The following is a 115,343-nucleotide window of genomic DNA, read 5'->3' as shown; positions in this document are numbered from 1 at the left end:
AGTTAGAAACCTATAAAATTAATAACTGGGAACATGATAGTGAGTATGTTGAAGTTATTTTTAAAGCTATAACGTCAAGTGAATTGTATCATGAGTATATGCAAACCAGAGTTTCTGATTTTAAGGAAGATAAAGCCTTTGTTATAGATGTATTCAAGGATATTATAGCTCCTAATGAAAAGCTTTATGACTATATTGAAGATAAAAACCTAACTTGGTTAGATGATCTTCCAACAGTAAATACTACCATTCTCAAACTTTTAAGAAAAACGAAACTTACAAATACCAAGTATCATTTTACACCCAAATTGTATAAGGAGGAAGAAGACCAACAATTTGCTCTTGATTTGTTTACTAAAACCCTACTTAACCGAAGTTTGATAAACAAAGAAATAGAACAAAAAACAAAAAACTGGGATGCAGATCGAATAGCAGATATTGACTACACATTGATGCAAATGGCTATTTGTGAATTGAAAAATTTTCCATCAATACCTGTAAAGGTTACCATTAATGAGTATTTAGAAATTGCAAAGGAATATTCAACCCCAAAAAGTAGTATATTCATTAATGGTATTTTAGATAAACTGGTAAAAGAATATCAGCAAGCAGGCACTTTAAAAAAGATGGGGCGAGGTTTACTATAAAATCTTGTTAAGAAGCCTTTAAAAAATTTTTAATCGGTTAAATAATTAGTACTTTTACGCCACTTAACTTAAAAACTTATAATAATGAAGAAACTAATATTAGGTTTAAGTGCTATATGTTTAATAGCCTTTACTTCTTGTAAAGAGAATGCGGCCAAAAAGATTGACGAAAGTAATATTGCCGCTGCAGCAGAAAGAGATGCTAACGCCTCAAAATTTCCTGTGATTGAGTTTGATAAAACAGAGCATGATTTTGGTGAAATAGAAGCCAAAAAATCAGTATCAACTACTTTTAAGTACAAAAATGTTGGTGACGCGCCATTGGTAATTACTGATATTAAAAGTTCTTGTGGCTGTACAGTACCAGAAGATTGGAGTAGAGATCCTTTAGCCCCTGGTGACACTGGAGAGTTTTCGGTTAAATTTAACGGTAGTGGTTCTAATAAAGTATCTAAGACTATTACGGTTACCGCCAATACAGAAAAAGGAAAAGAAACGGTAAAAATAACTGCATTTGTAAAAACAGACCCAAATGCTAACAATAATACTACAAAAACGGTAGTTCAATAAATTATAAAAATGGGAGAAGGAATTGGGGCATTTATGCCATTTATTTTAATGTTTGTAGTCGTGTATTTCTTTATGATTGCACCGCAAATGAAACGTGCAAAAAAAGAAAAGAAATTTGCTGCAGAACTTAAAAAGGGAGATAGAATAGTTACCAAGAGCGGTTTACATGGTAAAGTTTTAGAGCTTAATGACAAAGACGGAACTTGTATTATTGAAACCATGTCTGGAAAATTAAAACTAGAGCGCTCATTTATTTCAATGGAAATGAGTAGTAAACTGAGTGCTACTGCTAAATAATAGACTATCTCAAAAAAAGATACATGTAAAAAAGGCTTCCTAACAAGGAAGCCTTTTTGTTTTCAAATAAAACTCAGGTTATTGTAATAAATCTTCAACAGAGAGGTAGCGTTCTCCGGTGTCGTAATTCATGGTTAAAACAGTTTTGCTGTGATCGATATCTTTTAGTTTTTTTCTAACGGCAGCCAAAGACGCTCCAGTAGAAATACCCACGAGGATACCTTCTGTTTTTGCAATCTTTTTAACTTCAGAAAAAGCTTCATCTTTGGTTATTCTAATGGCTCCATCAATTAAGTTTTTTTCAAAAACTTCTGGTATAAATCCAGGGCCAATGCCTTGTAATGGATGGGGTCCAGGTTCGCCACCAGATATTACTGCAGAATCATCAGGTTCAACGGCAAAAACTTTTAAATTTGGAAGTTTATCTTTTAATACTCTGGACATTCCAGTTATATGACCACCCGTACCTACTCCTGTAATTAAATAATCTATACCATCTGGAAAATCATTAGTTATTTCAATTGCGGTAGTTTTTTGGTGAATTTCAGGGTTGGCAGGATTAGTAAATTGAGAGGGCATCCATGCCTTACTATTGTTAGCAACTAATTCATCGGCTTTAGCTAACGTACCCCCTAAACCTTCTTCTTTGGGAGTTAACACAAGTTTAGCTCCATATGCAGCCATTAAAGAACGACGTTCAACAGACATGGATTCTGGCATCACTAAAGTAAGGTTATAGCCTTTGACAGCCGCTACCATGGCTAAACCTATACCTGTGTTTCCAGATGTTGGTTCAATTATTTCGGTATCATCTTTAATGAGTCCCTTTTTTTCGGCATCTTCAATCATAGCAAAAGCTATTCTGTCTTTAATACTGCCTCCTGGATTTGCTTTCTCAAGTTTCATCCATACATTAGCCTCGGGAAATAGCTTTTTTAATCTTACCACGGGGGTGTTTCCTATACTTTCTAGAATGTTATTGAATTTCATAATGTTATTAATTAGTTATTATTGGTTGACTTTTTTTTTGGTAGACGGAAAATATTTTCATTAAAACATTCCCAGTCTTATATAGACTTGATTTAACTAAGTTAGAACTCTTTATAAATCTATTTCGTTTAAGTTTTTATGGCTGTTAATTCAGCGATTTTACAAATAACTTCAGTAGCTTTAATCATGCTTTCGACAGGAACATATTCATAACGGCCATGAAAATTATGACCCCCAGCGAAAATATTAGGACAGGGTAAGCCCATGTAACTTAATTGAGACCCATCAGTACCTCCTCTAATAGCTTTAATTATTGGCTTAACACCTACTTGTATCATAGCTTCTTCAGCAATATCAACGATATGCATGACGGGTTCTATTTTTTCTCGCATATTATAATATTGATCTTTAATTTGGGTAATAATAATTTCACTTCCATACTGAGAATTGAGTTCATTAGTAAGGTTTAGCATGACTTCTTTTCTCGCTTCAAAGTGTTTTTTATCATGATCTCTTATAATGTATTCTAGAGTGGTTTCATCAACAGCTCCCTTGACTGAACATAGATGAAAAAATCCTTGATTGTCTTCTGTGTGTTCTGGAGTTTCCATTTTTGGAAGTGAATTGATAAACTCAGTAGCTATATACATAGAGTTTACCATTTTGCCTTTGGCGTATCCTGGATGTACAATTTTTCCCTTTATTTTCACTATGGCTGCAGCAGCATTAAAGTTTTCGTATTCTAGTTCGCCAATTTGACTACCATCCATTGTATAAGCCCAATCTGCACCAAATTTTTCAACATCAAATTTGTGTGCCCCTCTACCAATTTCTTCATCGGGTGTAAAACCTACCCTAATTTTTCCATGTTTAATATCTGGATTTTGAATTAAATATTCCATGGCAGACATTATTTCACAAATACCAGCTTTATCATCGGCTCCTAAAAGTGTAGTTCCGTCAGTAGTAATGAGTGTTTGTCCTATATATAAGCGTAGATCTTCAAAGTAATCTGGCGAGAGTACAATCTGTTCTTCTTTATTAAGTAAAATATCGCTTCCCAAATAGTTTTTATGTATTTGAGGTTTTACATTTGAGCCAGTAAAATCAGGCGAAGTATCAAAATGAGCAATAAATCCAATTGTTGGTACTTTGTGTTCCACATTTGCTGGTAATGTAGCCATGACATAAGCGTTTTCATCAATACATACATCTTGCATACCAATAGTTTTTAACTCTTCAGCTAATTTGTTGGCCAAATTCCATTGCTTTTTTGTACTTGGGGTAGTGTTAGAGTTAGGATCAGATTCTGTATCTATGGTTACATAACTTATAAACCGTTTGATAATTTGTTCTTTAGAGATCATCTATATTTTGAGTAATATTTAAAGATGCTTGAATGTAAGAAATAGTAGTTCTTAGGAGTCTCTAAGATACAATTTTAAACGTTTTCATTTTATAAATCACATCATTTTTTATTTAGACTATTTCGGAGTACTTTTGTACAAATAAAAGAGATGTATAAATTACTCCTTCGACCCATATTCTTTTTATTCGATCCTGAAAGTATTCATCATTTCACATTTTTTTTAATAAAGTTTACATCTAAAATACCTGGGATTCCTGCAGTATTTAGAGCATTGTATAATGTTCATGATAAGAAACTTGAACGTAATTTGTTTGGATTGAAATTTAAAAATCCTGTAGGTTTGGCAGCTGGATTTGATAAAAACGCCATTTTATACAATGAATTGTCAAACTTTGGATTTGGTTTTATTGAAATTGGCACCGTGACTCCTAAAGGACAACCAGGTAACCCTAAAAAGCGTTTGTTTAGATTAAAAGAAGATAAAGGCATTATTAACCGAATGGGTTTTAATAATGAAGGTATAGAAGCCGTTATAGAACAGTTAAAAAATAATAAAGGTAGGTTGATTATTGGTGGAAATATAGGAAAAAATACTGCTACCAAACCTGAAGATTATACTAAAGATTATTTAGAGTGTTTTAATGCATTGCACCCTTATGTAGATTACTTTGTGCTGAATGTTAGTTGTCCTAATGTAGGTAGTCATGCAAAACTAAACGATAAAGCCTATTTAGAAGAATTGATAAGTGATGTACAAAAGGCTAACGCTAACTTTGAAAAGCCAAAACCAATTCTTTTAAAAATTGCCCCAGATCTAAACGACGGTCAATTAGATGAAATTATAGATTTAGTTAGAGATACCAATCTTGATGGTGTTATTGCAAGTAATACATCAGTTGATAGGGCAGGCTTAAAGGCTTCAAAAGAAAGTTTGGATATCATTGGTAACGGTGGACTTAGTGGACAACCCATTAAAGACAAAAGCACTAGAGTTATTAAATACCTTTCAGAAAAAAGTAATAAAGATTTTCCTATTATTGGAGTGGGGGGAATCCATTCTGCAAATGATGCCTTGGAAAAAATAGAGGCAGGAGCTGATTTAATTCAAATTTACACTGGATTTATTTACGAAGGCCCTAGTTTAATCAAGAGAATCAATAAAACATTGTTAAGGAGTTAGAACAGATACTTCTTTAAGAATAATATCTAAAGTAGCCACTTTACTATCATTAAACGGCATAATGCCTTTTAAACTTGAAATGGAAACATGAGGAGTGATGTCAGAGTTTGGAGCACTATAACAAATTCCGCTATCAGTACCTGCGTCGTAAACAAATAAGTCAATTTGTATAGAATCTTTCCAGTTTGAATCATCAGTATTTCTTAAATGGAATCCATTAATAAACACCATCCAATCTGGGCTGGGAGCTATCATTGACACTAAAGTTAAAAAAGGAAAATCTTGACTAATTTCTAAATCCTTAATCTCTATTACGTTTCCATTAGATAAATATAGACTGCTTCCACTAATATACTGTTCAGAATTTCCGTTTGAAACACTTTCTAACACATCATTTTGAAAATTGGTATTTACACCATCTTCTGCAATATCTTCTATACCTTGACTTGCAATACCTCCTATTTCTAGAAAAGTAGCTTCGCTATTATGATTAACACCAACTAATGGTGACCAATGCGAGTTATTTGGCAAGGGACCGTGATCTGTTTCATTCCAGTAATTGGTAAAAATAATATCATAAGTAGCTACTGTTTTATTTGGTTCAACTATTTGTGAGCCATCATCAGAGTTTGAACAAGTTAATAAAGTGGTAGTTGTAAAAAGGAGTAAAATCTTATTTTTCATATAATAAAAAGTATAAACTCAACGTCGCAAGATAGGTTGTTACCTTACAAAAAATAGTATTATTTTTATCGTTGAAAATAAGTTTAAATGCCTAGAGGTATCAAAATAATTGAGTGTCCACGAGATGCCATGCAGGGCATTAAGCAGTTTATTCCAACATCTCAAAAAGTGCAATATATTCAAGCTTTGTTACGTGTTGGTTTTGATACCATAGACTTTGGAAGCTTTGTATCTCCTAAGGCTATACCACAAATGAAGGATACAGCAGAAGTTTTATCGCGATTAGATTTATCAAAAACTACAAGCAAATTGCTGGCTATTGTAGCAAACCAAAGAGGAGCTCAAGATGCATGTCAACATAAAGAAATAAAATATTTGGGATATCCGTTTTCAATTTCTGAAAACTTCCAAATGCGTAATACTCATAAAACCATTGCACAATCGGTTGATATTTTAAAGGATATTCTAGAATTGGCCAACAAGAATGATAAAGAGTTAGTAGTTTATATATCTATGGGATTTGGTAATCCTTATGGAGACCCATGGAATGTTGATATTGTAGGGGATTGGACTGAACGTTTAAGTAACATGGGCGTCACGATATTATCTCTTAGTGACACTATTGGAAGCTCTACTCCTGAAAGCATTAATTATTTATTTTCAAATTTAATTTCAAAGTATTCTAATATAGAATTTGGTGCCCATTTGCATACCACTCCAAGTTCTTGGTTTGAAAAAGTAGATGCCGCTTTTAATGCGGGTTGTAAACGTTTTGATGGGGCTATTCAAGGTTTTGGAGGTTGCCCAATGGCTAAAGATGAACTTACGGGTAATATGCCAACAGAAAAGTTACTTTCTTATTTTACCTCAAAGCAACTTAATAGTTTAAATGCGCTTAGTTTTGAAAGTGCTTTTAATGAAGCTTCAAAGATTTTTAACAATTATAAATAGAAAAAGGCGCATTATTTTAGCGCCTTTAATGATTTAAATTTATTTGTTGCATTTTAAAAATTAAACTCTAGACCTCCATAAGCCCCAAAAGGATGTCCAGGTCTCAATCCAGCAGGAACTCGAGATGCAGCATATGTTTCGTCTAGTAAGTTGATAATATTTCCAGTAATACTTAAGTTTTCTGTTAAATGGTACTTTCCAGAGAAATCTATAATAAAGTTTGAGAGAACTCCATTTTCGGAGGTAATATCTCCAGTTCCAGCAAGCGTTCTAAATGCACCGTTATAACGACCATTAAGATTTAATACAAAAACTTTATGTTCTAGTGATATTGAGGTATTAAACTGATGTTTAGCAATATAAGGTATTTCATCTCCCATATTCACTTCGCCCCAAAGATCTTCATCACTTCCAAAGCTTGATAAGAATTCTGTATCTGTATAGGTGTAACCAAATGTAACTGGTAAATTAAAATGACTATTTGTAGATAGGAATTCATAATTAAGTAATAATTCTAATCCTCTTACGGCAACTTCTCCTGCATTAAATTGGTCTAAAGTTCCTGTTCCTCCAGAGGCAGCTAAGTCACTTCCTAATAAGTTACTATAATCGTTATAAAACAATACTGCATCACCTCTAAGCCCCTTATAATTGAATCTAGTTCCTAGCTCATAGTTTATACTCTCTTCTGCTTTTTGGTCTGGAGAACTTCCTGGAGGAGAAAAACCTTTGTGAACACCACCATAAATTGATGCTAATGGACTAAAGTTAAAATTAAAACCAATTCCAGGGATAAATATGTCAACATTGTTTTCTCTTGTGCTTAAATCAGAGCCTCTTCTGGATACATCATTTTTTCCAAAATCTTCCCTTTCTAGTGAAATATTCTCATACCTGATACCAGGAGTTAAAGTTAGCTGGTCATATTTAAATTTATATAATACAGAACCTGCAAATGCGTTAGCACTACTAATTCTATTAGCATCATTACCAGGAGTACCAGCAGTTGTAAGATTCATTTCGCCATTTAAAATATTGTATCCATCTACCCATTGAAAGCGATCTTCTTCATCGTAATGATATCTTAGACCAATCTCCAAATCGTGGAAAACATTTTTAGTAACCCAATGCTGATCTATTTTCATTTGAATTCCTTTGGAAATATAACGTCTATTATTAGCTTTTAAAATTATAGCATCATCATCAGAATTTACGCTACCTTTTACAATATCAAAATGATTTGGGTAAGACTCTGGGCTATCAACAATTGATGAAATACCAACCTTTTCTCCGTTAAATATAACATCATTTAATTTGTACCAATTTCTTGAGAATCCGTTGTAATAAGCATCTGTAGTAATCCTAAATTGTTCAGAAAACTCTAGTTCATGACTTACCATAAATTGAATATGATCATTGGTCATTTTATCATCTTGAGAGCTACTATATCTACTAAACGGACTATTTTGAAAATCGTTTTGGGATAAACCAAGATAAGTTTCGTTGGATACCTCGTCTGAATATTGAAACTTAAAGTTTAATTGTTGTTTAGTTTGAGCCTCTGCATTAGAATTCAGTCTAAATTTAGCTACAACATCATTTTTGTCAAAACCAGTATTACTGCCATCAGGTAAATTTTTGAAGCCATCAGAATTAAAGTTTAAAAATTCCAAAGCGTATCCAAAATTACTTTTACTATCTCCCACTTTAGCATGAATTTGCCCAGTATTAAAACTACCATAGCTAGCCTTAATGCCTCCTTTAAAACTATTAGGTATTTGTGTGCTAACTAAATTTATTGCACCTCCAGTAGTAAACGGACCATATTGAATTTGACTACTCCCTTTCAGTATTTCTACGGCTTGCATTCTAGCTACTGAAGGAAAATAATAAGCTGCAGGAGCACTGTAAGGAGCAGGGGCAATTAGTACGCCATCTTCCATAACTGAAATTTTAGCACTACGCTCTGGAGATGTTCCCCTTAAACTAATATTGGGTCTAAGGCCAAATCCATCTTCTTCATAAACGTTAACACCTGGAACTGTTCTTAATATTCGAGTAATATCAGTGTAGTTAAATTTTGCTAACTCTTCTGGTGAGATGTAGAATGATGAACCTGTTCTGTTTTTAGCTTCATATTTATTACCAAAAATAACTTTTGTACTTATAAGTACTTGGTCAAGTTTTTGAATAGAATCATTTGTTGTTACTCTTTTTTGAGCATAAATAGCACTTGTAAAGATTAGTATTATTAAAGGAAGTTTAATTTTCATTTTATTTAGACTTAATTAAAATAATAGTTAATTTATAAGGCAAAAATAGTAAGTATAAACACTTTTACAAAGTTTATTTAGAATAAATAAAAATAAAATTTTTAAGATATTGATTTGTAAATATTTAGAAATACTAGTTAATTTTCAGATATTAATATTAAACTATTGAAAGTCCTTTTAGTCTAAGTCACAACAAACCTATACAGATTAAGATTGAAAGCTCAAGCCCTATTCGTTTTACTATTATTATCTACATCATTATTTGCGCAAAAGTTTACATTAGAAGGTTTTGTTATTGATGATAAGGAGAATAAATTAGAAGCCGCAACCGTATTTCTGCAGAGTGTTCAAGATAGCCTTGTTTTAGCTTATGGTATTACCAATAAGGACGGACAATTTTCTATAAAGGTAAGTACAGAAGAGGCACTAGTAGTAATATTAAATGTGGGATATTTAGGATATAAACCTTATTCAAAAAAAATTGAGGTTCCTAAATCAGATAATTGGAATGTTGGCTTTATAACACTCGATGAACAAATAGAGGAGCTAAATGCGGTATCTGTAATAGCTAGGGCAGCACCCATTGTTATAAAAAAAGACACCATTGAGTATAATGCAGATAGTTTTAAAACTCTTCCGAATGATAGAGCCGAAGACTTACTTAAAAAACTTCCAGGAATAGAAATAGATATTGATGGTAATATTACAGTAAACGGTATAGATGTTGAGGCTGTCAATGTAGATGGTATGCGCTTTTTTGGTGAGAAAAAAGGTGATATAGCATTAAAAAACTTACCTAGTAATGTTATTAGTAAAGTTCAGGTTACCGATTTTAAAACTAATATGCAAAAGTTTACTGGTGAAGAATCAGATTCTGGTACCAAGGAAATAAATTTAAAGATTAAGAAAGGTAAAAACACAGCATTTTTTGGAGATTTAAATGGAGGTTATGGTACAGATGACAAATACCAAGCCAATGCCAACTTGTTTAAGTTAATTGATGGTAAGCAATTGGGTTTGGTTTCAGGCTCTAATAACATCAATATGCGTAGGGGCTTCAATGCACTTCCCAACGCACAATCAAGTGTTGGTTATATAGAATCAGATTTCTTGGGTGCTAATTACACTAAGGGTAGGTGGAATGAAACTAGAGTGAATGGTAATTACCGTTTTAATTCTAGCAATGTAGATAATGCTCAAAAGCGTATTAGACAAAACTTCTTACCCAATTTAAACTATATATCTGAAACAGAGAGTGAGAGCTTTAGGGACACTGATAATCATATTGGTAATTTAGATTTGAAATATATTATAGATTCTAAGAACGAATTTTCAAAAAATAAAGTACAGCTATCTAATGAGTTCGATTTTAACTCAAGTGATACCGATGCCTTTTCAAAATCAACCACAAGTTCAAGGTCTAATGATGGTGATTTAATAAGTGATGTGAACTCTAATAATCAATCTACATCAGGAGATAAAGAGTTTAAAAATCAAATTGGAATTATTTCTAGAACAGGTAAAGGAACTGATTTTTTTACTTTAAATCTAAATACAAATTTTAGCAAGTCTAACACAGAATCCCAAAATTACTCTGAAAATATACTTTATGAAAGAAATAGAACGAGAATTCAAGACCAAATAAGATCAACCGAAAACACGAATACCAATATTAATTTTAATGGTATGTGGTTTAAACAATTGTTTGATAATTTTAGAATAATTCCAAAGTATAATGTTACTATAAATCATAACAACAATGAAAAGTATGTTTTTGATTTTAATGAAGCTGAAGATGATTATACTAACTTTAATGATTTGCAAAGTTTTGATAGTAGATATGTTACAAATACCATTAGACCAGGGTTAAGATTGCGGTATGATTACAATAACTTACGTTTTGAAATTGAAGGTGCTTACACCAACACCTACAGAAAATATACAGACCAATTGATAGAGGCTCGTAATTTTAAAGCCGATTTTGAATATTTTACATATTCTGGTAGAATTCGATATAGAGATAAAAATGGGTATAAAAATGTGAATTTAAATTATAGGCAGAATGTAGATTTACCATCGGCATCACAACTACAACCAGTTGAGGATGTTAGTAATCAAACACATATAAAAATAGGAAATCCGTTTTTAAAACCAGAGGTCAATCATATTTTAGCCTTTGAGTATCAAAACAATTTGGCCTATCATAATATTAACATTACAGGAAATGCAAGAGCACAATTTGTAGAAGATAAAATTGTTAATTCAACAGTTACTGACGAGGATTTAATACGAAATACTACTTATACTAATGTTAATGGTGATTATACTTTAAGTGGTAATACGGCTATATCAAAATCTTATTTTAATAAAAACACCAATTTAAATTTCAATTTAAGGTTTTTTGCATCTTACAGAAATAATATTTCCTTGCAAAATGGCGTAAGATTTGTATCTAAAAATACCACTTTAAGACCCTCTGCGTCATTTCGATATTCCTATGACAGTAAATTAGATTTAAGTGCTACTTACAGTTATTCCATAAATGATAATGTTTTTGATACAGATATGTTTGATGACAACAATTTTTTTGTTCAGAATGTTAATGTAGATGCCACTATTTTCTTTTTAAAAAATGCCTTCTTTGCTAATAAAATATCTTATAGATACAATAGCAGGGTAGGAGACGAATTTGATGGTGATGCTGTTTTTTGGAATGCAGGTTTAGGTGTACAACTATGGGATGATAAAGGCACCTTAACACTGGTTGGCTATGATGTTTTAGGTAAAAATAATGGTTTCAATAGGTCTGTTACTGAAACCTATATTCAAGATGTAGAAAACAGAATTTTGGAGCAGTACTTTATGGTAACTTTTGTTTTTAAATTTGGTAGAATTGCAGGTCAAAATATGAATAAAAGACCGAGGGGAATAGGTCAAGGACAAGGATTTGGAGGCACTAGACGTTCTAGTGGTGGTATGCGTAGAAGATAAAATCTCTTTAAATATACTTAACACTTTTTTGAGGTTTTAATTCATTAATAAATTGTATATTTGCACGCAATTATAACGTAATTGCACATGACTGCACATCAAAACAAAATAGTAGGTGAAGGTCTAACCTACGATGACGTCCTTTTAGTTCCAGCATTTTCAGAAGTACTTCCGCGCGAGGTAAATATACAAGCTAAGTTTACGCGTAATATTACCATCAACGTACCTATTGTTTCGGCAGCAATGGATACCGTTACAGAAAGTAAGATGGCTATTGCTATGGCCCAAGAAGGCGGTATAGGGGTTCTTCATAAAAACATGTCTATTAAAGCGCAGGCAGACAAAGTAAGACGTGTAAAACGAGCTGAAAGCGGGATGATTATAGATCCTGTTACATTACCATTAACAGCTTTAGTTAAAGATGCTAAGCGCGCTATGAAAGAGCATAGCATTGGTGGTATTCCTATTGTTGATGAAGAAGGTATATTGAAAGGTATTGTGACCAACAGGGATTTGCGTTTTGAGCACGATAGTAAAAAACCTATCGTTGAGGTTATGACAAGTGAAAATTTGGTAACAGCAGCGGTTGGCACATCATTAAAAGCTGCTGAAAGCATTCTTCAAAAGCATAAAATTGAAAAATTGCTAATAGTTGATGATAACTATAAATTATCAGGTTTAATCACATTTAGAGATATTACAAAATTAAGTCAGAAACCAATAGCTAATAAAGACCAATATGGGCGTTTACGGGTAGCTGCTGCCTTAGGTGTTACTGGTGACGCTGTTGAACGTGCCGAAGCTTTAGTTAAAGCCGGTGTAGATGCGGTGGTTATTGATACGGCTCACGGACATACAAAAGGTGTGGTAAATGTACTTAAAGAGGTGAAATCGAAATTTCCTAATTTAGATGTGGTTGTTGGAAATATTGCAACTGGTGCGGCAGCAAAGTATTTGGTAGAAGCTGGAGCGGATGCGGTTAAGGTTGGTATTGGACCCGGTTCCATTTGTACCACACGGGTTGTAGCTGGTGTTGGGTTCCCTCAATTTTCGGCGGTTTTAGAAGTAGCAGCAGCTATTAAAGGTACTGGTGTGCCTGTAATTGCAGATGGAGGTATACGTTATACGGGAGATATTCCAAAAGCTATTGCGGCTGGTGCAGATACAGTTATGTTAGGATCATTATTGGCAGGAACCAAAGAATCGCCAGGTGAGACTATTATTTATGAAGGAAGAAAGTTTAAATCTTACCGCGGTATGGGTTCTGTGGAAGCTATGAAGCATGGTAGTAAAGATCGTTATTTCCAAGATGTTGAAGATGATATTAAAAAATTAGTACCAGAAGGTATTGTGGGTAGGGTGCCTTATAAAGGGGAATTAAATGAAAGTATTCATCAATTTGTTGGGGGCTTACGCGCTGGTATGGGTTATTGTGGTGCTAAAGATATCGAAACATTAAAAGAATCTGGCCAGTTTGTTAAAATAACGGCTAGTGGTATCAATGAAAGTCATCCTCATGATGTAACTATCACAAAAGAGTCGCCTAATTATTCAAGGTAGAATTTAGATAGATAAAAACAAAAAAGCTGCAATTTAATTGCAGCTTTTTTGTTTTTATTATTGCATAAATATGATTATCCTTCTTCTATAGCAGGCTTTCCAATATTATCAATTTCATCCATCTCTGGTGCCTTAGGGTCTGGTCCATATTTGTTAGGTCCTACATTACCATTTTGCGCCATAAATATTAATATAATCAACCCTCCAATATAGGGTATGAATGAAATAAGGAAAAACCATCCACTTTTTCCAGTATCGTGTAATCGCCTTACGCAAACAGCTATATAAGGGATGATGGTTGCTAAACCATAGATAATTAAAGGAATCATAACTGTTAAAGACTCAGAGCTACCAGATAAAAAACCAGAAACAAATGCCAGAATAAATACAATTAATATGTGAAATAGGTAAAACATCCAGAATTCTTTTCTTCTTGCTCTACCGTTAAAGTTAGCGTAGTTGTCTTTAATTACTTTTAAATACCAATTCATATTGCGTTAGTGTTAATAGTTAGAATTTTATTGTAAAGTAAATATCTATTTTAAAATTGAATTAACAAAATTAGGAATGGTTTCAATACCTTCATTGGTAACATGTTTTACAAAAGCACTACCAATAATGGCGCCCTTTGCATAAGTGGTAGCAGCCTTAAAAGTTCTGTTATTACTAATTCCGAAACCGACTATTTGTGGATTTTTCAAATTTAAATTATCAATACGTTTAAAATATTCGGTTTGCTCATTGCCAAATCCTGATTTTGCACCGGTTGTACTCGCGCTACTTACCATATAAATGAAGCCATCTGAGACAGAATCAATAAACCTTATCCGCTCATCACTAGTTTGAGGTGTAATAAGAAACACATTTATAAGTCCGTAGCTATCAAAAATAGCTTTATATTCTTCGTGATATACATCAACTGGTAAATCTGGGATGATCAAGCCGTCAATTCCAATTTCTTGACATTTTTTACAGAAATCTTCAACGCCATATTGCAGCATTGGATTAAAATACCCCATGATGATTAAAGGAATATTAACAGATTTCCTGATATTTTTTAACTGATTAAAAAGAACTTCAGTAGTCATACCATTTTTAAGGGCTTGTGTTGAACTGTCTTGAATGGTTGGCCCATCGGCTAAAGGGTCACTAAACGGTAAGCCAATTTCTATCATGTCTACGCCACTTTTTTCTAAATCATGAATGATTTTAGTGGTATCATCTAAATTTGGATACCCAGCAGTGAAATATATAGAAAGCAGTTTTTTGTCTTCTTCTAGTTTTGTTTGTATACGATTCATTTTTGTTTTGTTTTCGTCATTGCGAGGAACGGAGTGAAGAAGCAATCTGTTCATGAGATTTCTTCGCTTCGTTCAGAATGACGCTATATTTTAAAGTAATCAATATAATTTTGTAAGTCTTTATCACCTCGTCCTGATAAACTCATAACCACTATATCCTCTTGTTTAAAGGTTTTATGCTTGAAAATAGCTAAGGCATGGGAGGTCTCAATAGCAGGAATGATGCCTTCTAATTTTGAAAGTTCTAACCCAGCTTCCATGGCATCACTATCGGTAATAGACATAAATTCTGCACGCCCCGTTTTCGATAAATGTGCATGCATTGGTCCAACTCCTGGATAATCCAATCCAGCCGAAATTGAATAGGGTTCCGTAATTTGACCATCGTCTGTTTGCATTAATAAGGTTTTACATCCGTGAATGATACCTTCTTTGCCTAATACAGACGTGGCGGCGCTTTCACCTGAGTCAACTCCAAGACCAGCTGCTTCAACAGCAATAATTTTTACATTTTCTTCATGCAGAAAATGATAATAGGTACCAGCTGCATTACTGCCACCACCAATACATGCAGCCACATAATCTGGGTTTTCTCTACCTTCCTGTTCTTTTAATTGCCATTTTATTTCTTCTGAAATTACCGATTGAAATCTAGTAACCATATCTGGATAGGGATGTGGTCCTATGGCAGATCCAATTATGTAGTGCGTATTTACCGGATTGTTAATCCAATCGCGAATAGCTTCATTGGTAGCATCTTTTAAAGTGCGACTTCCCGATAAAGCAGGAATAACTTTAGCGCCCAACATTTTCATTCTAGCTACATTTGGTGCTTGTCGTGCAATGTCAATTTCACCCATATATACAATACATTCTAGCCCCATTAAAGCACAAACGGTAGCTGTAGCAACCCCATGTTGCCCTGCTCCTGTTTCAGCTATAATTCTGTTTTTTCCTAAACGTTTCGCCATCAAAATTTGTCCAATGGTATTATTGATTTTATGAGCACCAGTATGGTTTAAATCCTCACGTTTAAGATATATTTTAGTATTGTAATTTTCCGATAGTCGTTTTGCAAAATATAAAGGGGAAGGCCTACCAACATAGTCTTTTAAAAGTTGATCAAACTCCTTTTTAAAGTCAGGATCTCCCATGATCTTTAGGTAATTTTGCCTCAATTCCTCTACATTAGGATATAACATTTCAGGGATAAATGCCCCTCCAAAATTACCGTAATACCCTCTTTCGTCTACGTTATATTCTTGCATTTTTTTGTTATTGCTCAGTTTGTTTATAAATTCTCTTAAAACACCTATATTTTTAAGACCAGGTTCTAATTCAAATTTACTATTTACATCTAAGGCGTAGCAATATTTAGAAGCATCACTTTCCTTGAATTTCCTTATATCTTCTACTTCATCTATGCCTATGCCACCACTTAAAAAGAATAGTTTTGTTGATGGGTAATCGTTTAAAAGGCTCCAATCAAACGTATAGCCATTACCACCAGGAAGCTTACCTTTGGTATCAAAGAGATAGTAGTCGCAAACAGCCTCGTACTCATCCAAAATCTTAAAATTGAAACCATCCATTACTGAAAACACTTTAATAACTTCCACGGGTTTTTTAAGTAGTGTTGTGGTTCTAAGCATGTTACAGTAGAAAGGTGCTTCCTCGCCATGCAGTTGAACAGCTTGCAAGTCAAATTCGTTTATTTTTTGAATGACTTTATTTAAATCCTCATTTACAAAAACCCCTGTTTTTTTAATATCACTAGAAAGTTTTGGAATTTTAGTGTTAAAGTGCCTAGGTGTTTTTTCATAAAATATAAAACCAAGATAATCTGGTTGAATTGCAGCAACTTGCTCAATATTATCTTGATATTTCATTCCACATACCTTTAGTTTCATCGGTATCAATTTTATTATTTTTTTATGTCAGATGTAATTCGCCATTAAATACTCTGGTGTTTATTACCTTTTAGTTTGATGGCTCATTTCATAGCTCTAGTTCTTTTATAAATTCTGTAGCACTGGCCCCAGGATTATCTGTCTTCATAAAGTTTTCTCCAATTAAAAAACCTTTATATCCATAAGGTTGTAATTCTTTAATGGCGTTTACATTACTAATACCACTTTCAGATACTTTAACGAAATCATTAGGAATGATACTGCTTAATGATTTACTGGTTTCTAAACTAACTTCAAAAGTCTTAAGGTTTCTATTGTTAACACCTAGCATATCTAAACTGGGCATAATAGATTTATGCAATTCTTCTTCGTTATGAACCTCTAAAAGCACATTAAGATTTAAACTTTTTGCAATTTCAGATAATTGTTTGATTTCTTCTCTGGTTAGAATAGCAGCAATTAGTAAAATAACATCAGCTCCATAAGCTCTTGCTTCAAGAATTTGATACTCATCAATTATGAACTCTTTTCTCAATAATGGTAAATTACAACTAGCACGAGCGGTTAATAAATCATCTAAAGAGCCTCCAAAATATTTTCCATCTGTTAAAACGGACATTCCACATACACCAGCATTTTCATAACCCGAAGCAACATCTTGGGTATTTAGACTGTTGTTGATTATAGATTTTGAAGGGGAACGTCTTTTATGTTCTGCAATAATTCCAGATTTACTAATTTTTAATCTTTCTGCTAGAGACACTGTTTCTCTTGAAAATAAAACGGATTGCTCGAGTTGGGAAACGGGTATTAACCCTTTTCTTAAATCAACCTCCTTACGTTTATCAAGTACTATTTTATCTAAAATATTCATTTACTCAATTCAATTAAAGTGTCTAAACTTTGTTTTGCTTTACCAGACAATAAAGACTCTTTAGCCATTTCAAATCCTTCTTTATGTGATATTTGCTCAGATGTAGCAATAGCTAAACCAGCATTGGCACAAACAACATTATTTTGGGCTTCGGTTCCTTTTCCACTAATTATATCTACAAATATTTTAGCTGCATCCTCAATGGTATCACCACCATAAATGGCTTCTTGCTTGATTTTATTAAGCCCTAAATTTTCAGGTGAGAAAATTGTTTCTGAGTGATTAGAAACAATTTTAGCCTTTCCTGTTAATGAAATTTCATCGTAGCCATCTAAAGCATAAACAATACTGTAATTTTTATCTGTATTTTGATATAGAAAGTTATATAAACGTAATACTTCTAAATTAAAAACTCCTAATGATTGGCTTTTTGGAAATGAAGGGTTTACCATAGGTCCTAGCATGTTGAAAAAAGTCTTAACGCCTAATTCCCTTCTAATAGGTGCAACGTTTTTCATTGCGGGGTGAAAAAGCGGAGCATGTAAAATACAGATTCCCGCTTTATCTAAGCAACGTCTCAAGAAGTCTTCGTTGTTTGAAAACTTAACCCCTAATTTTTCCATAACATTAGATGAACCCGATGTTGAAGAGACCCCATAATTTCCATGTTTTGAAACATTAACTCCAGCCCCGGCAGTTATGAAAGATGATAAAGTAGATATGTTAAAAGTATTTTTTCCATCACCACCAGTTCCAACAATATCAATAGCATTAAAGTCTTTTAAATCAACCGCTACACACAATTCTAAAAGGGCATCTCTAAAACCCTGAAGTTCTTCAATGGTTATACTGCGCATCATATAAACTGAAAGGAAACATGCAATTTGGCTTGGGTTACACATATCGTTAGATATGTTGAAAATAACCTGTTTAGCCTCCTCTGTAGAGATGGTCTCATGGTTTATCAATCTATTGAGTATATCTTTCATTGTTGTCATTCCTGCGAAGGCAGGAATCTATTTTAAATTACACTTTTTTATTTCCCATTCATTTTTTGTTTGTCCAAAAAACGAATCAAAAAAGGACATCCAAGTCAAGGAATTTTTTATCCCGAAAATCGGGATAAAAACCGATTATAAAACTCCGCGTCTAACTTTGTTCTCCTGATTTCGGAGCTTTTCTTCATCTATTCTTAGCCTTGGCTATCAATTCTGCGAATTGAATTGGGACTTGACTTTCTTTATATTTATTTTTCATTCAACTATTTATATTTTCTTCAGCTAACTATTTACCCAATTTTCTAATATTTTCTTTCCTTGTGGTGTTAAAACAGACTCAGGGTGATATTGAACACCTTTTACATCATATAATTTGTGTCTTAAAGACATCACTTGTCCGTTGTGATCAAAAGATGTAGCTTCTAGACTTTCTGGTAAATCAGCATTAACAACCCAAGAGTGATATCGACCAACTTCAATTTCTTTATCTAGATCTTTAAAAATTGGTTCATCATCTACACTAATTTCAATTTTCGTGGCAACACCATGATAGACTTCATCAAGATTTACTAAAGAGCCACCAAATACTTCACCAATAGCCTGTTGACCTAAACAAACACCTAAGATACTTTTAGTTGGTGCGTATTTTTCAATAATAGCTTTTAATAAACCAGCTTCATCAGGTATACCTGGTCCGGGTGATAATACTATTTTATTAAAAGGTTCTACGTCTTCCAATTCTAATTTATCATTTCTGTAAACCGTAACATCACAATTCAAATCTTCTAAATAATGAACTAAATTATAGGTAAAACTATCATAGTTATCAATTACTAAAACTTTTTTCATAACTAAATATCTTCTGCTAATTGAATAGCTTTGTTTAACGCTCCTAATTTATTGTACACTTCTTGTTTTTCACTTTCAGGATTTGATTTTGATACTAATCCTGCTCCAGCTTGCCAGTTGAGTTTATAATCTTTACTTAAAAATGTTCTAATCATAATAGCGTGATTGAAGTTTCCATCAAAATCCATAAAACCTATAGCACCTCCATAAAAACCTCTACTTGTTTTTTCATATTGCTCAATAAGTTGCATAGCTCTGTGTTTGGGAGCACCACTCAATGTTCCTGCAGGAAAAGTATCTGCAACCACCTGCATAGTTGAGGTGGTGTCATGCTTTTGTCCAGTCACCTTACTGACCAAATGAATAACATGCGAAAAGAACTGAACTTCTCTGTAGGTTTCCACTTTTACATGGCTACCATGACGACTTAAGTCATTTCTTGCTAAATCAACAAGCATAACGTGTTCTGCATTTTCTTTTTCGTCTTTAACCAATTCATCAGCTAAAATAGCATCCTTTTCATCATCCCCTGTTCTTTTAAAGGTACCTGCAATAGGGTGAATTTCTGCTAAACCATTACTAACGATTAACTGTGCCTCTGGTGAACTGCCCATGATTTTAAAATCACCATAATCAAAATAGAACAGGTAAGGAGATGGATTGATGCTTCTTAAAGCACGGTAAACATTAAAGTCATCACCAGTAAATTCTTGAGAAAAACTTCTAGATAATACCAATTGAAAAACATCGCCTCTGGCACAATGTTTTTTTGCATAATCTACATGTTGCAGAAATTCATCATCTGTTAGGTTAGATTTAATTTTTCCTTTAGAGCTAAAACTGAAAGAAGCAAAGTTTTGTACATTGATTAATGTCTCAATTTCATCAATATTACTATCAACACTTTCAAAACAATGAGCAAATATGTAAGCCTCATTTTTAAAATGATTAATAGCAATTATGTTTTGATAAACGGCATAATAAACATCAGGTATTTCAACTGAGCCTGCCTTTTTGCCTATTTCTATATCCTCAAAATAACGAACCGCATCATAAGCTGTATAGCCAAAAATTCCGTTGTTAATAAACTTAAATTTTTCTTCTGATGATACTTCAAATTGCTTTGTAAACTTGTAAATTTCATCAACAACATCAACATTGTTAGTTATGTTTAATGTTGTTGAAGAGCTATCAGGAAATGTTTTTTCAATAACCTCATTTTCTATTTTAATAGATGCAATTGGGTTAAAACAGATGTAAGAAAAGTTCTTATGATTTCTATGATAATCACCACTTTCTAGTAAAATACTATTTGGGTATTTATCTCTAATCTTATAATATACCGTAACAGGGGTTATGGTATCTGTTAGAATACGTTTATAATGGGTAAAAAGGTTGATTTTTTTCATTGTTAACATAAAAAAGGCTTGTCGTGAATGACAAGCCTTTTTGATATTTTAAGTTTTAAATATACTAGGATTTTACTTCACGAATTTTAGTTTCGAAAGCACCACCACCAAGTATGATTTAAAATGTTGTTCATTGATTTTTTATTTCTAATGGGTCAAATATAGAAATGAAAAAATAATTATACAACAGTTTGAATTATAAATTAAAAAAAACTGCCATATTTTATATGGCAGTCTTGTACGATTATTAGTTTAAAGAGAATTATTTGTTTGCTATTAACCTAATCTTGTCTAATAATCTAATCATATTATAAGCCTCATCTTTAGTTAGTGAACTTATAATGTCTTTTTCGGTGCTATCAATCAATTTACTTATTTCTTCTAAAAACAATAACCCTTCATTGGTTATTGAAATATCAATCTTTCTTCTGTTATCCTTATTAATTTTCTTTTCAACATATCCTTTTTTAGCGAGCTTATCAACTAACCTTGTGGTATTACTCATTTTTGCAATCATTCTTTCTTGTACAGTTGAAAGTGTGACAGGATTTTGGTTTTGGCCTCTTAATATTCTAAGAACATTAAACTGTTGTAAAGAAACCCCATATGGCTTAAGAACGTCATTTAGCTTGCTATTTACTAGACAAGTCGTATGAATAATGCTTATTACAACTTCTTTAGATATTGGAAGATTGGCATTTATTTTAAGAATCTTTTTAATCCCCATACCATTGTTGTATATACAAATATATAAAAATTATCTAATGTTTAAAAAATTGTTAAATAAAAGATTATATATTGTCAATTAGTTAAATTTATGAAGCAAATAATATTGAATTATAAACTTGATGAAATCATCAGTTATTAGAATTGTACTTTTAGTAGTAACTTTTTTGGTTTTTAGCTGTTTTAACAAAAAGAATGCAAAAGTTTTAGATAATGCTGAACAGAAGACTGAACTAGAAATTTACGATTTTGAGCGTTTAGAACCAATTTTATATAAAGAAGATAATACTATTTATGTGATTAACTTTTGGGCTACATGGTGTGCTCCTTGTGTTAAAGAGTTGCCTTATTTTGAAGATTTATATGCCAACTATAAAGATAAAAATGTTGAAGTTATTCTGGTGAGTTTAGATTTTCCGCATCAATATGAATCTAAACTCAAGCCGTTTATTAAAGAGCGAGATCTGAAATCTAAAATTGTGGTTTTAGATGATGTAGATTCCAATAGTTGGATTCCAAAAGTAAATAAAGATTGGTCTGGTTCAATACCAGCAACCATTATATATAAAGATAACAAACGACAGTTTTATGAGCAATCATTTACGTATAATGAGTTAGAGGAAGTATTAAAGGAATTTTTAAATTAAAATAAAAATGAGCAAAACAATTAAGTTAATCGCTGTAGCGTGCTTGGTGCTACTTATTGGAGCATTTACCATTCCTGAAAACAATTTGGGAGAGGGTTATAAAATTGGTGATATAGCCGAAGATTTTTCACTTGAAAATGTTGATGGCAAAATGGTGTCTTTGTCTGATTATAATGACGCTAAAGGGTTCATTGTTACGTTTACCTGTAATACATGTCCCTATGCAGTCATGTATGAAGATAGGATTATTGCATTAGACAAAAAGTATGCACCCAAAGGTTATCCAGTAATTGCCATTATGCCCAATAACACATCTGTAAAACCTGGAGATAGTATGGATGCTATGAAAGAAAGAGCAAAAAGTAAAGGCTTTACTTTTCCTTATTTAATTGATGCTAAACAAGAAGTTTTTCCGAAGTTTGGAGCAACAAAAACACCGCATATTTTTGTGCTAGACAAAACAGAAAGTGGTTTAGTTGTTCAATATATTGGAGCTATTGATGATAATTATAAAGATGTCTCTGCAGTAAATACAAAGTATGTTGAAAACGCGGTAGATGCTTTAATTGAAGGAAACGAGGTGCCACAAAAAGAGACTAAAGCTATTGGATGTACCATAAAAATTTAATAGATAGTTCAAGTAAATTTATTAAATCTGAATTGTAATGCTTCAGATTTTTTTCGTCTGTAAATTATTTAAGCACTAACTTTGCATTTATAATTAATTCAATTTTTTAAATGGAAGATTTAACACAAGAAGAGTGGGCAGAACAATTGGCTACTGATGATAATGCGGTTATCTTAGATGTAAGAACAGAAGCCGAAGTTGCAGATGGCATAATTCCAAATGCTATTCATATAGATTTTTACCTAGGTGAAGAATTTCTAGATAAAGTTGACGAGCTTGATAAGAGTAAAAATTATTATGTGTATTGTCGCTCAGGTAACAGAAGCCATAAAGCTTGCCTAATTATGGAAGAGTTAGGGTTTGATAACGCTTATAATCTTGAAGGAGGTATGTTAAATTGGACAGGTGATGTAGTCGATATGTATTAAAATTATGAAACATTTTTTAATTTTTGGTTTTTTAGTTTTTACAACTTTTATAGCATGTAATAGTACGGCACAAAATAAAGCACTCATTTCTGCTGATAAGATGAAAACGATGCTTCTTAAAGATAAAACCATTCAATTAATTGATGTTAGAACGCCAAAAGAGTTTGAAGAGGGACATATTAAAAATGCAAACAATATAGATTTTTACTCAGAGACATTTAAAGAAGAAATTACAAAACTAGACCCAAATAAAACACTCTTATTGTATTGCAGAAGTGGGGGAAGAAGTGGTAAAACTAGTAAAATACTTCAAGAATTAGGTTTTAAAAAAGTGTATGATCTTGAAGGTGGTATTTTAAAATGGAAGGAAAAAGGTTTTAAACTTGTTAAATAAAGAAAGCTCTCAATTTTGAGAGCTTTTTTTATGATTTTATTCAAATAATGGACTAGTTGCTTCATTTTTAGTATTGTTTAAAAATTTATATATTTGATTGACTCCAAATAATTGAGCCTTCATCTCAAGTGGTATTCAAGAAACATGGAGAAGGTAAGTGGTAATATTTTTTAGATCTACCCCAACTTTTTTATAATATATGAGATGAAATATCAACCTTCTGTACTTACAAGAGTGGAAATTAGAAGGATTGTATGAAGACATAAAGGATATTTAACCGCTCGTCGATGATTATTTCAGTTTTTTATCCTTTGTCTTGTTTTTGAGTTATTTAACTTAGAATTTTTAAAAGTAATTGTCTTTTCTTTAAGTTTACACTAACTAAACTATTAATATTAAAACTTTTGAATTATGAATATGATGAATGGTTGGCTTATTTTGAGTATAGTTGCATTGCTTTTTTTAAGTATGTATATATATGCTTATATTTTTGTGTATTTTGAAAAAATCAAAAACAAAAAGCTTAAAAAACTAGAAGAAAAAAGAGCAGAAATTGAACGTCAGGAAAAGGTTAAGAAGGAAGAACTTAGAGCTGCAAAATTTGATAAGCTAAAAAAGCGAAGTAAAGAAATAAAAGAGCAACTTAAATGGCTAGAAAAAATGAATAAAACCATAGCTAAAGAGCACAATGTTTAATTAACATGTTTTTTATTTTAAAACTTCACTTTTACATTTGTGAATTTTACACCTCCTTTGTCATTAGCTTTTTTATGATCTAAAGCTAGTTTAATGCCTTTAAAATCTTGGTAGTTTTCAAAAGTATTAATTAAAGAGGGTTCAGGTTTGTTACCTTTTCTAAACACCCACTCTTTTATAATTAGGTCTTTGTCAAAATATATATCGTAAGCATCTCCAGGTGTATAACCGCCTTCTGGTGGATAGGTAATAGTAATTTTGTTCATGATGTTTTTGCTAATTGGAGCTAATTTTTGCATTGGTTTTGAGATAGAAGCTGAAGCGTCCCAAACCAATTGAAAAGGAATTAACAACCAAAATTTATCATTAATAAATGCACGGTCTGCTTTTAAATAAGTACTGTCTATAAATTTTCTGTTATAAACTATAGTGTCGGTGTCTGTAGTGAGTCTTACGTTATCGGTTTTTGGATTCCAATTCCAAAGTCGATTTTTTCCAAATTTAAATTGAATTTCTTTAACCTTATCCCAATTTTCAAAGCCATGGGCGTTAGCTATTTGTTCGGCAATCGTTAATTCTAACGTTTCTTTAGTTTTTGCATCTCCTTGTTTGCAAGAGCAACAAAGCACTAAGAAACATAAAGCGAATACTGATTTTTTCATGAACTGAAGTTTTAACAAAGATAATTAACTTAGTTATATAAAAACTAAGGATAATTCATATCCACCATTTTTGAAATAATTAAGCAAAGCTTTAGCGTATTCTATTTAGTAGTTAGTATGTATATTAATGAGAGCACATCACTTTAATGTGTTTCTTTTAAATATTTCTCAGGAAATTTAGACTTGAATTTATTCAACCTCGGAATGGAAATACGTTGAATATATGGATGATTGGGGTGTAGTCTTTCATAGTTTTGGTGATAATCTTCAGCAATCCAGAACTTTTGAAAAGGATATACCTCGGCTGCAATTTTTGCTTTTAACTGTTTAGCTAAAGCTGCTTTTTTTTCTAAAATGATTTGCTTTTGCTCGTCGTTTTGATAAAAAATTATGGAACGGTATTGTGAGCCGTGATCTGGACCTTGACCATTAACCTGTGTTGGGTTTTGCGAGGCAAAATATACATCAACCAAGATTTCAAAGTTTACAACTTTTGGGTCATAAATAACTTCAACTGCTTCGGCATGACCTGTGCGTCCCGTGTTACTGGCTTCATAGGTTGGGTTTTGGGTATATCCACCAGAATATCCATTAATAACCTCGTCTACACCTTTAATGCTTTCATAGATAGCTTCAACACACCAAAAACAACCGCTTGCAAAATAGGCTTTAGCTTTTCCATTCTCTATAGGGACTTCAATAGCTTTAGCATTTTTGATACTTTCTTTTTGTTGTTTTGATTGTGCTGAGTTCTGACAACTGAACAATAAAGTGATAAATAAAAGAGTAAAGATATTTTTCATAGAGTTTTATTATTGAGACGTATAAAAATATAAAACCTTAACTTTTTAAAATAAAAAAAGCCTTTACATTCTTAAAGTAAAGGCTTTCTATATATTTACCTAAAATAGAACTATAGTTTAGCAAACAATTTTTCCATTTTTTCTTTTTGTTCTTCGGCAAGAACAGCGTCTACTAAAATTCTTCCACTGTGCTCATCTGTTATTACTTTTTTACGGGATGCAATTTCAACTTGTACTTGTGGTGGGATGGTGAAAAAAGAACCTCCAGAAGCTCCTCTTTCAATAGGAACAACCGCTAAACCATTTTTAACACTACTTCTAATTCTAGTATAAGCAGCTACTAAACGGTCTTCTATTTGATCTTTGTATGCCTCAGATTTCTCAATAAGTGCTTGCTCTTCTTTTTCTGTTTCAGCTAAAATAGCATCTAACTCACCCTTTTTATGTTTCAAATGAGTTTCACGTTCTTTTAAACGTTCTTTAGTTTCAGAAATAACTTCTTTTTTCTGTTCAATTTGAGCCTTAAACTCTTTTATGTGTTTTTCAGCTAGCTCAATCTCTAACTCTTGAAACTCAATTTCTTTTGATAAAGAATTGTATTCTCTGTTATTTCTAACATTTTTTTGTTGTTCGTTGTACTTCTTTATTAAAGCTTTAGACTCTTCAATAAGATTTTTCTTAGCATTAATATCGTTATCTATTACCTCTAAACTTGCAACAAGTTTTTCTAGTCTGATGTTTAACCCAGCTACTTCATCTTCTAAATCTCGAACTTCTAAAGGAAGTTCACCTCTTACATTTCTAATCTCGTCTATACGAGAATCTATAAGTTGTAAATCGTATAAAGCTCTTAAGCGCTCTTCTACAGTTACTTCTTTCTTTTTAGCCATACTTTAAAAATACTTAACGGGATTGGTATTGGTGTTTGATAAAACGACTGCAAAATTAGTAATTTTTTTTGTAAGATACGTCACTAAAAGATTTTTTGTGAATTGTTCACTTTCGTAATGTCCAATATCTGCTAAAAATATGGTATTTTCTGCCATAAAAAAGTCGTGATACTTTAAGTCTGCGGTTACATATGCATCTGCACCAGCAGTTTTTGCTGCGTTTATAGCAAAACTCCCTGAACCACCTAACACAGCTACTTTTTTAATAGATTTATTTAAAAACGATGAGTGTCTGATGCACCCTGTTTTCATCCGTGACTTTAAATAAGCTAAGAAGTCTCCTTCATTCATAGGGTCTTTAAATTCTCCAATCATTCCCATACCAATATTTTGGTTCTTATTTTCTATAGTAACCACTTCGTAGGCAACTTCTTCATAACTATGTGTATCAATCAGTGTTTTTATGATATCAGACTCTAAATGTTTTGAAAAAATAACAGACACTTGTATTTCTGTCTCATGATGAGTTTTACCCTTTTCACCCAGTGTAGGGTTAGAATTCTCATTTCCTTGATAGGTTCCAATTCCATCAACATTAAAACTGCAATTACTATAATTTCCTATGTTGCCTGCACCTGCATTAAATAAAGCAGTTCGTAAATGTTCTGCTTCATTTTGTGGAACATATGTTGTTAATTTTTTTATGGTTTCAGATTGCGGAATTAAAATTTTTCTGTTCACCAAACCAAGTTGTTTACATATCATATCATTAACCCCTTGTAAAGCATTGTCTAAGGCAGTATGAATTGCATAAATAGCAATCTTGTTCTTAATAGCTTTGAGAACCACTCGCTCAACGTAGGTCTTACCCGTTATTTTTTTTAGTCCTTTAAAGATAATAGGATGGAAACTTACTATCAGGTTGCAGTTTTGTGAAATAGCCTCATCTACTACACTTTCTAGCGTATCTAAAGTAACTAAAACTCCGGTTAGCTTTTGATTTTTATCACCTACCAAAAGTCCAACGTTATCAAAATCTTCGGCGTAAGCTAATGGGGCTAATTCCTCTAAATGATTAATGACATCTTGAATAATCATAATATTTACTGGATTTGATTATTAAACAAATATAAAATATTTACTTTGCTGTAATGAATTTAATTAGAAACATCCTTTTCCCATTTGTTCCGTTGTACCATTTTGTCACTTGGGTAAGAAATAAGCTATATGATTGGGGTGTAAAAAAATCAAGTTCTTATGCATTTCCTGTTATTTGCGTAGGAAATTTAAGTGTTGGTGGCACTGGGAAAACCCCAATGATAGAATACTTGATTAATTTGTTGAAAAAAGACTATAGAGTAGCAACCTTGAGTCGAGGTTACAAGCGAGTGACTGATGGTTTTCAATTAGCCAATAAAGATTCTAATGTTGAAACTATAGGGGACGAACCTTTCCAGTTTTATAGTAAGTTCAAAAATGATGTTATGGTTGCTGTTGATGCCGATAGAAACAATGGTATTATAAATCTTAAATCAATTGAAAATTCACCAGAAGTTATCTTGTTGGACGATGCATTTCAGCATAGAAAAATTAAGGCTGGCTTAAATATTTTACTAACGACATATACTAACCCGTATTTTAATGATTTCACCTTACCAACTGGGAATTTACGCGAACCTAAAAGTGGTGCAAAACGAGCTGATGTCATCATTGTAACCAAATGTCCAGATGATTTAAATACTGAAAAAAAACTGACTATTATAAAGAAAATAAAACCCAAAAAACATCAGCAAGTGTTTTTTAGTTCTATAAAATATTCTAATAATGTTTTTTCTGAAACTGACTTTAAGAAAATTAATGAGTTACATAAATTTACTTTGGTTACAGGAATTGCAAATGCAAAACCATTGGTGAAATTTTTAAAAGATCAACACCTAGATTTTGAGCACTTAAATTTTAAAGACCATTATACTTTTACTCAAAACGATATTGACAATCTTATTGATAAAGCGCTAATTATAACTACAGAAAAGGATTTTATGCGTTTAAAACAATACGAATCTTTGAAAAGTAAATTGTACTATTTACCTATAGAAGTAGTTATTGACAAGGAAGCTTCTTTTAATAAAGCGATAAAGGGTTATTTAAAAAATTAAGCCGATTGCTCTTCTTTAGAAATTAAGGCATTATATAGTTTTTTCTCAAACTCCTCTTGCTTAAAAGGTTTGGGGATAATATCTGTAAATCCAGCCTCTTCAAACTCATGCATTTTATCCTCAATAGTTACAGCCGTTAAGGCAAAAATGGTTAGTTCTTTATCAAAAGTTCTAACAATTTTAGTGGCCTCAATACCGCTTATACCAGGCATGTGAATATCCATTAATATAATATTATAATTGTTAGTTTTAATCATATCTACCGCGTCAGTTCCATTATCAATAATATCACATTTTAGATTCATTTTAGTAAGAATCTTTTTGGTAATCATTTGATTGATTTTATTATCCTCAACGACTAAAATCTTAACGTTGGTTAAATCTAATTTATTAGTTTCTTTGTCAAAATAAGACACCTTAGCTTCAGTAGCTTCTTTAACAGTAGTGTACTCCATTGGTATTTCAAAGAAGAAAGTAGTCCCTTTTTCTAATTCACTTTTTACATGAATCTCACCTTTTAGAATATCTATAAGCCCTTTAACAATGGAAAGGCCTAATCCGGTACCACCATACTTTCTATTTATTTGAATTGACCCCTGAGAGAAGCTTTCAAACATTTTGTCTTGTTTTTCTTGACTAATACCAATACCATTATCTTCAACTTCAAATCTAACTTTGTAAATATTGTCTTTTACTTCTAGTTTGTATATCCGAATCCAAATATCACCATCCTTTGTAAACTTGATAGAGTTGCCAATTAAATTGATTAAAATCTGAGATATCTTAATTTGATCTGCTATAAAGTTTTCTGGCAGATCTTTATCAAACTCAAAATGAATTTTAACATTATTATCTTCTGCTGAATTATTTAAAGCTAAAATAATATTGTTTATTTTTTTCTTAAGATTGAAAGGTTCTGGTTCTAAATCAACTTTATTGGCTTCAATTTTATTAATTTGAAGAATGTCATTAATGAATGTTAATAGGTAGTCTCCAGAAAATTTTAATGATTTTAAATGTTGAATTTGAGAAGGTTTAGGGTCTTCTTCTAATAACATATTACTTAGGCCAGTAACTGCATAGAGTGGTGTGCGCAGCTCGTGTGTTACTGTAGACAGAAAATTAGCTTTTGTTTTGGATGCTAATTCAGCCTTTTCTTTTGCAACAATAAGTTCACTGTTTTTTTTGTGAAGCATATTATTGGATTTTAACCTTATGTTGTTGTTTTTATATAGCGATAAAGTTAAAAGTGATAGAATGGTAATTAAGGCTACACTTAAAATTGAAATTAAATTTCTTACACCATCATCCTCTTTTTCTTCCTGAGCTTTTTCTTTTAATAATTTAATTTCCTCATTGGCCTTATTTAAAAGAAACTCTGTTTCTTGGTCTTTTGTATAACTTAGCCTTGTTAAGTTTCTTATGGAGTCTGATAGTGTTAAATGACTCTTCAAGTAATCTCTAGAGAGTTGATAGTTACCAAAATTATTATGTAATTCGCTTAATACTAAATAGGCATTATTTAAAATAGAGGTGAAGTTGTTTTGTTTTGCAATTATTAAACCTTGTTCAGATAACTCTATAGCTTTTTCTTTGTCTCCTAACTTATGATATACCAAGCCTTGATTTACAAAGGCTTCACTTTGGGTTTTTAGCAACCCAGTTTTTTTTGCTAAAGCAGAAGCTTGCTCTAATATAGATCTGGCTTTCCTAAAGTTTTTTAATAACATAAAGGTTTTACCTTCTAATAAGAGAGTTTCTGCAATGCCTTCATCTAACTCTTCTTGTTCAAAAAGGGTTTTCGCAGATTTAAAATAATCTGAAGCTTGGAAATAATCTTCTTTAGCAATGAATACTTCACCAAAGGTTTTATATGAGTAAGCTAAATTAACATTATCATTAGTTTCGGTTTGAATCTTTATGGCTTTTCTTAATGAAGTTATTGCGTTATCCACCTCTTCAATAATAAGCTGAAGTTTACCTTTTCTTGCATGAATGATACCAATACTCTTTTTATTATCTGTCTTTTGAGCCAGACTTAAAGCTTCATCAAGCTGCTTTTGAGCTTCTTGATAATCGAATTTTTCCAGAGCATTTTGGGATTGTTCAATGCGAAAATCTATACTATTTTGTTGAATCTCAGGATCATCTTCCATGGTTTTTTGAGACCATACCAAGACACTAAATAACAAAGTAAATGTTAAGATATATCGTTTTATTCGGGACATTTTAATTCAATAATACCAACAAATATAATTATTTTATCGATTAAACACACTTTTTTATCGATAAATTACATAATAAATCAATGATTCTTTTAGAATATCCTGTTTCATTATCGTACCAACCAATAATTTTTACCATATTTCCTATTACAGAAGTCATTTGAGAATCAAATATACAAGAATGTGTATTACCAATAATATCTATAGATACAATGGGGTCTTCAGTGTATTCTAAAATATTCTTATAACTGTTTTGGGCAGCCTCTTTAAAGGCATTGTTAATATCCTGAATTGAAACTGTTCTTTTAACATTGAATGTAATATCAGTTAACGATCCATTAATTACAGGAACTCTAATCCCACAGCCTCCAATAACATTAGATAGTTCAGGAAAAATTTTTGTTAGAGCCTTGGCGGCACCAGTGGTTGTTGGAACAATAGATTGTCCTGCTGCACGAGACCTTCGTAAATCTCTATGGGGCTGATCGTGTAAGCTTTGATCTGTAGTATAAGAATGTACCGTTGTAATATAGGCTTGATTAATACCACAAAGTTTATTGACAATATCAATCATAGGTGCTGCATTGTTAGTAGTACATGAGGCGTTTGAAATAACTGTCTCTGAGCCATCAAGACTCTCATCATTAACCCCTAAAACAATGGTCTTTATATCATCCTCAAGAGGAGGAACACTTAAAACAACCTGTTTCGCACCGTTTATTAAATGATAATTTAAGTCTGATTTTGTTTTGAACTTTCCAGTAGATTCAATAACAAAATCAACATTAAAAGGAGACCAATCAATATCTTTTGGGTGTTTTTGGTTTAAAAGAGAAATCTTTTCATCATTAACAACAATGTGATTATAATCAGAAGTAATTATGCCATTAAAAAGCCCATGAACACTATCGTATTTAAGTAAATGACTTAATGTTTTGGCATCAGCCAAATCATTTATAGCAACAACTTTTATGTTTTTATAATCTTGAAGTAATCTAAAAACACGCCTACCAATTCTACCAAAACCATTAATGGCAACCGTAATCATTTTAATGAATATGTTTTTGTGCTCTATAAGAAGATCGTACTAATGCACTACTTTCTACGTGGCGAAACCCCAGTTTTAAACCAATTTCTTCGTATTCTTTAAACTGATCTGGATTAATAAATTGTTTAACTGGTAAATGCTTTTTACTCGGCTGTAAATATTGACCAATGGTAACTACATCCACGTCGTTATCTTTTAAATCATGAAGCGTTTCTATTACTTCCTCTCTAGTTTCTCCCAAGCCAAGCATGATGCCAGATTTGGCACGTCTCTGTCCGGCCTGTTTTAAATATTTAAGAACCCCTAAGCTTCTATCATATTGCGCTTGAATTCTAACTTCTCTAGTTAATCGTCTCACCGTTTCAATATTATGAGATACTACTTCTGGTGCAACATCTACAATTCTATCAATATGCTGTTCTATACCTTGAAAATCTGGTATTAGGGTCTCCAGTGTAGTTTCAGGATTCATTCTTCTTACCGCTTTAACGGTTTCAGCCCACATGATACTTCCCATATCCTTTAAATCATCTCTATCAACACTTGTTAAGACAGCATGCTTTATATTCATGATTTTTATTGAACGTGCTACCTTTTCGGGCTCGTCCCAATCTACAGATTCTGGTCTTCCGGTTTTAACTCCACAAAAGCCACAAGAACGTGTACAAATATTACCCAAAATCATAAAGGTAGCTGTTCCTTCACCCCAACATTCGCCCATGTTAGGGCAACTTCCTGAAGTGCAGATTGTATTTAATTTGTATTTATCAACTAGCCCTCTTAATTCTGTGTATTTTTTACCCGTTGGGAGTTTTACACGTAACCATTTTGGTTTAGGCTTTCTTTCAGGTAAAATATTAGATGCGCTTTCCTTTTGCATAGTCAAAAAATGAAATGCAAAGATACAAAGTATTCTTTTAAAAAGTTGAGAGATACCAAATACTAAATCCTATTAAAAAGATAATACCACTCCAACTTAATATGTGCAGTTTTTTATTAGGACGCCATTGCTTTGGTGTATGTTTTCCAGAAATTAATTTATAATTGATTATGGCATAAAAGGGTGCTGTTATAAAAGAAAGAATGGTAGCAATCTCAATTAATAAACCCATTTCTGATGCAAAGAAGAAAAAAATACAAACAGTTCCTAAAACTAAAAGAAGAATCCATGCTAAATATCCATGTGTGTAATCTTTACTAAATAAAAGTTCCAGAGTTCTATCCATAGCTCTTGGTGAGGCATCTAAACAAGTAAGTGTTGTACTAAACATGGTGGTAAATGCAGCAATACCAATAATTATATAGGCCCAATCACCCAAGCTTGTAGTATACATTTGTATTAGCTGACTTGAGAATCCTCCTGCTGAATTACTAAATGTTTCACCACTCCCGAACATGACTAGACAGCCTAACAACACAAAACCAATTCCCAAAATTATAGTACCAATGTAACCTATGTTAAAGTCGAACAAAGCCGTTTTAGATTGATACTTTTTATCTCCTTTTTGCTTTTCAACGGCCCATAATGAATGCCAAATTGATATATCTAATGGTGCTGGCATCCAACCCATAAAAGCGATTAAAAATGCAATTTGAGTTGTTTCTTTGGGCAAAACTTGCACTAGTGAAATACCAGTGTTATTTCCGTAAAGCGCCATAGCTACAGCAGAAACTGTACTAATAGATAACAAAATAATGATGAGTTTTATTAAATTATCTAAAAACTTATATTTTCCAATAACGAGTAACCCTAAGCAAACAATTAACACAATTACTGTCCATATTTTTACAGCTAAAACGGGATTGAAACCTAAATTCCCAAAGATTGAAGTGGCTAAACCTGCAGTAACAATGGTTACCGCGGTTTGAATGGTAAACATGGTGGCAAATGTTAGTATAAAATATGCTGCCAAAACTCCTTTCCCCATTTTTTTATAACCATCTAACAAACTTTCTCCTGTTGCTGCCGCATATCTTGGGCCGTATTGAAAAAATGGATATTTAAATAAGTTGGCTAATAACAAGGCCCATAGTAAACCTAGGCCAAAATCAGCACCAGCTCTTGTAGATTGCACTAGATGTGACACCCCAATGGCTGCTCCAGCAAATAATAATCCGGGACCTAAGTTTTTTAGTTTGGCAATCATTTTGATTTCTGAATAATCTCAGCTAGTAATTTTTTAGCTCGTAACAACTTAACTTTTACATTATTAATGGGCTCATTGAGTTCATCTGAAATTTCTTTATAACTCAATTCTTGAAAATAACGTAGATTTATTACTTTCTGATAATGTGGCTTTAGTTTTTTTATATCGCGCAAAAGCTTTACCAGGTGCTGTTCTGAAATTAATTTATCTTCTGCAGAAGGAGATTCATCTAGAATTTGAAGCACTGACTTTTCATCATTCGTAATGGTTTGCCTAATAGTTTTTTTCTCTTTTCGCAATAAATCAATATGAATGTTTTTTGAAATGGTAATTAACCACGTTTTGAATTTGTATGAATCATCAAAGGTTTCAATTCTATCAAAAGCTCTAGAAAATGTTTGAATGGTAATATCTTCAGCATCATTTTCATTTTCAATTCGTTTTAACTGAAACCCATATACATCATCCCAAAAAGTATCTAGTAAGAAATTAAACGCCTTTTGGTCGTTTTCTCTGGCGCGCTTAATAGCTTCGTTTATTTCCAATGGTTAGGTTTTGAAATAAGATTATTCATAAATATAACGAATTGCGTAAAAATTAAAAAAACTTCTAAAAAAGGTAATATCCAAAGAATGTCTTTCTCATCCAATTTTCTGGCTGAAAAACCATAAACTAAATATTGGACAATAATTCTAGATAAAAACAGAGCTACCACAATGACCCAATTGAATAACGTAGGTAACAAAATTAAGGCCAACACCCAAAATAGTAATGTAGAGGTATAAATAAAACCTAATAATAATTTATGCATTAATCTATAGTGCTTTGCTGTAGAAACATGCCGTCTCTTCTGCTTAAACCAGTCTTTAAATGTAGTTTTAGGGACAGACTTTGTAAAACTATTTTTTGAGTAGCAAATGGCTGTATTTGTTTTAGAAGCCACTTGGTTAATAAACAAATCGTCATCACCAGAACGCACTTGAATATGATTTATAAATCCGTTGGCATCAAAAAACTCTTTTTTAGCATAAGCCAAATTTCTACCAACACCCATATATGGTATACCCAATTTAGCAAAAGAAAAGTATTGAATTGCAGTTACCAAAGTTTCAAATCTAACTAGCTTATTAAGTAACGAGTTTTTAATTTTTGAATAGGCACCATAACCTAATACAATAGTTTTCTTATTGCTAAAATGAGCGGTCATTTCTTTTATCCAGTATTTTGAAACAGGTTTACAATCAGCATCAGTGAATAAAAGATAATCATTTTTAGAAGCTTTAATACCCAGTGTTAAGGCGTATTTTTTATTACCCCAAAAGGCCTCCACATTTTTTACATCAACTATTTTAATGTTGTCATACTTTTTTTTGAATGTTTCCATAACCTTTAAGGTTCTATCATTAGAAGCATCGTTAATAAGTACAATTTCAAAATCTGAGTACTCTTGTGTAACAATGGAAGGCAATAAAGTTTTTAAGTTTTTTGCTTCATTTTTAGCACAAATTATTACTGAAACGGCAATTTTTTTTACCGATTGTTTTTTTTGTTTTGAAAATGAAAAACTACCGAAGAGTATAATGTAAATTATTACTTGAATACAAACTACACCAATAAATGCATAGTAAATAAAATCAAGTACGCTCATAAAGGATTATATGTGTTGAGGTTCATTGCAGTCGGCATATTGATCGGGAGTTCTACCGCAAAAGCCACAAGTTTCTCCTTCTTTATTTAATATTGGGTTCTGGCTTGCACAGGTACCTGCAAATTTACCATCCTTTTTTGCCCAAATTTTAATAGCTATTCCTGCAATAGCAAGCCCTAAAATAAGAATTGTAATTAAAAAAAGTTTCATCCGAATTATTTTGTGCAAAGGTAATACTTTTATCAATTATTTAATAGTGAAGTTATTTGTGACTAATTCTTTATTATTGTATGTATAAAAAAATTGTATCTTCAAATATTAACCAATTAAAATATAATCATGAAACAACTATTTGCTGAATTTTTCGGAACATTTTGGCTTGTTTTTGGTGGATGTGGTAGTGCTATTTTTGCCGCTGCATTTCCAGAATTAGGAATTGGATTTGCTGGTGTGGCACTGGCGTTTGGTTTAACCGTATTAACAATGGCATATGCTGTTGGTCATATTTCTGGAGGACATTTTAATCCAGCGGTTTCTTTTGGTCTTTGGGCAGGTGGGAAGTTTGAAGCTAAATATTTACTAGGTTATATCATTGCTCAGTTAATAGGAGCGCTAGCAGCTGCAGCATGTTTATATTTAATAATAACAAATAAAGCAGGTTTCGAATCTGTTGGAGGTTTTGCAGCTAATGGTTTTGGAGATTTATCACCAGATGGGTATTCTATAACGGCTGCATTAATTGCAGAATTTTTATTAACGGCCTTCTTTCTTTTAATTATCTTAGGTAGTACTAATGAAAGAGCACCAAAAGGATTTGCGCCAATAGCTATTGGTTTAGGGCTAACATTAATACATTTAATTAGTATCCCTATAACCAATACTTCGGTTAATCCTGCGCGTTCTACAAGTCAAGCATTATTTGCGGGTAGTGAATATACTGCTCAATTATGGTTATTTTGGTTAGCACCAATTGCTGGGGCTATTGTTGCGGGAATTATTCATAAAGCTTTATTTGATAAAGAATGACTTTTATGAAATACATAAAAAAAGCCTCGCTTCTTAAGTAAAAACGAGGCTTTTTTGAATGGAAAATTTATGGTTTATTGCAGACTAACTTCTGCTACTTTATTTTCTAATGAGGCTATTTCATTGCCACCTTTGGGCTCTATAGTAATATTTAAGGCTAAAGCGTCTTCGGCATAAGGAATATTTATCAACTGCCTGTCAGCTTCATTCAAAATACCAAGGCTAACCATTTTGCCTTGTAGTTCTGCCCAAATTTGATAACATTGCTCTTCTGGTAATTCTGGTAATGATACTACATCAATCATAGAGGTTTTCTCTTTAGGATTTATGTATGCAACCGTTTTAAGATCTTTGGCTCTTTCATTACCATTAATTATGTATTTTGCAGTTTCAGGATTATTGAGTTTTAATAATTGACGCATCACATTATCAAGCATTTTGTTGTTTTGAGCTATATCACTTCTCAAATCAAAAATTTCATCAACAACCACTTGATTTTCTTCAGCTAATTTTTGGTTTTGGTTATAGAAAAGATATGCTGTTCCAGCAAAAATTAATGCCGCAACACTTGCCGCAACACTAAACTTGTACCATTTTTGATATTTTTTATAGCTATTCATTCTTACAACTGGAGCGTCATCCAACTCTTCTAAAACATTATTTAAAATATGTTTAGGAGCTTCAACAGCATTACTTTTGGCTATAATCTCTAAATTATACTGTAAAGTGTTATATGCATTCTGTACTTCTGGATATTTTAAAATATAAGTTTCAACCATTTCTGTTTCTGCAGAATTAGTGTCACCTATTAGATATTTTTCTAAAAGGCCAGAATTTAAAAAAGTAGTTATTTTCTCATTCATGACTTTGTTTATTGAGGATTGTAAATCTTTTTTAATTCACGTAATCCAATTTTTAACCTCGATTTTATGGTTCCTAACGGAATATCTAATTCATCGCTAGCTTCTTGTTGGGTCATGCCCTCAAAAAAGAGTGCATTAATAACAATTTGATATTTTTCATCAAGGGTTCTTAGATGTTTTTTTATATCTAAAACGTCTTGATTTATACTATCTGCTGTAAATGTATATACGACAGAAGTCTCAATCTGGACTTCCTTTCCACTTTTATTTTTTAATGATCTTACCTTATCAATAGCAGTATTGTATGCAATTCTGTATAACCAAGTAAATAACTTAGCCTTAGTAGCGTCATATTTCTTGGCGTATCTCCAAATTTTCACAAAACTCTCTTGAAGTACATCTTGTGCAGTTTCATCATCAATAATCACCTTTTTTATAACGCCGTACAGAGCATCTGCATAATTCTCATAAAGCAAAGAAATTGCCTTCTTATCGCCTAATTCTAGCAGTTTTACTATTTCTTTTTCAATGGGTGCTATCAAGGTAAGTTTATTTTAAACTGTGAATATAATACTAAAGTTAGAAATTTATAACAGATTATAAGATATTTACTTCAGCTTCAATAGTAATATTGAATAGTCTCTTTATGGTCTTTTGTATTAATTTTGAGAATTTTAAAATATCTTCTCCTTTAGCATTTCCGTAGTTCACCAGAACTAAAGCTTGATTTTTATGAACACCATAATCATCAAAACGTTTACCTTTAAAACCTGCTTTTTCTATAAGCCAACCGGCAGGAACCTTTACTTCTTTTTCTGAAACAGGGTAACTTGGGATATCACAAAAATTTTCTTGCAGAGTTGCATATAATTCTTTTGATATGACTGGGTTTTTAAAGAAACTACCACTATTACCAATTTCCTTGGGGTTTGGCAATTTCCTTTCGCGAATAGCTATAATGGCATTTGAAACATCTTTTATAGTTGGGTGTTTAACGCCCATGTTATGTAATTCTGATGTTATAGCTCCATAATTAGTATTGAGTGTATGATTTTGTTTAGTTAATCGAAAATCTACACTTGTAATAACATACTTTTCTTTGGCTTCGGTTTTAAAAATAGAACTTCTGTACCCAAAATTACAATCTGATTTAGTAAAAGTTTTGATTGACTGATCTTGTAAATTCATGGCCTCACAAGACACAAACGTATCTTTAAGCTCAACACCGTAAGCTCCAATATTTTGAATGGGAGCCGTTCCAACATTACCCGGTATAAACGATAAGTTCTCTATACCTCCAAAATTATTATCCAAACACCAAAGCACAAATTTATGCCAATTTTCACCAGCATTGGCCTTAACAATTACATATTGGGAGGTTTCAGAAATTATTTTAATTCCCTTTAAATTTATATGTAATACCAGTCCGTTAAAATCTTTTGTAAGCAGCATGTTACTACCACCACCAAGTATTAATTTATTAGGAAAATCTTGAAGCGCTAAAACCTGTTTTAATTCATCAATACTAGAAACTGAAACGAAAAATTTGGCATTGACATCAATACCAAATGTATTGTATGGTTTTAAGGATATATTTTGTTTAATATGCACTAGTCTTTGTAAACTTTTAATGCTTCTTTTAAAATGTTAGCCGCTTTTACCAAGCTTTCTTTGTTAAGTACGTAAGCAATTCTTATTTGGTTTGCTCCTATACCTTCGGTAGAATAAAAACCGCTGGCAGGGGCTACCATAACTGTTTCGTTATCAACGTCGAAAGATTCTAAAAGCCATTGTGCAAAACGATCAGCATTTTTAATAGGTAATTCTGCAATACAATAAAACGCTCCTTTAGGCGTAGCTATTTTAACACCATCAATTTTATTTAACTCTGCAATTAATATATCTCGTCTATTGATGTACATTTCCTTTACTTCATCAAAATAACTTTGCGGTGTTTCTAGAGCAGCCTCACTGGCTATTTGTGCGTAAGTTGGAGGACTTAATCGTGCTTGAGCAAACTTCAATACAGTATGTCTCACAGTCTCATTTCTGGTAACCAAACAACCTACTCTAGCTCCACACATACTATAACGCTTGGAGACAGAATCTATCATAATGGTATGCTCGTCTAATCCCTCTAATTCGAGTATGGAGTAATGCAAATTGCCATCATAGGTAAACTCACGATAAACCTCATCTGAAATTAAAAATAAGTCATGACGTTTTGCAATATCAGCTAATTGTTTAATTTCATTTTCAGAATATAAGCATCCGGTAGGATTTCCCGGATTACAGATCATAATAGCCTTTGTTTTTGGTGTTATTAGCTTTTCAAACTCCTTGATAGGAGGTAGGGAAAAATTATCGTCTATTTTTGAAACAATTGGTACTACTTTTACACTGGCTGCTGTTGCAAAAGCTATATAATTAGCATAAAATGGTTCGCAAATAATCACTTCATCATTAACATCCATAATACTCCCGAAAATAAAAGCTATAGCTTCACTAGCCCCGGTGGTAACAACAATATCTTTATGAGATACACTAATATTATGATAATCGTAATAAGCGGCAAGCTTTTTTCTATAGGTTTCTGAACCTTCAGAACGCGAATAAGACAAAACCTCTACGTCATTCTCTTTTACAGCTTTTAACGCTACCTCAGGAGTTTTAATATCGGGCTGACCAATATTTAAATGATAAATATGCTTACCACTTTTCATAGCTTCTTCGGCATACGGAACCAATTTCCTAATAGGAGATTCCGGCATTAACTGTCCCTTTTTAGATATAGTAGGCATCAAATTTTAAATTAGTGTGCAAAGTTGAGAAAATTATCTTAAAGTTTTTTTAAAAAGCCTCTTAAATACTTTTTGACAATTAAAAGATTTGTAAATTAATTAGGTATAAATTGTAAGTGCTAAATGATGAAAAAGTTTTTCATTCTTTTATTATTGCTTTTATGTGATTTTTGTTTTTTAACTGCCCAAAGCAAATTTCTTATTCACAATAAACATAAAACAGATAAAATTAGTTTTAAGTTAATTAATAATCTAGTAGTAATTCCTGTTGAAGTGAATGGGGTAGAGCTTTCTTTTATTTTAGATACAGGTGTAAGTAAACCATTTATATTTAATAATATTTATGATAGTTTAAAGATAAAAAACACTGAAAAAATTTTTATACGTGGTTTGGGTGAAGGAGAGCCTATAGAAGCACTGAAATCATCTAATAATATTTTTAAAATTGGTGATGCCATAAAGTTAAACCAAGATTTGTATGCTATTAAAGAACTTGGTTTGAATTTTGCTCCACGGTTGGGTGTGTTGGTGAATGGGATTATTGGTTTGGATTTGTTTAGAGATTTTATTGTAGAGATAAATTATTCTTCTAAGTTTATTAAGTTAACAGAACCCACATATTATATATACAAAAATTGTAAAAGATGTGAGCGTTTCAACTTAGAGTTTTATAATGATAAACCATACATAAATGCTCAGGTTAGCTTAAAGAGTAAAAAAATTCCTGTAAAACTACTTATAGATTCTGGAGGCAGTGACAGTTTATGGCTTTTTGAGGATGACTCTCTTGGAATAATTTCTGGAGACAACTTTTTTAGGGATTTTCTAGGACATGGTTTAAGTGGCAGTGTTTATGGAAAGCGAGGAAAAGCAGAGTCTTTTTCTTTAAAAAGTTTTACATTAAAAAAAACCAACGTGGCATACCCTGATGCTAACTCCGTGTTTTTTGCAAAAAAAGTAAAATATAGAAATGGAAGTATAGCAGGAAATATACTAAAGCGTTTTAATATAATAGTTGATTATAGAGACTCTTTAATTACGTTAAAAAAAAATAAGTATTTCAAAGAAAAATTTAATTACAATAAAAGTGGTATTGAACTAGCTCATGATGGGCTTAGATTTGTAAAAGAGTATGAGCCTTTTATGTATAGATTGAATATAAAGGAGGGCAATAGTATCAATAATAAGGGAGGGATAAAACTGGTGTTTGACAAAAAATATAAAATGAGTTTAAAACCAGCTTATGCTATTGTAGAATTGAGAAAGGATTCTCCAGCAGAAAAAGCTGGATTGAAAAAGGGAGATATCATTATATCCATAAATGGCAAATCAAGTCACCTTCTTAAATTACAGCAAATAATGACTATGTTTTATGGTAATACTGGTAAAATCATTAAGTTAAAAATAGAAAGAAATAAGCAAATTTTAAATTATAACTTTAAATTAGAAAATTTGTTAAAATAAAATAAGGCTTAAATCATTGATTCAAGCCTTATCAATTATTTCCAAAAAACGCTTGTTTATTGTTGTACAATACTTTTATCTTTTTTTTCTAGAACACTAGCTTTACTAGTGTCTACTACCAAACCTTTAATTTTAAGCGCTACTGTGGGGGTTTCAGCATTAGATATCACAGTAATTGTCTTTCTAATGGGATTTACTCTATTAGTATCATACTTTACTTTAATCTCACCAGTTTTACCAGGCAATATAGGCTCTTTTGGCTTAGAAGGAATAGTACATCCACATGAGGATTTAACATCAGATATGATAAGAGGTGCATCTCCAGTATTAGTAAACTCAAAAACTCTTACTCCATCTGATCCTTTCTCAATAGTTCCATAATCTATGGTTTCAGATTTAAACTCAATTTTAGCTATTTTTTCTTGGGCATTTACAGAAAAACTTATTAATCCTATAAATAAAATTGTAATTAATTTTTTCATGGTTTTATTTTTTGATTACTGTTTTTTACGATTTAAAAATGAACAAATAAATAAACTATCTGTCATAAGTCTTAGTCAAACATACTCACTTTTTGTACAACTGGCAAAAAAATTAGATGTAATGCACACGTGTTAACATATAAACTTATTCAAAAGTATCAATTACACCCCTATTTTTATTAGAAAACCAATCAGTATATAGCTTTCACAGAAAAAGAAATATAAGTACTTTTGCACATCTAAGTTCAAAAACTATTCCAAAGTATGCAAGTTCCGTCTAAATATGATGCTAGCAAGGTAGAAAATAAGTGGTATGATTACTGGATGAAACACAATTATTTTCATTCAGAACCAGATGAAAGAGAGCCTTACACTATAATAATTCCACCACCGAATGTTACTGGGGTGCTTCATATGGGGCACATGCTAAACAATACTATTCAGGATGTATTAATTCGCAGAGCACGTTTGAAAGGAAAAAATGCTTGTTGGGTACCAGGAACAGATCATGCTTCCATAGCCACAGAAGCAAAAGTAGTAGCTAAATTAAAGGAGCAAGGTATTGATAAAAATGATTTAACTAGAGATGAGTTTCTAAAACATGCATGGGATTGGACATACGAGTATGGAGGCGTCATTCTGGAGCAATTAAAAAAGCTTGGGTGTTCATGCGATTGGGAACGAACCAAGTTTACTATGGATGATGATATGAGCGAAGCGGTCATCAAGGTGTTTGTTGATTTATACAACAAAGGTTTAATTTATCGCGGCTATAGAATGGTAAATTGGGATCCAGAAGCTAAAACTACGCTATCAGATGAAGAAGTTGAGTATGTTGATAAACAAGGAAAGCTATATCATATAAACTACAAGATTGAAGGTTCTGAAGAAGTATTGACTATAGCTACAACACGACCAGAAACAATTTTGGGTGATACTGCTATTTGTATCAACCCTAATGATGAACGCCATTTCAATTTGAAAGGGAAGAAAGCCATCGTGCCAATTTGTAATAGAATCATTCCTATTATTCAAGATGAGTATGTAGATATAGAATTCGGAACTGGGTGTTTAAAAGTTACTCCAGCTCACGACGAGAATGACAAAGTTTTGGGTGATAAACATCATCTAGAAGTGATTGATATATTTAATGAGGATGCAACACTCAATAGTTATGGACTGCATTATGAGGGTCAAGATCGTTTTAAAGTTAGAAAAGCCATTGTAAAAGAACTGGAAGGTTTAGGATTGATTGCCAAAATTGAAGATTACAACAATAGAATTGGTATTTCAGAGAGAACCAAAGCTATTATTGAACCAAGATTATCAGATCAATGGTTCCTTAAAATGGAAGATTTGGTAAAACCAGCCATTGAGGCAGTTTTAGGAGAGAATAACGATATTCAACTATTCCCCAAGAAATTTGAAAATACGTATCGTCACTGGATGGAAAATATTCGCGATTGGAATATTTCGCGTCAGTTACTGTGGGGACAACAAATTCCCGCATATTATTACGGTGATGGAAAGGAGGATTTTGTGGTTGCAGAAAATATAGAAGAAGCTTTAAAATTAGCTAAGGAGAAAACATCCAATCCACAACTTCAAGCTTCAAACTTAATTCAGGAAACAGATGCACTAGACACATGGTTCTCATCGTGGTTGTGGCCTATGAGTGTGTTTGATGGCATTAGAAACCCTGAAAATGAGGATATAAACTATTACTATCCAACTAACGATTTGGTTACTGGGCCAGATATTTTATTTTTTTGGGTTGCCCGAATGATTATTGCTGGCTACGAATATAAAGGTAAGGAGCCTTTTAAAAATGTCTATTTAACAGGCTTGGTTAGAGACAAACAACGCCGAAAAATGAGTAAGTCTCTGGGTAACTCCCCAGATGCTCTAAAATTAATAAATGATTTTGGTGCCGGTGGTGTTCGTGTTGGTTTATTATTGAGCTCTGCTGCTGGAAACGATTTATTATTTGATGAAGCTTTGTGCCAACAAGGAAAAGCCTTTGGTAATAAAGTTTGGAATGCCTTTAGACTAATTAATGGCTGGGAAATAGCAGATATGGCACAACCAGAATATGCTAAAGTTAGTATAGATTGGTATGCCAATAAATTTCAACAAAGTTTATCACTTATAGAAGATCATTACAACAAATATCGCATAAGCGATGCTTTAATGGAAACTTATAAATTAATTTGGAATGACTTCTGCTCATGGTTATTAGAAATGGTAAAGCCTGCCTATCAACAACCAATTGATAAAACTACCTACAATGCTGTGATTGGTTTACTAGAAGATAACTTAAAGATTTTACACCCATTTATGCCTTTCTTAACAGAAGAGATTTGGCAGTACATATCAAAAAGAACACCGGAAGAGGCTTTGATAGTGGCTGAGTGGCCTGAGCTAAAACCAGTTAATGAAGCCTTAATATCTGAATTTGATTTTGCTTCTGAGGTATTGTCTGGTATCAGGACTGTTAGAAAAGAAAAGAACATTGCCTTTAAAGATGCTATCACATTTTCAGTCATTAATAATGAAGATATGACCAAGAATTTTGATGCCATTATCAAAAAGTTGGGTAACCTTGAAAGTATTGAATATGTAAACGACTCCATTGATGGCGCTTTGACTTTTAGAGTAAAATCTAACGAATACTTTATTCCAATGGCAGATGCTATTGATGTAGAAGTCGAAATTAGAAAGCTTACTGAAGAATTAACTTATACTGAAGGTTTCTTAAAATCGGTGCAGAAAAAATTATCAAACGAACGTTTTGTAAACAATGCCCCCGAACAAGTGGTGGCTAGTGAAAAGAAAAAGGAAGCGGATGCATTGGCTAAAATAGAGACCTTAAAAGCTAGTTTGACAAGTTTGAAGTAAGTTTTAAAATTTTATTGGATGATTTGAGGCTATTTGTCGACTTATTTTTTTGTATTATTATTTCTATGAGTATGAGACTTAAAATATGAGTGGCTAATATTTCACATTGAGAATGCTAGTTTAGAGACGTATTCTGTAAGATGCGCTCAGTTTAATAATAGGTCCGTCTCCCCAATTAATAGAAGAAAAATAGTCTTTGTTATTGACGCCTTTACGCATTTGTCTAAAAATCCCATAACCAGGTTCAAAGGAGATACAGATTGTTTTAGAGATGTAGTAATCTATATACACAGAAATTTGGTTATCATCAAGTCTTATGAATTCTGAATTGATTAGTCTGTAACTATTTGTTATAGATCTGAATGTTGCACCTATATAAGTCTTACCATTGTATTGATATTCATAACTAAGTCGTCCCGGTAGTATTCCAAAAAGATAATTCTTTTCATCAATCTTCCAGTCAATTCCGATAAGAGGAACAACAAAAAGACCGAAAAATTCTTTATTAGTGTAAATCCCCAATCGAAATTTTTGCTTCTGTTTTAATGTATATGTAGCAAAAGCAACGCTGCCAAATTGTAAGCTATTACTCTGAAAAAGATATTCGCCATTCCATCTCAAGATAGGTAACATAGTGAGAGACCATTTCGGGTTTTTTAATGGAAATATAATACCTGCTGCTAGTGCGAGGGACTCTAAGTTCACACCAATCTCATTATTGGAGTCAGATTCAATTTGCCATAATTCATAATAAGGACTAAAAAGTAAGTAGGTATTTTTTTTAATCTCAACAGGAATATCACTTCCAGTCCATAAGTGATTAAAAGGCGTTGCTTCTGCATTTCTGTTTTTTAACGCATAGGTATACCGCATTTGTATTGGGTCAACATAAGGTTGCGAAAAAACGTCTGAAATAATTAACCCTTGAAACACAACTAGTAATAGTAATAGAATATTTTGTATTACCCAATATTTTCTAAAAGTCACCATTTTACACATTTAAAATCAATTACTTTAATTTATAAATTGTTGAGGACAAAAAATTGATTTACAGCAGATTGTAATATTATAACTAAGATAGTAGAAAATTTGTCAAAACCAAATCATATGTTTTTTATACTTTCAGTAAGAATTTACTACCTTTAATTTATGCAAGAAGACTTTTTACACTACTTATGGAAATTTAAAAAGTTTCGATTGAACAATCTAAAAAGTACCCAAGGAGAGCATATACTGATTAAATCTTTTGGAGATCACAACGTAAATTCTGGACCTGACTTTTTTAATGCTCAAATTATAATAGGAGATCAACTTTGGGCGGGAAACGTGGAAATTCATATTAAATCATCCGATTGGTTTTTACATAGCCATGAAAATGACAAAGCGTATGACAATGTTATTTTGCATGTAGTTTGGGAAGATGATACTCAAGTATTTAGAAAAGATAATTCTATTATCCCTGCTTTAGAACTAAAAGGATTGGTAGAGAACGAGGTTTTATATAATTACAAAAACCTTTTTATCAAACAGGATAAATGGATAAACTGTGAAAGTGATTTTGCTAACATTGATGACTTTATTTTATATAATTGGTTGGAACGAATGTACTTTGAACGTTTAGAACGAAAAGCTAACGATATCAATCAACTACTTCAAGATACTAAGAATGATTGGGAAGCTGTATTATTTAGAATGTTGATGAAAAATTTTGGGTTGAACATAAATGGAGAATCCTTTTTAAGTTTGGCACATTCCATTGATTTTTCAATTATTAGAAAAGTGCAATCCAAACAACATACTATGGAAGCCCTGTTGTTTGGTCAAGCTGGTTTGTTAAATGATGATATTGAAGGTGCTTACTTTTTAAGTTTAAAGCAAGAGTATCATTTTTTAAAGCAGAAATTCAATTTACAAAACCATTCAGTATTACCTTTAAAATTTTTTAGGTTACGCCCGTTAAACTTTCCAACCATTAGGTTGTCGCAAATAGCAAGTTTATATAACACGCAACAAGGCCTATTTTCAAAAATAATAGAAACCCAAGCTATTGATGGTTTCTATGAGTTGTTTAACCTTGCAACTTCAGAGTATTGGACAAATCATTATACATTTCAAAAGACATCTAAATCAAGCAAAAAGGTATTAACAAAATCATTTATCAATTTGCTACTTGTAAATACTATTTTACCTGTAAAGTTTGCTTATTCAAAACAAAAGGGAGAAACTTCCGAAAATATTATCATGGATATTTCAAATGCTATAAAATCAGAAAAGAATAGTATTGTTTCAGCCTTTAATAATTTAAAACAAGTTTCAAAAACGGCATTGCAATCGCAAGCTCTAATTCAATTAAAAACAAAGTATTGTAATAATAATAGATGCCTACAATGTGCTATAGGGAATACAATTTTAAATAAATAAACTTTTAAACTTCTGAAGTAAAGTTTAAATTGCAGCATGAATATTTACAGGCCATTATATTTTTTTCAAAAGCATGGGTATTATGTATGTCAGCGAATAGCTGATAGGCTAGGAATTAGGGCAAAGGTGGTACGCACTACTTTTATGTATTTAACTTTTGTTACTGTTGGTTTTGGGTTTGCATTGTATTTGTTTTTGGCATTTTGGATGCGTATTAAAGATTTAATTTATACCAAGCGTTCATCAGTTTTCGATTTGTAGTGTATGAGTAATCCGTTAATAAGACTTTTTAGATCAAAAATATATGCCGCCCTAACACTACTAGTTGTTTTAATGCTAGTTGGTATTGCAGGTTTTATGGTAATATCAAACTACTCATGGATTGATGCCCTTTACATGACCGTAATAACAATGACCACGGTTGGTTTTGGTGAAGTAGAGCCCTTAGATGAGCAAGCTAAAATTTTCACCATATTCTTAATTCTAGCAAGTGTTGTTATTGTAGGTTATGCCATATCAATAATTACAGAGTACATCCTAAGTAAAAATGACATTGAAGAAATAAAACAAAAAAAGATGCAAAAACAAATTGATGGTTTTAATAATCACGTAATAATTTGTGGTTATGGAAGGAACGGTAAGCAAGCTGCAAGAAAACTTACGGCTCATAATAAATCTTTTGTAGTAATAGAAAAAAACAAGGAAGTTGAAGAGCGTTTACGTGCAGATGATGTGCCTTACGTAATTGGAAATGCCAATGAAGATGAAACATTATTGTTAGCTGGGGTAGACAGAGCCTCTAGTTTTATTTCGGCCTTACCAAATGATGCCGATAACTTATTTGTAGTATTATCTGCAAGACAGATAAACAACAAAATCAATATAATAAGTAGGGCATCCCAAGAATCATCATATAAAAAGTTGAAGTTCGCTGGTGCTAATAATGTAATTTTACCAGATATGATTGGTGGAGATCACATGGCATCTTTGGTAGTTGTTCCTGGATTAATGGAGTTTATTGATAATTTATCGATTGTTGGGGAATCTAACATTAATATTGAAGAGGTTGCTGTTGAAAAGTTATATAACTCTAGAAAAGCTAGAACCATAAAGGATTTAGATTTAAGAAAAAGAACGGGTTGTACTATTATTGGTTACAAAAGTTCAAATGGTGAGTATACCGTAAATCCAGAACCAGAAATGGTTTTAGAAGTAAATTCAAAGATCATTGTATTAGGTCGCCCAGAGCAAATAGAAGAGTTAAATACCGCCTTCGATATCGAAATTGAAAATGGTTAATTAACTAAGCTAAATTTTATATAGTCAATTATTTTTAGCATCTTGCCTGTTTTACTGGCAACATTTTAGAAGAAAATTACAGAACCTTAAATATTATGAAGAAATATATTCTTTCTGTTTTAACACTCATTTTACCATTTTTAACTTATGCTCAGGAAACAACTTCCGAAAAGATTGATAGAACTTTCAAAGATTATACAGGGTGGTTTGTTGATGCAATTTTTTACGAAATCCCATTTTCTGAAGAGTATCAAATACCATGGGTGTTAATTGTGTTAATTGGAGGGGCTATATTTTTTACAATATATTTTCGTTTTATAAATGTTTCGGGTTTTAGAACAGCTTTAAGAGTGGTACAGGGTAAATATGAAGATATTGAAAAACACGGAGCTGATACCTTGTATGGAGACCCTACGGATAATGTTGATCATAATATTATTGAAACATTAAGAGATGATAGTGCTCATGGAGAAGTCTCACATTTTCAGGCTTTAACTGCAGCTTTGTCAGCAACTGTTGGTCTAGGTAATATTGCTGGTGTAGCTGTTGCGCTTTCTATTGGTGGGCCTGGAGCAACCTTTTGGATGATATTAGCAGGGCTTTTAGGTATGGCTTCTAAGTTTGCTGAATGTACTTTAGGTGTAAAATATAGAGATGTAGGTGAAGATGGAACGGTTTACGGAGGACCTATGTATTATTTAACAAAAGGTTTTGCAGAGAAAGGAATAAAGCCTCTTGGTAAAGTGCTTGCCGTGTTGTTTGCTATTTTTGTCATTGGAGGATCATTTGGTGGCGGAAATATGTTTCAAGCTAATCAAGCAGCAGCACAGTTTATAAAACTTTTTAATTTTGAAAGTGATAACGCTGGTATGTATTTCGGAATTGTAATGGCTATAATTGTTGCAATTGTCATTATTGGAGGTATCAAACGTATAGCTTCGGTAACCGAAAAAATTGTTCCGTTCATGGCGGGGATTTATGTTTTAGCAGCTTTAATAATTCTTGGAGCTAATTGGAGTCTGATTGATGATGCTTTCAAACTGATATATGAGGGAGCTTTTTCAGGATTAGGAATAGCTGGAGGATTAGTAGGTGTAATGATTCAAGGTATAAGGCGAGGCGCTTTTTCCAATGAAGCAGGAGTAGGTAGTGCTGCCATTGCGCACTCTGCTGTACGTACAAAGTATCCTGCTAGTGAAGGTATCGTCGCTCTACTAGAACCTTTTGTTGATACCGTAGTTATCTGTACTATGACAGCTTTGGTAATAGTGATAACTAATTTTGATGGTAGTTTTATGGAATACGGTGTGCCAATTAAAGAAGGTGTGGAACTTACAGCAATCGCTTTTGACAGTGTAATTCCTCATTTTTCAATCATATTGACCATAGCCGTAATATTGTTTGCATTTTCAACTATGATTTCATGGTCTTATTACGGTATGCAAGGTTGGGTGTTTTTGTTTGGTAAAGGAAAAGTGAGCGATTTAATTTATAAAATATTGTTCTTGTTTTTTGTTGTTGTGGGCTCATCCATAAGTCTTGGTGCAGTTATAGATTTCTCTGATGCCATGATTTTTGCTATGGTAGTTCCTAACATAATTGGGGTAATTGTGTTGTCTCCAATTATTAGTAAAGAACTTAAAAAATATATGAAAGCCATAAATGTAAAGCATGATGCTTTAGATGAAGGTGCTGAGGATCTTACCAAACACATGTAATAATAATTTTGATGGCTATGAAATCCCATTTCACGTTTACTAAAGAACAACGAAATGGGATTTTTTTATTAATTCTACTCATTGTTTTTTTTCAATGTGCTTATTTTTTCATAGATTTTGCCTCTAATGATATTAAAATAAATAAAGAAGAATTAGCAAAATTTCAGAATGAAATAGATTCGCTTAAGCAAATTGAAATAGATGCTAGAAAGCCAAAAATATTTCCTTTTAATCCTAATTACATTACAGACTATAAAGGAGCTTGTTTAGGAATGTCTAATGAGGAAATTGACAGATTACTTGAATTTAGAAAACAAGGTCAATGGATAAACTCTACAAAACAATTTCAACAGGTTACAAAAGTTTCAGATTCACTATTAAACACTATTTCTCCTTATTTTAAATTTCCAGAATGGGTTAACAACTCTTCATTAAAATCAAAAACAGTTTTCCATCTAAATTCAAAACTTAAAACATTTACCCAAAAGCAAGATTTAAATAAAGCAACAGCATTTCAACTCCAGAGAGTAAATGGTATTGGGAAGGTTCTTTCTGAACGAATAATAAATTACAGAAGTAAATTTGCTGGTGGTTTTATTGCAGATGTTCAGTTGCAAGATGTTTATGGTTTAACCCCAGAAGTTATTCAACGTTTAACCAATGAGTTTACAGTAAAAACACCTAGACCTATTAAAAAATTGAATTTGAACAAAGCAACGGTTGAAGAGCTTGTTACGATACAATATATAGATTACGAGATTGCTCATAATATTATTGAACAGCGAGTATTGAGAGAGGGCTATAAATCCTTAACTGATTTAACAAAAGTTAAAGACTTTCCCGTAAATAAATTAGAGATAATTCAATTATATTTGTTCCTTGAATAAAAATAATTGTTATGAGCAGTATGTACTTCAATGAAGAACATCAACTTTTTAGAGATAGCCTACGAAATTTTTTAAAAAAGGAAGTAGTTCCCCATATAGATGAGTGGGAAAAAAAAGGTAAAATTGACTTTAAAACTATTTGGAAAAAAATTGGAGATATGGGCTTCTTTGGTATTCATTACCCAGAAGCTTATGGTGGATCAGATCTTGATATCTTTTACACAGTTATACTTCAGGAAGAACTTCAAAGAATAAATTCAGGTGGATTTGCAGCAGCTGTTTGGGCGCATGTTTATTTAGCTATGACACATCTTAATGCAGAAGGTAGTGAAGCAATAAAACAAAAATATTTAGTGCCAAGTATTTCAGGAGACAAACTGGGGTGCCTATGCATCACAGAACCCTCTGGAGGAAGTGATGTTGCTGGAATGAGAACTACTGCTGTTAAAGATGGGGACTCATACATAATAAATGGCTCAAAGACCTTTATTACTAATGGGTTTTACAGTGACTATTTGGTACTCGCCGCCAAGACAAACCCAGATATTGGTAATAAAGGGATAAGTATCTTTGTTGTAGACAGAGATGCATCAGGTATTTCTGCAACAAAATTGAATAAGTTAGGTTGGAGAGCATCTGATACCGCCGAAATTGCTTTTGATAAAGTAAAAGTACCGGCAAGTAATCTGTTGGGAGAGGAAAACAAAGGTTTTTCATATATCATGCAGCATTTTTCCTTAGAACGCTTAGTAATGGGTATTAATGCACATGCCAGAGCAGAATTTGCCTTAGAGTATACTTTAAACTACATGTCTGAAAGAACCGCATTTGGTAAAGAATTGAATAAGTTTCAGGCTCTACGTCATAGATATGTAGATATGTATGCTGACATGGAAATTTGTAAAGCATATAATTACTCAATTGCGGCTAGGTTAGATAAAGGCGAGTATGTGGTAAAAGAGGCTTCAATATCTAAGCTAAAATCTACTAAAATGGCGGATGATGTCATTTATGAGTGTTTACAATTTTTAGGAGGCTATGGTTACATGGAAGATTATCCATTAGCAAGAATGTTAAGGGACAGTAGATTAGGGCCAATAGGAGGAGGAACATCTGAGATTCTAAAAGAAATCTTGTCTAAGATGGTCATCGATAAAAAAGAGTATAAACTCAAAGTATAAGTTTACTTGGCAAATATTGTGTAAGCGTAAAATATTGTTTTCTAGCATATTTTTCTAAATATTCAATTAATTAAGCATGGAAAAAATGGTGCTATTGCTGTTGCTTTTACAATGCTTTAAATAAAACTAATTTTTAATTGTTAATTATTAATTAGTTTTTATATTTGCAGCCCGTTTTAGAAACAAACGGAATACTAAAAGAGAGGAGGTTAAGAACTATGTTAATTATACCAATAAAAGAAGGAGAAAATATAGATAGAGCGCTTAAGCGTTATAAACGAAAATTTGATAGAACTGGTACAAAAAGAGCATTACAAACTCGAAAGCAGTTTACTAAGCCTTCAGTAGCTCGTAGAGCGCAAATACAAAAAGCCCAATACATTCAAAGATTAAGAGACGCAGAAGAAATTTAATTTCATGCATCTTTATAAGAATTAAATCCCACTATGAGTGGGGTTTTTTTTGTGCCCAAAACTTCGTACATTTAACTCATCATATGTCTCTTAAATCATTTACAGATTATCTACTATTAGAGAAAAAGTATTCTCAATTAACTGTAAATGCTTATCGAAAAGATCTAGAAAACTTTTCAGAATTTGTTAGTAAAGAATTTCAAAGCACTAATATAGAAAACGTAAACTATACACAAATAAGAAGTTGGATAGTTTATATGGTAGAGAATGGTATTGCAAATCAGAGCATCAACAGAAAAATATCTGCACTCAACACGTTCTATAAGTTTTTGTTAAAAGTAGGTTCCTTAAAAATAAACCCACTAGCAAAACATAAAGCTCTAAAAACTAGTAAAAAAATACAAGTGCCTTTTTCTGAAACTGAAATATTTAATGTTTTAGATGAATTTCAGGAAAACGACTTTGAAAGCATTAGAGATAAATTAATAATAGAACTGTTTTACTCTACTGGAATTAGAAGGATTGAGTTAGTAAACTTAAGAGTGTCAAGTTTAGATTTGAATAACAATATGCTAAAGGTTTTGGGGAAAAGAAATAAGGAACGTTTGGTACCGTTATTAGGCTCTGTAAAAGAAACCATGTTAAAGTATTTAATTGAGAGAAACAAGCTTGAAAATATTAAAGAGAGAAATAACTTATTTCTAACAAAAAAAGGAGCAAAAATATACGAAACACTTGTTTACAGAATAATAAATAACTATTTTAGTAAGGCATCTTCTAAAGTCAAAAGAAGTCCTCACATACTAAGGCATTCTTTTGCAACCCATTTGCTAAACCAAGGTGCCGATATCAATGCTGTTAAAGAACTTCTTGGACATTCTAGTTTGGCTGCTACACAAATATACACTCACAATAGTATAGCCGAATTAAAAAAAGTGCATATTGAAGCGCACCCCAGAAGTAAGAAATAGCAGCAAGAAATTATTGTCTAACCATAAAAAGAAAAGTATGAAGGTAAACACCCAATCAGTTAATTTTAGTGCAGACAAAAAGCTTTTAGATTTCATTCAAAAACGAATGGATAAATTAGATTTGTTTTATGATAAGGTTATTAAATCAGATGTTTATTTAAAGGTAGAAAACACAAGTGACAAGGAGAATAAAATTTTTGAAGCTAGACTTAGTGTTCCAGGAGATAGTCTTGTTGTTAAAAAGCAATGTAAAACCTTTGAAGAAGGTGTTGATATGGCCACTTCATCTTTAGAGAGACAACTCAAAAAACGAAAGGAAAAACTAAGAGCACATTTATAGTAAAATTTTTAAAAAAATGTTTTGAATACAAAAATAAATCAATACATTTGCAGTCCGTTAGAAATAGCGGACTTTTTTTATGCACAAAAATGTGTAAAAAAGCCGATATAGCTCAGCTGGCTAGAGCAGCTGATTTGTAATCAGCAGGTCGTGGGTTCGAGTCCCTCTATCGGCTCAAAAGAAGAAAAAAGTTCTTTAAAATATTGACAAATTTAAAAATGGGAAGATACTCAAGCGGCCAACGAGGACAGACTGTAAATCTGTTGGTTTTCACCTTCGCAGGTTCGAATCCTGCTCTTCCCACAAAAAACCAAGCAAGTTTTTGAAATTTGCAAAATGCGGGAGTAGCTCAGTTGGTAGAGCGTCAGCCTTCCAAGCTGAATGTCGCCGGTTCGAACCCGGTCTCCCGCTCTAAATTCCTGCGAAGGCAGGAATCTCATTTAATTTAAATGAGGATGTAAACACTTTACGCCGGCGTAGCTCAGGGGTAGAGCGTTTCCTTGGTAAGGAAGAGGCCACGGGTTCAAATCCCGTCGTTGGCTCAATTTTTTGAAAAAAGAATTAGAATACACTAATATTATTATATAACTAAGATTAAATTATTTTAACATGGCAAAAGGAACTTTTGATCGTTCAAAACCACATTTAAATATAGGTACTATTGGACACGTAGATCACGGTAAAACAACTTTGACAGCAGCTATTACTAAAGTTTTGGCTGATGCTGGATTTTCAGAAGCAAAATCGTTTGACCAAATTGATAATGCTCCAGAAGAGAAAGAAAGAGGTATCACAATTAATACTTCTCACGTAGAGTATCAAACAGCTAATCGTCACTATGCACACGTTGACTGTCCAGGTCACGCCGATTATGTAAAGAACATGGTTACTGGTGCAGCTCAAATGGATGGTGCTATTTTAGTGGTTGCGGCTACTGATGGTCCAATGCCACAAACTCGTGAGCACATCTTATTAGGTCGTCAGGTAGGTATTCCTCGTATCGTTGTTTTCTTAAACAAAGTTGATATGGTTGATGATGAAGAGCTTTTAGAGCTTGTTGATATGGAGGTTAGAGATTTATTATCATTCTATGAGTACGATGGTGATAATGGTCCTGTAATTTCTGGTTCTGCTTTAGGTGCTCTTAACGGTGAGCAAAAATGGGTGGATACGGTATTAGAATTAATGGAAGCTTGTGATACTTGGATTGAAGAGCCAGTACGTGATATGGATAAGCCTTTCTTAATGCCAATTGAAGACGTATTCTCTATTACTGGTCGTGGTACTGTTGCTACTGGTAGAATTGAAACTGGTATTGCTAAAACTGGTGATCCAGTAGAAATTATTGGTATGGGTGCAGAGAAGTTAACTTCTACTATTACAGGTATTGAGATGTTCCGTCAAATATTAGATAGAGGTGAAGCTGGTGATAATGCAGGTATCTTATTAAGAGGAATTGATAAAAATCAAATCTCTAGAGGTATGGTAATTACTAAGCCAGGATCTGTAACGCCTCACGCTAAGTTTAAAGCAGAGGTTTATATCCTTAAAAAAGAAGAAGGTGGTCGTCATACACCATTCCATAACAATTACCGTCCACAGTTTTACGTACGTACAACTGACGTAACTGGTAACATTGCTTTACCTGATGGAGTTGAAATGGTAATGCCTGGAGATAACTTAACTATCACTGTTGAATTAATTCAACCAATTGCAATGAATGTAGGTTTACGTTTTGCAATCCGTGAAGGTGGTAGAACTGTTGGTGCTGGTCAGGTAACTGAAATTTTAGACTAATACAGTTAAACATAGTGTAAGCTAAAGGTATTCCGGTTTTTTTCGGAATACCTTGACTTATGTTTACGGGTTTAGCTCAGTTGGTAGAGCACTGGTCTCCAAAACCAGGTGTCGGGAGTTCGAGTCTCTCAACCCGTGCAAATAAAATTATAAATGGCAGGATTTGTAAATTATATAAAAGAATCATTTAACGAACTTAAAACTAACGTAAGTTGGCCTACTTGGGCAGAAGCTCAAAGTTTAACAGTGTTGGTTGCCGTATTTTCAATTATTTTCTCATTAGCAATATGGGGAGTAGATGAGGTTTTTGCTACGGTTATTGGGTATTACTATGACTTACTCAAATAATAAAAAGTTATGTCTGAAGTGAGTGAAAAAAAATGGTACGTTGTTAGGGCTGTAAGTGGTCAAGAAAACAAAATTAAAACCTATATAGAGAATGAAATAGCTCGTTTAGGTTTACAAGATTATGTTGATCAAGTATTGGTTCCTACAGAAAAAGTGATTCAAATTCGCAATGGGAAAAAAATAAGTAAGGAAAAAGTTTACTTCCCAGGATATATAATGATTCAAGCTAATTTGTCGGGAGAGATTCCTCATATCATCAAATCGGTTACTAATGTCATAGGATTTTTAGGTGAAACAAAAGGAGGAGATCCTGTGCCTTTAAGACAGTCTGAAGTGAATAGAATGTTAGGAAAGGTTGATGAGTTATCTTTAGAAGAAACAGCTAATGTAGCTATTCCGTTTACTAAAGGAGAAACGGTTAAGGTAATTGATGGTCCGTTTAATGGTTTTGATGGTACTATCGAGAAAATAAATGAAGAAAAGCGTAAGCTAGAAGTAATGGTTAAGATTTTCGGAAGAAAAACTCCATTAGAATTAAGCTATATGCAAGTAGAAAAAGTATAATAATTGTTACACTATATAGGTGCGTTCTTGAGCTTCCAAATACAAAGAATCGTATCAAACTAAATTATTAAAAATGGCAAAAGAGTTAAGTAAAGTAGTTAAGCTACAAGTTAGGGGAGGTGCAGCGAATCCATCGCCACCGGTAGGACCCGCTCTAGGTGCTGCTGGGGTAAACATCATGGAGTTTTGTAAGCAATTTAATGCTAGAACTCAGGATAAAGCTGGTAAAGTGTTACCAGTTGTTATCTCTGTTTACAAGGATAAGTCTTTTGATTTTGTGATCAAGACCCCTCCAGCTGCAGTACAATTATTAGAAGCGGCCAAGGTGAAGAAAGGTTCTGGTGAACCAAACAGAAAAAAAGTAGCTAAAGTTTCTTGGGATCAGATTAAAACCATTGCAGAAGATAAAATGCAAGATTTAAATGCATTTACTTTAGAATCTGCTATGAAAATGGTTGCTGGTACAGCAAGATCTATGGGAATTACTGTAACAGGACAATTTCCTAATTAATCTTTAAAACATTAAAAATGGCAAGATTAACAAAAAAGCAAAAAGAAGCTGTAGCGAAAATTGAAAAAGGAAGACTTTATTCACTAAGTGAAGCTTCAGCATTAGTTAAAGAAATTACCAATACAAAATTTGATGCATCTGTAGATATAGCAGTTCGTTTAGGAGTTGATCCAAGAAAGGCAAATCAAATGGTAAGAGGCGTGGTATCATTGCCTCATGGTACTGGTAAAGATATGAAAGTATTAGCATTAGTAACGCCAGATAAAGAGGCAGAAGCTAAAGAAGCTGGTGCCGATTTTGTGGGGTTAGATGAGTACCTTGATAAAATTAAAAATGGCTGGACAGATGTTGATGTAATCATCACGATGCCTAGCGTTATGGGTAAATTAGGCCCTTTAGGACGTATTTTAGGTCCTCGTGGTTTAATGCCTAACCCAAAAACAGGTACAGTAACTATGGATGTTGCAAAAGCAGTAAGTGAAGTTAAAGCTGGTAAAATTGACTTTAAAGTTGATAAAACTGGTATTGTTCATGCTGCTATTGGTAAGTCATCATTCAGTGCTGATAAAATTGCAGGAAATGCAAATGAATTAATTCAAACATTAATAAAACTTAAGCCAACTGCGGCAAAAGGAACTTACGTAAAAAGCATCTACATGTCTTCTACAATGAGTCCTAGTGTAGCTGTTGATCCTAAAGTTGGTTAATTTAAATAGTTAAAACTTTTATTATGACAAGAGAGGAAAAATCACAAGTAATTGAGGAGTTAACTGTAGAATTAGCTAACAATACAAATATCTATTTAACAGATATTTCAGGGTTAAACGCAGGAACAACCTCAGATTTGCGTCGTGCTGCTTTTAAAGCAAACGTAAAGATGGCTGTAGTTAAAAATACATTACTTGAAAAAGCAATGGAAGCTTCTGATAAAGATTTTGGAGACCTTCCTTCTGTTTTAAAAGGAAATACATCTGTGATGTATTCTGAAACAGGTAATGCACCAGCAAAGTTAATTAAAACCTTCCGAAAAAAGTCGGATAAGCCTTTGTTAAAAGGCGCTTTTATTGAGGAAGCTATTTACATTGGTGATGAGCAGTTAGACACTTTAGTAGATATCAAATCTAGAGAAGAGTTGATTGGAGACATTATTACATTATTACAATCTCCTGCTAAGAATGTTGTTTCAGCGCTTCAATCAAGTGGAGGAAAACTGGCTGGTATTATTAAAACACTATCTGAAAAAGAAGGATAGAATTAAACAGTACGCACTTTTTACAAAAATAAATTATTAAAAAAAACATTTTAAAACGATAGAAAAATGGCAGATTTAAAAGATTTCGCAGAACAATTAGTTAACTTAACAGTAAAAGAAGTTAATGAGTTAGCTACTATATTAAAAGATGAGTATGGTATCGAGCCTGCTGCTGCAGCTGTAGCTGTTGCTGCTGGTGGAGGTGCTGCTGCTGGCGGAGATGCTGCAGAAGAAAAAACTGAATTTGACGTAATCCTTAAAGCAGCTGGAGCTTCTAAATTAGCTGTAGTTAAGTTAGTTAAGGAATTGACTGGATTAGGTCTTAAAGAGGCTAAAGGATTAGTTGATGAGGCACCTAGCGCTATTAAAGAAGGTGTTTCTAAAGACGAAGCAGAAGGCTTAAAAGCTTCATTAGAAGAAGCTGGAGCTGAGGTTGAGCTTAAGTAAGCTTAATAACCTAAAAACACAAAGGTTTAGGTCTGGAGAGTTGATCTCTAAGACCTAAACCATTTTGCGTATATAAAGAATACATACGCTATTTTCATATTTTTTTAATCAAAATTCCGTTCATTGATGTTGTCAACACAAGCTGAAAGATTAAATTTCTCGTCTATTGTAAATAGAACAGAATATCCAGATTTCTTGGATATTCAAATTAAATCCTTCCAGGATTTTTTCCAATTAGAAACAAAATCAGATGAAAGAGGTGACGAAGGTTTATACAACACCTTCATGGAAAACTTTCCAATCACAGATTCTCGAAATCAATTTGTTTTAGAATTTTTAGATTACTTCATAGATCCACCAAGATATACTATCGAAGAGTGTATTGAAAGAGGACTTACTTACAGTGTACCCTTAAAGGCAAGGTTAAAATTATACTGTACAGATCCAGAACATGAGGATTTCGAAACCATTGTTCAGGATGTGTACTTAGGAACTATTCCTTATATGACGCCTAGTGGAACTTTTGTAATTAATGGTGCTGAACGTGTTGTAGTATCTCAGTTACACCGTTCTCCAGGGGTATTTTTCGGGCAATCTTTCCATGCAAATGGAACTAAATTATACTCAGCAAGGGTCATTCCTTTTAAAGGTTCTTGGATTGAGTTTGCTACAGACATCAATCAGGTAATGTATGCCTACATTGATAGAAAGAAAAAATTACCTGTAACAACGTTATTCAGAGCTATAGGTTTTGAGCGTGATAAAGATATTTTAGAGATTTTTGATTTAGCTGAAGAAGTTAAAGTATCTAAAACGGGGTTAAAAAAATACTTAGGAAGAAAATTAGCAGCACGTGTACTTAACACATGGCATGAGGATTTTGTAGACGAAGATACTGGAGAAGTTGTATCTATAGAGCGTAATGAAATTGTGCTTGACCGTGATACTGTGCTTGATAAAGACAATATCGAGGAAATTTTAGAAGCAGAAGTTAAGGCCATTCTTTTACATAAAGAAACCTCTGAGCAAGGAGATTATGCTATTATTCACAATACGCTTCAAAAAGACCCAACAAATTCTGAAAAAGAAGCTGTTGAGCACATCTACCGTCAATTACGTAATGCTGAACCACCAGATGAGGAAACGGCTCGAGGTATAATTGATAAATTATTCTTCTCAGACCAACGTTATTCTCTTGGTGAAGTTGGGCGTTACAGAATGAACAAAAAATTAGGTCTTGATATTGGAATGGATAAGCAAGTGCTTTCTAAAGATGATATCATTACGATTATAAAATATTTAATTGAACTTATTAACTCTAAAGCAGAGATTGATGATATTGATCACTTATCAAACCGTCGTGTACGTACTGTTGGTGAGCAGTTGTCATCTCAATTTGGAGTAGGTTTAGCACGTATGGCTCGTACCATTCGTGAGCGTATGAATGTTCGTGATAATGAGGTGTTTACACCGATTGATTTGATTAATGCGAAGACACTATCTTCTGTTATAAATTCATTCTTTGGTACAAACCAATTGTCTCAGTTTATGGATCAAACCAATCCGTTAGCAGAGATTACTCACAAGCGTCGTTTATCAGCTCTAGGACCAGGAGGACTTTCAAGAGAACGAGCTGGTTTTGAGGTTCGTGACGTTCATTACACTCATTATGGAAGACTTTGTCCTATAGAAACTCCTGAGGGGCCAAATATTGGATTAATTTCTTCATTATCAGTATACGCGAAAGTGAACTCAATGGGATTCATTGAAACACCTTATCGCCCTGTTGAAAATGGTGTTGTAGATATTAAAGGAAATCCTATTTATTTAAGTGCAGAAGAGGAAGAAGAAAAAATGATTGCTCAAGCAACTGTAAAGGTTGATGAAACTGGTAAAATTCTTCATGATAAAGTTATTGCACGTCAAGAAGGTGATTTCCCAGTGGTTGATCCAAGTGAGCTTCATTATACAGATGTTGCTCCAAATCAAATTTCATCTATTTCAGCATCATTAATTCCTTTCTTAGAGCATGATGATGCAAACCGTGCGTTAATGGGATCTAACATGATGCGTCAAGCGGTGCCATTATTAAGAGTAGATGCACCTATTGTAGGTACTGGTCTTGAGCGTCAAGTAGCATCAGATTCTCGTGTTTTAATTAACGCTGAAGGGTCTGGAGAAGTACTTTATGTAGATGCTAATGAAATTCAAATTAGATATGATCGTACTGAAGATGAAGCAAAAGTGAGTTTTGATTCAGACGTTAAAACCTATCAATTAGTTAAGTTTAGAAAAACTAACCAAGGCACTTCAATTAACCTTAAGCCTATTGTTAAAAAAGGAGATAAAGTTACTAAAGGTCAAGTACTTTGTGAAGGATACGCTACCCAACAAGGAGAATTAGCACTAGGTAGAAATATGAAAGTTGCTTTTATGCCTTGGAAAGGTTACAACTTTGAGGATGCTATTGTTATTTCTGAAAAAGTTGTTCGCGAAGATATCTTCACATCCATTCATATTGATGAGTATTCATTAGAAGTTAGAGATACCAAATTAGGGAACGAGGAGTTAACAAACGATATTCCAAATGTATCGGAAGAGGCTACAAAAGACTTGGATGAACATGGAATGATTCGTATTGGTGCAGAAGTAAAACCAGGTGATATTTTAATTGGTAAAATTACACCAAAAGGTGAGTCTGATCCAACTCCAGAAGAGAAATTATTGCGTGCTATTTTTGGTGATAAAGCTGGAGATGTAAAAGATGCCTCTTTAAAAGCCTCACCATCATTAAACGGTGTTGTAATTGATAAAAAATTATTTGCTAGAGCTGTTAAAGATAAACGTAAGAGAGCACAAGATAAAGATGATATTTTAGCATTAGAAGCAGAATATGACAGAAAGTTTGATGACTTAAAAGCTGTTCTGGTTGATAAATTATTTAATATAGTTAATGGGAAAACGGCTCAAGGTATTTATAATGATTTAGGCGAAGAAGTATTACCAAAAGGTAAAAAATTCACTTTAAAAATGTTAAATGCTGTTGATGATTATGCTCATTTAGTTGCTGGAAAGTGGACTACAGATGATCATACCAATAAGTTGGTTGACGATTTAATCCACAACTATAAAATAAAAGAAAACGATCTTCAAGGAGCATTAAGACGTGAGAAGTTCACTATTTCTGTTGGAGATGAATTACCGGCTGGAATTATTAAGCTTGCTAAAGTTTACATTGCTAAAAAGCGTAAACTAAAAGTGGGAGATAAAATGGCAGGCCGTCACGGGAATAAGGGTATTGTGGCTCGTATTGTTCGTGAAGAAGATATGCCATTCCTAGAAGATGGAACTCCTGTTGATATTGTATTAAATCCATTGGGGGTACCTTCTCGTATGAATATTGGTCAAATTTATGAAACTGTTCTTGGTTGGGCGGGTCAAAAATTAGGTAGAAAGTATGCAACACCTATATTTGATGGAGCCACAATTGATCAGATTAACGAATTAACTGATGAGGCAGGTATTCCAAGATATGGTCATACTTATTTATACGATGGAGGAACTGGTGAACGATTTGATCAAGCAGCAACGGTGGGTGTTATCTATATGTTGAAATTAGGACACATGGTTGATGATAAAATGCATGCTCGTTCTATTGGACCTTACTCATTAATTACGCAACAACCGCTTGGTGGTAAAGCACAATTTGGTGGTCAGCGTTTTGGTGAGATGGAAGTTTGGGCACTTGAAGCTTATGGGGCATCAAGTACCTTACGTGAGATTTTAACTGTAAAATCTGATGATGTAATTGGTAGAGCTAAAACCTACGAGAGTATTGTTAAGGGTGAGCCAATGCCAGATCCAGGTTTACCTGAGTCATTCAATGTATTAATGCATGAATTAAAAGGTTTAGGATTAGATATTAGATTAGAGGAGTAGTAAATTAAAAATCATTTCATCCATATATTATGGCAAGAAAACAAGATAAAAATACAGTTAAGAGATTCAATAAAATCTCAATTGGTTTAGCATCACCAGAATCTATTCTAGCAGAATCTAGAGGTGAGGTTTTAAAACCAGAAACTATCAATTATCGTACACACAAACCAGAACGTGATGGTTTGTTTTGTGAGCGTATTTTTGGTCCAGTAAAAGACTATGAGTGTGCTTGTGGAAAGTATAAAAGAATTCGATATAAAGGTATTGTTTGTGACCGTTGTGGTGTTGAAGTTACCGAGAAAAAAGTACGTAGAGATAGAGTAGGTCACATAAATTTAGTGGTACCTGTCGCACATATTTGGTATTTCCGTTCTTTACCAAACAAGATAGGTTATTTATTAGGGTTACCGTCTAAGAAATTAGACATGATTATTTATTACGAACGTTACGTAGTAATTCAACCTGGTAATGCAAAAAACGAAGATGGGGAACCATTACAAAAAATGGATTTCTTAACAGAAGAAGAATACTTAAATATTCTTGAAACACTTCCACAAGAAAACCAATATTTAGATGATTCAGACCCAGAAAAGTTCATTGCTAAAATGGGAGCTGAATGTTTAATTGAGCTTTTAGCAAGAATTGATTTAGAATCGTTGTCTTATGAATTACGTCATAAGGCAAATACAGAGACCTCTAAACAAAGGAAAACAGAGGCTCTAAAGCGCTTGCAAGTTGTTGAAGCATTACGTGAGTCTAACAATAATCGTGAAAATCGTCCAGAGTGGATGATTATGAAGGTGATCCCTGTTATTCCACCAGAATTACGTCCGTTGGTTCCATTAGATGGTGGCCGTTTTGCTACATCTGATTTAAATGATTTGTACCGAAGAGTAATCATCAGAAACAATCGTTTAAAGCGTTTGGTTGAAATCAAAGCACCGGAGGTAATTTTACGTAATGAAAAACGTATGTTACAAGAATCTGTAGATTCATTATTTGATAACACGCGTAAATCATCTGCAGTAAAAACAGATTCTAACAGACCATTAAAATCATTGTCAGATTCATTAAAAGGTAAGCAAGGGCGTTTTCGTCAAAACTTACTTGGTAAACGTGTAGATTATTCAGCACGATCTGTAATTGTTGTTGGTCCAGAATTAAAATTATATGAGTGTGGATTGCCAAAAAATATGGCTGCAGAACTTTATAAACCTTTTGTAATTAGAAAATTAATTGAAAGAGGTATTGTAAAAACTGTAAAATCTGCAAAGAAAATTATAGATAAAAGAGAGCCAGTGGTTTGGGATATTTTGGAAAATGTTCTTAAAGGACACCCAGTATTACTAAACCGTGCTCCCACTTTACACCGTTTAGGTATTCAAGCGTTTCAGCCTAAGTTAATTGAAGGTAAAGCTATCCAATTACACCCATTAGTGTGTACAGCATTTAATGCGGATTTTGATGGTGACCAGATGGCGGTTCACTTACCATTAGGCCCAGAGGCTATTTTAGAATGTCAATTATTAATGTTGGCATCACACAATATCTTAAACCCTGCCAATGGTTCGCCAGTAACGGTTCCATCTCAGGATATGGTTCTTGGGTTATATTACATGACAAAGGAGCGTAAGTCAACTCCTGAAATGCCAGTAAAAGGAGAAGGATTAACATTCTATTCGCCTGAAGAGGTTGTTATTGCTTTTAACGAGAAGAGAGTTGATTTAAATGCGGGTATTAAAGTAAGAACCATTGATTTAAATGATGAAGGAAAACTTGATAGAATGATTGTTGAAACCACGGTTGGACGTGTGTTATTTAATCAACATGTTCCTCAAGCTGCTGGATACATAAATCAAGTGTTAACTAAAAAGTCTTTAAGAGATATTATTGGAAACATTTTGAAGGTTACCTCAGTTCCTGAGACAGCAGATTTCTTAGATTCTATTAGAACATTAGGATTTAAATTCGCTTTTCAAGGAGGTTTATCGTTTAGTTTAGGTGATATTATTATTCCACCGGAAAAACAAGGAATGATAGATAAGGCTAACGGTTTAGTTGATGGTATTACAGGTAACTATAACATGGGACTTATTACCAATAACGAACGCTATAATCAAGTTATTGATATTTGGACATCTACTAATGCTGAGTTAACAGAACTTTCTATGAAGCGTATTCGTGAAGACCAGCAAGGGTTTAACTCTGTGTTCATGATGCTAGATTCTGGAGCTCGTGGTTCTAAAGAACAAATTCGTCAGCTTACTGGTATGCGCGGGTTAATGGCAAAACCAAAGAAATCTAATGCCGGAGGTGGAGAGATTATTGAAAATCCTATCCTTTCTAACTTTAAAGAAGGACTTTCAATTTTAGAATACTTTATCTCTACGCATGGTGCACGTAAAGGACTTGCCGATACCGCTCTTAAAACAGCAGATGCAGGTTACTTAACACGTCGTTTAGTTGATGTGTCTCAAGATGTAATCATTAACACTGAAGATTGTGGAACCTTAAGAGGTGTTGAAGTAGAAGCATTAAAGAAAAATGATGAAGTTGTAGAAACTTTAGAAGAAAGAATTGTAGGTCGTGTTTCTTTAAATGATGTTCATAATCCATTAACAGATGAATTGTTAGCCTCAGCGGGTCAATTAATTGATGATGATATAGCTAAAGTTATTGGAGATTCTCCAATTGAAAGTATTGAAGTACGCTCAGCATTAACATGTGAGGCTTTACAGGGTATTTGTGCTAAATGTTACGGTCGCAACTTGGCTACTGGTAAAATGGTACAACGTGGTGAGGCAGTTGGTGTAGTTGCCGCGCAATCTATTGGTGAACCTGGAACACAGTTAACCTTACGTACATTCCACGTAGGTGGTATTGCAGGTAACATTTCTGAAGATAACAAACTTGCTGTGAAGTTTAATGGTATTGCTGAAATTGAAGACTTAAAGACTGTTAAAGGTCTTGATAATGAAGGTAATGAAGTTGATATTGTGATTTCTCGTACATCTGAAGTTAAGTTAGTTGATGAGAAAACAGGTATTACTTTAAGTACTAACAATATTCCTTACGGTTCTAATCTTTTAATTAAGAACGGACAAAAATTAAGTAAAGGAGATGTAGTTTGTACTTGGGATCCATACAACGGTGTTATTATTTCAGAATTTGCTGGTAAAATTAAATATGAAAATATTGAGCAAGGTATAACATATCAAGTTGAAATTGATGAGCAAACTGGATTCCAAGAAAAAGTAATTTCAGAATCTAGAAATAAGAAATTAATTCCTACCATTCACATTGAGGATGGTAAGGGAGAAACTATACGCTCATACAATTTACCAGTAGGTGCTCACTTAATGATTGATGATGGTGAGAAAATTAATGTTGGTAAAGTATTGGTTAAAATTCCTAGAAAGTCTGCTAAAGCAGGCGATATTACAGGAGGTTTACCACGTGTTACAGAGCTATTTGAAGCACGTAACCCATCTAACCCAGCAGTTGTTAGTGAAATTGATGGTGTTGTTTCTTTTGGAAAAATCAAACGTGGTAATCGTGAAATTATAGTAGAATCTAAAACAGGTGATATTAAGAAATACCTAGTTAAGTTATCTAATCAGATTCTTGTTCAAGAAAATGATTATGTGAAAGCTGGTATGCCATTATCTGATGGTTCTGTAACTCCTGATGATATTTTAAATATTAAAGGACCATCTGCAGTGCAACAATATTTAGTAAACGAGGTTCAAGAAGTATATCGTTTACAAGGTGTGAAAATTAATGATAAACACTTTGAGGTTGTTGTAAGACAGATGATGCGTAAGGTAAGGATTATTGATTCAGGAGATACTATTTTCTTAGAAGATCAATTAGTTCATAAAGCAGATTTCATCAAGGAAAATGATGATATCTTCGGAATGAAGGTTATTGAAGATGCGGGTGATTCTGTAAATCTTAAAGCGGGTCAAATAGTAACACCACGTGAGTTAAGAGATGAGAACTCTATATTACGTAGAGAGGATAAAAAGCTTGTTGAGGCTAGAGATGCTAAACCAGCAACTGCTACACCAATATTACAAGGTATTACAAGAGCATCACTTCAAACGAAGTCATTTATTTCTGCCGCATCCTTCCAAGAAACTACCAAGGTTCTAAATGAAGCCGCTGTTGCAGGTAAAATTGACGATTTAGAAGGACTCAAAGAAAATGTAATTGTTGGACACAGAATTCCAGCTGGTACAGGTATGAGAAGTTATTCTGATATCATTGTAGGTTCTAAAGAAGAATTTGACGAAATGATGCAAGTAAAGCAAGAGTTGAATTATAATTAAATGAAGACTCTAATCTCACAAGCAGAAGGTGCTGTGATTTAAGTTGGTCGAATTTATCCCGAACATGTTCGGGGTCTTAAAGGGGTAAAACCTCTAAGAGAACAAATAATAATAAAAGCCTTCATGTAATTAACTTGAAGGCTTTTTAATTAAATACTAAAGAAATGGCAGACGAAACGGATAAACCAAAACAAGGTCAGATAAATATCGAGTTAGATGAAAAAGTAGCAGAAGGGACTTATTCTAATTTGGCAATTATTAATCATTCTGTGTCAGAATTTGTAGTAGATTTTGTAAACATTATGCCTGGGGTACCTAAAAACAAGGTGAAATCTAGAATTATCTTAACGCCTCAGCATGCAAAACGTTTATTAAAAGCATTAGCCGATAATGTAGCTAGATTTGAAAATGCTCATGGAGAGATTAAGGATTATGAGCAACCACCAATTCCTTTAAATTTTGGTCCAACTGGACAAGCGTAAAAAAAGCCTTGAACTACTTATTTTAGTTCAAGGCTTTTTTTATGAGGCTTGCATCCTTTTATTTTTAAAATAATTTAACGCACCAGTTGGACATCTTTTAACTTGTTCAATGATTCGTTTGGTTTCAGTGTTGTCTAAGTTTACCCAAGGAATGATTGAGTTACTAAATACATCAGAGAGTTCTTTGGCGCAAATTCCAGATAAAACACATTTACACGGATCGTAGGTAACAGTAATATCTTTATTACTGAATTCGTTGGCTTTAACTTCCATAAGTAGAACATTTTTGGGGTTATATTCTTTATTAAATGTAGAAATTCATAACTCTACAAATTTAATTTTAACGACTAAATGTATAAAAACATCGTTTAAAAACAAAATATTTCAGAAATTATCGATGAAACACAAAAGGTGATTAGTTAAATTCAGATGTAAAAAGGAACTTAATGCTCGGGTATTTTTGCTGTGTCATTTGTAATGAAAACAGTGAATCTGCTAAAAATACTAATTGTCCTTGTTTGTCTTTTGCAAGAAAACGCTGCTTAACTTGGGTGAATTCTTTATATTCATCATTTTTATCATCTTCAGGATCTACCCAACAGGCTTTGGCTACATTTAAGTTTTCATAAGTACATTTGGCCCCATATTCATGTTCCAATCTATACTGGATTACCTCATATTGTAATGCTCCTACTGTACCAATTACTTTTCTGCCATTTAATTCTAATGTAAATAATTGAGCTACACCTTCGTCCATTAATTGATCTATACCCTTAGCTAATTGTTTAGATTTTAAAGGATCAGCATTATTAATATACCTAAAATGCTCTGGTGAAAAGCTTGGGATACCTCTATAATTTAGAACCTCACCTTCGGTGAGAGTGTCTCCAATTTTAAAGCTTCCAGTATCTTGTAAACCTACAATATCACCAGGATAAGATATATCTACAATCTCTTTTTTTTCAGCAAAAAAAGCATTCGGACTGGAGAACTTAAGTTTTTTGTTGTGTCTAACATGAAGGTAGGGAGTATTTCGTTTAAACGCTCCAGAAACAATTTTCACAAAGGCTAATCGGTTTCTGTGGTTGGGATCCATATTAGCGTGGATTTTAAAAACGAACCCTGTAAATTTGTTTTCTTCAGGGTTAACCAATCTTGTATCACTTTGCTTAGCTCTTGGTGTAGGCGCAATTTCTACAAAACAATCTAAAAGTTCTCTTACGCCAAAGTTGTTTAATGCAGAACCAAAAAATACCGGTTGCAAATGACCACTTCTGTAGGCTACCTTATCAAAATTTGGATAGATACCTTCCACTAATTCAATTTCATCTCTTAAGTTACTTGCAGGACTTTCACCTACTAAATCATCCAATTCTGAAGATGATAAATCTGATATTTCAATAGTTTCTTCAATATTTTTTCTGCTGTCTCCACTAAATAGATTAATATTCTTTTCCCAAATATTATAAATGCCCTTAAATTCATAACCCATACCTATTGGGAAACTTAATGGTGTTACTCTCAAACCCAACTTTTGTTCTACTTCATCCAATAAATCAAATGCATCTTTACCCTCTCTATCCAATTTGTTAATAAATACAATCATGGGAATATTTCGCATTCTACAAACTTCAACCAGTTTTTCAGTTTGCTCTTCAACACCTTTGGCTACGTCAATTACAACGATAACGCTATCAACCGCGGTTAAGGTTCTAAAAGTATCCTCAGCAAAATCTTTATGACCTGGTGTGTCAAGAATATTAATTTTAATATTATTATACTCAAATGCCAGCACAGATGTAGCAACCGAAATACCACGTTGCCTTTCAATTTCCATAAAATCACTGGTAGCACCTTTCTTAATCTTGTTACTTTTTACTGCTCCAGCTTCTTGAATAGCACCTCCAAATAATAATAATTTTTCAGTTAAAGTGGTTTTACCAGCATCAGGATGTGAAATAATCCCAAAAGTACGTCTGCGTTTAATTTCTTTAAAAAAACTCATGTTGATATTCTTGAATGGCTGCAAAGATACTTTATAATTTACTTTTCATTATTCGCATTTTTAGTTTTTATCGCAAACATTGTAAATATTAATTATTACTTGGTATTTTTGTTGTACTATGGAAGAAGAAAAAGTAATTCTTGTTAATGAACAGGACGAACAAATTGGGTTAATGCCAAAAATGGAAGCTCATGAAAAGGCTTTATTACATCGTGCATTTTCTGTTTTTATTTTTAATCATAAAAACGAATTGATGTTGCAACAAAGAGCTTTAGATAAATATCACTCACCTGGGCTTTGGACTAATACTTGCTGTAGCCATCAGCGTGATGGAGAAAGTAATATTGAAGCAGGAAAAAGACGCTTGCAAGAGGAAATGGGCTTTGTTACAGAATTAAAAGAATCTATTTCATTTATTTATAAAGCGCCTTTTGACAACGGATTGACTGAACATGAGTATGACCATATACTTCTTGGTAAATATGAAGGAGAACCAATCATTAATGAAAATGAAGTAGCCCATTGGAAGTGGATGCCATTAGAAGATGTAAGGACTGATATAAAACTAAACCCACAAGAATATACAGCATGGTTTAAGGTTATTTTTGAAAAATTCTACGAACATATAAACGTAACTACCAATGAGAGTAACAGTAAGTAGAAAAGCGCACTTTAATGCTGCGCACAGATTATACCGAAAGGATTGGAGCAATGAAAAGAATGAATTGGTTTTTGATAAATGTAATAATCCTAATTTTCATGGACACAACTATGAACTTATAGTGAGTGTAACAGGAGAGATTGATAAAGAAACAGGTTATGTTATTGATATGAAGGTACTCAAGTCTTTAATTAAAGAAGAAGTAGAGGACGCTTTTGATCATAAAAACTTGAATATTGAAGTACCCGAGTTTAAAAACTTAAATCCAACAGCCGAAAACATTTCGGTTGTAATCTATAATAAAATGAGGCCAAAAATAGATGGCAATTTGGATCTGGAAATCACGCTTTATGAAACACCAAGAAATTTTGTAACCTATTCTGGAAAGTAATTCTATAAAATTATTTTCTATATTTAATTTAAACTAAAAAAACGTAAAAATGGCAAGTGTAAAAAATCTTAAAAAAGATATTAATAATGTTCTAGGAGATGTTATTGGAGCAGTATGTGATTGGGAGTTGGATAATACCGATAAAGACACTAAAAAGAGTGAAGCTATTATTGATGAAGCAATTGATGTTTTTGACGATTTAATAGCTAAAGTAAATGCTAAAGATGTAGAAAATGCTAAAGCACATTATAGAGCAATTAATAATGAACTAGAGGAAAAAGCCCAAGCGCTTATTGATAAGGTAAATAGCTTAAAATAGTTTAATGGAATAGTTGCAAATTATAATTTTGCTTTTATATTTGCACCCGTTAAATTGCCGATATAGCTCAGCTGGCTAGAGCAGCTGATTTGTAATCAGCAGGTCGTGGGTTCGAGTCCCTCTATCGGCTCAAAAAAGTTTACAGAATAGTGCCTCCTGAGGTCATAAACAACAAAGCCTTTCATTTCTGAAAGGCTTTGTTGTTTTATAGAAATTATTGAGATGACTTATTGTTTTTGCGCTTTAATTTTGGTTACAAATTCATCTAATTGTTTGCCGTATTTTGAACCTTTTACCTTTGTAGTTAGGGAGTTATTAATTGTATCTAACAAATTAAGTCTAGCATCATAAATCTCTGTTAATGCAAGATATGGTGCAACTTCACTATCATTATGGTTAAGGGCAAAATTAACGGTATATAGATATTTTCGTTTTAATAAGTTATCCATATCTTTTTTAGTTGCGTATAATTTTGTGGTATCACCATCTTTTTGGGCTTCTAAAGACGCTTTAATTAATTCTAAGTTTTCATTATTAAACCGTGATTCCATTTTTAGGTAATCTTCTAAAACTTTTTGTTGTTCACTACCATTAATTTTTGGTTCAAATGCAAAAGTTTTAAGCGACGTGTTGATTTCAGTAACCCCTTTGTCTGCAAAAAAAGTTATTCTGTCATCTTCTTTGCTATTTTTATCAAGGTATAAATAGAAAACTTCAGGAGACTCAACATCACTATATAATTCAAATTGAGAGTTTCCGTTAATGATTACAGAATCTACAGTAACCAAATTAGTGTCAATGACTTTTTTTAGATAAACAGTTCCTTTTTTTAATCCTTTAACGTGTGCTTTTACCACTAAATTACGTTCTTTTTTTCCACATGCAGCAATAAATAAAACTAAAAGTATGAATATAATTTTTTTCATTTAAAATATTGTTTGGGCGCAAATATCATAAAATAAAATTTAAAAATGATGCTGTAATATGAATTCCATTAAATTAGTTTGTTAACAAGTATAAGGAATGGAAACAAGTAATTGAGTTAGTTTTTTGTAGTCAAATAAAAAAGTAACATGTTTTAGTTTGGCACAATGTTTGTTAATTATAATTTAATTACACTTAATGAAAAAGTTTATTGAGTGGTTACTTTAAACTTAATAATTGTAATTCATATTTTTGGTTAGTTAGTTAGTAAAAAAAGCATCTATTATTTAGATGCTTTTTTATTTTATGTAGAAGATAGCATTAAATTAATAGGGACAACCACAATTATTATCATTTTTGAACAAATCAGCTAAACTTGTTCCGTCTGTTCTAAAAAGATCTATAAATAAACTTAATCTGAGCATTTTAGGTTTATAAACTCTCAGATCAGCAAGATTAACTCCATATGCAGAATTATTAATATCTAGAAGTTCTTCTTCAGTTTCATTGGTGCTTATTTCATACCTTAAGTCAATACCAAACCGATTGTATCTAAACATAACGCCAAAGTTTAGACTTATGGACTTATCTTCAAGATCAGGACCACCATCACTGAATGAGGTTACCTGAACTCCATCTAGAATAACTTCATCAAAAAAGTTAAAACTTGGACCCGCATAAATGGATATAGGTTCAAAAACTTCAACACCTAGTAATATAGGAAATTCAATTTTTGAAGTTTCCCAATTAGCTTTTCTTAATGGGAAATCATAGTTGTTTTTTAATGATACATAATTAAGTTCAGGTCTAATAAAAAAGCTTCCAAACTCTGCCATAAAATAAGCTCCAATTTGATAACTAATCTCTTTGTTAGGACCAAAAACCTCATTAGGTTTTCCTACAGCAATTGACCCACCTCTTGAATTAATATCACCAATAGTATTATTATTTAGTCCAGCTTTGACACCGAAAACATAATCTTGAGAAAATAGTGAAGAAGACTGCAGAAAAAGTGCAGCAACTAGTAGGTAAATTAGTTTCATTATTACACGATTTGGTTAAAATTTAGTGTAATATAAAGCTTATGGTATGAAAATTATTCAAATAACGATAAGACGTTAATTTTTACTACGAAATGATTAATTGGTTGATTTTATGAAGGTTATAATTGTATTGATAAAGAGGATTGAGAGTTATCTGAGAGAATCATAATAAGATTTAGAATATATAAATTTTTTCCTTTATTGAAACAAGTACACGGTATAATATCTAATTGAGAGCTGGAAGCTGCTTCATAAAGTTAATGAGCTTCTTTTTAGTTTATTAAACAGAAGTTTACCTAGCTTGATATTTTGATTTTCTGGATATACATTAATAAATGTCAAGAAAGTGATTAAAACCAATTTTGGTTTCAATAGAAGCATAATGATTGCTTAAAAGTAGTACCGTTAATTAAAGAATGATAAGTTTTATTACTTCTTAATATTTAAAATTCAGAAAAATATCCATGTATCATTTTAATCTAATTTATTTGCATTTCATCTTAAAATGTTAAAATTATATGCATTACATCGATTAATAGTGTTTTTTATCGTTTTAAATGAAATATAATTTTACTTTTGAAGTGTACTAAATAATATACTTTTTAGTTCAATGGATTAATTAATTAATATTTGCATTATGTTGTTGATATGGATACCCCAAATCTAATACATAATAAAAAAGCAAATTAAGAAAAGACCGAGTTTGAGGGAACTCGGTTTTTTTGTGCCCTATATTTTGATTCATTATTTTATATAAATTAGTAGTAATGAAAAAAACTGTTATACTTTTCTTATTTCTACATGGTTTATATTCTTTTGGACAATTACCTGAAGGGTTTGTTTATGTAAACAATATTATACCAAATTTAGATGTTGAACTTCGCTATTATTCTCAAAATAATTTTGTTGGAAAACCCATTGAGGGCTATAATGCTAACAGACTTATTCTTACCAAACAAACTGCCGAAGCTCTAAAATTAGTCAATGAGTATTTAAAAAGTAAAGGTTTATATTTAAAAATTTATGATGGTTACAGACCCCAGAGCGCTGTGAATCATTTTATTCGTTGGTCAAATAACTTAAATGATACTATAAATAAACTAGTATTTTATCCAGATTTTAAAAAGAAAAATCTTTTTAAGGAGGAATATATAGCAGCTAGGTCAGGACATAGTAAAGGCAGTACTGTTGATTTGACTATTGTTATTGCAGATACCCAAAAACCCTTAGACATGGGAAGTATTTATGATTTTTTTGGAGTTCAATCTTGGATAAATTACAATGGTATTACTGATGAGCAAAAAGCAAATAGGCAACTTTTGCAAGAAGTTATGGTTAAATTTGGTTTTAAAAACTACCCAAGAGAGTGGTGGCATTTTACATTAAAAGACGAACCTTTCCCAAATACCTATTTTAATTTTCCAATAGAATAATCAGTTTATAAAACGAATCAAACTCTGGTAAGTTTTCTGATGATTTTAGAATGTTGAGGAAACATTGAAATTAATGTTTCTCTCTTTGGGAGTTCAAAATCCCTGAAATCAAACCCAGGCGATACTGTACAACCTACTAGAGCATAATCACCATTATCTGCAACTTCTGAAGCAAACCAATCTCTGGCGTTAACTGTAAATTGAGGTACTTCTCCTTTTTCTATGTTGTTGCCAATGACAACATTGGAGTAGGTTCCCATTTCTGAAATTATATGTAATTTTAAAGGAGTGCCTTTGTAAAAATGCCACATTTCATCTTGGTTAATTCTATGAAATGCTGAAAAGGAATCTGAAGTGAGTAAAAAGTAAATCCCAGTACAATAGTTTCTTCTTCCATTGATGTGATTATTTAAATCTTTTTCTCCTATAGATCCTTCGCTTCTATAAGTTTCTTTGAAGAAGCCACCTTCAGGATGCGGTTGCATTTTCAAAATGTTTGCAATTTTTTCGGCTTCGCTCATCATAAAAATATTTTAAGTTTTTCACGTTTTCTTAGAGGTAGTGAATTATTGTTAATGATGGCTTTAATGAGCTTTTTATCTTTATTTTTTGTAAAAAGTAAATTAAAAAATTGTGTAGTTGTGATACTATTTTTAGCTTGTTTGTTTAATTGAAATGTATCACCCTTACTCACATAGCCTTCTTCTAAAATACGAATATAAGAGCCAGAATAACCATAATCAATAAACTGTTTTATTGCTTTTTGTGAGCCAAATTTATATCCAAATTTAAAACAGGGTTCGCGAGGTTGCGTAACTTGAATCAATGCCTCTCCAACCTTATATATATCACCTATATATAAATTATCTTCATTTAAACCTGAAATGGTTAAGTTTTCACCAAACATGCCCCAATTCCAATTTAGGTTAGGATATAATTTTTTCCAATAATCATAATGATTTTCAGAGAACAAATAGCATGCCTTAAATGCTACTCCATTATTTTTTCTATCTACAACACAGTCGTTCTTAACGTCAAATGTACCTAAGAAAATAGGTTTGTTTGTTGGTAATTTGTTAATGCCTGTACTAATACTTTTACCATTCCAAATAAAGGTAGTTGGTATTGATATATTAGTGGAGATTACTAGTATGTCTTAAAAATACATAAAAGCTATTAATATAAATAAAACTTATTTTTAATAATAGTTTATGATTAATCTGCTTAAAGTATTCCTCTTTTATATGTGTGAAAAAAAAGCTTAAATATTTTGGATAAGTAATTATAATTATACGGATGAGTGAGTTAACCTATTAAGTCGTCTTGTCTTCCTTTTAAACGCTTTTCAATTTTTTGTTTTATGGTTGTAAGACGTTTCATTAACTCCATGAGTTCAGGGTCTTTAGTTTCTTTATAGATGTTATTTATCTCTAGAATAAGTGCTTTTACCTCACGAGACGATTCTATACGCTCACTTGTAGTTTTAAAGGTATGTTTGCGTTGTTCAAACTCTAAAGCTCTTTCAATAAGTTTCATATATTCATTATAATTTATAACCGATTAAGACATCGAATTTTGACAATATAATAAAATCTACGAAACTTATGTTTTCTGGGCTAAATTATTATGCAAAATTTATGATTTGAATATATGAAGAATTTTCAAGTTAATATCTGTGCTCATTTAATTCAGAGCTTTCTTATAGAATTCCAAACAACGTTCTCTTGCAAATTTGTGTTCTACTATAGGTTTTGGATAGGTGAGCTCTTGGAATTCTGGAACCCATTTATTTATATACTCTAAATTCTTATCAAATTTTTTAACCTGCGTTATAGGATTAAATATTCTAAAATAAGGAGCAGCATCCACACCACATCCAGCTACCCATTGCCAGTTACCTACATTGCTTGAGAGTTCATAGTCATGTAACTTTTCTGCAAAATAGGCTTCACCCCATCTCCAATCTATCAGCAAATGTTTACAAAGAAAACTTCCTACCAACATTCTCACGCGGTTGTGCATAAAGCCAGTTTTGTTAAGCTGTCGCATGCCAGCATCAACTAGAGGATATCCTGTTTGACCAAAGCACCATGCTTTAAAATCTGTTTCGTTATTTCTCCATTCTAGTCTCTCATATTTTGTTTTAAAACAATAGTCTACAGTATATGGGAAGTGCCAAAGAATTTGCATGAAAAATTCTCTCCATATTAGCTCATTTAAGAAGGTAGGGTTTTCTTGGGAAAGAGATTTTTTAACAATTTCACGAATACTTACAGTCCCAAACCGCAAATGAGGGCCTAATCTAGAAGTAGCATCTTCGGCAGGAAAATTTCTTTTGGCTTCATAAGTTTCAATTAGCTCTGAATCAATATTATAAGCTTTTATGTATTGACCTGATTTTTTAAAGCCAATATCCACAAGTTCAAGATCTTTAGTTTGTTTTGAGGAATATAAATTATTGAAATTTTCTTCAGTTTTGTACTTATCCAAATGTTCTATAGTAAACTTTTGTTTCCAAGCTTTCATATAGGGGGTATATACCATATATGGTTCTCCATTGTTTTTTACTATCTCAGACCTTTCAAAAATAACATGATCTTTATATGTTCTAAAGGCTATTTTTTCTTTTTTAAGAAAGTGTTCTATGCTTCTATCTCTTTCTTTTCCATAAGGTTCATGGTCATGATTTGTATAAACTGTATGTATGTTGTAAGTTTTTATGAGGATTTTGAAGACTTCTAATGGTGTACCGTAAAAAAGAGCAATATCTGATTTGTTATTTTTTTGTAAACTCTCACGCATGGTTTGCAGAGTATTATAGATAAATGTTACTCTAGCATCATCTTTTGGTAACTTGTCTAAAATATTCGAATCAAATATGAATATTGGTAATACTTTGTAGTTACTTTTTAGGGCTTTTGAAAACCCATTGTTGTCATAAAGTCTTAAGTCTCTTCTAAACCAGAATATATTAATAGGCTGTTTCATGTGTAATTAATAGAAACCAAATAGCGCTTCTAACTTTTGCTTTCTGTAGTTAAATATTTCTTCTAATTTTGGCTTTACCAGAATAGGATGCATTAAAGAACCTAAAAAGCCAAAAGGAAGTTTATAATCAATAATATCTTCCATTTCAACACCGCCTTTAATTTCTTTTATAAAATGCTTGTGATGCCATAAAGCATAAGGACCGAAGCGCTGCTCATCTACAAAATAATATTTATCAACTACATGCGTAATTTCTGTGACCCACTTAGTTTTAATTCCTAAAACAGGTGTTACAATATACTGAATAATCTGTCCCGCATACATAGGTCTATCAGCTCCAGATAAAATGTTGAAACCCATATAATTTGGTGTAATAGTTTTTAAATTTTTTGGATCCGATAAGAAGTCCCATGCTTCATCAACACTAATTGGAATTTTTTGTTTTCTGTGTAATGTGTAAATTTTCATTTTTAATTATTGAAATATATATAACCATTTAACGAGGATGCAATGATTAGCCATAACAAATAGGGGATGATTAATAAACTTATACTCTTTAGCGGTTTAGCATATAGGTAAAGGAACAAGGCTAATAATAAAGTCAATAACAGAATTATAATAAAACCTAAAGCAATTAGCCTTCTGTTGAAAAAAACATAATTCCAACTAACATTAAGAATAAACTGAATACTGAAAAGTATAATGATTTGATAATCAGGTATGAGCTTGTAAAGGTAAGCCATATAAACTGAAAAGCAGACCATTATGCTAAACCAAGCCATACCAAAAACCCAACCCGGAGGTGTCCATGGGGCTTTATTTAAGGATAAATACCATTGAGTTTGTGGTCCGTTTACCATTAACCAATTACCCAAGGCCAGAGCTCCAAAATTAATAACTAGAAATATAACAAATAAACTAAGCAGCTTCATGTTTCATATTATACAAAATTTGAGCAATCTTTTGAGCTTCAGCATATTTTTTATCGCTGGCAGCTCTATTAATTGATGACAATTTGTGCCATTCTTGCATTAATTTTTTAAACTTTTCTTCTAATTTTTCTCTTTTTGATTTCCTTTTAAATAGTTTAAACATAGCTTTTTATTTAAGATACTTGGTGATTTTTGAACTCATAGGATTAGTAATTGAAAAAAAATAGTCAATTAATTGTCCTTTGGGGTCTAATAGATATTTTTGAAAGTTCCATTTAACATTTGAACTTTTAACACCATTATTTATTTTTTCAGTAAGCCAGCTGTAAAGTTCGTGCTTGTCCTTTCCTTTTACCTTTATTTTCTCTGTAATGGTAAAGGTAACTCCGTAGTTAATCTGGCAGAAAGTTTCAATGTCATTGGCACTTCCAGGTTCTTGATTACCAAACTGATTACAAGGTACACCAATGATTTCTAATTTATCTTTATATGTATCGTACAATTGCTGTAAATCTTTATACTGCGGTGTAAAACCACATTTTGATGCTACATTTACAAACAGTAAATACTTCCCTTGGAAATCTTTGAAATTTATAGGATTACCATTCAGGTCATTAATGGAAATATCGTAGATACTTTCTTTATTAAGTCTTTTCAGAGGTGTGTGCAATCTAGAAACAAAGGCTTTTAGTGTATTCATAATTTATATTTTTAGATTTACAATGCCACAATCCATTTCAAATATTTGACCAGAAATAGAAGCCGCTTTATTAGAAAGTAAGAACGTGGCCATTTGTGCAACTTCCTTTGGGTCTAAGAATTTTTTTAACGGATGACGTTCTGTAATATTCTCAATCATTTTTTCATTTCTTAATAACTTCGATGCCAGATTTGTATTGGTCACTGTAGGAGCTATGGCATTTATTCTTACTGTTGGTGCCAATTCGGCTCCTAGAGATTTTACTAAACCTTCAACACCTGCTTTTGATACCGCTACACTGGCATGAAATGGCATTCCCAATTTAGTTGCAACCGTACTAAAAAAAAGCATAGCAGGATTTTTACCCTGTTTAAGAAGAGGTAAATATTTTTGAATAGCCTTTACAGCTCCTAAGACATTTATATCAAAATCACTTTGAAAATCTTCAATACTCAATCTCGAAATGGGTTTCAAATTTATACTACCCGGACAATAAACTAACTTATCGGCACGTTCAAGGTCTGGTAAATCATCCTGCGTCACATCACAATCATAATGGGTTAAGTTATTATGTGAAAGCTCTGGAGCCGATCTGCTTATATTAATAATCTTGTTGTTGGTTATTAATTCTTCTAGAATAGTATTACCAATACCTTTACTACCACCAACTATAACTATTGTTTCCATTTTTAAATTCCAGCTATCAGATGTTTACCCATTAATCGTTTCTCAACTTTTCTTTTTATTGCTGTTAAACGTTTCATGATGTCCATGATTTTTTCGTCTTTTTTAACCTTGTAAATCTGATTAAGATCTAAAATTAGAGTTTTAGCTTCTCTAGAAATTTTAACTCTGTCACTTGTTGATAAACCACGCATTTTTCTTTGTTCAAACTCTAACGCTCTGTTAATTAATTCTAATTCCATAATGTTAACCGTTTAAATAATTTTGTAATTCTTTAATCTTATCTGAAGTATTAAATTTTCCGCCATAATACGCGGTAACCGTCGCAGAGGTATTATCTTTAATTCCTCTTGATGATACACAAAGATGTTTGGCGTCTATTATAACAGCTACATCTTCTGTGTCTAAAATAGATTTTAATTCGTTGGCAATTTGATTGGTTAGCCGTTCTTGAACTTGTGGACGTTTAGCATAATACTGAACGATTCTGTTTAGTTTAGAAAGCCCAATAACCTTACCAGACGAGATGTAGGCTACATGTGCTTTTCCTATGATTGGTACAAAATGATGCTCGCAATTTGAATAGAACGTTATATTCTTTTCAACCAACATCTGATTGTATTGGTATTTATTATCAAACAAGGCCACCTTCGGTTTATTATCGGGATTTAAACCTGAAAAAATTTCATCTATATACATTTTAGCAACACGTTTTGGGGTGCCTTTTAATGAATCATCGGTTAAATCTAAACCCATAACCTCCATGATTTCTTCAAATAAAATGGCAATGCGCTCCTTTTTTTCAGTGTCACTAAGTTTAAAGGCATCTTTTCTCATAGGTGTTTCAAGTCCTGTGAATAGATGATCATCACCAATGTCATCAATTGTAAAACCGTTTAACTTGTGACCGTTTGTCTTTGTCTTTAATTTTTCTAATTGCATATTATCTTTTTTATGTGCTGTCTTGATTTAAAACCAATCAAAGCACGTTTAGCGTTTTGAAATTTTATTATGTGTTATTTGTTTTTGTCTACTGCATTTAAAACGTCCTTTTTCAAATGTTCTTAATTTTTCATGTTTTGTTGTTCTTCCTTGTACACGTTTTCTCCACATTCTGAAGCTGCTAGGTTTCATTTCTCTTCGCATTAATTCAATGACCTCCTGTTCGTTTAGGCCAAACTGAAATTTTATAGCTTCAAAAGTGGTTCGGTCTTCCCAAGCCATCTCTATAATTCTATCGGTTTCTTGAACACTCAGTGTCATGTGTTTTGAAAATTATATTGATTGTCATACTTTATTTTTTCATCTAACATTTTCTCAAAAAACTTTTTATTTTCCCTAAATGTTTTACTATTTCTAAAATGAATAAATTTGCCCTGTGCATGAATGCTAGAACCATTTGTTTTATAGATTACTAACTGATAGTAGGGGATTACCCAAGTAAAGCTTTGTAAGCCTTTGTTAATGAATATTAGAATGCCTTTTTGACGTAATTCTATATTGGCATAATTAACATCAGAGACATTATTCATAAGTCTACTTAAATTGGGACTAACATCTTCAATAATCATACGTTTTGATCCGACACCTTTCATTTTAAATGCTTCTAAAAATGTAAATGAAGGCCCCACCAAGTCTTGTATTAATTGTTTGTGTTCTTTGTTAAAATGTGTAGTATTCAGAATCATTTTCTAAGCCTTTGTGAAGTAAATATACAAAATGTTTAACTTTAAATAAAAAAAGTTAAACAAAAATTAACATGCAACTATTGATAAAACTTATGAGGTTAATAACTATAAGTTAATTAGCTGTTCTATGATTTAGTTAGCCGGCTTTTTAAGGTGTGCTTTCGTAAAATTCTTTTGGTTTCTTCAAGTACAGTTTTATCTTTTCTATATTCCCAAAGAGTGTCGCTTGCTTTTCTGCGAGAGGTTTCTACGTCTACAATTGGTTTGGGATAGTCCTTTCCTAATTTGAAATTATAGAACTGTTGTTCCATTTCAGTCATCAAATAAGGCTGATGAACAAAAGGTATATCCAGTGCCTTTAATTCTGGCACCCATTTTTTAATAAATATAGCTTCAGGATCGTGCTCCAAGCTATTTTTAATTGGGTTATAAATGCGCAACATGTTTACACCGGTTTCACCAGCTTGCATTTGTAGTTGCGGGAAGTGTATACCGGGCTCAAAATCTAAAAACATTTGTGATAAATGAGTAGTGGCTTCTTGCCACGGCTGCCAAAGGTTATGAGTAAAGAAGGAAACTACCAATGCACGCATTCTAAAATTTAAGTAGCCAGTTTCATTTAAACAACGCATACAGGCATCTACAAGCGGATAGCCAGTTTGTCCTGTTTTCCAAGCATATTTATATTGTTTAGAAATACTTTTTTTAAGCTTGTGGAAACCTCTGTTAAGACTAGCTTCTTCCATAGTGTGCTCCATTTCAAACTTTTGAATAAAATGGGTTTGCCAGCGTAGTCTAGACATAAAAGCTTCAATAGCTTTTTTGTGTCTGGCAGTTTTTTTAAAATGATTTGCTCTGTGGTAAATCTCACGAATCGATAAATTTCCCCATGCCAAGTATGGTGAAAGTCTACTACAACTCATTCTTGCCAATTCTGGTTTGGAGATATGTATCATATAATTAGGATAGCGCTCTTTAAAAAAAGAGTTTAAATATTTTAAACCTGAAGTTCTACCTCCTTTTTGAAATGATTTTGTATTTAGAGTATTTAAATTGGGAATTTTAAAATAATTCTCTAAAGTTTCAATTTCATCTATTAGCAATAGTTGGTTTTCCTGTGGCGAAAAGGAGAGGGGTTCAATGGCATAAAACGCCTCTACTATTTCATTCCATCCATCCCTGTTTTTTAAACCACGCTGCACCCCATTGTTTATATTTTCATGCCACTGTATTAAATTGTTCTTGCAATAGCGCTTAAAATTTTTATCCCGTTCATAAGTCACTAAAATTCCCGTTTCTTGGTGAGAAAAAATATTTGAAATCCTATATTTGGAAAGCAATTGATTAATGGTTGGAATTATATCCGACTCTACCGCCAAAATTTTAGCGTTGTAAGGTTTAAGAGTCTTGTTTAAATCTGTAATAGATTCTTTAATAAAATTCCAATGACGTTGACTATAATGAGAATCTTTAAGTAATATAGGTTCAAAACAATACAAAAGCAAAACACGTTTTTCAGAATTTAAAGCATTAAAAATAGCTTCATTATCCTGCAAACGTAAATCACGCTTTAGCCATACAAGATGTATTTCTTCTCTATTTGTCATTATCTAGGGCATTAAAAAAAGTTTTAGCGTTTTTAAAATGTTTGCTTTTTGTTTCAGGCGTCATTTTATCTAATGTGCCAATCAGCATACCTAATCTAGGGTTGGTTGAGAAAAAATCACGATGTTTGTCCATGAAGGTCCAAAATAAGCCATCCCATGTGTTTTGCCATTCTCCTTTTGGGTAATTGCTCATTTTTAAAATGTAATTGCTACTACTTATATAAGGTTTTGTGCTCATTAAACCTCCATCGGAAAACAAGCTCATACCATACACATTAGGCACCATTACCCAATCATAAGCATCAATGAATAATTCCATAAACCACTGGTAAACATCATTGGGGTCGAATTCACAAAGCACCATAAAATTCCCTAAAATCATTAGTCTTTCAATATGGTGGGCATAACCAGTTTTTAATACTTTTTTAATAACCTCATCAACGGGTCTAATTCCAGTTGAACCATCGTAAAAGGATTTTGGTATTTTCCTAGAGAAGTTCCAAAAGTTTTTGGTGCGTTCTTCAGTTCCTTTTACCTCGTAAACACCTCTAATAAATTCCCGCCAACCTAGTATTTGACGCACAAAACCTTCTGTTGAATTTATGGGAATATCATGAGTCTTAGCATAAATAATGGCTTTATCTACTATATCTTGCGCATCTAAAAGACCAACATTAATTAACGGAGATAATAAACTATGGTTTAAAAAGTGCTCTTCTTTAACAATAGCATCTTCATACTTACCAAATTCATGGAAACGTTGTTCTAAAAATTGGTTTAACCAAGCTTCAGCAGATTTGAAATCGATTGGATATACAACAAAATCATTAAGCTCCCCATAATTGTTTTTAAAATTTTGGATTAGGTAGTCTTCTGCTTCTTTATGATATATTGTTTTCTTTTGAAATTGTATACTTGGAGGTTTTTTACCTTTAGGGTATTTTTGTCGGTTTTCAGTGTCAAAAGTCCATTTACCACCTGCTGGTTGGTCGCCATGCATTAAAATATTTCGCTTTTTTCGTTGGTTTTTATAAAAAGATGTTTGAAAAAATTTTTGTTTAGATGGTTTAAAAAATAATGATAAATCTTCTTTAGAATTTATAAAAAGCGGATTCTCATACCATATTATTGTGATATCTTTTGAGGCTGATACAATACGCTTTTCCAACCAATTATCTGTTGGATTAATGATATGAAGGGTTGAAACGCCCGTTTTAAAAAGTTTGGGAAGTAAGATTCTTATATCCGATGTGTCTTCTGTAGCATTAACATAAGTTACTGATTTGCCAATTGATTTTAGGTAGTTTTCATAGGCCTTCATACTAGCACGATGAAAAGCTATCTTTTGTTGGTGGAATTTATATTGCTTAAAAAATAAAAATTCCTCAACTAAATAAATATGGTTTACTGTTTCAAGAACTTCAGTTTTCTTGAATAATTGATGTGGAAATACTATGTGAATATCCTGAGCACTCATTTTTAAAACAAGACTTTTTGTAACCACATATTTTGAAATTTTCCTGAGGGATCATATCGGTTTGCTTGCTGGTTTACATTAAACTTTCTATCTCTAGGGTCATTACCCACACCGGCAACGTACATCCAATTTCCATAATTACTATGTACATCGTAGTCTAAGAGTAGAGATTCAAAATACGCAGCACCAATTCTCCAATCGAGCAGCAAATCTTTGGAAAAATATGATGCCACGTTTTGTCTACCCCTATTGCTCATCCACCCAGTTTCCTTTAATTCTATCATATTGGCATTCACAAAAGATGATGATGTTTTACCATTAATCCATTGCTTAATTTTAGCATTGTTTGTATCCCATTCATAAGTTTTACCCAGAATACCTTCAATTTTAAAAATAGTATTACCATGTTTTAAGGATATGTACTTAAAATAGTCGCGCCAAATAAGTTCAAATAAGAGCCAATATGTTGATTGGTTTTTATAATGTTCCTTTTCAAATTTACTAATGTACCAGTAAATTGTTCTTGCTGAAATGCTTCCGTTTGCTAACCAAGGAGAGAATTTTGAGCTGTAATCTTCACCAATTAAACCGTTTCTAGTTTTTTTGTAAAAACCTAATTTTTTAGTTTGAAAAAAGTAATGATTTAATCGATTTATAGCTGAGGTTTCACCGCCGTTAAAAGGAAAAGCCGTATTTGGGTGTGTTTTAAAATTCTCAAACCCTAGGTTTTCAAGTGTAGGAATATAAGTTAGGTTTGAAAGGTTTTGTATGGGCTCTGCCGCTGTGGGTTTGTTTATTGGTTTAACCAGACAGTATTTTTCAACATATTTTCTGAAATTCGTAAATACCTGAGGAATATCTTCAAACGGCATTTTAATATCCTCTGGATGAAATAAAAATTGATCATAATACTCTTTGAATGCGATATTAGTGAGACAATTTAATTTTATGCCTTCAAGAACTTCAACTTCTTCATTTGTCCATTCCTTTTGAAGATAAATTGAATTAATTTTAAATTGATTAACAAGTTTTGGGATTACCTTTTCAGGTAGTTCATAATAAACAAAAAGTTCAACATTTAATCTATTCAAACTTTGTTTTAAATTCTCAACTGTTTCAATTAAAAATTTAGCTCTATACTTTTCTGTTTTTTTAAACCCAAAAAGTTCCGTTTTAAATTGTCTTGGATCAAAACAATACAATCCAATAACATGTTTATGATTTTCTAAGGCTTTGTTTAAAACTTCATTATCATTAACTCTAAGGTTATTTCTAAACCAAACTAAACCGTTGGTGTCTTGTTTTTTCGGCATCTTTCGCTACAATATTTAACCTGTTCCCAATGTTTTGCCCATTTCTTTCTCCAAGAAAACGGACGTTTACAAATTGGACATATTTTCTGTGGTAAGTGCTGCTTTTTGTGACTCAACTTTAACTAGTTTATTAATCATTCCAGAAAAAATAAAACCGTGAAAGGGTAGAATACTGTACCAATACAACCTACCCCAAAGTCCGCGTGGTCTAAAAGTGGCCGTTTGTATCAGTTCATTATTCCGTATTTTAAATTCTAGCCAAGCCTCTCCAGGTAGTCGCATTTCGGCATAGAGCAATAATTTCTGTTGATCTTTATCAGCATATATAACACGCCAAAAATCTAAAGCGTCTCCAGCATCTAACTCTGAAGGGTTTGTTCTTCCTCGTCTTAATCCAATCCCACCAAATAGTTTGTCTAGATACCCTCGTATGCGCCATAGAATTGTACCATAATACCACCCGTTTTCACCACCTATTCTCCAAATCTTGTCTATGGTTTGTTCAGCATCTATAACATATCGTTTCTGTGTATCTCTAAAGCATCCAAATTTTGGAACGTTTACATATTTATGTAAACTTTTGCTTAGTCTTCCACTACTTACCATAGAATCTTTCCAACTGGAAACAATACTATTTTGCTCAATTCTTTCGAACGCTAATTCTACAGCCTCTTTGTAGGTTATAGGGTTTACATTGAGTGATTCATTAATATTACTTGGTTTTCCTATTATTTGAATGCCCATACTATCTACTAATGAGGTAGCCAATTTATATGAGGTTGATGTTACAAAGTACAACCAATACGATGACAATTTTGGCGTCATTAATGGCACTGTTAATATGTAACGTTTTAAGCCTCTAACCTCGGCAAATTGCAACAACATTTCCTTATAGGTTAAAATTTCTGGACCAAAAACATCAAACGATTTATTATAAACCGATGTGTTGCCCGCAGCACGGTACAAAAATGCTAAAACGTCTCTTACGGCTAATGGTTGCGTTTTCGTGTTTAACCATTTTGGGGCAATCATAAAAGGTAGTTTTTCAACCAAATCTCTAATGATTTCAAAAGATGAACTACCAGAGCCTACTATGATTCCTGCTTTAAAAATGGTTAAGGCATACTTATAAGATTTTAAATGTTCCTCTACATTTTTTCTTGAGCGTAAGTGTTTTGATAAAACATCTTCATTGGTAATGCCACTCAAATAAATAACTTGTTTGGTATCGGTTGTTTCAATGTAATTTTTAAAATTGATAGCACAGTGTTCCTCAAGCGATTCAAAATCCTTTGAGGAATTAGACATAGAATGAATTAAATAATACGCAACATCTATTTTTTTTGGAATGTTTTCAAGTGTTTCAGGCTTTAAAAAGTCAGCCTCAATCACGTAAACATTATCCTCATCAATGTAACTTTTGTCTGCTCGTAATCTGTCTCTAACTACACACACAACCGTATGTCCTTGATTCAATAAAAACGGAATCAAACGCTTACCAATATAACCTGTTGCGCCTGTTACAAGAATTGTCATGAGTTCATTATTAAAGCTTTTGGTCTTTGATAACCATAGCGTGTTTTTTCTTTGGGTATAACATAGCCATCCAATCCGTTAATAGCAGCAACTTCTGCTTTAGCAAGGTTTATAAAACCATCTTCTTCTATTAAATCATCATTTACATATAGGCCCGTAACTTTCCCAATAACCAGAATGGTATTGTTGGCTTTTATAGGGTATTCTTCTACATATTTCATGGCTAGTTGAATAGGAGCTCCTTTTACAAAAGGTGCCAAACAGTTAGGTTTGTATTCTGCTTCTAAATCAGTTACATCAAATTCTGAAATGTCCACATCATATTTTGCCGAAGTATGATGAGCTTCACTAACTATGGTTTTGTGAATATGGTTTATGGTATAAACGCCTGTGGCCTTTAAATTTTCATAGGTATTTCTTAAAACTGTTGTTGGCCTCAAAAAAAAGCCTAACAGAGCTGGACTTGATCCAATGTGTGTTACAGAACTAAATACAGCAACATTTTCTTTGCCGTCTTTTGAGGTGGAACCTATTAAGTTGGCAGATTTGTAGCCAGAACAACTATTAATCAAATTGATTTTATAGATATGATTTAACTCCTGTATGTCGCTTTCGCTGAAATACTGCATCTTATGATAATCTTAGATAATTATTGATTTTGATGTTTTCGGCTTTTAAATCGAACATTAAATTGTAAAGCCCAAAAAAGGTACGATTGATGTATATAAAATGTTTCGAACCACGATTACCGTTCATTTTCTTTAAATCTGTGCTTTTAGAGTAACGCTCCCCTAGTTCTGCAATTTTTCCAAAAAATGTGGCATCCGAAAAATTAAAGGTTTCATTATGAAATGGTTGGGTAAACAAACTCAGCATCTGGTGAAACATGGCAGTAAAAAATTCTAATTCTTCCTTACTGTCGTCATCTTTCAATATTTCCAGCTCATATAATTTGTTAACGAACTTTTCTTGATTGTTTATGTTTTCAGGCAATGCAAGCTCAAAATAAGGTGTGTAGAATTCTTTGGGAATAGCTTTCATACATCCAAAATCTAGCGCAATTAATTCTCCTTTTTCAGAAATTAGGAAATTACCTGGGTGTGGATCGGCGTGTACCTTTTTCAAATTGTGTATTTGAAACATGTAGAAGTCCCAAAGAGCTTGTCCTAATTTATTTGCTTTCTCTTGATCTTGGTTATGAGCAGTAAATTCAGAAAGGTGTTCGCCCTCCATATAATCCATAGTAATGATACGCTCAGAGGATAAGTTTTCATAATATTTCGGAAATTTTAAGTTCGAAATATGACTGCAGGCTTTGGATATTTCCTTGCTTTGTGATACCTCTAAAATATAATTAGTTTCCTCAACCAATTTACTTTCTACCTCCTTAAAATACTTATCAGAGTCTTTTCCTTTGATATTAAACATACTCATAGCCACTGGTTTCACCATGGCTAAATCTGATGCGATACTTTCCGCAACTCCTGGGTATTGGATTTTCACAGCAAGTTTTTTCCCATCTTTAATTGCAACATGCACCTGTCCGATGCTAGCAGCGTTTACAGAAGTTGCGTTGAAAGTATCAAATATGTCATTTGGATGTTTTCCAAAGTACTTTTTGAATGTTTTAATTACTAATGGCGGTGATAAAGGTGGAACCGAGAATTGCGCTAATGAGAACTTCTCAACATAGGCTCTTGGTAAAATGCTTTTTTCCATACTAAGCATTTGGGCTACTTTTAGAGCACTTCCTTTTAGCTGTTTCAACCCGTCGTAAATATCTTCAGCATTGTTTTTGTTTAGGCGTTCTTTAGCCTCAGCTTCTGTTTTTACAATTTTATCACCGTAATATTTAATATAATTCACGCCTACCTTGGCACCTGTTGTTACCAGCTTTGTAGCACGTTGAATTTTTGATGTAGGTATGTTATCAATGGTTTTCATAAACTAATTCATGCTAAATCTTTCTTTGAAAAGAAATTTTCCTAAATCTATCACACTCTTTACAGGCGCAATATCTAATACATCAAATGTGGTATTAACAGATTTTTCTATAAAGATGTCCGTTTTTTCAAATGAAGGCGAAGTATCATTTAACCAAAATTTCATGGTCATTAGTAACTGTAACCATGCTGATTCTTTGAGAGCTCTATCTTGTAATTTTTCTATCTGCTCTTGTTTGATATCAAGCATTTGTATTTCTAATTGCCCCACATAGCTTGTAAAATGAGATTTTAATCCCGACAGTATTTGCAATCCCTTAAGATCATTTTTGTATTTATCTAATATGTGTTTTACATAACTTCGATTAGCGGTGAGGTTTTCGAAAAAGGTGTAATAAAAACTTAATAGTTTGTTTCTAGCATCGAAAATTACATAGTCTTCGTTTTTTTCAAGTACTTTTAATGAGTTTATAAAAAATACTTCAAAAATACCTTTTTCAATAGCCTCAAATGATGTAAAATGTTTGTAGAAATGTACTTCTTCAAAATTCTTGATTTTGGCAAAAGCAAATACTGTTTTTGGGTTTTCATCGTGTTCTAGCACATAATCCATGTACCATGTGACGATGTCGTTTTTAGATATGGATTTCTTCTTTGCCATAATTTGAATATTTATGGTAAAGATACAAAATGTTTAACAAAAAATAAAAAAAGTTAAACAGAATATAATATAAGACTATAGAAGTTATCTATTGAAGCTTAGCAGCATTGCTCATCCTTCACTAATTTACAGCTTGATACCGCTGTAATGGCTCCTAAAATAGGCGCTGTTATGTAGAGCCATAAATATTGAAAATTTCCAGTAAATATAGCAGGGGCTATGGATCTTATTGGATTCATAGAGGCTTTGGTCATAGGGCCAGCAAATATAGCTTCTAATAAAATAACACCGCCAATAGCAATACCTGCCATAATCCCAATTTCTTTACTACCTGTAGATACGTTAATAATAACTATCATTAAAAAGAATGTAAGCAGAAACTCTAAAATGGCAGCTTTAAAAACAGGAAATCCTTTGGCGGGCGTAGTTTCACCCAAAAACTGACTTTCAGGAAATAAAAACCAAAGTAAAAAAATTGCAAAAATAGCTCCAATAGCTTGGAAGAAGACATATTTTGGAACATTCTTCCAAGGAAACTTTTTTGCAAAGGCAAATCCTATAGTTACTGCGGGGTTGAAATGTGCTCCAGATATTTCACCAAAGGCGTATATCATGGCCATAACTATGAGCCCCCAAGTGGCAGCTAAACCAACATGTGATATAGCACCTCCAGTAATTTCATTAATTGTCATTGCTCCACAGCCACAAAATATCATGGTAAAAGTACCTATGGTTTCTGAAAGATATTGTTTCATCTATACATTTATTTTAGGAAGTTTAATGAAATTTTCTTTTTTTAGAATTGAAAAAGTTCATACAAATATACAGGCTTATTTAAGGTTTTATTAACATTAAGCCGTTATTTAATCGTTAATTTTAACAAGTATAAACTTAAATTTAAAACAATCAAAAATGAAAAAGTTATTATTACTATTTATGGCATTTGCTACAATTAGCGTTGTAAGTGCACAAGTTGAAACCCCTGCACCCAGTCCGTCAGCCAAATTAGAACAGAAGGTTGGATTAACCGATATTACCATTGAATATTCTCGCCCAGGAGTAAAAGGGAGAACTATATTTGGTGAATTAGAGCCTTGGGGAACTATTTGGAGAACTGGAGCTAACAAGAATACCACTATAACCTTTAGTGATGATATTACTTTTGCAGGAACCGAAGTAAAAGCTGGAACTTATGCCATTTACACAAGGTTAAATTCTGCTACCAATTGGGATGTTATTTTATACTCTGACACCAATAATTGGGGAACACCTCAAAATTGGGAAGAAAGTAAGGTAGTTGCTTCTGCTCAGGTTGAAGTAGAAGAAATTCCTTTCAACGTAGAAACGTTTGCTATTGATATTAATCATATAAAAAACGATAGTGCCATTTTAGAATTGATTTGGGAGAAGTCTTATGCTGCTGTTCCTTTTACTGTACCAACAGACGCTAAAGTTTCTAAGAGTATTGAAGCTGTGATGGGTGGACCCAGTGCTCAAGATTACTTTGCCTCTGCAGTGTACTATCTTGAATCTGGAAAGGATATAGAAAAAGCTGTAAAATGGGTTGACAAAGCCGTTGAAATGACCAGCAAAAACCCTCGTTTTTGGTTTATTCATCAGCAGGCATTAATTCATGCTAAAGCAGGAGACAAAAAAGGTGCTATTGAGGCTGCTAAATCTTCCCTTGAGCTTGCTAAGAAACAAAATTATGCACCATACATCAAAAAGAATGAAGATGTCCTGAAGGAATGGGGAGCATTATAAGATATCTAGAACACTAGATTCTAGATAAGTTTCAATGAGAAAGCGCAACTTTTGATTGCGCTTTTTTTAGTATTCTAAGTCAATGATATTTCGAACCTTATCTAGTAACTTAATAAGGTTTTTACTAAACTCAAAAGTCATAACATTACTTTCGGTTTTACCCTCTCTTAATAATTGATTGAAGTGTAGTACTTCGTAGTTATAGCCAATGGTGCTGTATTCAAAATCAATGGTTTCTTTTTTAGCTTCGGTAGTAATGGTTACTGTTGATGGTTGATGAAACATGGTATTAATTTTAAGGATACCATTTTCGCAGTAGAAAGTTGCCTCGGTAGGTGTGTCCTCAATTAATGAACTTTGTAGAGAGGCTGTTACGTTGTTTTCATAATGAAATTTCATTTGGCAGGTAGAGTCGGCACCATTTTCAAAAAAAGTAGCAACTGCTTCAATGTTGTCAGGAATTCCTAGAGTAGACAAGGCTACAAAAATAGGGTAGATGCCAATATCTAATAAGCTGCCTCCACCAAGGCTTTTATTGAAGAGTCTTGCGTTATTGTCAAAGGCTCTGTAAAAGCCAAAGTCAGCCTCAATTTTAAGTAACTTCCCATATGTTTCATTTTTTAACAAGTTGACAACATATCGATAGTGCGGTAAAAAATAGGTCCAAAGGGCTTCCATGAGCAGTACATTGTTTTCTTTTGCCTTAGATATCATTTCACTCACTTCTTCACTATTCATTGCAAAAGGCTTTTCACATAAAACGGCAATACCGTGTTCTAAAAACAGCAAGGTGTTTTCTTTATGGAGTGCATGAGGTGTAGCAATGTAAACCGCATCAATATTTTGGTCGTGGGCTAATGCCTCATAACTAGAATATGCTCTGGTGGCATTGTATTGCAAAGCGAACTCATTAGCTTTTTCCTGAGTTCTGGAGGCTACCGCTAATAGGTTTGCTCCTTCAATGGTTAATAAATCTTTGGCAAATTTGTGAGCAATACTTCCAAGGCCTATGATGCCCCAGTTAATAGTTTTATGTTGTGACTGTTTTTGGTTTTCCATTTGAGGTTTGGATTATAATTGCTATAATAATAACGATAGCGCAACCTACAAAATTTAACCAAAGAAATGGCAAATTAATGTATTCAAACTCGTTAAGAAAATACAAACCAATAATAATTACTTGTGTTATAAGTGCACTCACAAATACGGCATTGCTTTTTATAAATTTGAAAAAGAACGCTAACAAAAAGACCCCCAATACATTGCCATAAAAAATAGAGCCTATAATATTAACGAGTTGTATTAAATTTTCAAAGAGGTTCGCAATACAAGCAACTCCAATGGCTAGAATACCCCAAGCAAAAGTAAACCAACGCGATATCTTTACTTTTTCTTCTTCGGTCTTTTCTCCACTATTTCTAATATACAAATCTATAGTGGTCGTAGAGCCTAATGCGTTGAGCTCACTGGCAGTACTAGACATCGCTGCACTTAATATAACTGCCAATAATAAACCAATTAATCCTCTGGGGAGATTGTTTAAAATAAAATTGATAAATACATAATCCTTATCATTACTTACAACTTTTTCATTGAGTTCTTCGGCTGCTTTCTCAATAAGTAATTTGGCATCATTTCTTATGTCATCATTAGCCTCATTGGCTAAGGCTATATACTTTTTAGACGTTTCGCTATTAGTTTCTATAAAAGAACTAATTATTTTTTGTTTATCATTGAATACCTGATTTTGCTCTATTTCAAGTGCTTTATAAGCCTCTGCATATTGAGATTTAAGAACTATTTCCTTTCCGTTTGGATTAAAATTAATGGGTGCTTCATTAAATTGATAAAATACAAAAACCATAACTCCAACCAACAAAATAAAGAACTGCATTGGTACTTTTAGCAAACCGTTAAATAATAAACCCAATTGCATTTCTTTTATTGATTTACCCGATAAATAGCGTTGTACCTGACTTTGATCTGTTCCAAAATAAGACAACATTAAAAATGTACCTCCAATAATACCGCTCCAAAACGTGTAGCGATTGTTTAGGCTGAAAGAAAAATCTAAAATTTCCATTTTACCGCTAGCACTTGCAATACTTAGGGCTTTACTGAAAGTAATATTTTCGGGAAGCTTACTTACAATTAGAAAGAAGGCAACTAACATACCAATAAATATCACCACCATTTGATGTTTCTGAGTTACGTTTACAGCACGTGTACCACCAGAAACGGTATAAATTATTACCAAAAGTCCAATGGCAATATTGAGTATTATTAAGTCCCAACCTAAAACAACAGAAAGAATAATAGCTGGTGCAAAAATGGTAATTCCAGCAGCTAAACCCCGTTGAATTAAGAATAAAATTGCTGTTAGTGTTCTGGTTTTTAAATCGAATCTGCTTTCTAAAAACTCATAAGCTGTATACACTTTTAACCGATGATACAGTGGAATAAATACCATACAAATAACGACCATAGCTATGGGTAGTCCAAAGTAAAATTGTACAAACCCCATACCATCATTAAATGCTTGACCAGGAGTAGAAAGAAATGTAATGGCACTTGCCTGAGTAGCCATAACAGACAAACCAATAGTCCACCATTTAGATTTATTTCCGCCTCTTAAATAATCTTTTACATTTTTACTACCTCTGGTTTGCCATGTACCATATGCAACAATAGCAAATAAAGTAGCGCTGAGTACCACCCAATCAATCCAGTTTAACTGCATATTAAAAAGCTTTCATAATTAGGTAAAACACCATAAAATAAACCACATTAGCTATTAAAACAATGGAGTAAAGTTTAAGCCACTTTTGTTTAGGTTGGTTATCACGAGCCATATTAGTCATTTAGTTTAGCTTCTAATTTTAGGTCTTCTTTTCCTAGAGAAAGCATGTTTGCAAATAGGCGATATGCTCCAGAAACACCTTCAGGAAATTCCCTAAAGAAGCTCAATCCTGTATAAATATAATAACCTTTCCCATGTTTAGTTACCAAAAGACTTCCTTCTTTAGGAGATTCTCCTTTGTCATTCATAGATAGGATAGGAGTGAATTCATCCCCCCAATTATTGGCGAAATATAAACCACGCTCTTGTTTCCATCCTTCAAAATCTTTCTGAGTTATTTTATTTGGAAAATTTAATACTTCATGGTTTGGATTTAAAAAACGGACTTCAGCATTTTCATTGGTTACTCTGTCCCTTGATAGCGATAATTTATAAGGAGCTATTTGTTCGGTTTTTAATCTGTATGACGTATTATATTGCACAATCATATTGCCACCATCTGCCACAAAATTAAATAGCTGTTGTTGTTTAAAATCAATATTGTCTAAAGTATTATAGGCTCTAATTCCAACAACAAGAGCGTCAAACTTGCTGAGGGTTTGATCATCAATTTCATTCAATGTTAATATGCGAACATTGTATCCTAATTGCTCTAAACTTTCAGGAACCATATCACCAGCGCCTTGAATATAAGCAATATTCTCACCTCGCTTTTTAATATCTAAACGAACTACTTTACTTTCACTTGGTAGTATAACCGTTTGAAATGGGATATGGTCATATTTAATTTCAATAAGTTCTTTGCTGTAAGCCTTATCACCAATATGAACAATAGGACTTATAAAACCTTCACTTTGATATTTGGGAGGAAAAATGGTAAAGGTGAGCGATTGCTCTTCTCCTTTATGCTTAATAAAAACTTTCTGATTTTTGGGATATACATTCCAGTCGTTTGGATGACTTATTTCTACATAACCTTCTAAATTGTCTTTTCCGGCTTTAACTATAATGCTGATATCATGAGGCTTGTCGTTTTCAAAAATGATTACCTTTTGGGATATTTTAGCTGAAGCTTCTGGAGTAATTTCAAATGGACGATATAGCTCCCCTTTATCTGGTTTAGAATAACGATGTGTAACATTCTTTGTTATGGTTAATGGAAAGTCATTTATTATCAAATTAAAATTGATGTTGACACTTCTTGGTGTTTCTGGCTTACCAATAAGGCTTTTACTTTCTACCTCATACATCCCAAGTGAGCCCTTTTTGTTCAGCCAATAAGGAGAAGTATAATCTTCTTCTGTTGAAATATAATATTCGGTTTTAAAAGTTTGTTTTTGGTTGTTTTTTAGGGTGATGTTTTTGTTGACAGTATTTCCATCCCAAAGCATGATACTCTCTAAAACAATATTTTGATTGCTTCGGTTTAATGCCTCAATATTTATGTTAATGTTTTGATTGAGGGAGCTTGAATAAGTTTCCGCCGATGCCTCTAAATACAATCCAGCACACATTTCAATGATAGCTTTAAATTCTTTGGTTTTTTGTGTTTTCCAATGCTTGTTATCAATATTTTGTAACAATTTGTAAGCCTCAATGAGTTGCGGTATGTGTGTTGATGGATTTTTAAAATTGAAGTTATTTTCAATGGTATACAAAATATCTCCAATAGCTTTTCCTCCTTTAATTCGATTCCAAGACGTGTCAATGCCAGCAAATATATCATTTCCATTTAGGGGTTCCCCTTTAATAAGCTCAATGTATTCTTGCTGCGATCCGCGTTGTGCTAATCTACCAAAACCTTGGCATAAATGCTGGCTACTTGCTAAGGCTGCCACTTCATTATTAGACATGCCTTTTAACGGGTAATAGGTGCCAATATCAAAATTTATCATATTGGTTTTGTCAGCGTTTTCAAAGTTTTCTTGACTACCGTAAAACCACCAACTAGTATTAAAAAACAGACGTTTGGGTTGCCACTCACTGGCATGTTTTATTAAATCTGAGTTGAAGTCTTTATCACCAGCTAAGTCAAAGGCTTCATAACTCAACATAGCCGAACTTGTATGATGTCCATGGGTGCTTCCAGGAGTTCTATGGTCAAAACGGTTGATAATAACATCTGGTTTAAATTTTCTAATGGCCAAAACCACATCACTTAAAACCTGCTCTTTATTCCAAATAGATAACGTTTCCTCAGGGTTTTTTGAATACCCAAAATCATTAGCTCTAGTAAACAATTGCTCTCCACCATCAATGCGTCTTGCGGCTAGTAACTCTTGAGTTCTTATTACCCCAAGAAGCTCTCTAAGTTCTGGACCAATGAGGTTTTGACCACCATCACCACGAGTTAACGATAAATAGGCTGTTCTAGCCTTTAGTTGGTTGGATATGTATGAAATTAAACGAGTGTTTTCATCGTCAGGATGTGCTGCTACATACATTACCGAACCCAAAAAGTTTAGTTTTTGAATAGACTCGTAAATATAGGATGCTGATGGGGTTGTGGGTTTTTGAGCATTAATAGATATAGGTGCTAGAATTAAAAACCCAACAATTAACAGGTGTTTTCGCATAATGAATTCCTTTGCTAAAAATCAAAGATAACAAAGAAACCAGCCGAAGGACTGGTTTTAATCTTTATTTAACAGATAATAAAACTAAATTTGTTTTGTATTTTTTATAGGTTTCTCCTTTTCGGGTTCTGCAGGTATAATGGGGGTTAATCTCTTGTTAAAGAATAATTGCTGAATGGAATCCATTCGTTTCATCATATCCTCTATTTGCTTGTTGTGATTTATGAAACCGTTATGAAAAAAGTTATCGGGGTAAAAACCACCAAAGCTAGAGTCTTTTCCGAAGAAATCATCAAAAAAGGAATCGTTAAAAAACGAATGATTGTTAAAATGTTTTTGAAACTGTAGTGAAAGACTATCGCTTATTTTTCCATTAGATGAATAGCTGTACGAGTAAATGGAATCGTAACGCTTTAAGTTTCCAAATTCATCATACTCCTTGTTTACCGTAATATTTTCATCGGGTTTTAAATTAGGGTCTTCAGTTTGTTTTTGTTTGTCTTGTCCGGAACAATTAAAAAATAACAGACAAAACAATGGTAATATTTTCAATGCTTTCATCTTTGTTGTTTTTTTGAAATAGACATACCTTTTAAAACATATTTTTTCAAAAAATATGCCAGCGTAAAATGAAAACAAAAAAAATCAAGAAATTGTCAAAATGACAGAGCTAAAGCCATTTTTTTCTTTTGAAATAGTAAAGCATTGCTAGGAAAATAAAAATCATAATGCCCCAAATTACAAAATAACCATAGCGAAATTTTAATTCTGGGATATATTCGAAATTCATTCCGTAAATGCCAGCAATAAAGGTAAGAGGAATAAAAATAGAAGCCATGATGGTTAGTACTTTCATAACTTCATTCATCTTATTACTAATAGATGTCATGTACATATCCATTAAACTCCAGGTCATTTCTCTATAAATTTCAATATTTTCAGAAACCTGAATAAGGTGGTCATAAACATCTCTGTAATAGGTTATGGTTTTATTTTGTATGAGTGTATTATCATTTTTTTCTATGCGGTTGATAACTTCTCGAAGCGGAAATATGGCACGTCTCAACCTTAATACCTCACGTTTTAAGTTTTGTATATCCTTATTGGCGTTATCTCCTATATTACCGTTAAATAAATTTGTTTCAAAATTTTCTATTTTATCACCAAGAACTTCTAGAACATGGAAGTAATGATCTACAATAGCATCAATAAGAACATACAATAGATAATCAGACTGCTTGTTGCGAACTCTACCTTTTCCGTGACGAATTCTATCACGAACAGAATCAAATACATCGCCTTCAGATTCTTGAAATGTTAAAAGATAGTCTTTACCAAGTACAAAGCTAACTTGTTCAGATACAATAATTGAATTAATATCGTAATACAACATTTTAAGAACTACAAAAATATAGTCATCATACTCATCTATTTTTGGTCTTTGCGAAATATTTACAACATCTTCTAATACTAACGGGTGTAAATTGTAGTTATTCCCCAATGCCTCAATTTCTTTTACATGATTTAGACCATTAACATTAATCCATGTAATAGCATTTTCTAACCCAAAAGTAAAAGCTTCTTCAATAGACTGTAATTCAATTTCATTACAAAAATCTTTGTTATAATCGAAAGCCTCAATAAATAATTTTTGGGAATCTTTTTTACCAGTGTAAATAACAGAACCAGGTATTTGACCAAGCTGTTTCTTGTAGTTCTTAGGTTTGATTTTCTTTAATTGAATTTTCATGAGTATTTCATCAATAAATATAGCTATTAATTAAACAGCCTCTCCGTCATCTTCAATTATTTCTTCAATCGCATCTTTTTGAACTAAGGTTACTGCTTTTTGAAGCATCAAGTTGTTGGGGTAGGTTACTAAGTCTCCATTTTCTAACCTCAAATGTAATTGAAATGACCTAATATCTTCAATAATAGCTTTCACAGGAAAATCTTTATCATGGATTTCAATTTTGTCACCCACTTTATATGGAAAACTAAAAAACATAATAATACCAGAGGTTATATTACTTAAAATAGACCAAATAGCAAATAGAGCTATACCTAATATGGCAAAAACTGATGAAAAAATTACTGCCAAATCCTTAAACTCGGCACCAAAAATAAAGGCTTCAATTAGAATTACGATTAACATCAAAACTACAGAAGTATATCTCTGAATAAGCCTTATTCTAGCAATGTTAATACCATTTTTCTTACCAATTTTAGCTATGGTGAAATTAATTATAAACCTTAAAACAAGAAGAGAAATTATTACAATTCCAGATTGTATTAGTTCCCATTTAAAGTCATTTATATCCATAAATATATCTATTCACGTTATCCTACAAAGATACACAAGCTAATGCAATAATCATTTAATTTAAATTCAGTGAATCTCTAAGTGTTTCGTGTTTATTACTATTTTTATTCCAGTATGATGATTTAATACGCTTTGATAAAGTAGCTTTTGTTGTGAGTGTTTTGGCATTATAACCAAAACCACTTTTAAAAGTTTCTTCCCAACTTAAAATATGATGAGGAAACTCAGGATTGAAATTAATTGATAATGTTCTATTTAGTTCAGGATAATCAACCAAATATTTGTTGTCTTCTAATTTAGCAATGGCTTTGTATGGCTTAATTTCTCGATGTCTTAATCTGCAAAATTCAAATGAGGGAATAATTTCTAGCGAACCCACTGGTAAAGATTTTGGGTTAATGCGCAATTGGGTAAACAATTCGTTTTCTAAAACAGACTTATTTAATTTGAATTCTTGGTCCGCTTCGCCTTCAAAATAGGAGTGAGACATGATTTCGAATTTATCACGATTGTTTAATTGCGTATAAACATGTCCACACCACTCTTGAATTGAACTAGAAACCTTTAAAGCATGTTGATTGTTAGACACTGGATAAAAGACACTTTGCATTATAGAATAAGGATAGATGCCCGTATTGAAATTTTTTGTGGCATTTAATTTTAAAACAGATATGTTTTTAGTATAGTAATGGTCTGCTTTAACCTGAATTTCAGGTAAAAAATCTTCAGTTACATATATTAACACGGCTTTTCCAGTTCTAATTTCTCCGTAACGCGCTTGCTCTAATTCATACGAGGAAATTTCGGCTTCTCCAGCATACCAATAGTCTTTAAATTCTTGTGAAAGTTTTTCTGTTTCAAATGGTTCTCCAATTTCAAAATGAGTTTTCCAATTATGGGCTAAATCTTCTTGAGGCTTTTGTTCTTTACAGGAAGTGAATAATAGTATTAGAAAAAAGGTTTTAATAATGAAATTCATAACAACTTATTTTGACTTAAAATTAAGGCGTTATGATCGGTTTGCAATATCATTTAACGTTTTATAAACAAGGTGAACGGGTAAACCAACCACGTTAAAAAATGATCCCTCAATTTTAGTAACCCCAATTTCACCAATCCATTCTTGAATACCATAGGCACCTGCTTTATCAAATGGCTTATAAGTTTTTATGTAGTGCCAAATTTCTTCGTCAGTTAATGGTTTAAAAGTAACTTTGGTAATACTATGTAGTGTCTTTTCATAGTTTTTTGAAGTAAAGCAAACCGATGTTATGACTTGGTGTGTAGCATTGCTTAAGGATTTTAAAATTGAGAAAGCATCGGCTTCTTTTTTAGGTTTTCCTAAAGCTTCGTTTTGATGCCACACAATGGTATCGCTTGTAATTAAAATATCGTTTTCTTTTAATTCTTTTTTAAACGGCAATGCTTTGAGTTGAGCCAAGTAATTGCTTATCTCAAAATGGGTTAATCGCGGTGGATATTCCTCTTTTACAGGTTTCAATCTAATTTCAAAATCTAGCCCAAGACTTTTTAAAAATGCTTGCCTTCTGGGAGAGCCCGAAGCTAAAATGATATGGTAATCTTTAAGTTTATCGTTAAGCATTTAAAATGAAAACTTATATAAAATTAAGGAAAGCATTCCTAACAACATTACTAATTTGAGTATGTTGCTAATGTGATGGAATTCTTTTTTTGTTTTGGCACTAAACGTTTTTATAGATATGTATATAAGTGGGCCAAGTATACAAACCAAAAAATAAATAACAGCTATTTGATTTTGATAAATTTTGTAAACTATATAATATCCTATGGCTAAAATAGGAACAAGTGTTAATGCAAATAGAATATTTGAGGCTCGCTCTCTACCGATAGCAATAGGTAAGGTTTTCATGCCAACTTTATAGTCGCCATCAATGTCTTCAATATCTTTAGTTAATTCTCGAATTAAGTTGATTAGAAAAGCGAAAAAGGCATAGTCTAAAACAATTTTAAAATACACCAATTGTAGTTGTTGATTTTCAGAAGTAATATTTGGTATTAATTCAAAGATTCCCACAATTAAAACACTTAACCCTACCAAAATAGAAATAACCACATTACCTAGAACAAGGGTTTGTTTTAAATAACTTGCATACACATAAAGTAATGCAGAAATGATGACGAATAAGGAGAAAAAACCACTTTTTTCAACTAAATGAGATAGATAATATCCTAGTGCAACTCCCAAAACATTTAAAGTAATGAATAAGTTGAAAGCTGTTTTTTCTGAAATGGATTTACCTACAATGACTTTATCTGGTTTATTTACTAAATCGGTCTCAATATCGTAAATGTCATTGATAATATTTCCTGCAGAAGCAATACAAATGGTGGCTAAAATTAAAATAGTGATGCCCAAAGAACTTAAACTGGTTAAAGCACCTAAAGGTTCTAAAAGCGCATATTTAACAAGTAATTGCACAAGGGCAATCATGATTAGGTTTTTCCAACGGATAAGGTTTAGAAAGTTCAAAATTTAAAATTCAAAGTTTAAAGTTATCACGATTTTCACCAATAGTATTTACTGCAAACTTAAACGGAATACTCTTAATTTAATATTAATCATATTTCGCAACAAAATTTCCATTCCATTTATCATGTACTTTGAGTACTTGTTCAATAACATCTCGTGCGGCACCTTTTCCTCCATTTTTATGAGAAATATATTTTGAAATAGACTTAATTTCAGGAACGGCGTCTTGCGGACAGCAGGGTAACCCAACTAGTTTCATCACAGGAAAATCAGGGATATCATCTCCCATATACAACACATGGTCTAGAGCTACATTATTGTTTTTAATGTATTCGTTTAACTGATCTATTTTGTTATGAGCGCCAAGAAAAATATCTTTAATACCCAAACCAGATAAACGTTTTCTAACCCCTTCATTAGAACCACCCGAAATAATACACACATTAAAACCGGCATCTACAGCTGTTTTTAAAGCATATCCATCTTTGATGTTCATAGTTCTTAGCATATCACCATTGGTCATAATCGTTACACTGCCATCAGTTAAAACGCCATCAACATCAAAAATAAAGGTATTAATATGCTTTAGGTATTCTTTATAGCTTTTATCTTCCATGTGTTTTTTGGATTGATTCGGTTAGTAAATTGTAAATATTTAAGTGATGTTCACTTTTCAATAGTTTTAAATGCTTTTTGATGGTTTTTTTGTCATTTCGTTTTGCTGGCCCCGTTTGAGCCATATATGGTGATAATTCTTGAACTTTTCTGGCTGTTTCCTGTATTAAGGGTTTGAGCAAATCAAATTCAGCACCTTCACTTTCGGTAATTTCATGACCTATACGGTACAACTGATTGGTGAAATTATTCACATATACGGCAGCCAAGTGAAGCACTTGCCGCTGATTACTATTCACTTTTTTTACCGTATTACTAATTGAAGTTGCTAAGGATTTTAAAGTGTGATAATCTTTTTTGTCTATAGTTTCAATACAAATAGGAATATCTAAAAAGTTTAAATTGGTACTTTTACTAAACGTTTGTAGTGGATAAAGTACACCTCTTTTGTGTTTTTTATCTAAATCATGCACATTGACACTGCCCGAGGTATGTACTACTAATTTATTTTCAAAAGGAATTTTAGATGATACGTTAGAAACAGCATCATCACTTACAGCAATGATGTAAATATCTGCATCTTTAAGTTTAGAAAAATCATCAGTAACATCAACTTTATTCTTATAACCATTTAAAGATTTAATATTCCGATTGTACCATTGTTTTACAGAGATATTTTCAGCCTTTTTAAAAGCTTTGTATAAATGGGTGGCTACATTTCCTGCACCAAGAATAATCACTGAAATCATGTTGCTAAAATAAGTAATAATGTGGTAAATAAAAGGGTATTAATGTATCTTTGTTTATATGTCAAAATCAGATATAAAAACGAGGAATGATGTTTATTTATTAGTGTCATCATTCTATAAAAAAGTAAGGAAAGACAATGTTTTAGGACCTTTTTTTAATAATCTTATTGAAGATTGGGATGCTCATTTGGAAAGGTTGACTAGCTTTTGGGAAGCTAGTTTGTTTTTGCAAACCAGATATTACGGAGATCCACTTGAAGCGCATATTAAAGTAGATAAGGAAAACAATAACTCTATAACCGAAATGCACTTTGGTTTATGGTTAAACCTTTGGTTTCAAACTATAGATGAACTTTTTGAAGGTGATTACGCCGAGAATGCCAAAAGACGCGCCAGAAAAATGGGTACATTCATTTATTTAAAAATATTTGAAGCAAGACAGTCTCTGTAAGCAGTCATCAGCCTACGGCCGCTGGTTCTTTGTAATCAGTCATCGATCATTATAGAAACGAAACTTTAACACTCTAAAATAAACTTAAATACGTAAATTTGCACCACCTTAAAATAGGTAAATACTATGCAAAAAATACTCGCTAACATTCTTTTCTCAACACGTCTTACAGGTTTTTTATTTTTAGTTTTTGCTGCAGCCATGGTAACAGGAACTTTTTTGGATGCAGGACAAGAAACATCACCAACACCTTATACCAGAAATTTAATTTACAATGCATGGTGGTTTGAGGCCATCATGGGGTTATTTATTATTAATTTTTGTGGAAATATTGTGAGGTACAGATTGTACAAAAAAGAGAAATGGGCAACATTGATTTTGCACGTGGCATTTATTTTTATTTTTATTGGTGCTTTTATTACCAGATATGTCAGTTTTGAAGGAATGATGTCAATTCCAGAAGGTGGCACTGAAAATGTATTCCTTTCGCAAAAAACATATGTAAGTGCTTATGTTGATGGTGATTTTAAGATTGATGGTGTACAACAGCGATTGCCTTTGGAGTATGAAGTGGATTTTTCAAAAAGACTTAATAACCATTTTAAGGTTAATAGGGATTATAATGAACAACCATTTACGATTGAATTAGAAAAGTTTGTTGTGGGCGCCGAAGAAACCATTGTTCCAGATGACCAAGGTGAAGCCTATCTAAAACTTGTTGGAACCAGCGGCGGCGGTAGGCATAATCACTTTTTAAAAGTGGGTCAACAAGCAAGTATTCACAATGTTATTTTTACATTAAATAACCCAGCCAAAGGAGCAGTAAATATATTGTATCAAGGCGATTCGTTAGCAATAGAGTCTCCATTTGAAGGCGATTATATGGTCATGGCCACCCAAGAAAAAGGAACTTTGGTTAAAGACAGCTTACAAGCTTTAAAATTGCGATCACTTTACAGAATAGGTGCTATGCAAATTGTTATTCCTGAGCCTGTAATTAAAGGTGTTTTTGATATTGTTCAAAAAGAACAAGTCAATAAAAATGATGAAGATGGTATTGTTTTAAAAGTTTCCACAGGTGGCGAAACAAAACGTGTTGCTGTTTTGGGAGGACAAGGAATGAACAGGCCCCATAAAAAAATACAAGTTGGAGGGCTAGATTTTGCATTTCAATATGGCGCAAAGGTTTTGGAGTTACCTTTTAGTATTAAATTAAATGATTTTCAGGCAGATAAATTTCCAGGTTCCGATATAAATTCGGCTTATTCAAGTGAGGTTACCGTCTTAGATGAACAAGAAGGTAGTTTTGACTATAAAATTTACATGAATAACATCTTAAATCATCGAGGGTATCGGTTTTTTCAATCTAGTTTTTTTCCAGATGAAACAGGAACCATTTTATCTGTAAATCACGATTATTGGGGAACATTATTTACCTACATTGGTTACTTCATGCTATATTTTGGATTGTTGGCTATTCTATTTGTGAAAGGAACAAGGTTTTCATATTTAAGAAAGCAACTTAATAAAGTAAAAGAGAAGAAATCAAAATTAATTACTGTAGTGTTTTTATGCTTGGGCTTAAGTGGTTTTTCGCAACAACATGCTGAACATGATGGGCATAATCACGAACATACTAATGCCATTATAGCTAAACCCACTAAGTCTCAAATAGACTCAATTTTAGCGGCTAATATCACTCCAAAAGAGCACGCCGAAAAATTTTCACATTTGGTCATTCAGGATTTAGACGGACGCATGAAACCGGTGAGTACTTATGCTTCTGAAATGCTTCGGAAATTAAGTAAACATGATACTTATGAGGATTTTGATGCGCATCAAGTATTCCTGTCAATGCAGGAAAGTCCTAGGTTGTGGTATAATGTTCCGGTAATATATTTAGCAAAGAAAAAAGCAGATACCATAAGACACATTATTGGTACTAGCGTAGAAGAAAAATATGTGACTTTAGCCGATTTCTTTACAGATAAAGGGGAATTAAAAATACAACCTTATTTAGAGGATGCTTTTAATACCACCCAACCTAATGGGTATCAAAAGGAGATACAAGAAGCTTATAAGCGTGTAAGTCTGTTGTATAATGCCATTGAAGGAATGTCTTTGCGTTTGTTTCCTATTCCAAATGACTCCAATAATACATGGATGTCCTCTTATGATTATAGATTTCAAGCTAATAAAATTAAAGATTCACTTTACGGTAATTTTATCAAGAATGGTTTTCAGGCTTACCTTGTAACTTTAAATCAAGCAAAACAATCAGGTGATTATTCTGAAGCTGAAAAACTGTTAGAAGCCTTTAAAAAAACTCAGCACAAATATGGCGGAGACGTTATGCTTTCTGATGATAAAGTACATACAGAAGTATTGTATAACAAATACGATATTTTTGAAAGACTGTTCAGTTGGTACATGTATGCTGGTAGTTTGATGTTTATTTTATTAATAGTTCAGATTTTTAGGGATAAAAGTAAAGTACTGAACAATCTTATATCAGTTTTTAAATGGATCATAGTTGGGTTATTCTTTCTCCATTTAGGAGGGTTAATTTTACGTTGGTATGTGTCTGGTCATGCACCTTGGAGTAATGCTTATGAATCTATGATATATGTGGCGTGGTCTACCATGTTATTTGGTTTAATTACAGGAATTACCAAGAGAAGCAAAGGCTCTAACTTAACTGTAGCTTCTGCAGCTTTTGTTACTTCCATGTTGTTAATGGTAGCCCATTTCCAATGGATGGATCCTGCCATAGGCAACTTGCAGCCAGTATTAAATAGTTACTGGCTCATGATACACGTGGCAGTAATTGTGGCCAGTTATGGCCCGTTTACTTTAGGGATGATTTTAGGAGCTGTTTCATTGTTTTTAATGGCACTTACCACTTCTAAAAATCGAAAAAAAATGAATTTAAATATTAACGAACTTACCATTATAAACGAAATGGCATTAACTGTTGGCTTAGTCATGTTGACCATTGGAAACTTTTTGGGTGGCATGTGGGCTAATGAAAGTTGGGGGCGTTATTGGGGATGGGATCCTAAAGAAACATGGGCTCTTATAAGTATTATAATTTATGCCTTTGTAATTCATATGAGATTGATTCCAGGACTCCGGGGGCGTTGGTTATTTAACCTCAGTTCAGTTATTGCAATTTCATTCATAATTTTCACTTATTTTGGGGTAAACTTCTATTTAGCAGGATTGCATTCTTATCAATCAGGTCAGCAGCTTGATAGCTTCAAAATTATTGCTATCGCCTGTTGTTTTGTTGCCTTGTTAGGCTTCTTTAGTTATAGAGGTTACATTAAATACTACAAGAAGTAAAGTGTATTAATATTAATTTTTTTAATCTTCAACTTTAAACCTATAGTTTTGTAATCCAAAAATCTATAGGTATGCATTTAATAAAAGAATTTAAAGAATTTGCTGTAAAAGGTAATATGATGGACATGGCCATTGGTATTATAATAGGAGCAGCGTTTAACAAAGTCATAGATGTTTTAGTAAAAAACGTAATGCTTCCACCATTGTCATTACTTACCAGTGGGGTTAATTTTGAACACAAAAAGATAATTCTCAGAGACGCTGTTTTAAATAGTAAAGGTACTGTTATCACAGACGAAGTTGCTATAGGTTATGGCGCTTTAGGAGAAGCATTTTTAGATTTCATAATTATAGGATTTACCGTTTTTATAGTGGTAAAATCTTTGAATAAACTAAAACAAAGAGCTCAGGATACAAAAGATACTACAGTGGTTACCCCAAAAGACATAGAATTATTAGACCGACTTACTATATTAATGGAAGAACAAAATCAGCTTTTGAAAGCAAATAAAAAGCTTTAAATTTAATCTATCATTAATTTAAAATACTTGATAGATTACCATAGGATATCTCTTTAAAATCGGTAATGGTTTTATTGGCCTTTGAGTAATCCTGATTTTTTGAGTGGAAACTATCAAAACCTACACAGTAAATTCCAGCAGCTTTTGCAGCCAAAATTCCGTTGGTAGAATCTTCAATGACAAAACATTCTTTAGGTTTAAATCCTGATGCTTCCGCAGCTTTTATAAATATTTCTGGATGAGGTTTAGATTCTTTTAAATCAGCGCCACTTAGTTTTGCCTTGAAATATTGATTTAAGTCAAAACGTTCAAAAATTTGATTAATACTGGTCATTGCTGCCGAAGAGCCCAAAACCAAAGTCAATCCATTACTATGATAGTCTTTTATGAGCTCTAAGACACCATCAATTAAAGTTAAATTAGAATTACTCTCAAAAAATTGTTTATAGTACTTGCGTTTTAGGGCTACTAAGCTTTCTGGCGTTTTCTTTAAGTTGAAATGCTCACATAAACGTTTACAAATATTGATGGTTGATTGCCCTGTAAAAGATTCATATAGTTCATTAGAGACAGTTATACCTATTTCATCAAACATATCATGGTATGCCTTGTAATGCATGGGTTCGCTATCAATAATAACACCATCCATATCAAAAATTACCGCTTTAAGCATTTCAATTTTTTTTTTTTTTGCGAAGATATGTGAATCTAAAAATCTTGCCTAAAAAAATACATTTAAATCATTTATAATAATCTAATCAACTTATGATTTTTAAAGTGAAATTGAGAATAGGCAGTTTTTTTGCTTCTCAATTTTTTCAGTTTGAATTCTCTGTTTATTTTACTTACTTACTCTTTCTAATGAAAAGGGTTGTTCAATTTAAGATTCCTACTATTATTTATTCTATATTTAGAATGGCCAAATCATTGGTACCAGCACTAGCGAAACAACTAAGAACAAGAGTAATAATGGAGCACCTACCTTTAAATAATTCATAAACTTATAACCACCTGCGGTCATCACCATGGCATTTGTAGTAGTGCCTATTGGTGTTAAGAATGCTGTTGAAGCACTAATGGCCACTACAATCATAAATGGTTCTGGTGATAGGTTTAATGAACTAGCAGCTAAAATGGCAATAGGAGCCATTAATACGGCTGTAGCAGAGTTATTAATTACCTGACTAAAGGTAGTGGTTAAAAGAAAAACACCTCCCAATAATGCTACAGGGTGTATGGCACCTAAATAATTTACAAGTCCGTTGGCTATTACCTGTGCAGTTCCTGTTTTTTGTAAAGCAATACCCATAGGAATCATGGCAGCAATCATAACCACACTTGTCCAACTAATGCCTTTATAAGCTTTTGCCATTGGTACACATCCTGTTAGTAAAATAATACCAGCAGAGATTAAAGCCGCTATTGAGCCCGGTACTACCTTAAAAACCATAAACGCAATCATGAGTAATAAGGCTCCCATGGCAATGTAAGATCTGTAGTTGAGGTTTTCAACGTTTTTTGCCATTCCCTCTGGGCTACCACATATTACTAAGTTTTCGTGTTGTTTTTTTAGGTCATCAATACTAGCCCAAGTACCCCTTAACAAAAAGGCATCTCCAACTTTTACGGTTATCTCTTTATCCTGTATAGGCTTTTGGTTTCTTGAAACAGCTAGTAGTTGAATATTAAATCTTTTAAAATAATCTGCTAAATTATATTTTCTACCAACCAACATAGAGTTAGGGTTTACTAAAACTTCAGTCATACCAACCTCTTGGTTGATAAGATTATTTTTTAACTCTTCTGTAGATTCTTCTTCTAGAGGTAATAATCCCAATCTAAACCTAATCATAAGGCGGTTGATAGCTTCAGTATCACCTTTAACCGTTATAATATCATGGTATCTTAATTCCGTACCTAAATCTGGGAATTCTTCAAATTTAGGATATCCTTTTAATCTATTAGGATGTCTTCTTTTTAGTCTAATAATGGTTATATTAAACTCTTTTTCAAAATTCCAATTTTCAATTTTTGTATTAATTAACGGCGATAAAGATCTAATACGAAGCCTATAATAATCGTCATCTATTTTATAAGCCTCTATCCAGTTATGTAAAGTAGATTCAATATTTACAGGTTTATTGTTGGTTTTATTTTCTGGGAGTAATTTGTAACCAACATATCTAAAGTATAGTAAAGCGATGATTAACAGAGGTAGCCCTATTAAACCAAATTCAAAGAATGAAAAGCCTTCATGACCTGCTTCAACCAATGAGTTACTGGCAATGATATTAGGAGGCGTTCCTGTTAAAGTAAGTAGGCCACCTGTGTTGGAACCAAAAGCAACTGGCATTAACATTTTAGAAGGTAAGGTACCTATACTCCACGCAGATGATATGGTTAGCGGCATTAGGGTAGCTACTGTACCAGTATTACTAACAAAGCCTGATAATACCCCAGCACCTAAGCTTACTATTACTAGTAATTTGGGTACACTTTTACCAGCCCATTCAACAAATTTCTTACCAGCCATAGCTGTCCAGCCTGTTTGAGCAATTCCTTCTCCTATAATAAAGAGGGCAGCAATCATGATAACGGTTGGATTACTAAATCCGCTTAAAGTTTCGGTGGGAGTTAAAATACCTGTTAAATACAAGGCAATCATAGATATAAGTGCAACAATATCTGGAGTGAATTTTCCCCAGACAAAAAGTCCAATTGTTACCACTAAAATAAAGAGCATTAAATACATGTTTCTCGTGTTTTCTTGTTTGATTAATTATGGTGTAAAATTACTATTGAATACTTCTCATTATTATGATTAATGTCATACTTTAAAACAGGAAGTTATTTTTCAATTATTGTTATATTTAACCTATAAAAATTAGGGAAACCATTAGCGAATACGTTTTCGTATTTCTAAGTTTTATGAGTTTGCCAATTTATATAAAAAAATAGTTTATCCTATTTAAAAAACAATTGGAAAATTAGAAAAAACATATGTAAATCAGTCATGTTTTGATTGATAATATGATATATTAAAAGTATGAAATTAGATATTCTTGCCATAGGGGCTCATCCAGATGATGTAGAGTTAGGTTGTGGTGCTACCATTGCTAAAGAAATAGCTCAAGGTAAAAAAATTGGTATTATAGATTTAACTAGGGGTGAGTTAGGAACTCGTGGTACTGCAAGAACAAGAGCAGAAGAAGCTGAAGAAGCAAAAAACATTTTGGGAGTTACTGTTAGGATGAATATGGAGTTTGAAGATGGTTTTTTTGTTAATGACAAACAACATCAAATAGAACTCATAAAAATGATACGTAAATATAAACCAGATATTGTATTGTGCAATGCTATTGATGATAGGCATATAGACCACGGGAAAGGAAGTAAATTAGTAAGTGATGCTTGTTTTTTAAGCGGATTAATTAAAATTAATACTAAAATTCAAGATGATGATGAATGGCAAGAACCATGGAGACCGAAGCAAGTGTATCACTATATGCAATGGAATAATTTAGAGCCCGATTTTGTGGTTGATGTTACTGGGTTTATGAATAAAAAAATAGAGGCGGTTTTGGCTTACAAAACACAGTTTTTTGATGCTAACAGCAAAGAACCTGTTACGCCTATTTCTAGCCTTAACTTTAAAGATAGTGTAACATACAGGGCTAGAGATTTAGGACGCTTGGTAGGTGTAGAATATGCCGAAGGATTTAATGTAGAGCGCTATATTGCTGTTGATAGTTTATTTAACCTTCAATAGAATGTATATATATTAATTAAAAACTAAAAAAAGTCTTTGTAGAAAAATCGAAATCTGTTACATTTGCACTCGCATTAATAATGCGTAAACATGGTGGTTGTAGCTCAGTTGGTTAGAGCGCCTGATTGTGGTTCAGGAGGTCGTCGGTTCGAGACCGATCTTCCACCCAAAAATACAAGCCTTTCAAGAAATTGAAAGGCTTTTTTTGTGGTTTGATATTTACCCAATAAAACTCTAAAACTACAGTTTTTTATTGACAATTGTTTTGGTGTTTTTATAAGTTCAAATGTTTCTGCTAAATTTTATCCAGCAAAAACCTCATAGTGTGTAACTTTTTCTTCAAACTCAAGTAGAAATTTTTTGTCTTCAGGATAATATTTTGCAACTTCAAAATCATCACCCGCAAAATTCTTTATTACATCTAAATTTTCCCAGTATGTTATTAAAGTAAAATGAGCTATACCATTATCAATGCGCCTTAAAAAAGTTAAATTAACAAATCCTTTTGTTCTTTCATAGTCGGGGATTGCTATAGATTTCATTAACTCAGTATATTGTTCAAAATCTTTCGCTTTTGTTCGGCCATGCCATATTCTAGCTATCATGTTATTCTTTTTAATGTTCATTACCCTTATATATCCACATGGGTTTAGTTTCACCAGCCTTACTAAATCCAACTTTATTATAAAATTCAATAGCTTTACCATCAGCGGTTAACATTTGCATATGAAAATCTTTATATTTTTCTAACATCCTATTCATAATCATTTTTCCAATTCCTTTACCTTGATAATTAGGGTGAATTAATAAGTGAGGGTAATAGACTACCAAATGACCATCTGAAATTGCGTTTCCTAGACCAATTAAATTATTCTTATCCCAAGCGGTTATCAAGGAATGTGAATTAATCAAGGCTTTAAATAGTTTATTTGGTTTTTCAGCAGCACTCCATTCATTGGCTTTGTAAAGCTCAATGACTTGTTCAAGTTCAAGCTCTCGAGTCTCTAAAACATCTATTTTCATTATCTAAACATTAATATTAAGTTGTATTCAAGGTCTAACACAACAAAGCGTTGTTAAGGGTTATTGATCCTAAAAAATCGCTCAGTAAACTTTTTGAATTAAATTGAATAGTATTCTTACTAACTTTTAGGGTTCGTTTTGATGAAAATATTTTAAGAAAGAGTCCTATTATTAAAAAAAATAAGCCAATAAATCCTAAAAGTTCAAAACCATTAAAAACAATAGACTTTATAATTGCCCCAAGACCTATAGTAAAAACTGCAATTGGTAGATATAATTGAAATTTATAATTAGTAGTAATCTCAAAATTACTATGTGGGTTATGTAACTTATTAACCAATTGTTGTTAGCTTAGCTTCAATTTCGGTTATACGAACAAGCAATTTCACAGATTGTAGTTGTTATTAATAAATCTACTCTTTCTTTTTGTCTAACTTTATACGCTCCTGCCTATTGGCTAGTTCCCAAGCGGTATGGAAAATTAATTTGGCTCTTGCTGCTAACAATTCGTATTCAATTTTATCTGGGGTATCTGTTGGTCTGTGATAATCGGCATGCGTACCATTAAAGTAGAAAATTACAGGAATGTTGTTTTTTGCAAAGTTGTAGTGGTCTGAGCGGTAATAAAAACGGTTGGGGTCTCGGTCACTATTGTAGGTGTAATCAAATTTGAAATTGGTAAATCTCTTATTTACATCTTCAGAAATGTCATGTAGTTCTCTACTCAGTTTATCAGACCCAATTAAATACAGATAATTTGGATTGCCTTCATGTTTGGGGTCTATTCTACCAATCATATCAATATTTAAGTTAGCAACTGTGTTTTCTAAAGGAAATACAGGGTCAACATCGGTGTAATAACGTGAGCCGTAAAGTCCAATTTCTTCACCGGTAACATGTAAGAACAAAATTGAACGTTTGGGTCCGTGCCCCTTGATAGCCGCAGTTTTAAATGCTTCAGCAATTTCTAAAATAGCCACAGTACCAGACCCGTCATCATCTGCACCGTTATTAACTTCACCTACTTTTGAAACCCCAATATGGTCTAAATGTGCTGAGATGACTATAATTTCTTCGGGTTTTTCAGAGCCTTTAATATAGGCCAAAACATTTTCAGAGGCTTTGATATCTCCTTTAAAAAAAGATTCTGGGATTTCTTGAAAATAATCGCCTTCTTTAATAGGCGAGGGAATACCATTAGCTACGTATTGAGATTTAATGAATTCAACTGCTTTTTTCTGTCCAGGTTCTCCTGTTTTTCTACCTTCATAAGCATCAGAAGCATAAATGTATAGCATCTCTTTTAACTCTGAAGCAGTTATGGTATTGGCATAATTAATTCGATAAGCTTCCTTCTTTTTTTCTTTATTCTTTGAAGAACAGCAAGAAATAATAACACAGGTGACACAAAGGAGTAGTAAAATGTTTCGCATAGTTATGAATCTGTATTTAACGCTATAATACAAAAAAAGCCTTTATGGAAAGGCTCCATTCAACTTATTTTAACAAATCGTTGTCTTTATCTAAAACGACTCTGTGTTCTTGATTGGCTATTTGCCACGCAGTAGCAAATACAAGTTGTGTGCGTTTTTGAAGCAACGGATAGTCAATTTTGTCTGGAGTGTCAGTAGGTCTGTGGTAATCATCATGTTCTCCATTAAAATAAAATATTACTGGCACGTCTTTTTTTGCAAAATTATAATGGTCTGATCGAGTATAGTAATTGTGACTTTCTCCTTTAATGTTATACCTGTAGTCTAAGTTGATTTTGAAATACTGGTTATTAATTTTTTCAGAGATATAGTGTAATTCTTTACTTAACCTATCAGAGCCTATCAAATAGATGTAATTTTTGTTTTCTAGGTGTAAATCATCAACCCTTCCAATCATATCTATATTGAGATTTGCCACTGTGTTTTCAAGTGGGAAAACAGGATATTCAGTATAGAATGCCGAACCTTTTTTACCTAATTCTTCTGCTGTAAAGTGAAGGAACAAAATGCTTCTTTTGGGACCAAAGCCATCATTTTTGGCTAACTTGAATGCTTGAGCCATTTCCATAAGCGCTACAGTACCAGAACCATCATCATCTGCACCGTTGTTTATTTGACCATCATCTTCAATTCCTAAATGGTCTAAATGAGCCGATATCACCACAATTTCGTCTGGTTTTTCAGAACCTTCAATAAATGCCAGTACATTAT

General features: G+C 32.6%; 116 protein-coding genes, 7 tRNA genes and 1 pseudogene (2 of these 124 cut by a window edge). 51 read left to right on the top strand and 73 right to left on the bottom strand.

Annotated features, from left to right (window positions below; translation table 11 throughout):
• The 3 genes from nusB to yajC all read left to right on the top strand — a co-directional run.
• Positions 1 to 647 carry the 3' portion of a transcription antitermination factor NusB gene (gene nusB / locus DFQ02_RS08400; protein ID WP_245940232.1) on the top strand. Its footprint begins 298 nt before the window's first position, so only the last 647 of its 945 coding nucleotides appear in the window; its start codon lies off the left edge, out of view; its stop codon occupies positions 645 to 647.
• Between the two features lie 84 nt (positions 648 to 731).
• Positions 732 to 1,217 (top strand): DUF1573 domain-containing protein, encoded by a 486-nt coding sequence (locus DFQ02_RS08395; protein ID WP_116523981.1) that lies wholly within the window; start codon positions 732 to 734, stop codon positions 1,215 to 1,217.
• 9 nt (positions 1,218 to 1,226) lie between these two features.
• Positions 1,227 to 1,514 (top strand): preprotein translocase subunit YajC, encoded by a 288-nt coding sequence (gene yajC / locus DFQ02_RS08390; protein ID WP_116523980.1) that lies wholly within the window; start codon positions 1,227 to 1,229, stop codon positions 1,512 to 1,514.
• 78 nt (positions 1,515 to 1,592) lie between these two features.
• Here yajC and cysK read toward each other — a convergent pair whose 3' ends face one another.
• Together cysK and pepT are read right to left on the bottom strand one after the other, a co-directional pair.
• Entirely contained in the window at positions 1,593 to 2,504 is a 912-nt protein-coding gene (gene cysK / locus DFQ02_RS08385; RefSeq protein WP_116523979.1) for a cysteine synthase A, read from the bottom strand.
• A 128-nt stretch (positions 2,505 to 2,632) separates the two neighbouring features.
• Entirely contained in the window at positions 2,633 to 3,871 is a 1,239-nt protein-coding gene (pepT, locus tag DFQ02_RS08380; RefSeq protein ID WP_116523978.1) for a peptidase T, read from the bottom strand.
• A gap of 150 nt (positions 3,872 to 4,021) precedes the next feature.
• On the opposite strand from pepT, the gene DFQ02_RS08375 reads away from it, so the two are divergent.
• Complete coding sequence (locus tag DFQ02_RS08375) at positions 4,022 to 5,053, top strand: quinone-dependent dihydroorotate dehydrogenase (protein ID WP_116523977.1); 1,032 nt, start codon at positions 4,022 to 4,024, stop codon at positions 5,051 to 5,053.
• Here DFQ02_RS08375 and DFQ02_RS08370 read toward each other — a convergent pair.
• The gene (locus DFQ02_RS08370) at positions 5,042 to 5,737 is read right to left on the bottom strand and encodes a spondin domain-containing protein (protein ID WP_116523976.1); all 696 of its coding nucleotides are present in this window, start codon (positions 5,735 to 5,737) and stop codon (positions 5,042 to 5,044) included. The genes DFQ02_RS08375 and DFQ02_RS08370 overlap by 12 nt on opposite strands.
• Positions 5,738 to 5,824: 87 nt before the next feature.
• On the opposite strand from DFQ02_RS08370, the gene DFQ02_RS08365 reads away from it, so the two are divergent.
• Entirely contained in the window at positions 5,825 to 6,688 is an 864-nt protein-coding gene (locus tag DFQ02_RS08365) for a hydroxymethylglutaryl-CoA lyase (RefSeq protein WP_116523975.1), read from the top strand.
• Positions 6,689 to 6,741: 53 nt separating this feature from the next.
• Here the strand turns inward: DFQ02_RS08365 and DFQ02_RS08360 are convergent, their stop codons facing one another.
• The gene (locus DFQ02_RS08360; RefSeq protein WP_116523974.1) at positions 6,742 to 8,961 is read right to left on the bottom strand and encodes a TonB-dependent receptor family protein; all 2,220 of its coding nucleotides are present in this window, start codon (positions 8,959 to 8,961) and stop codon (positions 6,742 to 6,744) included.
• Between the two features lie 213 nt (positions 8,962 to 9,174).
• Between DFQ02_RS08360 and DFQ02_RS08355 the strand changes: the two genes are divergently transcribed.
• Positions 9,175 to 11,952, top strand: a complete 2,778-nt coding sequence (locus tag DFQ02_RS08355) for an outer membrane beta-barrel protein (protein ID WP_116523973.1) — start codon at positions 9,175 to 9,177, stop codon at positions 11,950 to 11,952.
• Between the two features lie 87 nt (positions 11,953 to 12,039).
• The gene (gene guaB, locus DFQ02_RS08350) at positions 12,040 to 13,512 is read left to right on the top strand and encodes an IMP dehydrogenase (protein WP_116523972.1); all 1,473 of its coding nucleotides are present in this window, start codon (positions 12,040 to 12,042) and stop codon (positions 13,510 to 13,512) included.
• Between the two features lie 74 nt (positions 13,513 to 13,586).
• Here the strand turns inward: guaB and DFQ02_RS08345 are convergent, their stop codons facing one another.
• The 9 genes and pseudogenes from DFQ02_RS08345 to DFQ02_RS08310 all read right to left on the bottom strand — a co-directional run bounded on the left by DFQ02_RS08345 (position 13,587) and on the right by DFQ02_RS08310 (position 21,580).
• Positions 13,587 to 14,003: a DUF805 domain-containing protein gene (locus DFQ02_RS08345; protein ID WP_116523971.1), complete on the bottom strand. Its 417-nt coding sequence runs from the start codon at positions 14,001 to 14,003 to the stop codon at positions 13,587 to 13,589.
• A gap of 45 nt (positions 14,004 to 14,048) precedes the next feature.
• Entirely contained in the window at positions 14,049 to 14,813 is a 765-nt protein-coding gene (trpA, locus tag DFQ02_RS08340; protein WP_116523970.1) for a tryptophan synthase subunit alpha, read from the bottom strand.
• An 83-nt stretch (positions 14,814 to 14,896) separates the two neighbouring features.
• On the bottom strand, positions 14,897 to 16,081 hold the full coding sequence (gene trpB, locus DFQ02_RS15420) for a tryptophan synthase subunit beta (RefSeq protein ID WP_317124697.1): 1,185 nt from the start codon (positions 16,079 to 16,081) through the stop codon (positions 14,897 to 14,899).
• A 33-nt stretch (positions 16,082 to 16,114) separates the two neighbouring features.
• Positions 16,115 to 16,702: pseudogene (locus DFQ02_RS15415) on the bottom strand (phosphoribosylanthranilate isomerase); the annotation flags it as partial.
• 109 nt (positions 16,703 to 16,811) lie between these two features.
• On the bottom strand, positions 16,812 to 17,597 hold the full coding sequence (gene trpC, locus DFQ02_RS08330; RefSeq protein WP_116523968.1) for an indole-3-glycerol phosphate synthase TrpC: 786 nt from the start codon (positions 17,595 to 17,597) through the stop codon (positions 16,812 to 16,814).
• Positions 17,594 to 18,586: an anthranilate phosphoribosyltransferase gene (gene trpD, locus DFQ02_RS08325; protein ID WP_116523967.1), complete on the bottom strand. Its 993-nt coding sequence runs from the start codon at positions 18,584 to 18,586 to the stop codon at positions 17,594 to 17,596. The genes trpC and trpD overlap by 4 nt, the downstream gene beginning before the upstream one ends.
• Before the next feature lie 291 nt (positions 18,587 to 18,877).
• Positions 18,878 to 19,444, bottom strand: a complete 567-nt coding sequence (locus tag DFQ02_RS08320; protein ID WP_116523966.1) for an anthranilate synthase component II — start codon at positions 19,442 to 19,444, stop codon at positions 18,878 to 18,880.
• Between the two features lie 2 nt (positions 19,445 to 19,446).
• Positions 19,447 to 20,853 (bottom strand): anthranilate synthase component I family protein, encoded by a 1,407-nt coding sequence (locus tag DFQ02_RS08315; RefSeq protein ID WP_116523965.1) that lies wholly within the window; start codon positions 20,851 to 20,853, stop codon positions 19,447 to 19,449.
• Between the two features lie 262 nt (positions 20,854 to 21,115).
• Complete coding sequence (locus DFQ02_RS08310) at positions 21,116 to 21,580, bottom strand: MarR family winged helix-turn-helix transcriptional regulator (RefSeq protein ID WP_116523964.1); 465 nt, start codon at positions 21,578 to 21,580, stop codon at positions 21,116 to 21,118.
• A gap of 121 nt (positions 21,581 to 21,701) precedes the next feature.
• Here DFQ02_RS08310 and DFQ02_RS08305 point away from each other — a divergent pair, with 121 nt between their 5' ends.
• The 5 genes from DFQ02_RS08305 to DFQ02_RS08285 all read left to right on the top strand — a co-directional run bounded on the left by DFQ02_RS08305 (position 21,702) and on the right by DFQ02_RS08285 (position 24,372).
• Entirely contained in the window at positions 21,702 to 22,226 is a 525-nt protein-coding gene (locus DFQ02_RS08305; protein WP_116523963.1) for a TlpA family protein disulfide reductase, read from the top strand.
• Positions 22,227 to 22,233: 7 nt separating this feature from the next.
• Positions 22,234 to 22,854, top strand: coding sequence for a thioredoxin family protein (locus DFQ02_RS08300; protein WP_116523962.1), 621 nt, complete (start codon positions 22,234 to 22,236; stop codon positions 22,852 to 22,854).
• 110 nt (positions 22,855 to 22,964) lie between these two features.
• Positions 22,965 to 23,282, top strand: coding sequence for a rhodanese-like domain-containing protein (locus tag DFQ02_RS08295; protein ID WP_116523961.1), 318 nt, complete (start codon positions 22,965 to 22,967; stop codon positions 23,280 to 23,282).
• A 4-nt stretch (positions 23,283 to 23,286) separates the two neighbouring features.
• Positions 23,287 to 23,676: a rhodanese-like domain-containing protein gene (locus DFQ02_RS08290; protein ID WP_116523960.1), complete on the top strand. Its 390-nt coding sequence runs from the start codon at positions 23,287 to 23,289 to the stop codon at positions 23,674 to 23,676.
• 411 nt (positions 23,677 to 24,087) lie between these two features.
• On the top strand, positions 24,088 to 24,372 hold the full coding sequence (locus DFQ02_RS08285; RefSeq protein ID WP_116523959.1) for a hypothetical protein: 285 nt from the start codon (positions 24,088 to 24,090) through the stop codon (positions 24,370 to 24,372).
• Between the two features lie 17 nt (positions 24,373 to 24,389).
• Here DFQ02_RS08285 and DFQ02_RS08280 read toward each other — a convergent pair whose 3' ends face one another.
• The 4 genes from DFQ02_RS08280 to DFQ02_RS08265 all read right to left on the bottom strand — a co-directional run bounded on the left by DFQ02_RS08280 (position 24,390) and on the right by DFQ02_RS08265 (position 27,825).
• Positions 24,390 to 25,034, bottom strand: a complete 645-nt coding sequence (locus DFQ02_RS08280) for a hypothetical protein (RefSeq protein ID WP_116523958.1) — start codon at positions 25,032 to 25,034, stop codon at positions 24,390 to 24,392.
• A 143-nt stretch (positions 25,035 to 25,177) separates the two neighbouring features.
• Positions 25,178 to 25,837: a peptide-methionine (S)-S-oxide reductase MsrA gene (gene msrA, locus DFQ02_RS08275; RefSeq protein WP_116523957.1), complete on the bottom strand. Its 660-nt coding sequence runs from the start codon at positions 25,835 to 25,837 to the stop codon at positions 25,178 to 25,180.
• Between the two features lie 110 nt (positions 25,838 to 25,947).
• Positions 25,948 to 26,727, bottom strand: coding sequence for a zinc ribbon domain-containing protein (locus DFQ02_RS08270; protein ID WP_116523956.1), 780 nt, complete (start codon positions 26,725 to 26,727; stop codon positions 25,948 to 25,950).
• Between the two features lie 3 nt (positions 26,728 to 26,730).
• Positions 26,731 to 27,825 (bottom strand): Nif3-like dinuclear metal center hexameric protein, encoded by a 1,095-nt coding sequence (locus DFQ02_RS08265; protein ID WP_116523955.1) that lies wholly within the window; start codon positions 27,823 to 27,825, stop codon positions 26,731 to 26,733.
• A 53-nt stretch (positions 27,826 to 27,878) separates the two neighbouring features.
• Here DFQ02_RS08265 and lpxK point away from each other — a divergent pair, with 53 nt between their 5' ends.
• Positions 27,879 to 28,883 carry a tetraacyldisaccharide 4'-kinase gene (gene lpxK, locus DFQ02_RS08260; RefSeq protein ID WP_116523954.1) on the top strand — a complete coding sequence of 335 codons (1,005 nt, stop codon included), beginning with the start codon at positions 27,879 to 27,881 and terminating at the stop codon, positions 28,881 to 28,883.
• Here the strand turns inward: lpxK and DFQ02_RS08255 are convergent.
• The 7 genes from DFQ02_RS08255 to DFQ02_RS08225 are packed head-to-tail and all read right to left on the bottom strand — an operon-like array spanning position 28,880 to position 36,161.
• Positions 28,880 to 31,111, bottom strand: a complete 2,232-nt coding sequence (locus DFQ02_RS08255; RefSeq protein WP_116523953.1) for an ATP-binding protein — start codon at positions 31,109 to 31,111, stop codon at positions 28,880 to 28,882. The genes lpxK and DFQ02_RS08255 overlap by 4 nt on opposite strands.
• A 40-nt stretch (positions 31,112 to 31,151) precedes the next feature.
• Complete coding sequence (gap, locus tag DFQ02_RS08250; protein ID WP_116523952.1) at positions 31,152 to 32,156, bottom strand: type I glyceraldehyde-3-phosphate dehydrogenase; 1,005 nt, start codon at positions 32,154 to 32,156, stop codon at positions 31,152 to 31,154.
• Between the two features lies 1 nt (position 32,157).
• Complete coding sequence (lipA, locus tag DFQ02_RS08245) at positions 32,158 to 33,036, bottom strand: lipoyl synthase (protein WP_116523951.1); 879 nt, start codon at positions 33,034 to 33,036, stop codon at positions 32,158 to 32,160.
• Between the two features lie 37 nt (positions 33,037 to 33,073).
• Positions 33,074 to 34,303, bottom strand: a complete 1,230-nt coding sequence (locus DFQ02_RS08240; protein ID WP_116523950.1) for an Nramp family divalent metal transporter — start codon at positions 34,301 to 34,303, stop codon at positions 33,074 to 33,076.
• Positions 34,300 to 34,848, bottom strand: coding sequence for an RNA polymerase sigma factor (locus DFQ02_RS08235; protein WP_116523949.1), 549 nt, complete (start codon positions 34,846 to 34,848; stop codon positions 34,300 to 34,302). Before DFQ02_RS08235 ends, DFQ02_RS08240 begins: the two co-directional genes overlap by 4 nt.
• The gene (locus DFQ02_RS08230) at positions 34,839 to 35,951 is read right to left on the bottom strand and encodes a glycosyltransferase (RefSeq protein WP_116523948.1); all 1,113 of its coding nucleotides are present in this window, start codon (positions 35,949 to 35,951) and stop codon (positions 34,839 to 34,841) included. Before DFQ02_RS08230 ends, DFQ02_RS08235 begins: the two co-directional genes overlap by 10 nt.
• A gap of 6 nt (positions 35,952 to 35,957) precedes the next feature.
• Positions 35,958 to 36,161 (bottom strand): membrane or secreted protein, encoded by a 204-nt coding sequence (locus DFQ02_RS08225; protein WP_116523947.1) that lies wholly within the window; start codon positions 36,159 to 36,161, stop codon positions 35,958 to 35,960.
• 129 nt (positions 36,162 to 36,290) lie between these two features.
• On the opposite strand from DFQ02_RS08225, the gene aqpZ reads away from it, so the two are divergent.
• Positions 36,291 to 36,977 carry an aquaporin Z gene (aqpZ, locus tag DFQ02_RS08220; protein ID WP_116523946.1) on the top strand — a complete coding sequence of 229 codons (687 nt, stop codon included), beginning with the start codon at positions 36,291 to 36,293 and terminating at the stop codon, positions 36,975 to 36,977.
• 74 nt (positions 36,978 to 37,051) lie between these two features.
• Here the strand turns inward: aqpZ and DFQ02_RS08215 are convergent, their stop codons facing one another.
• Genes DFQ02_RS08215 through DFQ02_RS08200 form a run of 4 tightly spaced genes read right to left on the bottom strand, consistent with a single transcriptional unit; the run spans position 37,052 to position 40,641 of the window.
• Positions 37,052 to 37,840: an anti-sigma factor gene (locus DFQ02_RS08215; RefSeq protein ID WP_116523945.1), complete on the bottom strand. Its 789-nt coding sequence runs from the start codon at positions 37,838 to 37,840 to the stop codon at positions 37,052 to 37,054.
• Positions 37,841 to 37,848: 8 nt separating this feature from the next.
• Positions 37,849 to 38,382 (bottom strand): RNA polymerase sigma factor, encoded by a 534-nt coding sequence (locus tag DFQ02_RS08210; RefSeq protein ID WP_116523944.1) that lies wholly within the window; start codon positions 38,380 to 38,382, stop codon positions 37,849 to 37,851.
• 55 nt (positions 38,383 to 38,437) lie between these two features.
• A complete protein-coding gene (gene murB, locus DFQ02_RS08205; RefSeq protein WP_116523943.1) occupies positions 38,438 to 39,451 on the bottom strand; it encodes a UDP-N-acetylmuramate dehydrogenase in 1,014 nt (337 codons plus the stop codon).
• A complete protein-coding gene (locus DFQ02_RS08200; RefSeq protein WP_116523942.1) occupies positions 39,451 to 40,641 on the bottom strand; it encodes a pyridoxal phosphate-dependent aminotransferase in 1,191 nt (396 codons plus the stop codon). Before DFQ02_RS08200 ends, murB begins: the two co-directional genes overlap by 1 nt.
• A gap of 123 nt (positions 40,642 to 40,764) precedes the next feature.
• Here DFQ02_RS08200 and DFQ02_RS08195 point away from each other — a divergent pair, with 123 nt between their 5' ends.
• On the top strand, positions 40,765 to 42,105 hold the full coding sequence (locus DFQ02_RS08195) for an aspartyl protease family protein (RefSeq protein ID WP_245940231.1): 1,341 nt from the start codon (positions 40,765 to 40,767) through the stop codon (positions 42,103 to 42,105).
• Between the two features lie 56 nt (positions 42,106 to 42,161).
• On the opposite strand, the gene DFQ02_RS08190 is transcribed toward DFQ02_RS08195, so the two are convergent.
• Positions 42,162 to 42,587, bottom strand: coding sequence for a DUF1573 domain-containing protein (locus DFQ02_RS08190; RefSeq protein ID WP_116523940.1), 426 nt, complete (start codon positions 42,585 to 42,587; stop codon positions 42,162 to 42,164).
• A gap of 264 nt (positions 42,588 to 42,851) precedes the next feature.
• Between DFQ02_RS08190 and DFQ02_RS08185 the strand changes: the two genes are divergently transcribed.
• A complete protein-coding gene (locus DFQ02_RS08185; protein ID WP_116523939.1) occupies positions 42,852 to 45,485 on the top strand; it encodes a valine--tRNA ligase in 2,634 nt (877 codons plus the stop codon).
• 120 nt (positions 45,486 to 45,605) lie between these two features.
• Here the strand turns inward: DFQ02_RS08185 and DFQ02_RS08180 are convergent, their stop codons facing one another.
• Positions 45,606 to 46,475 carry a hypothetical protein gene (locus tag DFQ02_RS08180; RefSeq protein ID WP_147297750.1) on the bottom strand — a complete coding sequence of 290 codons (870 nt, stop codon included), beginning with the start codon at positions 46,473 to 46,475 and terminating at the stop codon, positions 45,606 to 45,608.
• Between the two features lie 159 nt (positions 46,476 to 46,634).
• Between DFQ02_RS08180 and DFQ02_RS08175 the strand changes: the two genes are divergently transcribed.
• The 24 genes from DFQ02_RS08175 (at position 46,635) to DFQ02_RS08060 (ending at position 68,386) form a co-directional block, all read left to right on the top strand.
• Positions 46,635 to 47,906, top strand: coding sequence for a DUF2851 family protein (locus tag DFQ02_RS08175; RefSeq protein WP_116523937.1), 1,272 nt, complete (start codon positions 46,635 to 46,637; stop codon positions 47,904 to 47,906).
• A 36-nt stretch (positions 47,907 to 47,942) separates the two neighbouring features.
• On the top strand, positions 47,943 to 48,167 hold the full coding sequence (locus tag DFQ02_RS08170) for a PspC domain-containing protein (protein WP_116523936.1): 225 nt from the start codon (positions 47,943 to 47,945) through the stop codon (positions 48,165 to 48,167).
• A 3-nt stretch (positions 48,168 to 48,170) separates the two neighbouring features.
• Positions 48,171 to 49,205: a potassium channel family protein gene (locus DFQ02_RS08165; RefSeq protein ID WP_116523935.1), complete on the top strand. Its 1,035-nt coding sequence runs from the start codon at positions 48,171 to 48,173 to the stop codon at positions 49,203 to 49,205.
• A gap of 95 nt (positions 49,206 to 49,300) precedes the next feature.
• Positions 49,301 to 50,923: an alanine/glycine:cation symporter family protein gene (locus DFQ02_RS08160; RefSeq protein ID WP_116523934.1), complete on the top strand. Its 1,623-nt coding sequence runs from the start codon at positions 49,301 to 49,303 to the stop codon at positions 50,921 to 50,923.
• Positions 50,924 to 50,940: 17 nt separating this feature from the next.
• Complete coding sequence (locus tag DFQ02_RS08155) at positions 50,941 to 51,810, top strand: ComEA family DNA-binding protein (protein ID WP_116523933.1); 870 nt, start codon at positions 50,941 to 50,943, stop codon at positions 51,808 to 51,810.
• Between the two features lie 11 nt (positions 51,811 to 51,821).
• Positions 51,822 to 52,991: an acyl-CoA dehydrogenase family protein gene (locus DFQ02_RS08150; RefSeq protein WP_116523932.1), complete on the top strand. Its 1,170-nt coding sequence runs from the start codon at positions 51,822 to 51,824 to the stop codon at positions 52,989 to 52,991.
• Between the two features lie 218 nt (positions 52,992 to 53,209).
• Positions 53,210 to 53,404, top strand: a complete 195-nt coding sequence (rpsU, locus tag DFQ02_RS08145) for a 30S ribosomal protein S21 (RefSeq protein ID WP_116524139.1) — start codon at positions 53,210 to 53,212, stop codon at positions 53,402 to 53,404.
• An 83-nt stretch (positions 53,405 to 53,487) separates the two neighbouring features.
• The gene (locus DFQ02_RS08140; protein ID WP_116523931.1) at positions 53,488 to 54,375 is read left to right on the top strand and encodes a tyrosine-type recombinase/integrase; all 888 of its coding nucleotides are present in this window, start codon (positions 53,488 to 53,490) and stop codon (positions 54,373 to 54,375) included.
• A 37-nt stretch (positions 54,376 to 54,412) separates the two neighbouring features.
• Positions 54,413 to 54,715 carry a ribosome hibernation-promoting factor, HPF/YfiA family gene (gene hpf / locus DFQ02_RS08135; RefSeq protein WP_116523930.1) on the top strand — a complete coding sequence of 101 codons (303 nt, stop codon included), beginning with the start codon at positions 54,413 to 54,415 and terminating at the stop codon, positions 54,713 to 54,715.
• A gap of 101 nt (positions 54,716 to 54,816) precedes the next feature.
• Positions 54,817 to 54,890: transfer RNA gene (locus DFQ02_RS08130), tRNA-Thr, on the top strand.
• A 45-nt stretch (positions 54,891 to 54,935) separates the two neighbouring features.
• Positions 54,936 to 55,018: transfer RNA gene (locus DFQ02_RS08125), tRNA-Tyr, on the top strand.
• A gap of 35 nt (positions 55,019 to 55,053) precedes the next feature.
• Positions 55,054 to 55,126, top strand: a tRNA-Gly gene (locus tag DFQ02_RS08120).
• A 59-nt stretch (positions 55,127 to 55,185) separates the two neighbouring features.
• A tRNA-Thr gene (locus tag DFQ02_RS08115) sits at positions 55,186 to 55,257 on the top strand.
• Between the two features lie 67 nt (positions 55,258 to 55,324).
• Positions 55,325 to 56,512 carry an elongation factor Tu gene (gene tuf / locus DFQ02_RS08110; protein WP_116523929.1) on the top strand — a complete coding sequence of 396 codons (1,188 nt, stop codon included), beginning with the start codon at positions 55,325 to 55,327 and terminating at the stop codon, positions 56,510 to 56,512.
• Positions 56,513 to 56,577: 65 nt separating this feature from the next.
• Positions 56,578 to 56,650, top strand: a tRNA-Trp gene (locus DFQ02_RS08105).
• Positions 56,651 to 56,665: 15 nt separating this feature from the next.
• Positions 56,666 to 56,860 (top strand): preprotein translocase subunit SecE, encoded by a 195-nt coding sequence (gene secE, locus DFQ02_RS08100; protein ID WP_116523928.1) that lies wholly within the window; start codon positions 56,666 to 56,668, stop codon positions 56,858 to 56,860.
• 9 nt (positions 56,861 to 56,869) lie between these two features.
• A complete protein-coding gene (nusG, locus tag DFQ02_RS08095; RefSeq protein WP_116523927.1) occupies positions 56,870 to 57,424 on the top strand; it encodes a transcription termination/antitermination protein NusG in 555 nt (184 codons plus the stop codon).
• A gap of 73 nt (positions 57,425 to 57,497) precedes the next feature.
• Positions 57,498 to 57,935: a 50S ribosomal protein L11 gene (rplK, locus tag DFQ02_RS08090; RefSeq protein ID WP_116523926.1), complete on the top strand. Its 438-nt coding sequence runs from the start codon at positions 57,498 to 57,500 to the stop codon at positions 57,933 to 57,935.
• Positions 57,936 to 57,952: 17 nt separating this feature from the next.
• On the top strand, positions 57,953 to 58,642 hold the full coding sequence (rplA, locus tag DFQ02_RS08085) for a 50S ribosomal protein L1 (RefSeq protein ID WP_116523925.1): 690 nt from the start codon (positions 57,953 to 57,955) through the stop codon (positions 58,640 to 58,642).
• A 23-nt stretch (positions 58,643 to 58,665) separates the two neighbouring features.
• Positions 58,666 to 59,187, top strand: coding sequence for a 50S ribosomal protein L10 (gene rplJ, locus DFQ02_RS08080; RefSeq protein ID WP_116523924.1), 522 nt, complete (start codon positions 58,666 to 58,668; stop codon positions 59,185 to 59,187).
• Positions 59,188 to 59,253: 66 nt separating this feature from the next.
• The gene (gene rplL / locus DFQ02_RS08075) at positions 59,254 to 59,634 is read left to right on the top strand and encodes a 50S ribosomal protein L7/L12 (protein WP_116523923.1); all 381 of its coding nucleotides are present in this window, start codon (positions 59,254 to 59,256) and stop codon (positions 59,632 to 59,634) included.
• Between the two features lie 126 nt (positions 59,635 to 59,760).
• Positions 59,761 to 63,573 carry a DNA-directed RNA polymerase subunit beta gene (rpoB, locus tag DFQ02_RS08070; RefSeq protein ID WP_116523922.1) on the top strand — a complete coding sequence of 1,271 codons (3,813 nt, stop codon included), beginning with the start codon at positions 59,761 to 59,763 and terminating at the stop codon, positions 63,571 to 63,573.
• A 29-nt stretch (positions 63,574 to 63,602) separates the two neighbouring features.
• On the top strand, positions 63,603 to 67,904 hold the full coding sequence (gene rpoC, locus DFQ02_RS08065; RefSeq protein WP_116523921.1) for a DNA-directed RNA polymerase subunit beta': 4,302 nt from the start codon (positions 63,603 to 63,605) through the stop codon (positions 67,902 to 67,904).
• Positions 67,905 to 68,068: 164 nt separating this feature from the next.
• The gene (locus tag DFQ02_RS08060) at positions 68,069 to 68,386 is read left to right on the top strand and encodes a DUF3467 domain-containing protein (RefSeq protein ID WP_116523920.1); all 318 of its coding nucleotides are present in this window, start codon (positions 68,069 to 68,071) and stop codon (positions 68,384 to 68,386) included.
• A 39-nt stretch (positions 68,387 to 68,425) separates the two neighbouring features.
• Here DFQ02_RS08060 and DFQ02_RS08055 read toward each other — a convergent pair whose 3' ends face one another.
• Together DFQ02_RS08055 and DFQ02_RS08050 are read right to left on the bottom strand one after the other, a co-directional pair.
• A complete protein-coding gene (locus DFQ02_RS08055) occupies positions 68,426 to 68,659 on the bottom strand; it encodes a (4Fe-4S)-binding protein (protein WP_116523919.1) in 234 nt (77 codons plus the stop codon).
• A 142-nt stretch (positions 68,660 to 68,801) separates the two neighbouring features.
• Positions 68,802 to 70,391 (bottom strand): peptide chain release factor 3, encoded by a 1,590-nt coding sequence (locus DFQ02_RS08050; protein ID WP_116523918.1) that lies wholly within the window; start codon positions 70,389 to 70,391, stop codon positions 68,802 to 68,804.
• Between the two features lie 118 nt (positions 70,392 to 70,509).
• On the opposite strand from DFQ02_RS08050, the gene idi reads away from it, so the two are divergent.
• The 4 genes from idi to DFQ02_RS08030 all read left to right on the top strand — a co-directional run bounded on the left by idi (position 70,510) and on the right by DFQ02_RS08030 (position 71,892).
• The gene (gene idi / locus DFQ02_RS08045; RefSeq protein WP_116523917.1) at positions 70,510 to 71,052 is read left to right on the top strand and encodes an isopentenyl-diphosphate Delta-isomerase; all 543 of its coding nucleotides are present in this window, start codon (positions 70,510 to 70,512) and stop codon (positions 71,050 to 71,052) included.
• Positions 71,033 to 71,443 (top strand): 6-pyruvoyl trahydropterin synthase family protein, encoded by a 411-nt coding sequence (locus DFQ02_RS08040; protein ID WP_116523916.1) that lies wholly within the window; start codon positions 71,033 to 71,035, stop codon positions 71,441 to 71,443. Before idi ends, DFQ02_RS08040 begins: the two co-directional genes overlap by 20 nt.
• A gap of 49 nt (positions 71,444 to 71,492) precedes the next feature.
• Positions 71,493 to 71,762 (top strand): hypothetical protein, encoded by a 270-nt coding sequence (locus DFQ02_RS08035; protein ID WP_116523915.1) that lies wholly within the window; start codon positions 71,493 to 71,495, stop codon positions 71,760 to 71,762.
• A gap of 56 nt (positions 71,763 to 71,818) precedes the next feature.
• Positions 71,819 to 71,892, top strand: a tRNA-Thr gene (locus tag DFQ02_RS08030).
• Positions 71,893 to 71,989: 97 nt separating this feature from the next.
• Here the strand turns inward: DFQ02_RS08030 and DFQ02_RS08025 are convergent.
• Together DFQ02_RS08025 and DFQ02_RS08020 are read right to left on the bottom strand one after the other, a co-directional pair.
• The gene (locus DFQ02_RS08025) at positions 71,990 to 72,688 is read right to left on the bottom strand and encodes a DUF4369 domain-containing protein (RefSeq protein WP_116523914.1); all 699 of its coding nucleotides are present in this window, start codon (positions 72,686 to 72,688) and stop codon (positions 71,990 to 71,992) included.
• A gap of 324 nt (positions 72,689 to 73,012) precedes the next feature.
• Complete coding sequence (locus DFQ02_RS08020; RefSeq protein WP_116523913.1) at positions 73,013 to 73,729, bottom strand: porin family protein; 717 nt, start codon at positions 73,727 to 73,729, stop codon at positions 73,013 to 73,015.
• Positions 73,730 to 74,496: 767 nt separating this feature from the next.
• On the opposite strand from DFQ02_RS08020, the gene DFQ02_RS08015 reads away from it, so the two are divergent.
• On the top strand, positions 74,497 to 75,162 hold the full coding sequence (locus tag DFQ02_RS08015) for a M15 family metallopeptidase (RefSeq protein ID WP_116523912.1): 666 nt from the start codon (positions 74,497 to 74,499) through the stop codon (positions 75,160 to 75,162).
• Between the two features lie 17 nt (positions 75,163 to 75,179).
• On the opposite strand, the gene DFQ02_RS08010 is transcribed toward DFQ02_RS08015, so the two are convergent.
• The 22 genes from DFQ02_RS08010 to DFQ02_RS07905 form a co-directional block, all read right to left on the bottom strand.
• The gene (locus DFQ02_RS08010; RefSeq protein ID WP_245940230.1) at positions 75,180 to 75,686 is read right to left on the bottom strand and encodes a cupin domain-containing protein; all 507 of its coding nucleotides are present in this window, start codon (positions 75,684 to 75,686) and stop codon (positions 75,180 to 75,182) included.
• Positions 75,683 to 76,216 (bottom strand): MOSC domain-containing protein, encoded by a 534-nt coding sequence (locus DFQ02_RS08005; RefSeq protein WP_262510826.1) that lies wholly within the window; start codon positions 76,214 to 76,216, stop codon positions 75,683 to 75,685. Before DFQ02_RS08005 ends, DFQ02_RS08010 begins: the two co-directional genes overlap by 4 nt.
• A 251-nt stretch (positions 76,217 to 76,467) precedes the next feature.
• Positions 76,468 to 76,698: a hypothetical protein gene (locus DFQ02_RS08000; protein ID WP_116523909.1), complete on the bottom strand. Its 231-nt coding sequence runs from the start codon at positions 76,696 to 76,698 to the stop codon at positions 76,468 to 76,470.
• 147 nt (positions 76,699 to 76,845) lie between these two features.
• The gene (locus DFQ02_RS07995) at positions 76,846 to 78,150 is read right to left on the bottom strand and encodes a cryptochrome/photolyase family protein (protein ID WP_116523908.1); all 1,305 of its coding nucleotides are present in this window, start codon (positions 78,148 to 78,150) and stop codon (positions 76,846 to 76,848) included.
• A 6-nt stretch (positions 78,151 to 78,156) separates the two neighbouring features.
• On the bottom strand, positions 78,157 to 78,618 hold the full coding sequence (locus DFQ02_RS07990; RefSeq protein WP_116523907.1) for an SRPBCC family protein: 462 nt from the start codon (positions 78,616 to 78,618) through the stop codon (positions 78,157 to 78,159).
• Between the two features lie 2 nt (positions 78,619 to 78,620).
• Positions 78,621 to 79,082, bottom strand: coding sequence for a TspO/MBR family protein (locus DFQ02_RS07985; RefSeq protein ID WP_116523906.1), 462 nt, complete (start codon positions 79,080 to 79,082; stop codon positions 78,621 to 78,623).
• Entirely contained in the window at positions 79,069 to 79,245 is a 177-nt protein-coding gene (locus DFQ02_RS07980) for a Lacal_2735 family protein (RefSeq protein WP_116523905.1), read from the bottom strand. Before DFQ02_RS07980 ends, DFQ02_RS07985 begins: the two co-directional genes overlap by 14 nt.
• A 6-nt stretch (positions 79,246 to 79,251) precedes the next feature.
• Positions 79,252 to 79,782 (bottom strand): glutathione peroxidase, encoded by a 531-nt coding sequence (locus DFQ02_RS07975; RefSeq protein WP_116523904.1) that lies wholly within the window; start codon positions 79,780 to 79,782, stop codon positions 79,252 to 79,254.
• 3 nt (positions 79,783 to 79,785) lie between these two features.
• Positions 79,786 to 80,469: an SDR family NAD(P)-dependent oxidoreductase gene (locus DFQ02_RS07970; protein ID WP_116523903.1), complete on the bottom strand. Its 684-nt coding sequence runs from the start codon at positions 80,467 to 80,469 to the stop codon at positions 79,786 to 79,788.
• A gap of 2 nt (positions 80,470 to 80,471) precedes the next feature.
• Positions 80,472 to 80,708, bottom strand: a complete 237-nt coding sequence (locus tag DFQ02_RS07965; RefSeq protein WP_116523902.1) for a hypothetical protein — start codon at positions 80,706 to 80,708, stop codon at positions 80,472 to 80,474.
• 4 nt (positions 80,709 to 80,712) lie between these two features.
• Positions 80,713 to 81,408 (bottom strand): GTP cyclohydrolase I FolE, encoded by a 696-nt coding sequence (gene folE, locus DFQ02_RS07960; RefSeq protein WP_116523901.1) that lies wholly within the window; start codon positions 81,406 to 81,408, stop codon positions 80,713 to 80,715.
• 48 nt (positions 81,409 to 81,456) lie between these two features.
• On the bottom strand, positions 81,457 to 81,729 hold the full coding sequence (locus DFQ02_RS07955) for a TIGR03643 family protein (RefSeq protein WP_116523900.1): 273 nt from the start codon (positions 81,727 to 81,729) through the stop codon (positions 81,457 to 81,459).
• On the bottom strand, positions 81,726 to 82,154 hold the full coding sequence (locus tag DFQ02_RS07950; RefSeq protein WP_116523899.1) for a hypothetical protein: 429 nt from the start codon (positions 82,152 to 82,154) through the stop codon (positions 81,726 to 81,728). Before DFQ02_RS07950 ends, DFQ02_RS07955 begins: the two co-directional genes overlap by 4 nt.
• Before the next feature lie 125 nt (positions 82,155 to 82,279).
• On the bottom strand, positions 82,280 to 83,761 hold the full coding sequence (locus DFQ02_RS07945) for a cryptochrome/deoxyribodipyrimidine photo-lyase family protein (RefSeq protein WP_181896375.1): 1,482 nt from the start codon (positions 83,759 to 83,761) through the stop codon (positions 82,280 to 82,282).
• Positions 83,751 to 85,238 carry a cryptochrome/photolyase family protein gene (locus DFQ02_RS07940; protein WP_116523897.1) on the bottom strand — a complete coding sequence of 496 codons (1,488 nt, stop codon included), beginning with the start codon at positions 85,236 to 85,238 and terminating at the stop codon, positions 83,751 to 83,753. Before DFQ02_RS07940 ends, DFQ02_RS07945 begins: the two co-directional genes overlap by 11 nt.
• A gap of 2 nt (positions 85,239 to 85,240) precedes the next feature.
• Positions 85,241 to 86,551: a DASH family cryptochrome gene (locus tag DFQ02_RS07935; protein ID WP_116523896.1), complete on the bottom strand. Its 1,311-nt coding sequence runs from the start codon at positions 86,549 to 86,551 to the stop codon at positions 85,241 to 85,243.
• Positions 86,521 to 86,667: a DUF2256 domain-containing protein gene (locus DFQ02_RS07930; RefSeq protein WP_116523895.1), complete on the bottom strand. Its 147-nt coding sequence runs from the start codon at positions 86,665 to 86,667 to the stop codon at positions 86,521 to 86,523. The genes DFQ02_RS07935 and DFQ02_RS07930 overlap by 31 nt, the downstream gene beginning before the upstream one ends.
• Positions 86,618 to 88,087, bottom strand: coding sequence for an SDR family oxidoreductase (locus DFQ02_RS07925; RefSeq protein WP_116523894.1), 1,470 nt, complete (start codon positions 88,085 to 88,087; stop codon positions 86,618 to 86,620). The genes DFQ02_RS07930 and DFQ02_RS07925 overlap by 50 nt, the downstream gene beginning before the upstream one ends.
• Positions 88,084 to 88,716 carry a flavin reductase family protein gene (locus tag DFQ02_RS07920; RefSeq protein ID WP_116523893.1) on the bottom strand — a complete coding sequence of 211 codons (633 nt, stop codon included), beginning with the start codon at positions 88,714 to 88,716 and terminating at the stop codon, positions 88,084 to 88,086. The genes DFQ02_RS07925 and DFQ02_RS07920 overlap by 4 nt, the downstream gene beginning before the upstream one ends.
• Before the next feature lies 1 nt (position 88,717).
• Positions 88,718 to 90,031 carry an ABC1 kinase family protein gene (locus tag DFQ02_RS07915; RefSeq protein WP_116523892.1) on the bottom strand — a complete coding sequence of 438 codons (1,314 nt, stop codon included), beginning with the start codon at positions 90,029 to 90,031 and terminating at the stop codon, positions 88,718 to 88,720.
• Between the two features lie 3 nt (positions 90,032 to 90,034).
• Positions 90,035 to 90,691, bottom strand: a complete 657-nt coding sequence (locus tag DFQ02_RS07910) for a TetR family transcriptional regulator C-terminal domain-containing protein (RefSeq protein ID WP_116523891.1) — start codon at positions 90,689 to 90,691, stop codon at positions 90,035 to 90,037.
• Between the two features lie 98 nt (positions 90,692 to 90,789).
• Positions 90,790 to 91,446, bottom strand: a complete 657-nt coding sequence (locus DFQ02_RS07905; RefSeq protein ID WP_116523890.1) for an MIP/aquaporin family protein — start codon at positions 91,444 to 91,446, stop codon at positions 90,790 to 90,792.
• Positions 91,447 to 91,603: 157 nt separating this feature from the next.
• Between DFQ02_RS07905 and DFQ02_RS07900 the strand changes: the two genes are divergently transcribed.
• Positions 91,604 to 92,455, top strand: coding sequence for a DUF2911 domain-containing protein (locus DFQ02_RS07900; protein ID WP_116523889.1), 852 nt, complete (start codon positions 91,604 to 91,606; stop codon positions 92,453 to 92,455).
• 66 nt (positions 92,456 to 92,521) lie between these two features.
• Here the strand turns inward: DFQ02_RS07900 and DFQ02_RS07895 are convergent, their stop codons facing one another.
• The 11 genes from DFQ02_RS07895 to DFQ02_RS07845 all read right to left on the bottom strand — a co-directional run bounded on the left by DFQ02_RS07895 (position 92,522) and on the right by DFQ02_RS07845 (position 104,030).
• Positions 92,522 to 93,514 (bottom strand): Gfo/Idh/MocA family protein, encoded by a 993-nt coding sequence (locus tag DFQ02_RS07895; protein ID WP_116523888.1) that lies wholly within the window; start codon positions 93,512 to 93,514, stop codon positions 92,522 to 92,524.
• The gene (locus DFQ02_RS07890) at positions 93,486 to 95,195 is read right to left on the bottom strand and encodes a sodium:solute symporter (protein ID WP_116523887.1); all 1,710 of its coding nucleotides are present in this window, start codon (positions 95,193 to 95,195) and stop codon (positions 93,486 to 93,488) included. Before DFQ02_RS07890 ends, DFQ02_RS07895 begins: the two co-directional genes overlap by 29 nt.
• A gap of 113 nt (positions 95,196 to 95,308) precedes the next feature.
• The gene (locus tag DFQ02_RS07885) at positions 95,309 to 97,831 is read right to left on the bottom strand and encodes a PIG-L family deacetylase (RefSeq protein ID WP_116523886.1); all 2,523 of its coding nucleotides are present in this window, start codon (positions 97,829 to 97,831) and stop codon (positions 95,309 to 95,311) included.
• 84 nt (positions 97,832 to 97,915) lie between these two features.
• On the bottom strand, positions 97,916 to 98,392 hold the full coding sequence (locus tag DFQ02_RS07880) for a hypothetical protein (protein WP_116523885.1): 477 nt from the start codon (positions 98,390 to 98,392) through the stop codon (positions 97,916 to 97,918).
• A gap of 109 nt (positions 98,393 to 98,501) precedes the next feature.
• Positions 98,502 to 99,581 carry a magnesium/cobalt transporter CorA gene (gene corA, locus DFQ02_RS07875; RefSeq protein WP_116523884.1) on the bottom strand — a complete coding sequence of 360 codons (1,080 nt, stop codon included), beginning with the start codon at positions 99,579 to 99,581 and terminating at the stop codon, positions 98,502 to 98,504.
• Positions 99,582 to 99,611: 30 nt separating this feature from the next.
• Positions 99,612 to 100,154 (bottom strand): mechanosensitive ion channel domain-containing protein, encoded by a 543-nt coding sequence (locus DFQ02_RS07870; protein ID WP_116523883.1) that lies wholly within the window; start codon positions 100,152 to 100,154, stop codon positions 99,612 to 99,614.
• A gap of 55 nt (positions 100,155 to 100,209) precedes the next feature.
• Positions 100,210 to 101,133, bottom strand: coding sequence for a septum formation inhibitor Maf (locus DFQ02_RS07865; protein ID WP_116523882.1), 924 nt, complete (start codon positions 101,131 to 101,133; stop codon positions 100,210 to 100,212).
• A 30-nt stretch (positions 101,134 to 101,163) separates the two neighbouring features.
• Entirely contained in the window at positions 101,164 to 101,757 is a 594-nt protein-coding gene (locus DFQ02_RS07860; RefSeq protein ID WP_116523881.1) for a Maf-like protein, read from the bottom strand.
• Positions 101,758 to 102,666, bottom strand: a complete 909-nt coding sequence (locus DFQ02_RS07855; RefSeq protein WP_116523880.1) for a geranylgeranylglycerol-phosphate geranylgeranyltransferase — start codon at positions 102,664 to 102,666, stop codon at positions 101,758 to 101,760.
• Positions 102,667 to 102,751: 85 nt separating this feature from the next.
• Positions 102,752 to 103,282 (bottom strand): KdsC family phosphatase, encoded by a 531-nt coding sequence (locus DFQ02_RS07850; protein ID WP_116523879.1) that lies wholly within the window; start codon positions 103,280 to 103,282, stop codon positions 102,752 to 102,754.
• Positions 103,272 to 104,030 (bottom strand): Rossmann-like and DUF2520 domain-containing protein, encoded by a 759-nt coding sequence (locus DFQ02_RS07845; protein ID WP_116523878.1) that lies wholly within the window; start codon positions 104,028 to 104,030, stop codon positions 103,272 to 103,274. Before DFQ02_RS07845 ends, DFQ02_RS07850 begins: the two co-directional genes overlap by 11 nt.
• Before the next feature lie 58 nt (positions 104,031 to 104,088).
• On the opposite strand from DFQ02_RS07845, the gene DFQ02_RS07840 reads away from it, so the two are divergent.
• From DFQ02_RS07840 to mscL, 3 genes are all read left to right on the top strand, one after another.
• Positions 104,089 to 104,481, top strand: a complete 393-nt coding sequence (locus DFQ02_RS07840; protein ID WP_116523877.1) for a group III truncated hemoglobin — start codon at positions 104,089 to 104,091, stop codon at positions 104,479 to 104,481.
• Between the two features lie 126 nt (positions 104,482 to 104,607).
• Positions 104,608 to 107,826, top strand: coding sequence for a cytochrome c biogenesis protein (gene ccsA, locus DFQ02_RS07835; RefSeq protein WP_116523876.1), 3,219 nt, complete (start codon positions 104,608 to 104,610; stop codon positions 107,824 to 107,826).
• 71 nt (positions 107,827 to 107,897) lie between these two features.
• Positions 107,898 to 108,347, top strand: a complete 450-nt coding sequence (mscL, locus tag DFQ02_RS07830) for a large conductance mechanosensitive channel protein MscL (protein ID WP_116523875.1) — start codon at positions 107,898 to 107,900, stop codon at positions 108,345 to 108,347.
• 13 nt (positions 108,348 to 108,360) lie between these two features.
• Here the strand turns inward: mscL and DFQ02_RS07825 are convergent, their stop codons facing one another.
• Together DFQ02_RS07825 and DFQ02_RS07820 are read right to left on the bottom strand one after the other, a co-directional pair.
• Positions 108,361 to 109,020, bottom strand: coding sequence for an HAD family hydrolase (locus tag DFQ02_RS07825; protein ID WP_116523874.1), 660 nt, complete (start codon positions 109,018 to 109,020; stop codon positions 108,361 to 108,363).
• Positions 109,021 to 109,257: 237 nt separating this feature from the next.
• Positions 109,258 to 111,090, bottom strand: coding sequence for an SLC13 family permease (locus DFQ02_RS07820; protein ID WP_116524138.1), 1,833 nt, complete (start codon positions 111,088 to 111,090; stop codon positions 109,258 to 109,260).
• A 303-nt stretch (positions 111,091 to 111,393) separates the two neighbouring features.
• Between DFQ02_RS07820 and bshB1 the strand changes: the two genes are divergently transcribed.
• Entirely contained in the window at positions 111,394 to 112,116 is a 723-nt protein-coding gene (bshB1, locus tag DFQ02_RS07815) for a bacillithiol biosynthesis deacetylase BshB1 (protein ID WP_116523873.1), read from the top strand.
• A gap of 92 nt (positions 112,117 to 112,208) precedes the next feature.
• Positions 112,209 to 112,284, top strand: a tRNA-His gene (locus DFQ02_RS07810).
• Between the two features lie 134 nt (positions 112,285 to 112,418).
• Here the strand turns inward: DFQ02_RS07810 and DFQ02_RS07805 are convergent.
• The 4 genes from DFQ02_RS07805 to DFQ02_RS07790 all read right to left on the bottom strand — a co-directional run.
• The gene (locus tag DFQ02_RS07805) at positions 112,419 to 112,721 is read right to left on the bottom strand and encodes an antibiotic biosynthesis monooxygenase family protein (RefSeq protein WP_147297749.1); all 303 of its coding nucleotides are present in this window, start codon (positions 112,719 to 112,721) and stop codon (positions 112,419 to 112,421) included.
• A 10-nt stretch (positions 112,722 to 112,731) separates the two neighbouring features.
• Complete coding sequence (locus tag DFQ02_RS07800; protein WP_116523871.1) at positions 112,732 to 113,139, bottom strand: GNAT family N-acetyltransferase; 408 nt, start codon at positions 113,137 to 113,139, stop codon at positions 112,732 to 112,734.
• 413 nt (positions 113,140 to 113,552) lie between these two features.
• Complete coding sequence (locus DFQ02_RS07795) at positions 113,553 to 114,572, bottom strand: M28 family metallopeptidase (RefSeq protein WP_116523870.1); 1,020 nt, start codon at positions 114,570 to 114,572, stop codon at positions 113,553 to 113,555.
• Positions 114,573 to 114,636: 64 nt separating this feature from the next.
• Positions 114,637 to 115,343: the 3' portion of a M28 family metallopeptidase gene (locus DFQ02_RS07790; RefSeq protein WP_116523869.1), read on the bottom strand. The gene runs 346 nt beyond the window's last position; 707 of the gene's 1,053 nt are visible here — the last part of the coding sequence; the start codon falls outside the window, past its right edge; it ends in the stop codon at positions 114,637 to 114,639.

Source organism: Seonamhaeicola aphaedonensis, assembly GCF_003386195.1.
In the GTDB taxonomy this organism is placed as follows: Bacteria; Bacteroidota; Bacteroidia; order Flavobacteriales; family Flavobacteriaceae; genus Seonamhaeicola; species Seonamhaeicola aphaedonensis.
This window is presented reverse-complemented; position numbering and strand designations above follow the sequence as displayed.

What these genes read in the sequence shown, in the direction of transcription:
- DFQ02_RS08310 (WP_116523964.1), bottom strand. Translation starts at nt 21,580, where the DNA reads ATGGGGATTAAAAAGATTCTTAAAATAAATGCCAATCTTCCAATATCT.
- DFQ02_RS08230 (WP_116523948.1), bottom strand. Translation starts at nt 35,951, where the DNA reads ATGAGCGTACTTGATTTTATTTACTATGCATTTATTGGTGTAGTTTGT.
- DFQ02_RS08160 (WP_116523934.1), top strand. Translation starts at nt 49,301, where the DNA reads ATGAAGAAATATATTCTTTCTGTTTTAACACTCATTTTACCATTTTTA.
- DFQ02_RS07980 (WP_116523905.1), bottom strand. Translation starts at nt 79,245, where the DNA reads ATGTTTAAACTATTTAAAAGGAAATCAAAAAGAGAAAAATTAGAAGAA.
- rplL (WP_116523923.1), top strand. Translation starts at nt 59,254, where the DNA reads ATGGCAGATTTAAAAGATTTCGCAGAACAATTAGTTAACTTAACAGTA.
- DFQ02_RS08270 (WP_116523956.1), bottom strand. Translation starts at nt 26,727, where the DNA reads ATGGCTAAAAAGAAAGAAGTAACTGTAGAAGAGCGCTTAAGAGCTTTA.
- DFQ02_RS08345 (WP_116523971.1), bottom strand. Translation starts at nt 14,003, where the DNA reads ATGAATTGGTATTTAAAAGTAATTAAAGACAACTACGCTAACTTTAAC.
- DFQ02_RS08170 (WP_116523936.1), top strand. Translation starts at nt 47,943, where the DNA reads ATGAATATTTACAGGCCATTATATTTTTTTCAAAAGCATGGGTATTAT.
- DFQ02_RS07965 (WP_116523902.1), bottom strand. Translation starts at nt 80,708, where the DNA reads ATGGAATTAGAATTAATTAACAGAGCGTTAGAGTTTGAACAAAGAAAA.
- DFQ02_RS08035 (WP_116523915.1), top strand. Translation starts at nt 71,493, where the DNA reads ATGGCAAGTGTAAAAAATCTTAAAAAAGATATTAATAATGTTCTAGGA.
- DFQ02_RS08190 (WP_116523940.1), bottom strand. Translation starts at nt 42,587, where the DNA reads ATGAAAAAATTAATTACAATTTTATTTATAGGATTAATAAGTTTTTCT.
- DFQ02_RS08140 (WP_116523931.1), top strand. Translation starts at nt 53,488, where the DNA reads ATGTCTCTTAAATCATTTACAGATTATCTACTATTAGAGAAAAAGTAT.
- DFQ02_RS08200 (WP_116523942.1), bottom strand. Translation starts at nt 40,641, where the DNA reads ATGCCTACTATATCTAAAAAGGGACAGTTAATGCCGGAATCTCCTATT.
- DFQ02_RS07975 (WP_116523904.1), bottom strand. Translation starts at nt 79,782, where the DNA reads ATGAATACACTAAAAGCCTTTGTTTCTAGATTGCACACACCTCTGAAA.
- DFQ02_RS07845 (WP_116523878.1), bottom strand. Translation starts at nt 104,030, where the DNA reads ATGATTTCAGTGATTATTCTTGGTGCAGGAAATGTAGCCACCCATTTA.
- DFQ02_RS08050 (WP_116523918.1), bottom strand. Translation starts at nt 70,391, where the DNA reads ATGAGTTTTTTTAAAGAAATTAAACGCAGACGTACTTTTGGGATTATT.
- trpD (WP_116523967.1), bottom strand. Translation starts at nt 18,586, where the DNA reads ATGAAAGATATACTCAATAGATTGATAAACCATGAGACCATCTCTACA.
- DFQ02_RS08165 (WP_116523935.1), top strand. Translation starts at nt 48,171, where the DNA reads ATGAGTAATCCGTTAATAAGACTTTTTAGATCAAAAATATATGCCGCC.
- cysK (WP_116523979.1), bottom strand. Translation starts at nt 2,504, where the DNA reads ATGAAATTCAATAACATTCTAGAAAGTATAGGAAACACCCCCGTGGTA.
- DFQ02_RS07990 (WP_116523907.1), bottom strand. Translation starts at nt 78,618, where the DNA reads ATGAAAATTTACACATTACACAGAAAACAAAAAATTCCAATTAGTGTT.
- DFQ02_RS08215 (WP_116523945.1), bottom strand. Translation starts at nt 37,840, where the DNA reads ATGAATGAGAAAATAACTACTTTTTTAAATTCTGGCCTTTTAGAAAAA.
- DFQ02_RS07890 (WP_116523887.1), bottom strand. Translation starts at nt 95,195, where the DNA reads ATGCAGTTAAACTGGATTGATTGGGTGGTACTCAGCGCTACTTTATTT.
- DFQ02_RS08320 (WP_116523966.1), bottom strand. Translation starts at nt 19,444, where the DNA reads ATGAAAAAAGTTTTAGTAATTGATAACTATGATAGTTTTACCTATAAT.
- DFQ02_RS08180 (WP_147297750.1), bottom strand. Translation starts at nt 46,475, where the DNA reads ATGGTGACTTTTAGAAAATATTGGGTAATACAAAATATTCTATTACTA.
- DFQ02_RS08185 (WP_116523939.1), top strand. Translation starts at nt 42,852, where the DNA reads ATGCAAGTTCCGTCTAAATATGATGCTAGCAAGGTAGAAAATAAGTGG.
- DFQ02_RS08315 (WP_116523965.1), bottom strand. Translation starts at nt 20,853, where the DNA reads ATGAAAAAAATCAACCTTTTTACCCATTATAAACGTATTCTAACAGAT.
- DFQ02_RS08225 (WP_116523947.1), bottom strand. Translation starts at nt 36,161, where the DNA reads ATGAAACTTTTTTTAATTACAATTCTTATTTTAGGGCTTGCTATTGCA.
- DFQ02_RS08375 (WP_116523977.1), top strand. Translation starts at nt 4,022, where the DNA reads ATGTATAAATTACTCCTTCGACCCATATTCTTTTTATTCGATCCTGAA.
- DFQ02_RS08175 (WP_116523937.1), top strand. Translation starts at nt 46,635, where the DNA reads ATGCAAGAAGACTTTTTACACTACTTATGGAAATTTAAAAAGTTTCGA.
- DFQ02_RS07865 (WP_116523882.1), bottom strand. Translation starts at nt 101,133, where the DNA reads ATGAATTTCATTATTAAAACCTTTTTTCTAATACTATTATTCACTTCC.
- DFQ02_RS07880 (WP_116523885.1), bottom strand. Translation starts at nt 98,392, where the DNA reads ATGAAAGCATTGAAAATATTACCATTGTTTTGTCTGTTATTTTTTAAT.
- idi (WP_116523917.1), top strand. Translation starts at nt 70,510, where the DNA reads ATGGAAGAAGAAAAAGTAATTCTTGTTAATGAACAGGACGAACAAATT.
- rplK (WP_116523926.1), top strand. Translation starts at nt 57,498, where the DNA reads ATGGCAAAAGAGTTAAGTAAAGTAGTTAAGCTACAAGTTAGGGGAGGT.
- rpoC (WP_116523921.1), top strand. Translation starts at nt 63,603, where the DNA reads ATGGCAAGAAAACAAGATAAAAATACAGTTAAGAGATTCAATAAAATC.
- trpC (WP_116523968.1), bottom strand. Translation starts at nt 17,597, where the DNA reads ATGAATATTTTAGATAAAATAGTACTTGATAAACGTAAGGAGGTTGAT.
- DFQ02_RS08060 (WP_116523920.1), top strand. Translation starts at nt 68,069, where the DNA reads ATGGCAGACGAAACGGATAAACCAAAACAAGGTCAGATAAATATCGAG.
- folE (WP_116523901.1), bottom strand. Translation starts at nt 81,408, where the DNA reads ATGCAATTAGAAAAATTAAAGACAAAGACAAACGGTCACAAGTTAAAC.
- pepT (WP_116523978.1), bottom strand. Translation starts at nt 3,871, where the DNA reads ATGATCTCTAAAGAACAAATTATCAAACGGTTTATAAGTTATGTAACC.
- mscL (WP_116523875.1), top strand. Translation starts at nt 107,898, where the DNA reads ATGCATTTAATAAAAGAATTTAAAGAATTTGCTGTAAAAGGTAATATG.
- secE (WP_116523928.1), top strand. Translation starts at nt 56,666, where the DNA reads ATGGCAGGATTTGTAAATTATATAAAAGAATCATTTAACGAACTTAAA.
- yajC (WP_116523980.1), top strand. Translation starts at nt 1,227, where the DNA reads ATGGGAGAAGGAATTGGGGCATTTATGCCATTTATTTTAATGTTTGTA.
- DFQ02_RS08010 (WP_245940230.1), bottom strand. Translation starts at nt 75,686, where the DNA reads ATGATGAGCGAAGCCGAAAAAATTGCAAACATTTTGAAAATGCAACCG.
- hpf (WP_116523930.1), top strand. Translation starts at nt 54,413, where the DNA reads ATGAAGGTAAACACCCAATCAGTTAATTTTAGTGCAGACAAAAAGCTT.
- DFQ02_RS08020 (WP_116523913.1), bottom strand. Translation starts at nt 73,729, where the DNA reads ATGAAACTAATTTACCTACTAGTTGCTGCACTTTTTCTGCAGTCTTCT.
- rpsU (WP_116524139.1), top strand. Translation starts at nt 53,210, where the DNA reads ATGTTAATTATACCAATAAAAGAAGGAGAAAATATAGATAGAGCGCTT.
- guaB (WP_116523972.1), top strand. Translation starts at nt 12,040, where the DNA reads ATGACTGCACATCAAAACAAAATAGTAGGTGAAGGTCTAACCTACGAT.
- DFQ02_RS08360 (WP_116523974.1), bottom strand. Translation starts at nt 8,961, where the DNA reads ATGAAAATTAAACTTCCTTTAATAATACTAATCTTTACAAGTGCTATT.
- DFQ02_RS08370 (WP_116523976.1), bottom strand. Translation starts at nt 5,737, where the DNA reads ATGAAAAATAAGATTTTACTCCTTTTTACAACTACCACTTTATTAACT.
- DFQ02_RS07870 (WP_116523883.1), bottom strand. Translation starts at nt 100,154, where the DNA reads ATGGATATAAATGACTTTAAATGGGAACTAATACAATCTGGAATTGTA.
- DFQ02_RS07955 (WP_116523900.1), bottom strand. Translation starts at nt 81,729, where the DNA reads ATGACACTGAGTGTTCAAGAAACCGATAGAATTATAGAGATGGCTTGG.
- msrA (WP_116523957.1), bottom strand. Translation starts at nt 25,837, where the DNA reads ATGAAAAATATCTTTACTCTTTTATTTATCACTTTATTGTTCAGTTGT.
- DFQ02_RS08025 (WP_116523914.1), bottom strand. Translation starts at nt 72,688, where the DNA reads ATGAAAAAAATTATATTCATACTTTTAGTTTTATTTATTGCTGCATGT.
- DFQ02_RS08155 (WP_116523933.1), top strand. Translation starts at nt 50,941, where the DNA reads ATGAAATCCCATTTCACGTTTACTAAAGAACAACGAAATGGGATTTTT.
- DFQ02_RS07935 (WP_116523896.1), bottom strand. Translation starts at nt 86,551, where the DNA reads ATGCCGAAAAAACAAGACACCAACGGTTTAGTTTGGTTTAGAAATAAC.
- rplA (WP_116523925.1), top strand. Translation starts at nt 57,953, where the DNA reads ATGGCAAGATTAACAAAAAAGCAAAAAGAAGCTGTAGCGAAAATTGAA.
- DFQ02_RS08285 (WP_116523959.1), top strand. Translation starts at nt 24,088, where the DNA reads ATGAATATGATGAATGGTTGGCTTATTTTGAGTATAGTTGCATTGCTT.
- DFQ02_RS08040 (WP_116523916.1), top strand. Translation starts at nt 71,033, where the DNA reads ATGAGAGTAACAGTAAGTAGAAAAGCGCACTTTAATGCTGCGCACAGA.
- DFQ02_RS07995 (WP_116523908.1), bottom strand. Translation starts at nt 78,150, where the DNA reads ATGAAACAGCCTATTAATATATTCTGGTTTAGAAGAGACTTAAGACTT.
- DFQ02_RS08295 (WP_116523961.1), top strand. Translation starts at nt 22,965, where the DNA reads ATGGAAGATTTAACACAAGAAGAGTGGGCAGAACAATTGGCTACTGAT.
- DFQ02_RS07940 (WP_116523897.1), bottom strand. Translation starts at nt 85,238, where the DNA reads ATGAGTGCTCAGGATATTCACATAGTATTTCCACATCAATTATTCAAG.
- DFQ02_RS08265 (WP_116523955.1), bottom strand. Translation starts at nt 27,825, where the DNA reads ATGATTATTCAAGATGTCATTAATCATTTAGAGGAATTAGCCCCATTA.
- aqpZ (WP_116523946.1), top strand. Translation starts at nt 36,291, where the DNA reads ATGAAACAACTATTTGCTGAATTTTTCGGAACATTTTGGCTTGTTTTT.
- DFQ02_RS08255 (WP_116523953.1), bottom strand. Translation starts at nt 31,111, where the DNA reads ATGTCCCGAATAAAACGATATATCTTAACATTTACTTTGTTATTTAGT.
- DFQ02_RS08280 (WP_116523958.1), bottom strand. Translation starts at nt 25,034, where the DNA reads ATGAAAAAATCAGTATTCGCTTTATGTTTCTTAGTGCTTTGTTGCTCT.
- trpB (WP_317124697.1), bottom strand. Translation starts at nt 16,081, where the DNA reads ATGCAAGAATATAACGTAGACGAAAGAGGGTATTACGGTAATTTTGGA.
- lpxK (WP_116523954.1), top strand. Translation starts at nt 27,879, where the DNA reads ATGAATTTAATTAGAAACATCCTTTTCCCATTTGTTCCGTTGTACCAT.
- nusG (WP_116523927.1), top strand. Translation starts at nt 56,870, where the DNA reads ATGTCTGAAGTGAGTGAAAAAAAATGGTACGTTGTTAGGGCTGTAAGT.
- DFQ02_RS07850 (WP_116523879.1), bottom strand. Translation starts at nt 103,282, where the DNA reads ATGGAAGATAAAAGCTATAAAGAATACCTAAAGCATATTAATACCTTT.
- DFQ02_RS07900 (WP_116523889.1), top strand. Translation starts at nt 91,604, where the DNA reads ATGAAAAAGTTATTATTACTATTTATGGCATTTGCTACAATTAGCGTT.
- DFQ02_RS08055 (WP_116523919.1), bottom strand. Translation starts at nt 68,659, where the DNA reads ATGGAAGTTAAAGCCAACGAATTCAGTAATAAAGATATTACTGTTACC.
- DFQ02_RS08365 (WP_116523975.1), top strand. Translation starts at nt 5,825, where the DNA reads ATGCCTAGAGGTATCAAAATAATTGAGTGTCCACGAGATGCCATGCAG.
- DFQ02_RS08300 (WP_116523962.1), top strand. Translation starts at nt 22,234, where the DNA reads ATGAGCAAAACAATTAAGTTAATCGCTGTAGCGTGCTTGGTGCTACTT.
- DFQ02_RS08290 (WP_116523960.1), top strand. Translation starts at nt 23,287, where the DNA reads ATGAAACATTTTTTAATTTTTGGTTTTTTAGTTTTTACAACTTTTATA.
- trpA (WP_116523970.1), bottom strand. Translation starts at nt 14,813, where the DNA reads ATGAATCGTATACAAACAAAACTAGAAGAAGACAAAAAACTGCTTTCT.
- DFQ02_RS07820 (WP_116524138.1), bottom strand. Translation starts at nt 111,090, where the DNA reads ATGCTCTTTATTTTAGTGGTAACAATTGGACTTTTTGTCTGGGGAAAA.
- DFQ02_RS08240 (WP_116523950.1), bottom strand. Translation starts at nt 34,303, where the DNA reads ATGATTGCCAAACTAAAAAACTTAGGTCCCGGATTATTATTTGCTGGA.
- rplJ (WP_116523924.1), top strand. Translation starts at nt 58,666, where the DNA reads ATGACAAGAGAGGAAAAATCACAAGTAATTGAGGAGTTAACTGTAGAA.
- lipA (WP_116523951.1), bottom strand. Translation starts at nt 33,036, where the DNA reads ATGCAAAAGGAAAGCGCATCTAATATTTTACCTGAAAGAAAGCCTAAA.
- ccsA (WP_116523876.1), top strand. Translation starts at nt 104,608, where the DNA reads ATGCAAAAAATACTCGCTAACATTCTTTTCTCAACACGTCTTACAGGT.
- DFQ02_RS08395 (WP_116523981.1), top strand. Translation starts at nt 732, where the DNA reads ATGAAGAAACTAATATTAGGTTTAAGTGCTATATGTTTAATAGCCTTT.
- DFQ02_RS07800 (WP_116523871.1), bottom strand. Translation starts at nt 113,139, where the DNA reads ATGAAAATAGATGTTTTAGAGACTCGAGAGCTTGAACTTGAACAAGTC.
- DFQ02_RS07925 (WP_116523894.1), bottom strand. Translation starts at nt 88,087, where the DNA reads ATGACAATTCTTGTAACAGGCGCAACAGGTTATATTGGTAAGCGTTTG.
- gap (WP_116523952.1), bottom strand. Translation starts at nt 32,156, where the DNA reads ATGATTACGGTTGCCATTAATGGTTTTGGTAGAATTGGTAGGCGTGTT.
- rpoB (WP_116523922.1), top strand. Translation starts at nt 59,761, where the DNA reads ATGTTGTCAACACAAGCTGAAAGATTAAATTTCTCGTCTATTGTAAAT.
- DFQ02_RS08305 (WP_116523963.1), top strand. Translation starts at nt 21,702, where the DNA reads ATGAAATCATCAGTTATTAGAATTGTACTTTTAGTAGTAACTTTTTTG.
- tuf (WP_116523929.1), top strand. Translation starts at nt 55,325, where the DNA reads ATGGCAAAAGGAACTTTTGATCGTTCAAAACCACATTTAAATATAGGT.
- DFQ02_RS07970 (WP_116523903.1), bottom strand. Translation starts at nt 80,469, where the DNA reads ATGGAAACAATAGTTATAGTTGGTGGTAGTAAAGGTATTGGTAATACT.
- DFQ02_RS07950 (WP_116523899.1), bottom strand. Translation starts at nt 82,154, where the DNA reads ATGATTCTGAATACTACACATTTTAACAAAGAACACAAACAATTAATA.
- DFQ02_RS08000 (WP_116523909.1), bottom strand. Translation starts at nt 76,698, where the DNA reads ATGAAACTTATTGAAAGAGCTTTAGAGTTTGAACAACGCAAACATACC.
- DFQ02_RS08150 (WP_116523932.1), top strand. Translation starts at nt 51,822, where the DNA reads ATGAGCAGTATGTACTTCAATGAAGAACATCAACTTTTTAGAGATAGC.
- DFQ02_RS08195 (WP_245940231.1), top strand. Translation starts at nt 40,765, where the DNA reads ATGATGAAAAAGTTTTTCATTCTTTTATTATTGCTTTTATGTGATTTT.
- DFQ02_RS07885 (WP_116523886.1), bottom strand. Translation starts at nt 97,831, where the DNA reads ATGCGAAAACACCTGTTAATTGTTGGGTTTTTAATTCTAGCACCTATA.
- DFQ02_RS07795 (WP_116523870.1), bottom strand. Translation starts at nt 114,572, where the DNA reads ATGCGAAACATTTTACTACTCCTTTGTGTCACCTGTGTTATTATTTCT.
- bshB1 (WP_116523873.1), top strand. Translation starts at nt 111,394, where the DNA reads ATGAAATTAGATATTCTTGCCATAGGGGCTCATCCAGATGATGTAGAG.
- DFQ02_RS07825 (WP_116523874.1), bottom strand. Translation starts at nt 109,020, where the DNA reads ATGCTTAAAGCGGTAATTTTTGATATGGATGGTGTTATTATTGATAGC.
- DFQ02_RS07945 (WP_181896375.1), bottom strand. Translation starts at nt 83,761, where the DNA reads ATGACAAATAGAGAAGAAATACATCTTGTATGGCTAAAGCGTGATTTA.
- DFQ02_RS07840 (WP_116523877.1), top strand. Translation starts at nt 104,089, where the DNA reads ATGTCAAAATCAGATATAAAAACGAGGAATGATGTTTATTTATTAGTG.
- DFQ02_RS07895 (WP_116523888.1), bottom strand. Translation starts at nt 93,514, where the DNA reads ATGGAAAACCAAAAACAGTCACAACATAAAACTATTAACTGGGGCATC.
- DFQ02_RS08015 (WP_116523912.1), top strand. Translation starts at nt 74,497, where the DNA reads ATGAAAAAAACTGTTATACTTTTCTTATTTCTACATGGTTTATATTCT.
- corA (WP_116523884.1), bottom strand. Translation starts at nt 99,581, where the DNA reads ATGAAAATTCAATTAAAGAAAATCAAACCTAAGAACTACAAGAAACAG.
- DFQ02_RS07910 (WP_116523891.1), bottom strand. Translation starts at nt 90,691, where the DNA reads ATGGCAAAGAAGAAATCCATATCTAAAAACGACATCGTCACATGGTAC.
- DFQ02_RS07920 (WP_116523893.1), bottom strand. Translation starts at nt 88,716, where the DNA reads ATGCAGTATTTCAGCGAAAGCGACATACAGGAGTTAAATCATATCTAT.
- DFQ02_RS07915 (WP_116523892.1), bottom strand. Translation starts at nt 90,031, where the DNA reads ATGAAAACCATTGATAACATACCTACATCAAAAATTCAACGTGCTACA.
- DFQ02_RS07860 (WP_116523881.1), bottom strand. Translation starts at nt 101,757, where the DNA reads ATGCTTAACGATAAACTTAAAGATTACCATATCATTTTAGCTTCGGGC.
- DFQ02_RS07905 (WP_116523890.1), bottom strand. Translation starts at nt 91,446, where the DNA reads ATGAAACAATATCTTTCAGAAACCATAGGTACTTTTACCATGATATTT.
- DFQ02_RS07985 (WP_116523906.1), bottom strand. Translation starts at nt 79,082, where the DNA reads ATGAAGCTGCTTAGTTTATTTGTTATATTTCTAGTTATTAATTTTGGA.
- DFQ02_RS07805 (WP_147297749.1), bottom strand. Translation starts at nt 112,721, where the DNA reads ATGATAGCTAGAATATGGCATGGCCGAACAAAAGCGAAAGATTTTGAA.